Genomic DNA, 115,343 nt, shown 5'->3' with positions numbered 1-115,343 from the left:
TATCTGTTCACTTGGTTTACTCATATATAGCAAAAAACATTAATAATCGGTTTTCTACTTTAAAAGGGAATCCTATTTTTTCTAAAATAACAAATAGTGCATTCATTATTTTTGGTTGCGGTGTACTATCAAAGTCTCGGGCAACGTAAATATAAGTGTTTTCAAGTCGGGCACGCAACAGTTGGCTTATAGCCAACTATATTTTTCCGCTTATGTAAGCGCTAGGTATTTTAGAGTTTCAATCAATAATGGATAAGTAAATGAGTGGTACAGAAATGGAAAAATTAGGTTCATCACAAGAATATGTTGGTTTTTGGGCAAGGTGTGGAGCTTCAATTATTGATATGATTTTAATGATAGCAATTACGTTCCCAATATTACACATGATATATGGAAGCCAATATTGGTACTCAGAAGAATTGATCATGGGATTACCTGACTTTATAATTAGCTGGGTATTTCCTTTTGTAGCTACAATCATGTTTTGGATTTATAAATCTGCAACACCAGGTAAAATGGTGTTAAAAGCCAAAGTGGTAGACGCCAAAACAGGCAATATACCTACAGTTCAACAATCTGTCATTCGCTACATTGGCTATTACATCTCATTACTTCCAATTGGCCTTGGTTTTTTCTGGATAGGTTGGGATAAAAAGAAACAAGCATGGCATGACAAACTTGCTGGTACAGTTGTAATACGCCAATAAACGCGGCGTTATGCATCTAAGGATACATATGAAATCTCGTAATAAAGTTTGGTGCGGGTATGTAGTAGGACTACATATAATTATTGCTGTGATACTTGTTAAAAGTGATTTCATTGAATTAGTTGGAAGAAAAATTGGGGTTTATCAACCCACCGAAATTTCCGATTATTACAATATAATAACGACCTATCATAAGCGTATGGATGGTTCTGTTCCCGAAGGTGCGACAATTTTTATTGGTGATAGCATAACGCAAGGGCTAGCGACTGCGGCCATATCAGAGTATTCAGTCAATTATGGAATTGGGTTTGATACAACAGTTGGAGTAATTAATCGACTTCCATTTTATAAATCAGTTACCACAGCAAAATCCATAGTTATCGCAATTGGAGTGAACGACCTTAAACGCCGAGAGAACAGCCGTATCGTTAAAAATTATCAAAAAATATTGAATTTTATACCTAAAGATAAAAAAATAATTTTGAGTGCTGTGCTACCAGTTGATGAAAGAGTAAGTTCAGTCAAAGTATCTAACAAGAGGATTCTTCAGCTAAATTCAGCGTTAAAAAAGATGTCCACGAACTATGTAAATGTCATTTTTATTAATTCCAGCAACATGCTTCAAGAACCTAATGGAAATTTGAAAAGTACATTTCATACTGGAGACGGCGTTCATTTAAACACCGACGGCTACAGAGTATGGATAAGTCTGCTTCGAAAAGCGCTAGACAATGGATGAACCGTGACTTGAGCTTACCTTTAGGTAAACTTATGGCATATTCATGCCATCTAGAACTAGAATTACTTTTAGCAATGGCAATTTGCAAGGACCAGAAAAATGAAAAGGCCAGTTAAATTGGTCATCTATTTTATGCACATATGCTTTTAATAATTCATTAATAGCACTTTCATTTTTACCACCCGGCTGAGGATTTGAGTAAAAAATATTATTTCTCACACAAGACTCAGACATACTCTGATTTTTAAGTAAAACCGTCACCATATTAGGACAAGTTTCCATAATGTTTAAGACTTCACTTTCAAAATAAGGGTCAAGTGTGTCCATTTGGTCACCTTTCCTGACAAATAAAAGCCTGAAGTACATAAATTAGCTGGTAAACGGTAGGGTTGATTTTGTAAGCCATAAGGTTGCCATAGAGATGCTTTTGTCTGGTTGTTTACCTTGTTGTATTAAATTGGTAAGCTGTTGTTTATAAATAAAATTAAATCGCTTCTGTTGTGAGTGATTCATACTGAACACTCTAATAAGACATCATCATAATGGTGATGCTATTGGTTAGTAGGCCGAGGTGAAAAGGATGTATCTATGGAATTAAAATATCGTTCAGCAAAGGTGAATGACTTGGAAAATCTAGTGTCATTACTTATCGAAGATCCGCTCGGAAGTCAAAGGGAAGACGCATCAATACCATTGAAACGCTCTTATGTTGACGCATTTAAAGCGATAGATGTGGACCCTAATAATGAGCTCCTAATAGTCGAGGTTGATGAGCAGCTAGTCGGTATGCTCCAGCTAACTTTTATCCCTTACATCACTCATATTGGTAGTTGGCGTTGTCTTATCGAAGGAGTTCGAATCCATGAGTCTTTTCGTGGTCGAGGATTCGGAGAGCAAATGTTTGAACATGCCATTAAGCTAGCGAAAACTAAGAATTGTAAAGTAGTTCAACTTACTAGCGATAAACAGCGTCCAGATGCGATTAGGTTTTATGAAAAACTTGGTTTTATAGCAACTCATGAAGGGTTCAAATTGGCGTTGTAAGTTGTCTGCTAACAAGCCTCTGAATTAAAATTCACCAAGGCTGTCATGCTATGTTCTGATTAAATCACCCAATTATATTATCACCCCTTAAATGAGAGTAGGTAGAAAGTGAGAGAACCAAATTCAGTTAATATATTCCTTTATCGAATTAATAAAGGAGAAAGAGAATATCTCTTATTCAACAGAGTAGCCCGTCTTGGTCTTCCAAGTTTTTGGCAGGGCATTACAGGTGGCATGGAGACTGGAGAGACACTTCAAGAAACTGCTTTACGTGAGATAAATGAAGAGTCTGGACTCAATGTTTCTCAATTATTATCATCAGAGTATTCCTATGAATACGCGATAAAGAAAGAATGGAAGTCTAAATACCCTAAAGATTCTATATTCATTACTGAACATGTTTATTCTGCGTATACAGATGAAATACCGACTCTTTCAGATGAGCATAGTGAGTTTGGCTGGTTCAATTTAAAGGAAGCCATGGAGTTATTAAACTTTGGCAATAACAAAGAAGCGTTGTCTCATGTTGAGGTATCGTTAAACTCATAACAGCGGCGAAATTATATTGATAAACGCTTAAATAGCTGACTGGAAGTGTCGAAGGAGTTGATTAATCACTTTAACTAGAATAGGGGTAGGAACCATCCCCCCCCTAAAAAAGCAATAAATTAATTGCTTGAGGTGTTTTAGAATTTCATGTGTTTTAGATAAGCTTTTATGAAATTCCCCTTCAAATCTTTCTCTACCAGAACGACAAATGTACCATAGGAAGTACCTTTGCTTTCGTAACTAAGAGCGTATCTCTCATCGTCAATTCTTAACGTTCCGGTGATCCCCTGAAGCAGACAAACACCTCGTGAATGTTCGTCTACTCTTTTCTCAAAAGCAGCAACGTCAGTGAACGTGTGTTTATTACATATTCCTGACGCCACCGGATGAAAATCGAGATTTACAGTGCCATTTGTACTGTTGAGGACGGTGTACTTTTGATAACTATAGTTATTATCAGCATCTTCTAGCGAATAGTCATCTGCTTTAACTACAGAGGAAAGAGTTAACAATGCTAAACCTAAAGTGAAAATCTTTTTCATAACAAACCTTATGTAAATAAATACTATAATAGTAAATGAATGCACTAATAATAAATAATCGCCAGCGCATTAACTGAGTGCGACACTATTACTAAAGGGGTGTTTGTAAAGCGTTTCAGATTAAATGATCGTGCAAATAACTGTAAGTGAAGCTTTACTCTTATTAACCTGTATTTAACAGTGTTAATAACTGGTTATTTTTTGTTGCGGTGTGGTTGTCGGATTGTTTTAGCATTATGCTGTTGTTTAGGCTCTTGTTGGTAGTATGAATTTTATTCAATTATAGCTTTAAGTAGGCAAGTACAGTTTGATTGGTAGCCTATTTTATTCTTAAAACGAAAACGTTATTATAACCTGTGGCTTTTAGTAATTCGGTATATACGGCTACAGCTATGAGTCTTGTTCTTAAGGCAACACCTATGCAACTTTAGAATCAAACTGGGTATTCGCCTCAACATGTTCTCATTTCCGAGTGGGCATCCGTAATATCAAACTCGCTGTAATCCTTTCGACAATCCTCAAATTCGCCTTTTCGTTGGCGCTTAGCGATGTTGAACTATTCCAAGGGTATCGTGATAGAAAACTGTAAGCCATTACGGTCGATTTTAACCATGCACCATGAATGGGCTTGGATAAGACTGTTAAAGTAATTTTTTAGGTTAGCAGCAGTTAAATCATCGGGATATTTATCCAAATAAGCTGTAATGCATCGAACTTCACGAGAATAACCATCAATGGTCGTAGGCCGTTTACCTTGCAATCTTAAATTGCTAAGGTGTTGTTCATAAAGCAAATTAAATCGTTTCAGTTGGAATCGTTGATACTGGTAACTCCAATAATTCTCCACCATAATCGTGATGCTATTGGTTAGTATGCATGCTTGTTTACTCTGCCGCGCAGCGGTTTCGTTCAACAAGGCATTCAATCACTTTCAGTGTACGGCAAGTACGACATACTTTGCCTTTATGTTTTACTACAAGGATCTATCTTGAAAAGCTATTTTGAACACGCAAATATTACAGTTATTAATCCAGAACATACTATAAATTTTTTATTATCTGCAATTCCAGAGTGGGAAGTAAGAGGCAGTGGCAAGATGGATAACTGGTTCGGTAAGTTTATTAATTGGTATCATGTTGGAGATGATGATAGTTACATCGCTATTCAGGGTGGTGGAGAAGGTCGAGTTAAAGATTGGAAAGAACATTGGACTGGTGTGAAACATCTTGGAATAGTCGTTCCAAACATTCAAAATGTCATCGATCGTTTATTAGTAGCAGGCTTTGAATTAGATCACTTTGGTGGTAATCATCCATATAGAAAAAGTGTCTATTATCTTGATGAGCACCGAATTCAATTTGAATTTATCGAGTATTTATCAGATGAGGCTTCTTATAAAAATGACTACAAGTTGTGATCGCCTAACAAGGAAAATTAACTGGGACACGTAGAGCGTGCTCGGTTCCATATTTTAGCAAGTACTACTTAGCCCGTTATTTGGGTGTTAGGAATAGGGAGTATTTCGTGCACAAAGTATTCGTATTTGGAACGTTGAAAGAAGGTTTCCCAAACTTTAAAACAAATAAAGGAATTCGTTATCGTCAAAATTTTGATACTAAGGAAAGTTATCCACTTTATTTAGTCGGTGAGCGTTTTTCGCCTTGGTTGATTTTAAATCCAGGTAAAGGTCACCCTGTTAGAGGGCAAGTTTTTGAAGTGACAAACGATGCTCTAGAGTTAATGGATGTACTGGAGCGAATCAACGAACCTGGTGGTTATCGTAAAATTACGATACGGGTTATTTGTCTAGAATCTGGTGAGGAACTGAGTGTTTTTGCTTATGGTAAGCTACCCGAAATGGTAGTTTCTGGAGAAGTTCAAGCTGAACTTGCAGGTGAGTATTGCATCGAGCATGCTGAACTATATCGCAGCCGACACCTTAATGTTAGACCCAATAACTGAACTTTCTAGTCATAAATCCTTTTTCCTCGTTATTTATTATCACCATTATCCTTATTATATTCGCCTTTCGGCTAGGTGTTCGTGTGAACCGGATGCATCTAATTTTGTTAATCAGATTACTTATAAAGCTGAAATGTCCGGTGTTCATTTTTTCGGGGGAATATCATTATTTAAGTTAGCCCTCCAACGCTGAGGGTGTATAGTAGGGCCAGTATTTTTAACTAGATAGACGAACTATATGCCCAACTACTACCTTCATACAACAAATGCCAAACAGGCGCTGGAGGCTATCGCCAAAGGACAGTCTTGCGTGCGGATCTCTGTTGATCTGAATATTTCTGAGCAGGATTTTTCCTTAAGTGATCAGAGCCTCGTGCTCGACGAAGACAATAGACTTTCCATTGACGAACTCAAAAAAATCGTTAAGAAGACACAGAGGATTTACCTCTGTAGCGATGGCGATATAGTTCCGCTTGAAGACCGCAGTTCTGGCTACTACAAACTTGTTCCTACGGATGGATCACCTCTACTAGAAATTAGTGGTGTTAAAATGCACATATCCAAGGGGACTGACCCTTTTGTTAGTGCTTCCGAGATGGCTCAGAAGGCGGTACGTAAGGGTGATAAGGTACTGGATTGCTGTAGCGGACTAGGCTACGCGGCTATTGCAGCCCACCGACTAGGCGCAATCGAGGTACTTAGTATCGAGTTGAGCCCAGAGGTCATGGGGCTGCGCGCGCTGAACCCTTGGTCAAATGATTTGGGGAACAAGGGGATTGTGCAACGTCAGGGCAGTAGCTATGAGCTGATCCCCACAATGCCGGCGGCTTCTTTTGATTCGGTCATTCACGATCCACCGCGTTTTTCCCTTGCTGGTGAGCTTTATAGTGAAGAGTTCTACCGACAGATTTACCGAGTGCTACGCAAGGACGGACAGCTTTTTCATTACACGGGAAATCCACACATAATAAAGAAGGGAAGCAGCTTTGTCGACGGGGTCATCCGCCGGCTAAAAGCAGCGGGCTTTAAGAACGTGGTAAAGGTCGATCATCTGATGGGAGTCAGTGCGCAGAAAAAATAGAATGAAGGGGGCCGTAACAATTATTAATGATTCTTAATTTTGGTTGTATCCGGCACCTTATTAGGGTGTTTAACAAGCCCTAATCCCTCCTCATATATAGTAAATTAATGAATTCAATCTATGATGGACTTACCTTGATATGAAACGCCGCTATTACCCTTATTATATTCGCTTTCGGCTAGGTTGTTCGCGAGATCCAACACATGTCATTTCATGCTATTACCGAGTTCGGGGAAAATAAACGAGAATGATGGTGTGTCTGTCAATGACTGCGCAGTGCATGCAACTCGCAGCTAAAACTGCGAGTCATTCACGAAATCAATTATTTTTTCTGTTCTTCATAAACGAAATCAATTACCTCTATCAACCAATCTGGTGTAAGTTCACCAAACTTGAAGGTTCTCCAATGCTTGCCTTTAATTAAAAATGATGCAGCAGGGAAAACGTCACCTATTTGGTATTTACGAGTTCTTATAAACTCAGAGTTTGCATTATTGTAAACGATATAAGGGCTTAATATTTTTGACCTCTCATTTACTAATTCTTGCATGGTTTTTGTTTCTAGCCAATCACAGAGGTTACAGTTAGTATTTTTATCTGCAGCTGATATTTTATTTGAAAAAATAATCATTGTTACTTTGTCAGTATTTTTTTGTGCGGTACGAAAAACCTCGTAGTCATTATTATCATTCAACTCAAGAAACTTAATTGGCACATCTGCAAAGCTTACAGTTGGAAGTAGTGTTGCTATAGATAACAATAGTGAAGTTAATACTGGGGTTATAAATTTCATTTTTATTTCCTTTTTTATAATGACATCCTAGTTCGAAGCTAATTAAATCATATAAGGTGCGAATTTACAGACATACTAAAAGATAGTGTTTGTGGGAGTTTGGATTTGAATAAAATTTGTAACTGATTATTTTGTTTATGTATTTTTACTTATGTAGATTGGTTTGACGCCCTGCACATCTTTAATATAAGCGACCTGAATAAATGATTGCTGTATGTCCATGGCAATAAAAATTATGTTATATTTACTTATACTAATTTCCATTAATATTTTGTAACAAATATATTATGGCTCTGGTTTCAAAAACTAACCCACGAAGTTGGAGGCTAACGCTTAGTGGGGAGTCATTATGTCTAGGTATTCAAGGAACGAATATGATCGTAATTTACGGAATCAAAGAAGAACTAAATCCGATAAAAGCAAAATTGTCCGATGTGATACATGGTTGTATGCAGTCCGTTTTGGGCTTTCCAGAAGACAAGCGAGCACATCGTTTCATACCTATGGATAGAGCAGATTTTTATTATCCGGGTGGACGTACTGATGCTTATACCGTCATAGAAATAAATATGATGGCTGGTCGCCAAATAGAAACACAGAAGAACCTTATCAAATCACTATTTCAAGAAATAGAGCGCCAGCTTTTAATATCTCCTGTTAATGTTGAGATCATTATTAAAGAACAAGCTCCTCATCAATGGGGGTTCCGTGGTATGACTGGTGACGAAGTCAATGACCTCAAGTATAAAGTCAACGTATAGCTGTTATATCCGTTCCTTATTTGGACGTTATGTACTAGGAGAAAAAATGGAATTTACTTTTGAAAAAGTGACTCACAGGGATTTAGATTTAATCCTTAAATTAGGTGAGTCAGTTAATGAAGAACATGTCGTGCCTCTACTTAATACAGAAGGTCAGGAGGCGATTAGAATTGCGTTTAAGGCTGATATCGATCAGGTGAAGAATCCCGAAATTTACTCGGCGGTTAAAGCAACTATTGGTAACGACATTATTGGTTATATAGCTTGGCGGGAAGAAAACTACATTGGTCATCTTTATGTTAAAACTGAATATCATGGTTTTGGTGTAGCTAAACGACTAGTCGAAGAAATGAAACAAGTTAGTGGTGCAAGGTTGATTCGAGTCAAAGCATCGATTTATGCACTTGGTTTTTATGGGAAAGTCGGGTTTAAAGCGATGTCGGAGGAGTTGAGTATAAATGGCATTCGTTATGTTCCTATGGAACTCAATGTTGAACAACGAATATAGCCTATAAGAATAGGATTAAATTAAGTTTTCCTCGGTAAATCAGCTTCAGGAAAATTTTAGTTGCATAAACATGGTGTTATACGCATAGTGTCATCATGTACTCATTAAGATATAGGTGGTTGTACAAGTCATCTTTTTACGGATAAAGGAATATCCATGTTATCAACTGAACACTATCTATTATTGGCAAACTACAACCGACGAATGAATCGTCAGGTCTATGAATCTATTGAGTTTTTGAAACCTGAAACTCTTATTGAAGATAGGTCTGCGTTTTTTAAATCAATCCTAGGTACTCTCAACCATATATTGGTAGGGGACTTGATTTGGCTTACACGGTTTTCATCATTTTCAACGCGTTATTTATCGCTGAATAAGCTCTCAGAATTACCTCGGCCAAATGGGTTGAGCGATATGTTGTATTCAGATCTGGCCTCTTTAAAGCAAGTACGCGAACTGGTCGATTTATCGATTGTTGAGTGGTTATCACACGAAGTTAAAAGTGACGACTTTGAGGATACCTTAGTGTACTCGAATACAGCTGGTGTGGTTAGTGAAAGAAACCTTGGTGCGTTGGTGAGTCACTTATTCAATCACCAAACCCATCATCGAGGCCAGCTAAGTACCATTTTGAATCAGTTAGATATTGATATTGGTGTTACTGATCTTTTAATCGAAATTGAAGACTGTCGAGCATAAGGATATAACATGGACATTAGACTTGGGGAGTTATCCGATGTACCCGCTATTACAGACATCTTTAACTTCTACATTATCAACACAAATGCTCGTTTCGAAGAGCAGATATTTTCTTACGAAGATAGGCTTAAATGGTTTCAGCAGTTTAAGCCGGATTCAAAACATCAAATTTATGTAGCGGTCGAAAATGCGTTAGTTTTAGGGTTTGCTTGCTCTCAATTATATAGGCCTGCATCAGCATTTGAGGATACGGTGGAAGTGACTGTTTATCTCGATGAATTAGCTAAAGGTAAAGGGGTCGGTTCATCACTATATAATCGGCTATTTACGGCGTTAAAAACACAGAACGTTCATCGTGCTTTGTCTGGTATTGCTTTGCCTAACGATGGATCTATTGCTTTACATAAACGATTTGGATTCAGAGAGATCGGTATATTTAATGAGTATGCGAAGAAACACGGTCATTACATAAGTTCAGTTTGGTTGGAGAAACAAATTTAACATGGATGAATTTGATTGGCATAAAGATACTATTTCTAACTGTACTTTGATTACATCGTCTTATAAGAACACGCAGAATGTTCGTCGGTTCTTTAAGTTAAATTGTGGCGAAAATTTTAAGTTTGATCGTAATTTCATGTTGTGGATGAAAGGTGCGGAAGGATTAATTATGGGTGATGCAGTCGGAGAGTGGCTAAGTCGGAAATCGAATTTCATGTTGTTAAATTTATAGGTAAATATGATGATAAATGGAAGTTGCCTTTGTGGCTTAGTTAAATACGAAATATCAGGAAAAGTCGGTGATATAGTACATTGCCACTGCAAGACTTGCAGAAAAGCGCATGGTAGTGCATTTTCGAGTGTGGCTGCTGTGCAAGATTGTGACTTCAATCTATTAGCTAAAGATAGCCTTTTCTCTTATGAATCATCAGCAGGAAAATATCGTTATTTTTGCTCGAATTGTGGCTCTCAAATTTACGCAAAAAGGGATGATGCAGCCCACGTCATTTTAAGATTAGGTTCTTTAGATAGCGATATTGGTTCGCAAGAAAAAGAGCATATCTGGATATCAGAAAAAGCAAATTGGTATTGCACAAACTCACAACTACCGGAACGTGAAAAATTTGAGTAAATACATACCGAGGACTGTAACCGAACACCGCTAGTTGTGTTGGTGGTATACAGGCTAAAATCACTTTTTAACAGGACTAAGCATGATCCTACTTCGACCAATGACATCAGATGAATATCCCGCGTATTGTGATTATTTCATTGACGATTACAGTCATGAGATTTCTCAAAACTATGGTCACTCAATGGACCGGGCTGTCGAATTAGCTCAGCAAGAACTCATACGTTGTTTTCCTAATGGATTGGAAACCAATGAACACGAGCTGCTGTGTATTGAATCAGAATCGAACCTTGTGGGCTATTTATGGCACTCGATTAAGATAAGTGATAAATCCACATTTATTTATGACTTTTTCATATTCTCTAATAGCCGTAATAACGGTTATGGAAAGTTAGCAATTAAGGCGCTTGAATCACAGGTGCAATCAATTGGCATTGAGCAAATAAAATTAAGAGTTGCTTACCACAATCAAAGGGCTTTAAAGTTATATCAAGAAGTTGGTTTTGCTATTAGTGGTTATAATATGTCTAAGAAATTAGTAAGTTAATAGCTTGGTAAGTAGAGGGCGTATGGAACATCAGCTAAAATTGTTAATAAAGTCTGTACCCGAGTTGATTGAGACTGCAGAAGCTTGCCGAAGTGCTGGTTTACCGAACTTCTATATTGCGGGTGGGGCGATTACGCAGTTGATATGGAACAGTGTACTTGGGGTAGAATCATTAGATAAGGTTAAAGACTTTGATATTGTCTACTTTGACTATGTCGAGACTTACACACAAGAGTGCTATGAAAAAGATATTAGCAGCCAGTTAAGCCATACCGTTAAGATCGACATTAAAAATCAAGCTAATGTGCATAAATGGTATCCGGTTAAGTGTGGATTAAAAATTCAATCTTACGATAGAGTTGAGCAAGGTATTGACTCTTGGTTATCTGCATTTGCCATTGGTTTTACTTTGGATAGATCAGGCTGCTTATCTATTTATGCGCCGTACGGATTAGAGGATGCCTTCAATATGTATGTAAAGCCAAACAAAATAGCAATGACAGAAACCAGTTACATTAAAATGAGCAAGAGCTTTAAGGACCGATGGCCATCAATAACCGTCGAACCTTGGACTTAGGTAGGATTGTGAGTTTTTTTCAGCGTATATTTAACGAGGTTATATGGAAGTATATTGTAGAGTGTTGGAGGCTGAGAATAGCCAAAATGATGAAATAGAAATGGCTTTTGTATTAGCTCAACATTAATCAAGTACGTTGAACGGCTATATATAAACATGTAGCTGTATACAATTTTTCATTAAATACTCATAAGTCTTTGGAGTTATAAATGGGTTATCAAAAGAATAAGAGGGAGTTAAGGAAGTGCGGTGAGAGTGATAGTCTACTGTTCGTTGTAGACTATCGTATAATTTGAATCGGGCTAACTAGATATAGACCAACGCCATAAATTTACAACGTTAGAATTTGTAAGATGCAGCTAGGTATAGCGAACTTAAAATAACATCAGTATCAGGCTTACCAGTAGACTGAAGTGTGAAAGCATCTGCTTCATAGCCTGCACGGAAGTTTATATTAGATAAAGTAGCGGGTGTATATTCTAAACCGAGTCCCAAACGTGCGGCTGTAGCATTGTTATCGTCTATTTTTTTCGTTGTTTGGTTTAGATCCAGTGATGATAAACCAATGGTAGTAAAAGGGCGTAAACCATTTTGGAAAGTGTAACCAAGATTAGCGGTTACAGATAGAGTGCTGGGAGCCCATTTATAGCCATCTTTGTTGTTATATGGTGTTATATCCCCATATTTTGTATATTGAGTTTCAATTGCAACGATACGGTTAAATTGGTAACCACCAATAAGTTTTAGTGTACTACCATCGGTATCAGAATAAAATGAACTGCTATCCGAATCACTAAATGTCGAGCCTAAACCACCACCAATGTAGAAGCCTGAGACGTCTTGGTTTGCTTGAACATGTGTCGTTAATACGATTGCAGCTAAGGCACCAAGTACAGTTATAGATTTCATTATTTACCTTTATATTTATTATGGATTATTTTGATGGCTGGATTATAAATGACACTAAATTTAAAACAATACAACTAGATTAAAGTATAGTAAGGTATTGTAAATAAAGGTGTATTTGTGTAATCGCTTGTTTTTAATTCAAAAGTGTTCATGTTGTTATCAAAAATCCTAGCAGAGGATAATTAGGTATTAACCAAAGGAATTAATCATGAAGTTATCATTAATGGCTGCAAAGTCTAAGAATGGGATAATTGGCAATGGTCCTGATATTCCATGGCAAGCCAAAGGCGAGCAACTTTTATTCAAAGCCATGACATATAATCAATGGCTTTTAGTTGGACGCAAAACTTTTGAGTCTATGGGGACGCTACCAAATCGTAAGTACGCCGTAATATCACGATCTGATTTCGTTTCAGAGGATGAAAATGTAATGGTTTTCTCTTCAATTGAGCGTGCTTTAAGACAGTTAGAAGATATTACCGATCATGTTATTGTTTCGGGTGGCGGCGAGATTTATAGAAGCTTGATTTCTAAAGTTGATACTTTGCATATATCAACAATTGATATTGAAACTGAAGGGGATATTGTTTTCCCTGAAATCCCTGATTCATTTAGTTTAGCGTTTGAGCAAAAGTTTAAATCTAATATTAACTATTGCTATCAAATTTGGAAAAAGAGTTAAGAAGCCGTTGATAGGATGGGAATTAAATTGAAAACAAGAACATGTTCAAGATTGATGATCGTAAACGATGAAGGAAAACTTCTACTGTTTCAATATAAAGACGAGCATAAACCTGCTCCTTTTTGGGCGACTGCTGGTGGCGAACTCACGGAAGGTGACACTTATCTCGATGTAGCTAAAAGAGAGTTGTATGAAGAGACTGGATTAACCAATGACATTAGTGAACTGTTGAAGGAAAACGAAGATATTTTTGCCGTAGCAAGGTCAACGACAGTTTTAAACCTGAGTAGCTTCCAGAGTTATTAAATGAAATTATAGAAAACAAAAAAACTGTATGACAAGATGCTGCTTTTGACGTAGCCAGTAGTCAAAATGGTGAGATTCAAATGGCTTTCGTGATGCGAACTTAACACATAAGGCTAGGTTAGATGTGTTTTAAAGAATAATCTAAAGTTTGAAGCAGGGTTACACGAATGGATAAACCTAAGTAATAGTAAATAACTGATTGATTAAGATGGTTATTCAGTGCAATCTTAGCATTCTATTCTTCCGTTGGTGATATGCTTATTTATCGCTAGTCTTGGGGGTTTAAGTCAACGTAGTGCTCTAGTTCACCGAGCTACATAATTATTTTATTTTTTGATGTTTGAAAGGATGCAGAAATGTATAGCATTGGTTTTACAAAAAAAGCGAGTAAAGGTTTCCTATTTGGGTGTGCACTTAGTTTAATGTCTAGCGCAGTATTTGCGGATGAAAATACGTTATGTTTAAAATCAGAATTAAAAACGCATCCCCAAAATGTGTTGTCGTGTTTCGTAAATTCAGATTCGTCGACACCGGCGAGCTGGAAGCTAGAAAAGAGTGAATATAGAAAGGAAGCGGCTTTAACCGTATATACCTATACATTAACGAGCCAATTTTGGCCTGACAAAACAATAAGTAATTCTGGACGTGACTGGAAACACACGCTAGTGCTTTATGTACCTGATCATGTCACTTCAACGCAATCATTTCTTTACATTAATGGTGGCACGCGGTTTGAAGAAAAGGGGAAATCGAACCCTAAACCAGCAAAGGTGGATTTTGAGGGGCTTGTAAAGGCAACGCAGTCTGTTGTTGCAGATCTACAAGATATTCCCGACCAGTATTTAAGTTTTGATGATGGCATAGCAAGGCGTGAAGACGGTATTGTTGCTTATACTTGGAATAAATACATGGATGATCCGGAAAAAAATGCTTATTGGCCTGCACATTTACCTATGACGAAAGCGGTTGTTAAGGCAATGGACATGATCCAGTCAGAAGCCGATGTTCGTCATTATCAAAAACCGACGGATTTTGTGTTATCGGGAGCCAGTAAACGTGGTTGGACAGCGTGGCTAACAACGATAGTAGATAACCGAGTCAATGGCATTATCCCTATTGTTATCGATATTCTGAACACCAAAAAGAACCTACTTCATATAAAAAAGAGTCTAAATGCTTGGCCATTAGCATTTCATGATTATGAAGCGCAAGGTGTAACGAAACGTATGGATACTCTTGAATTCGACAAATTAATGAGCATTGAAGACCCAATTGCTTATTTATCTTATCCAAAATATGCATCACGTTTGGCTGTGCCTAAATATATTATTAACGCATCGTCAGATGATTTCTTTGTTCCGGATTCATACCTACAGTACGCGAAAGCTTTACCTGGGGAAACGGTATTACGGATTTTACCTAATCAGCGTCATTATATTGATTACTCGATCGTTAATAAGGCGCTTATTGAATATTACACTTTGTTTATTAATAAACTTCCTAGGCCTGATGTACGTTGGAACGCAAGCAAGGATAACCAGAGTATTAATGTAACTACAAACTTTGAGCCAATTAAAGCAACATTATGGGAAGGTTATAATCCAAAGGATCGAGATTTCCGTATTTATCCAGCAAAAATGGAGTACAAGCAAACACAAATTACAGGTGTTTGTATTGAACAAAAATGTGTTTATAAATTAGCACCAATTACAACTACGACAGGTTACACCTCACGTTTTATTGAGTTTGTCTATGACGATGGCTCAAATAGACTTGTGACGACGTCACCCGCATTTATAACACCAAATACATATCCTCAGCCTAACAGTCAGTAACGAAAACAGACTAGTCCCTCAAATTATTGTTACTGAGGGGCTTATTCAAGAGGTTTTATGATGAAAAAAATCGGTCTTGTCGGAGGCCTTAGTTGGGTTTCAACCGCTGAATACTATCGATTAATAAATGAATTGATTCGAGTTAAATTGGGTGGGTACCACTCTGCTCATGTATTAATTGAGAGCCTGGATGAAAACAAGTTTCTTGAAATGGCAAAATTAGATCCATCAGAGAAATTGTGTGAAAAAATGATCATTGATGCGGTTGATGTATTACGTCGTGGTGGTGCAGAGGTAATTGCTTTGTGTGCTAATGGTGTACATCGCTTTGAGCCTGCAATTAAAGAGAATTGTAATGTCGACATTGTTCATATTGCAGACTCGACAGCCAAAGAAGTAGAGAAGTCGAATATAAAGAATATTGGTCTTCTTGGTGTGATGAAAACAATGGAAGGCGATTTTTATAGAGATAAGCTTTCCGAAAAAAATATAGTCGTTCATATTCCAAATACGGTCGAAAAAAACCTTGTTCATGACAAAATAATGTCTGAATTAGTTCTTGGTAAATTTACTCAAGAAACTGAGGATTTATTTGTGAATATATGTATGAGCTTGAATGCGAATGGTGCTGAAGGTGTTATTTTGGGGTGCACAGAGATCCCTTTACTCATGAAAAATGTTGAATCATTACCAATGCCATTATTTTCAACCACAGAAATTCATTGTAAAGCTATTGTTGATGCTGCTTGTGCGAAGGTAACTTTATTGAACAAGAACATGCCGATAAGTGATTAAATCATATTAGATTAAATATTGCGTAATGCGTTGTTGTTCGAGTGTTAACTAATAGGGGGGAATATGGACGTTTCATTAGTTAAAATTGAGAAAGAGCATCGAAACATATTAGAAAATTTATTTCATTATTATATTTATGATATGTCTGATTTTTTGGCGTTGTCTCTTCACGAAAATGGTCAGTTTGGTTTTAATAAATCACAATTTGATGCTTATTGGGACAAGGATGATCACATTCCTTATTTTATTTATGTTGGCTCGGAATTAGCTGGTTTTGTGTTGTTTCGTAAATATCCTTCAGATTTATCTATTAACGATATTGAACAGTTTTTTGTGTTACGAACGTTCAAAGGCAAAGGTGTTGGAAAGAAGGCTTTTGAGTTAGTAACCCAGTCATTCCCAGGGGAATGGCAAATTAGAGTGTTACTTGAGAATGTTGATGCGCTTCATTTTTGGCAGTCGTCAGTATCAAATATTGTGGGGCTAAATTACACATTGTCTAAAGATATAGACACCGATTTATTAATGTCCTTCATTCGATTTGAAATAGCCTGTTAATAAAGTCATCAGTATCAATTTTTATAGGGACGTTCTAAATATGTTGAAGCAAGTAGGGAAGGCTAAGATTCAGCCTAAACATAAATTAACCTGTCATTGTGGTTCTGTTGAGCTTGAATTGTCGTTACCTAATGGCATTGAAAAGCCTAGGCGCTGCGACTGTTCTATTTGTCGTCGTAAAGGTGCCATTGTTGGGTCTGTCGATCTTAGTGGTATTCGTATTATTAAAGGTGCTGATGCTCTGCGCTTGTATCAATTTAATACCAATACAGCCAAACACTATTTCTGTTCTAATTGTGGTATTTATACACATCATCAACGCCGTTCGAACCCAAGTGAATATGGTTTCAACATTGGTTGCCTCGAGGGCGTTAATCCTTTTGATATCGACGATATAGTCACGAATGATGGGGTTAATCATCCAGCTGATCGGAAGCTTGTATCTAATTTATAATTTAACTGGGCATTAATGTATTGGAGGAATTGATAATCGACGCACATATACTGAATGTATTTACTGGTGATAACGCAAGGGGTAATCCTGCAGCTGTTGTAAAACTCACTTCGTGGTTACCAGAGCATGAATTACAAACTATTTCGCGTAACTTGGGTCAACCTATTACTTCATTTATTGTTTATATCGAACACAGTTATGAGATCCGTTGGTTTGCGGATTATGTAGAAATCAATCTATGTGGGCATGGTAGCTTAGCCGCTGCCGCCGCTATTTTCGAAATGGATCCTGACCATGATCCTGATATCCAGTTTGTTAGTAGGCACGGTGTGATTTCAGTCAAAAAATGTACTTATGGTTATACGATGACTATGCCAAGCTGGCAGTCAGAACATAATCCTGAATTGAAAAAATACAGTAAATTACTTGGTTTGGAAGCCATTGATGTATTCAGCACAAGGGATTTAGTTTTAGTGCTAGACAGTGAAGAGCAAGTTCGTGACTTCGAACCTGACTTTGATGTTATAAAAAGTATCAGTGAGTACCATGCCGTAATCATAACGGCTCAAAAAGGAGCTGGTGGTTATGTACTTAGGTATTTTGCTCCTAGCATCGGGATAAATGAAGATATTGCCACGGGTTCAGCTCAGTGCTCATTAGTTCCATATTGGTCAAACAAGTTATCTGTAAAAGAACTTGAGGTAAGACAGCTATCAATCCAAGGTGGTTTTTTCCATGTTAGTCAGAGCCAAAGTGATAGCATTGAATTGACGGTGAATGTTTTACTTACGCAAGTTGTTAATTTTATCGACGAACTAAAAAATGAATAACTTTGTTATAAACATCATTTGAGTGAAGGGAACCGGTATGGATAAACAATTTAAGGCATTAAAATCGTTAGGTGCCGGAGATTTTAAGCATCTAAATGGTTCGTTAGAGGCGCATTTAAAAGGAACTGAATCAATACTTGCGCACTGGGGAGCTAATGGAATGCTGAGAACGGCCGGATTGTTTCATGCTTCATATGGTACCGCCGGTTTTGAAGACCGCATGGTTTCCTTATCTCAACGTGAAGAGATTTCGGCTGTTATCGGTCATGACGCAGAGGCTTTGGTATATTTATATTGTTCGTGCGATCGCGACTATGTTTTCCCTCAATTTGGTAAATCAGAAACTATTGAGTTTACAGATCGATTTACTCAATCTTCATTTATCTTATCCGCCGAGCTAGCCAATCTATTTTGTGAGTTAACCGTTGCAAACGAATTGGAGCTTGTATATTCCAGTGATGAATTTAAAAGTAAATACGGTTTAGAACTATTGGAATTGTTTGAGGGAATGGATAGGTACTTAAGTTTTGAGGCTCGAAATGCTTACAAGTCTGCACTAGTTGAATTTACATAGCGGGTTTATTGGAATTTAGGTCATATAAAACTATTTACAGGGAGTTAAAATGTCAGAGTATTTTGCCAAAATCAATTGGGTAAGAGATAGCAATGAAAGTTATGTTGATAACAAATACAGCCGAGGGCATGAATGGATTTTTGATGGTGGCGTAGTTGTTCAAGCCTCATCTTCACCTCACGTTGTACCTTTACCTTATTCTGTCGAAGAAAATGTAGATCCAGAAGAGGCGTTTGTTGCATCCCTTTCTAGCTGTCATATGTTGTTCTTTTTATCTATCGCAGCTAAACGAAAGTATGTAGTCGATTCATATATAGATAATGCTGTTGGAATAATGGGAAAAGACAGTGACGGTAATATTTCAATGACAAAGGTAACACTTCGACCTTATGTTGAGTTTTCGGGAGCTAAAAGACCGACGATAGCGCAACTTGAAAAAATGCATCATCAATCGCATCAACAGTGCTTCATCGCCAATTCGGTCAAAACTGAAATTGTGACAGAGATTATTACAGCTAAAAATTAACAAGTGGAATCAGAATGGAATTTGAACATAGAATAAGTATTAATGCATCGGCTGCAAATATATTCGCGATTTATGAAAATGTGGGTGCTTGGTCATCATGGGATCCTGATGTTAAAAGTGCATCTATCGATGGACTATTTGAAGTTGGCTCAATGGGTAAATTAAAACCTGTAAGCGGCCCTGAATCTAAAATATTATTCATGGAAGTTGTGAAAGATAAATTATTCACAGTAACTAGCCGTTTGCCATTGTGTAAAATGACCTTTGAGCATGTACTGGAACCTAATGGAAAAGATACAGCTGTTTTACATAGGGTGTCTTTTACAGGGTTGTTATCCCCAATATTTGGTCGTTTGATTGGAACTGGAATTAGCAAAGGCTTACCTCATACCCTTAAGGGTTTGAAAGTTGCAGCTGAGTCCGGCTGTAAACAAGTTAATTAACGTCCTATCTTAGAAGACCGATATTACAAAGTGTACTGGTTATTGAAGGAATATTTTTATAGTCATTAAAAAGGAGTAAATAATAGTGAATGACATATTAGCTTTTAGCTTAATCGCGTTACTTTTAGTTGTATCACCAGGCCCAAATGGCGTGTTGATTTTAAAAACCGCATCGTCACAAGGGCAGCGGGCCTCAATCTTGAATATTTTCGGGTTAACGACCGCAACCTTCTTTCATGGCGCTCTGTCTATTTTCGGCTTCTCGGCATTATTGATGCAATCAGCAGAGTTGTTTTTCATCATTAAAATACTCGGTGCTGGGTATCTGTTTTATATTGGCGTAAAGGCAATTATTAGCTCTTACAAAACAAAGAACAGCGATACCGAAACGAATAAAAAAATCAACGTTCAGAAAAACGGAATCGGTTATTTTAATGAAGGGTTCATCACTCAAATCCTAAATCCCAAAGTGTCGATGTTCTACTTGGCGGCTTTTCCCCAATTTATATCGCCCGACAATTTTTCGTATTTAAATGCATTTTCGTTAGTTTCAATTCATGCCAGTATCATTTTCATGTGGTTTGTCGGCGTAACCTTAGCAATAGAGAAAATAAAAGCATCGGCTAAAAATACCAAAATGGGGAATTGGGTTCAAAGGCTCTCGGGCACGGCTATGATATATTTCAGTTCAATGATTCTTACACAAAAATAAGGCTATAACATGACGCTTGAAAGTATGTCAGAAGCAGAATTGTGGGACATAGCAACACCGATCATGGATAACCTGATGGATGGGTCTACCGAAATAGAGCATTCAAAACATACCCGAGATTTTAGTCAGCGAATGCTAAATATTGTTACACCTGAATACCTAGATAAAGTTTGTAAAAGTTACCAAACTGAAAAAGGCTTTTTCGCTGTTCGAGAACCTGTTGCCATATTCAACCGACCTGATTCGATTGCTTTCATCTGGAAGCAGCATTTCACTAAGGTTAATGGTGAATTTGTTGCTGAAATGGTGCTTATTCAGGACGGTAGTAAATATTTAGTCGATCATGTCATGATCTTTTAATCATCATAATGGCCTTAAGCAAGAGTAAATAAGCAGGTTTCATGGAGCAAAATGCAGACATTTGGCGTCAATATTACGAAAAGGCGTTAACGCGTAAACATAAACCAAGCACTGAATTCGCGGTTAAGCTAAACACATCTAATTATAAAACAGCAACAGATTGTGGCTGTGGAATAGGAAGTGATATTAATTATCTGAGTGATTTAGGATATCAAGTTTCTGGTTTTGATATTAATGAAGATGCGTTAGCAATTTGTCATGAACGCTTTGCTGATAATGCTTTGGTCGACATATCTCGTGATAGTTTTGAAGATTATGACTACCCAAAGAGTGGTTTGGTTTTGGCTCATTCGAGTCTTTACTTCGCCGAGCCTAGCGAGTTTCAAAACACATGGATAAAAATATCATCCAGTTTAGTCCAAGGTGGTGTGTTTGCTGGTGATTTTATGGGGGCGAATGACAGTTGGGCTGCTGGGTATCGTAGTGCAACAAACCCCATGAACAAGCAACAAGTCTTGAATTTGTTTGGCGAGTTTGAAATTATAGAATTTCATGAGCGTGATGAAAAAGGGCAAACGGCCATAGGTAAAATCAAGCATTGGCATACTTTTTCAGTGATTGCGGTAAAGCATACTTAAACTTTGTTGATGACTTATAAGGGCGTTCAATATGGAACCTGAACATTTAGCATCTCAACTTCGATGTCCGAGCGGAGATAAAGCGCTTGAAGTTGGTATCAGTATGAATAAGGCAAACTATAACCTTAATCGAGAATGCATAAACCTATTAGAATTAAATGACGAAAATGTTGTGCTAGAGATTGGACCCGGTAATGGTGCATTCGTGCAAGAGATCTTGCAAGAAGCCAAAGGCATTAATTATGTGGGAATCGATATTTCAACAGCGCTCGTTGCCGAGGCTAGTAGGCTTAATGACTCCCAGGTTAGAAAAGGGATTGCTAAATTTGAGTGTGGTGACTCACGGGATCTTCCTTTTGAAGATGGTTACTTTGACAAGGTGTTTACGGTACACACCTTATATTTTTGGGATAAACCTTATGAACATCTTTCTGAAATTCGACGAGTATTGAAGCCATCCGGCACTTTCTGTATTGCTTTCGGAAACCGAGAGTTTATGAAAAACCTTCCTTTCGTGAAATATGGTTTTGAATTGTATGATGACTCTAGTGCTTGTCATCTTTTACGCGAAGTGGGTTTTAAAATTGAAAGTGTCCATAAATTTACTGAACGTGGTTTAAGTAATACTGGCGAGAGTGTCGATAAACTTGTGCATGTTATTGTATGTAAAGCTTAATATATCCTCTATCGTAAAGAATAAGCATAAAACGATTATGAAGGTAAATATGTTAATGTTTATCATATGGAACGGTTAAACGGAAAGGAGTGCGTGATGGCTAAGATTTATCTGTTTGATTGGGGTGATACCTTAATGGTTAATCCAGCGCATATGAAAGGCAAGATGTGTAATTGGGAGCATGTTGAGGCGATAAACGGTGCACATGATACGTTGGCTTTACTGTCGCAACAGGGTTGTAAACTTTATGTAGCGACTGGCGCAGCGGACTCAAGTGAAGAGGATATTAAAGCTGCATTTGAACGCGTTGGGCTTGATGGGTACATATTAGAATTTTTTTGCCAATCAAATTTAGGCATTGGCAAGGGAACCGCTGCTTATTATCAAGCTGTGGTAGAGGCGCTTGGTGTTGACGCAAGTGACGTTACCATGGTCGGTGATATATTACATCGCGATATAGTGCCAGCTGTTGAGGCTGGATTGAATGCGATTTGGTATACGCCTGATGCCTCTCGGGTAGAAGTTAATGGAAGTTATCAACAAATTAAACACCTCAGTGAATTATGTAATCTATAAATTTAAGGAAGAATGATGATCAACAAAGGAAGTTGTTTGTGTAATAAAGTGCAATACGAAATTGATGGCGAATTTGACGATGTACTCAATTGTCATTGTAGTATGTGCCGTAAATTACACGCGTCTGCATTTAGAACCAGAGCCAAGATCAAAACGGAGAGCTGGAAAACTCTTCAAGGTGAAACATTCATTAAGTTTTACGAATCTTCACCTGGTGAACATAAAGGTTTTTGTGCTGAATGTGGTTCGAGTCTGTTTACTAAATTTGATGCTTATCCTGACATACTTGGTTTCCCTTTTGGTACGCTTGATACCGATCCGCAAGTCAAAGCAACACGACATGTTTATGTGGGGAGTAAGGCTGCATGGCATGACATCACCGATGATTTACCTCAGCAACAAGAGTTTGATTGAATAATGAGATAGGGATGCAGTCGCTCTAAATGATAATACGAGGATGCCATAATTAAGTTATGGCATCCTAATGCATTATTTAATAACTACTTTCTTAATAATGATAGTTTCGCTCGGTACATCTTCATGGCCTTTTACTGTGGCGGTTCTTGAAAATGCAATCATGTTAACTACATCCATTCCCGCGGTAACAGTACCAAATGCCGTGTAGCCCCAGCCAGCATTTGTCGTCGCTGTATGATCAAGAAAATCATTGTCATCTAAGTTAATAAAGAACTGCGCTGTTGCAGAGTGTGGCGAATCTGTACGCGCCATTGCGATTGAACCAATCACATTTTTAAGGCCTCGATTAGCTTCGTTAGCAATGGCTGGGCGAGTCTTCTTTTCCTGCATTTTTTCAGTAAAACCACCACCTTGGATCATGAAGTCTTTAATCACGCGATGAAAAATAGTACCTTCATAAAAACCTTCTTTGCAATAGCGTAGAAAGTTCTTTGACGTGACAGGCGCTTTCTCCATATTCAGTTCAATTTCGATGTCACCTAAGTTCGTGGTAAAAATAATCATTCTGTTGCACCATCTTTGTATTAGTGTTGGTATTAATTTAATCGCGCAGTATACGCAAACATAACGCTAAACTGTAGTCGTGAGTATTTAAAACTACTTTCATTTATGCAATTTTTTTTATAAGATCATTTTTTCTAACCATCTGAAGTTAATCACTCCCTATGCCAGTTCAATTTATAAAAAATATCCCTGTTAGTGTAAGGTTCATGCTGATGTCAGCATTGGCTTTTTCGATTATGACGAGCTTTGTTAAATTAGTCAGTACTTATGGTATTCCTGTTTTTGAAATTGTTGCAGCAAGAGCAATGGTTTCATTAATTATTAGTTACGTGGACGTGCGTCGTAAACGCATATCCGTTTGGGGCAATAATAAAAAACTACTTATGGCGCGTGGTACTGTTGGTTCATTAGCCCTCATCTGTGTTTATTTCGCTGTGACGACTCTGCCTTTAGCTGAGGCCACTATTTTACAATATTTACATCCCGTATTTACGGCAATACTCGCCTTGATTTTTCTTAAAGAACGTATTCAACGCTCGACTATTATCTGCATTCTGTTTTGCATCATAGGGCTATTACTTATTGTTAGCCCAAGCCTGACATTTTCAGGGACTGCTGAGTTACCTTTATTCAGCGTTGCAGTTGCACTGCTGGGTGCGTTGGGGAGTGCGATTGCTTATGTGATTGTTAAGCGTCTTAGTGGTACCGAAGATAGTTCTGTGATTATATTTTATTTTCCACTTGTTGCATTACCCTTGTCATTAATCTTACTCGGTGATGATTTTGTTATGCCTAATACAGAAGCGTTTGTATTGTTGATTTTTATTGGTATTTTCACTCAAATAGGGCAGGTGGGATTAACCAAAGCCATGCAAACAGAAGTGGCGAGCAAAGCGACGGCTTATTCTTATGTGCAAGTTGTTTTCTCAATTATATTCGGTTGGTTATTGTTTAGCGAAGTCCCTTCTCTGTGGACTTGGATTGGAGGCAGTTTAATTATTCTGGGCGCATTAATTAACGTGTTTGGTAGCCTTAATCTAAGATCATTAAAACCCAAGCAAGCGGGCTGATCATAAAGCATACTTGGCTAAAGATACTCAGTGATGGAGTAATAGAATGCAAAAAGTATTTGATGACGTGAACGCTTTAGATAAGCGATGTATAGATCAGTTTGGGCTAAGTGAAGATTTATTGATGGAGCATGCCGCTGCGTCGATGATGCAATATATACAGGGTAAGTTTTCAAATAATGAAAAAGTACTTATCGTTTGCGGCTCAGGCAATAATGGTGCAGATGGAATAGCGCTTGCCAGACTTTTATACTCTCAATACGATGTCAATATACTTATGCCGTATCATGTGAAATCGGCGATGGCAAAACTGCAATATAAAAGAGCCAAGCTTTTAGGTATTAAGATCATCGATAGCTTATCTGAACTATCACTTGAACATGGGCCCGATGTTATTGTCGACTGCCTTTTTGGCTCCGGATTAAACAGAGATCTGGATGATGAGTCGCAACGTCTGATCACTCGACTAAACTCTCGGCCGGGACATAAAATTGCTTGTGATATTCCTTCGGGAATAAATAAGCAGGGCAAAGTAACTACTGTCGGTTTTTGCGCTAACATAACCATCACTATGGGAGCGTTAAAAACGCAACTTTACAGTGACGTCGCGAAGGATTATACCGGAGGTATTATTGTCAGCGACTTAGGTGTGCACCGCAGTATTTATGAAACGACAACTAATACCTATCTTTTAGATCCCTTTGATATGCAATTGCCATTACGTACAAAACAAAACTCGCACAAAGGGTCATTTGGGCATTTAAGCGTCATTGTCGGTAATAAAACAGGGGCGGGGATCATTGCAGCGGAGGCCGCTTTTGCATTTGGTGCAGGTTTGGTCACTGTGGTTACAGATGAAAATGTAAATATACCGTTTCATATTATGCAGCAGCATACGCTGCCAGAAAAATGTACTGCGATCGCAGTTGGTATGGGACTTGGCCAATTTATAAAAGCGGAAATGAAACAGATTTTAGATATTGATATTCCAAAAGTGGTGGATGCAGATTTATTTCATGACGAGATCATTCTAACGGTTTTAAATCATGAAAATGTGGTGTTAACGCCACACCCTAAAGAGTTCTGCTCTCTGTTGAAATTAACCAAACTCGCAGAAATAACCGTAGCAGAACTGCAAAATAATAGATTCAAGTATGTAAGACTCTTTGCTGTAAATTATCCTAAAACTGTGCTGTTGTTAAAAGGCGCGAACTCGCTTATCACCTATAATAATATTATCTACATCAATCCTTTGGGAAGTAATACCCTGAGTAAAGGTGGATCCGGAGATGTGCTAACTGGATTGATTTCGGCATTGTTAGCGCAAGGATACAGTGTAATAAATGCGACAATTACGGCAAGTCTCGCTCACGCTATGTCAGCTAAAAACTATACTAAGAATAATTACGCTTTAACACCAATGGATATCATCGAGGGAGTAAAAGGACTGTGAAGACCATGATTATCTTAAATAATCATTATTTTAAGTAATCAATAGCATATTAAATTCGTCAATTTTGGAGTGTGTTATGTCAACAAGAAAGCATAAACGTAAAGCAGCAAAGCATTCGCATAAAAATCAAGGTTCAAAGACATCGGCTAAACAGACTGATTTTGTGAGTACACATCCTCGTGCATCGATGTTCACTGGCTCATTACTTATTGTTATCGGTCTGTTTTTACTCATTATGGGAATAGGGAGCGACGCTAAGTTTGGATTGGCGATGTTATCAATGGCTATCGGCACAATAGTCATCTTTTTCACGAGATCAGCTTTACCTAAGAAGGCGATAAAGGTAATTAAATAATTGCTTTGAAAAACAACATTAATCGCTTACATTAGATAGTCATTCAATAAGGGTTTAAAACGTTTAAGCTGCTTTGTTAACAAGGATTATGGATATGAGTCAGACTTATAATTTTTGCGCTGGTCCCGCAATGTTGCCACATGCAGTGATGGAACAAGCCCAAAAAGAATTTATTAATTGGAATAATACTGGCGTATCGGTAATGGAACTCAGTCATCGTAGTAAAGACTACATGGCTGTCGCGACGGCAGCAGAACAAGATCTGCGTGATTTGTTAGCGATACCAGACAACTACAAGGTTATTTTTTCACAAGGTGGCGGGCGCGGTCAGTTTGCTGCAGTGCCCCTGAATATCCTTGGAGATAAAACTGAAGCCGATTACTTATTAACGGGTCAATGGTCAAAATCAGCGGTTGTTGAAGGTAAGAAATACTGCCAGATTAATGAATCAAATATTCTAATGCCAAGTACCGACGGTATTGTTGCAGTTAAACCTGCATCACAATGGCAAGTATCAAGCAAAAACACGGCTTATGTACACTACTGCCCGAATGAAACTATCGAAGGCATTGAGATTAATGATATTCCTGACACAGGTGATATCCCGCTTGTTGCTGATATGTCATCAAACATTCTTTCTAAACCATTAGATATTAGCAAGTTCGGTATTATTTATGCGGGTGCGCAAAAGAACATCGGCCCATCAGGTTTGGGTGTAGTGATTGTACGTGATGATCTGCTCGACAAAGCCAAACAAGAAACCCCATCAATCTTTAACTATAAGTTGATGGCTGAAAATGACTCGATGTTTAATACGCCGCCGACCTATTCTTGGTATTTAGCAGGACTTGTGTTCAAGTGGTTAAAAGCACAAGGTGGCCTGTCTGCTATCGAAGAAATTAACGCAGAAAAAGCCAAGCTACTTTATGGCTATATTGATAGCAGCGATTTCTACAGTAATAACGTAGCGACGGTTAACCGTTCAAAAATGAATGTGCCGTTTACATTAGCATCAAGTGATCTGGATGTGGCGTTCTTACAACAATCTCAAGATGCGAATTTAATGGCATTAAAAGGTCACCGTATTGTCGGTGGCATGCGCGCAAGTATTTATAACGCGATGCCAATCGAAGGTGTGAAAGCACTTATTGGCTTTATGGAAAAATTCGAACGTCAACAGCGTTAATCGCGAATAGAGTAAGAAAGCGTTCTTCGCAATAGAACAATTAATACGTATTTAAAGGCAATGGAAAAATGTGTTGAGCATGATTAATGTCGATGACAAGCGTGCCAATTAAATAAGAGTGCCGTCTACAAGGATTTATTATGAGTTGTGATTTTTTTGCTTTAGCAAATACAGGGGTACAAGGTTTACACCCTTATCAAGCGGGAAAACCGACTGATGAATTAGAGCGTGAACTAGGGCTAACAGATATTGTTAAATTGGCATCGAATGAGAATCCATTGGGTGTAGGTGAATTAGTTAAAGCAGCATTAGAGAAAGAACTATCGGGTATCACCCGTTATCCAGATGCGAATGGCTTCTATCTAAAGCAAGCGCTAGCAGATAAATACGACCTTGCGCCAGCACAATTTACCTTAGGTAATGGTTCAAATGACGTACTGGAACTCATCGCTCGCAGCTTTGTTACGCCAGAGCATGAAGTGATTTTTGCTGAGCATGCGTTTGTGGTTTATCCATTAGTGACACAAGCGATTGGAGCAAGGGGAGTGGCTGTACCAGCAAAAGATTGGGGACATGATTTACCTGCAATGCTGGCCGCAATTACAGAACGCACACGTCTTATCTTTATTGCCAATCCGAATAATCCGACGGGTACGTTTTTAACCGCAGAAGCCTTGTATGACTTTTTAAGTAAAGTGCCAGAAGACGTGATTGTTGTGTTGGACGAAGCGTATTTTGAATACGTTGACAAAGAGCTACAAGCGCCGTCAATTACTTGGTTAAATCAGTTTTCAAATCTAATCATTACACGTACTTTCTCTAAAGCCTATGGCCTTGCGGGTTTACGTGTTGGTTATAGCATGTCACATCCGGATATTGCGGATATTTTAAACCGTGTTCGCCAGCCATTTAATTGTAATAGTTTTGCATTAGCGGCTGCGCAAGCAGCATTGTCTGATCATGATTTTTTAACGGCGAGTGTGGCGTTAAATAATGAACAACGAGCTGTGTTAGAAACATTTTTCAGTGAGCTGGGTATTGGTTATATACCGTCTAAAGGTAATTTCATTACCGTGGAACTTGTTCAAGATCCGGCTATTGTATACCAAGCATTATTGCATAAGGGCGTAATTGTTCGTCCTGTTGCGGGTTATGGTTTAACAAAGCATTTGCGAGTGAGCATTGGTACTGAACTGGAAAATAAAACGTTCATGCAGGCGCTACTGACAGTGTTGGTTGAGTTAGACGCATAGCAAGTGCAGTCCTGACTCTGTTTTATACTAATGAAGGCAGAGTGTAGAGAATCAAATATTAAAAATTAAGTGAATAAATTTATGGAAAAATTAACATTACAACCAATTGGTAAAGTATCAGGCACTATTAATTTACCAGGCTCTAAAAGTGTTTCAAACCGTGCATTGCTACTTGCTGCGCTGGCTGAAGGCACAACGCGTTTAACAAATTTATTAGACAGTGATGATATTCGTCATATGTTAAACGCACTGACAAAATTAGGCGTGCAGTATGATCTGTCTACATGTAAAACAATTTGTACAGTAACTGGCTTAGGTCGTGCATTTTCTGTAGAAGAAAAACTTGAGTTATTTTTAGGTAACGCAGGTACGGCAATGCGTCCATTATGCGCAGCGTTATGCTTGAGCGAAGGTGAGTTTGAATTGACCGGCGAACCGCGTATGGAAGAGCGTCCAATTGGCAGCTTAGTCGACAGTTTACGTCAAGCTGGCGCTGATGTTACTTATTTGAAAAATGAAGGTTACCCACCACTACTGATTAAAGGTACTGGCTTAAAGGGCGGTAATATTAAGATTGACGGCAGTGTATCTAGCCAGTTCTTGACTGCATTCTTAATGGCTGCACCTTTGTCTGAGAATGATACGACGATTGAAATCGTTGGTGAGCTTGTATCTAAACCGTATATTGAGATTACTCTTCACATTATGACGCAATTTGGTGTAACGGTAAGTCATGATAATTATCAGACGTTTACTATTAAAGGTAAGCAAACATATCAAGCTGCGGGTGACTTCTTAGTTGAAGGTGATGCTTCTTCTGCGTCTTATTTCCTTGCTGCAGCGGCAATTAAAGGTGGTAAGATCCGTGTAACGGGTATTGGTAAAAAATCAATCCAAGGTGATATCCAGTTTGCAGATGTAATTGCAGCAATGGGTGGTAAAATCACTTGGGCTGATAGTTATATCGAAGCTGAAGTGGGCGAATTAAATGCCGTTGATATGGATATGAACCATATTCCTGATGCAGCAATGACAATCGCGACAACCGCATTGTTTGCAAAAGGTACAACAGTTATTCGTAATGTATACAATTGGCGTGTGAAAGAAACTGACCGTTTAGCGGCAATGGCGACTGAATTACGTAAAGTGGGTGCAGAAGTAGAAGAGGGTCATGATTACATTAAAATCACCCCTCCTGCACAATTAGTGCACGCTGCCATTGATACTTATAACGATCACCGTATGGCGATGTGTTTCTCATTAGTCGCATTAAGTGATACCCCGGTAACGATTAATGATCCAGGTTGTACATCAAAAACGTTCCCAGATTATTTCGAGCAATTTACAGGTTTAGTTCAAGCTTAGATTGAGCGTTGTCCTATTTGGTGCTGTTATTAGTGTTGTTCTTAAATAGCGAGGTATTACTGATAAGGTGATGCCTCGCTATTTTTTATTTGCGGTTATTATTTCATACTATTTTCATGAAGATCCGTTATAATCGCGGCCAGATCCATACAGTACTGTTTAAAGTTGTATGTTAGATATCGAGTTTGGAGAATTTATGACCGCAGTAGCACCCATTATTACAGTTGACGGGCCGAGTGGCTCTGGTAAAGGTACTTTATGCCAATTACTTGCGGCTAAGCTAGGTTGGCATATACTAGACAGTGGCGCTATTTATCGTGTATTAGCCTTAGCTGCGATGCACCATAACGTGAATTTAGACAACGAAGAAGCACTCACTGTATTAGCTGCAAACTTAGATGTACGTTTTGTGCCAACGGATGATGGCTTGCAAGTGATCCTTGAAGGCGAGAATGTATCACGTGAAATTCGTACAGAAGAAGCGGGTTTTGCAGCCTCTCGTACAGCGGTATATCCGGCAGTACGCGCAGCGTTGTTACAACGTCAACGTAACTTCCGTGTTGCGCCTGGCTTAATTGCCGACGGCCGTGATATGGGTACTGTTGTATTCACTGATGCCAGTGTAAAAATATTTTTAGATGCTTCTGCTGAAGAAAGAGCCATTCGCCGGTTTAATCAGTTGCAAGACAAAGGCTTCGATGTTAACATGCCAGCCCTTCTGGAGGAGATCGAGAAGCGTGATCATCAAGATCGCAACCGATTGGTCGCTCCACTAAAGCCTGCAGATGATGCGCTTGTTATCGATTCGACATCTATGTCAATCGAAGACGTAGTTGCTAGTGTGCTGGCTTTTGCAGAAGGTAAAATTTAAAGTAGTCGGTATTCTATCGATTATTTAGCGGTCAAGCATCAAGGATGATGATGACTTTTGATTAACAACCCACATTAGCCGGATTGCTTATGTGAACGTTTTATAAGTACAAATAACTCATTATGAATGAATCTTTCGCTTTACTCTTTGAAGAGTCACTACAAGAACTTGCTGCTCCTGGTAGCATCATCAAAGCAACTGTTGTTGCAATCGAAAACGGTTACGTTTTAGTTGACGCTGGTCTTAAATCAGAATCTTCTATTCCTGCTGAAGAATTCAAGAACGCTGCTGGCGAACTTGAAGTTGAAGTTGGTCAAGAAGTTGATGTAGCACTAGAATCAATTGAAGACGGTTTCGGTGAAACTCAACTTTCTCGTGAAAAAGCTAAACGTCATGAGTCTTGGATTCAGCTTGAAAAAGCATACGAAGATCAAGAAACTGTTATCGGTGTTATCAACGGTAAAGTTAAAGGTGGTTTCACGGTTGAAGTGAACACAATTCGCGCATTCTTACCAGGTTCTCTAGTAGACGTTCGTCCTGTACGTGACACTACTCACCTTGAAGGCAAAGAGTTAGAGTTCAAAGTAATCAAACTTGACCAAAAACGTAACAACGTAGTTGTTTCTCGTCGCGCAGTTATCGAAACTGAAAACAGTGCAGAACGTGAAGAACTTCTTGCTAACCTTCAAGAAGGTCAAGAAGTTAAAGGTATCGTTAAGAACCTTACGGACTATGGCGCATTCGTTGATCTTGGTGGTGTTGATGGTCTTCTACACATTACTGATATGGCTTGGAAACGCGTTAAGCACCCAAGTGAAATCGTTAATGTTGGTGACGAAATCAATGTTAAAGTTCTTAAATTCGATCGTGAACGTACACGTGTATCTCTAGGCCTTAAACAGCTTGGTGAAGATCCATGGGTAGCTATCGCGAAACGTTACCCTGAAAGCACTAAGCTTACGGGTAAAGTTACGAACCTAACTGACTACGGTTGTTTCGTTGAAATCGAAGAAGGCGTTGAAGGTCTAGTTCACGTTTCAGAAATGGATTGGACTAACAAAAATATCCACCCTTCTAAAGTTGTTAACGTTGGCGATTCTGTTGAAGTTATGGTTCTTGATATCGACGAAGAACGTCGTCGTATCTCTCTAGGTCTTAAGCAATGTATTGCTAATCCTTGGGAAAACTTCTCAACTTCACGTATCAAAGGCGAGCAAGTTACTGGTAAGATCAAATCTATTACAGATTTCGGTATCTTCATCGGTCTTGACGGCGGCATCGACGGTCTAGTTCATCTTTCAGACATCTCTTGGGATGCTACTGGTGAAGAAGCAGTTCGCGAGTACAAAAAAGGCGACGAAATCACAGCTGTAGTTCTACAAGTAGACCCAGAGCGTGAACGTATTTCTTTAGGTATCAAGCAAATTGATGAAGACCCGTTCAACGAATACCTAGCGAATAACAAGAAGAATGCTATTGTTAATGGTACAGTTTCTTCTGTTGACGCTAAAGGCGCGACAATTGAACTAGCTAAAGGTGTTGAAGGTTACATCCGTGTTGGCGATATCTCTCGTGACCGTATCGAAGACGCAAGCTTAGTATTATCTGTAGGCGAAAAACTTGAAGCTAAATATGTTGGTGTTGATCGTAAAAACCGCGTAATTAGTCTTTCAATCAAAGCTAAAGATGAAGCTGACGAGAAAGAAGCAATGGCTAGTGTAAACAGCCAACCGCAAGAGTCTGGTCTTTCTGCTATGGAAGAAGCATTTAAAGCTGCTAAAGGCAAATAATTAGCCTGAGGGATGTTTATTCATCCCTCATTAGTACGATGTCGGCAATATTCTTAATGGAGATTATATGACAAAATCAGAACTAATCGAACGTCTTTGCACTGCAAATTCGCAGCTGGCGACTAAAGATGTTGAATTATCTGTGAAAGCTATACTTGATCAGATGGTAGATACTTTAGCAACTGGTGATCGAATTGAAATTCGGGGTTTTGGAAGTTTTTCTCTACATTACCGTGAACCTCGAATTGGGCGCAATCCTAAATCAGGTGAAAAGGTTGAATTAGAGGGGAAATATGTACCTCATTTCAAACCTGGTAAAGAACTTCGAGATCGTGTTAACGCTTCTTTATAGCCGTTGATACTTGTAAAAACGACATACTTAGGTGTGTCGTTTTTTTTTGCTTTTTTTTCACACTGACCCATAGTTTATGGATTACACCATATATTACTAGCACTTGGCTCATTAATTGGCGATAATCCCTTTATTGCTATTTATATCACAGAGGTCGTCGATGAAATCATTTATCTTTTTTATTATTATCGCTTGCACACTGGCGCTTGCTGCAGCATTTGCTTCGAGCAACGATCAGTTAGTTGATTTTAATTACCTAATTGCGCTAGATTCATTTAAATTATCTTCTCTGCTTGTTGGTGCATTCGTTTCTGGTTTAGTCGTGGCTGGTATGTGTATGGGGCTGTTGTTAATGAAATTAAAATTATCACTGTCGAAATTAAAACGTAAATCAAAACGTCAAGTTACAGAGCTTGAACGATTACGTGCTGCTGACATTAAAGGTTAATTTACTGTATGTTTGAACTTTTATTTCTTTTACTTCCTGTTGCCGCCGCGTATGGCTGGTATATGGGTAGAAGAAATGGCCGCTATTTACAACAAGATAAGCAACATACCATGTCTAGAGAGTATGTGACGGGGCTTAACTTTTTATTATCAGACCAACCTGATAAAGCGGTAGATTTATTTATTGATTTACTTGATGTTGATAATGAAACGATCGATACGCATTTGGCGCTCGGTAATTTATTCCGCCAACGTGGTGAAGTACAACGTGCAATTAAGATCCACCAAAATTTAATTGCACGGCCTTCATTAACGCATGAACAGCGTAGCCTTGCATTATTACAACTTGCGCGTGATTATCTTGCCGCGGGTTTGGTTGATCGCGCTGAAGAATTATTTTTGAAATTGATTGATGAACCTGATCACCGCCAAACCGCTTTATTACAACTTATGGTTATTTACGAACAGACCAAGGAGTGGGAACAAGCCATTGCGATTGGAATTAAATTAAAGAAAATGGGTGATACGAAAGTTGAACGTAAAGTGGCTCATTTTTATTGTGCGCTAGCGGCCTCTGCATCATTAGTGAATGAGCCTAAAAAGCGTTTAGCGGGTCTTAAAAAAGCCTTACAATATGATAAGCAATGTGTCAGAGCTAGTATCATGCTGGCTGATTTTTACATTGAGCAAGGCGATTATAAAAAGGCCATTGTCTGGCTTGAGCATGTAATGGCTCAGGACATCGATTTTGTCACCGAGATTTTACAGAAACTAAGAGATTGTTACACTGAAATTAATAATGAAGAAGGTTTTATTCACTTCCTTAATGACGCCCAAAATAATAAAGCGGGTATTAGTGTTGCGATTGCATTAGCTGATTTTACAGTGAACAGTGTGGGATTAGAGCCCGCCGAAAAACTGATATTAAATCAAATTGTTCGCACCCCAACGATGAAAGGCTTTTATCATCTAATGCAATACCAAGAACAGGCTGCAGAAGAAGGTAAGGCAAAAGAAAGTTTAGCTATGTTACGTAGCCTTGTTGGTGAACAGCTTAAGTTGAAGCCTATTTATCGATGCAGTAAATGTGGTTTTAGTACTAAACGAATATACTGGCATTGTCCATCGTGTAAGCGTTGGGGCAGTGTGAAACCTATTCGAGGTTTAGATGGCGAATAGTGTAGATAGAACAAATTTGTAATACGATAATGAGTAACTCGGACCTAGGAAAAAATATGTTGCAAGAGAGTAAAGTAGTCGTCGCACTTGATTATGCTGATGAAGCAAGTGCATTGAATTTTGTTGATAAAATCAATCCTAGCCAATGTCGCCTAAAAGTCGGCAAAGAAATGTTCACGTTATTTGGACCAGAATTTGTTCGAAAATTAGTTGCACGTGATTTTGATGTGTTTTTAGACCTTAAGTTTCATGATATTCCGAATACAGTGGCGAAAGCTGTTGCCGCCGCTGCAGAGTTGGGCGTGTGGATGGTGAATGTACATGCTTGTGGTGGTCAACGTATGATGGAAGCGGCAAAAACAGCGCTTGTGCCTTATGGCGATAAAGCACCGATTCTGATTGCTGTTACTGTATTAACAAGTATGGAACAAGAAGATCTCGCACAAATGGGTGTTAATATTACACCCGCTGAACAGGTTATCCGTTTAGCGACGCTAACACAAAAAAGTGGCTTAGACGGTGTAGTTTGTTCTTCACAAGAAGCATCAATGCTGAAAAAAGAATTGGGCGATTCTTTCCTATTGATCACGCCAGGTATTCGCCCTGCAGGTAGTGCTGCGGGTGATCAACGCCGTATAATGACACCTGTTGAAGCGGTTACTGCTGGTTCAGATTACTTAGTTATCGGTCGACCAATTACACAAGCTGAATCACCAATGCAAGTGTTAACTGACATTAATGAAAGTTTAGCGAGCTAAATTCTGCTTTGATTCAATATATCTCTATAAGAGCGCTCAGGCGCTCTTTTTTTTATTTAGATAAACAAACAGTGGGGCAATGATTAATCCTGTTACAAGACCATACAGGTGTGCCTCGGTGAGTACTTGAGCTTGAATTAACTTACTCATCTCTATCGGGCTATTGAAAAATTGTTCATTGATGATTTTGATAATTGTGCCTGCAATTAAAACATAACCGGAATAATACCGTTTCGTCACGTCAATAATCGCGCCGACAATGATAATCCCATGCAATATACCCGATAAACCGACATATAAATACGTGCTAGGTGAGAGCCAGAATATACCCGCGCCAACGCCAATGGATAAGATCAAAATTAAGCTTAGGTAAGCCGTCGCACTATAATAACGGTAATGTAGCCCGCTAATAACAGCCAACGCACTGACGTTTAACAGGATATGATAGATATTTGTATGATTAAAATTCCCCGTGATTAAACGCCAGAATTCACCATCGAGAATCAATTCCCTGTTATAATCTAAGGCGATTATATTTTCGGTGGACAAGGCATAAATAATGAGGCATAACAGCCCGAGAATCAGCCAGCTTAGCCATCTATGTTGAATTAGCATATCTTATCAATCCATAATATTTAGGTTTGTCGTGAGTAAAAGAAAAAAATGTACTGTATGTGATAAAGCATTAGCAGCCTGTATATGTCAGCACATAACAATGATTGATTCTGATATTGAATTAATTATATTACAACACCCAGGTGAAGTTAAAAATGCGATCGGAACTGCCCGTATTCTCAATCTTTCATTGCCACAATGTCAAATTATAATTGGTGAGAACTTTACTGATAATACTCAGTTAAATGACATATTAAACGATCTAACCCGACAATGTTATTTACTCTACCCAAGTGAAGACAGTATTAATGTGGAGGGACTGAGCCTTATAGAAAACAGTAATATGGATAGTAACAGTGCAGTGATACAAAATAACATGAAGCGCACGTTTATTTTATTGGATGGCACATGGCGTAAAGCATTTAAAATGTATCAAACATCAATAAATTTACAGGGTATACCTGCTGTACGATTGAGCGGTGAAGAAGAAAGCCAATATACAATTAGACAAACCTCGATCGAAGGGGGGTTATCGACAGTTGAAGCCGGTTACTTATTACTTTCAACGTTAGAAAAAGATAAAGTAAAATATCAGCCTTTGCTGACTGCATTTGAATATATGATTAATTTTCAAATTGCGCAGATGCCAGCGGGTTTATTTAATAAAAATTATAAATAGATTTGAACGAATAAGTCGAGCAGTAAGTCAGATAAATAATTTAATGGTGTGATGTTTAACATTACCTTGTTGCAACGTGAGTAAACGTGCACTAAATCATTCGTTAATATGGATCTTATATGTCACAACAACAGTTAATTGAAGCAATCAACACAGAAATGCCGTTTGGTAAATATCGGGGGCGCTTGTTACTTGAATTACCTGAACCTTATTTAGTTTGGTTTCACAGTAATGGCTTTCCTGATTCTAGGTTAGGGCAACAACTTGCGCTAATATACGAAGTAAAGTTAAATGGGCTTGAATCGATGCTAGCGCCATTATTGAAGCGTCCATCGGTATATTTAAATAATGAAGGGTAACCACTATTTATTGTGTTTTTATAAATAATGGTACTTAATAGTAATTAATTCAATTTTGTTATATTTTTTATGTTCTTAAGAAGGAGTTCGAATGGCAATTTTAGTGACAGGTGGTGCCGGATATATTGGTAGTCATACAGTTTTAGAGTTATTAACCGCAGGGCAAGATGTTGTCGTTATCGATAACTTATCTAATTCGAGTGAAGAGTCATTAAATCGTGTTCGTGCAATTACAGATAAAGAGATCACTTTTTATTGTGGCGATGTATTAGATTCAAATTTGTTAACGCAAATATTTACCAAACATACGATCTCGTCTGTTATTCACTTTGCCGGTTTAAAAGCGGTAGGTGAATCAAACCAAATCCCATTAACGTATTACCGTAATAATATCGCTGCCACGATTAACCTTTGTGAAGTTATGGCTGCGAATAACGTTAAGAATTTTGTATTTAGTTCGTCTGCAACGGTATATGGCGATCCTGCATCAGTGCCGATCGATGAAAGCTTTCCTACATCAGCAACGAATCCGTACGGCCGTTCAAAATTAATGGTTGAAGAGATCCTCGCTGATTTATATAAATCAGATAATAGTTGGAATATTGCACGTTTACGTTATTTCAATCCTGTTGGTTCCCACGAAAGCGGTTTAATCGGTGAAGATCCAAATGATATTCCCAATAACTTGATGCCATATATTTCACAAGTAGCTGTGGGTAAATTAGCAGAGCTAAACGTATTCGGTGATGATTATGCAACACCAGATGGAACAGGTGTGCGTGACTATATCCATGTCGTTGATTTAGCGTTAGGGCATTTAAAAGCGTTAGAAAAATTAATGACAAACCCTGGTCTAGTGACTTATAACTTAGGAACGGGGCAAGGTTATAGTGTATTAGAAATGGTGAAAGCATTTGAACAGGCTTCTGGTAAGAAAATAGCTTATAAAATTGCACCGAGACGTGAAGGGGATATTGCGCAATGTTATGCTGCGACAGATCTAGCTGAACGAGAACTCGGTTGGAAAGCAACACGCCAAGTATCAGACATGACGGTTGACACTTGGCGCTGGCAATCAAATAACCCGAATGGTTATACCAAGGATTAATTTGATTCGCTGATAAATCCAGCTTTCAGCGTAGTTGATATCATCGTTATCAGCTGGGCTGCTTGCTGTGGTGTTCTGCTTATTGGGGGGAGTTGACCCCAAATAGGTTTTGGCCAGCAAGCATCTTCTTTAAAACGCGCAACATGATGAATATGTAATTGCGGTACCATATTCCCTAATGCTGCGATATTTATTTTATCTGCACTTAGCTCATCTTTTAATAACCGACTTACTGTATTTGATTCAATTAAAAATTGAGTCTGCTGTTCGTCCGTTAATTCATGAAATTCAGTGATGCCATTAACTTTAGGTACTAAAATTAACCACGGGAAATTACCGTCGTTTGCTAACAGTACTTGGCATAGCGGGAACTCACCCACTAAGGTGCTATCAGCAGCAAGTTGTGGGTGTAATAAAAATTGAGTCACGCGAAAGTCTCTCTATATTAAGAATTCTTCAATTGAACCTTTCTCATTCATCATTTCTTGAAGTGGTAATGGCATACGACCTTGGCCTGTCCATGTTTTCGTTTCGCCATTTAGCTCATAAGCGTATTTTGCAGGGCGAGGACCACGTTTAGTCTTCGTTTTCTCAGATGTTGAATCGGTTAAATTCATTAATTCTTCAGGGCTGATACCGTTTTCTTTCAGTTGTAATAATATTTCGTTCATCATTGCTTGTTTTTCTTGCTGTTTTTCTAATTCAGCGGCTTCAGATTCTTTTCTATCTTCAACAATTTTTGTGAATTTAATTAAAACATCTTCAAGTTGGACAACGCTTAATTCTTTTGTTACAGCGCGTAGGCTACGAGCATTTAAAAACACTTTAATAAAATCATTCATAATTAGTACCTAATATAGACGGGGGTGATTAATAAACTGCAATAAGATTAATATACTTTAATGTGGTTAATATACAATAGTTAAATAAATACCAATAATCTATTTACACTTATTTATTAAACTTAGCTAGAATAGATTAAGTAAGTAAAATATATTTATAAATATAACTTTTAAAACTATTTAATGGTCTATTATTTGAAGTCGATTTACTTTTATTATTAATAATTATGGGTTTGTCAATTAGATTTTTGTATCGAATTTTGTTTGTTTTATGAACGTTGAGACTAATACTGCCTTGAATTGATGAAATTACCTGCTACTATTGTGCCTCCTCCTAAGTAGAGGTGCGCAATTCATAAGTAGTGTTGTTTAGGTAGCTCCGATAATAACGACACAAAAGGGAATTGCGCCGAAGAATGAGTATTTAAGCTAAAGATATTCATTCTGGGGATGTGTTCGAATAGAGACATCACTGTCATAGTCAATTTTATATTAACTATGGGGCGCTACTGAAATAGAAGAGTATATGGGTAATCTTTACATCTATCATATTGTAAATATCCTTATTGCACATCTCATCTGTCTTGTTTAGTCGTTCCCTGTAAAAATTATTAGGTCAAAGGGATCATGGAACTCATTAATTATTCAGACTCAGCGTTATCGCTAGTTGTACCACTAGTTGCACTTACATTAGCAATTCTTACACGTAAAGTATTGTTATCACTTGGTTGTGGTATTTTACTTGGCGCATTATTTTTAACCGACTTTAATGTTGTTAGTGCAGCTAAACACCTTGTAGATTTATCATTAAGTTTGGTTTGGGAATCTGGTGATGCGAGCAAAGGCTCATTCTGGGACGTGGGATCGTTCAATACTTGGAATCTATCAATCATCATATTCCTATTCATACTGGGTATGTTAACGAGTATTATGATGGTAAGCGGCGCAACCAGTGCGTTTGCTGATTGGGCGAAACAAAAAATTACTACACGTCGCGGTAGTATACTGTTAACTGCATTTTTAGGTGTGTTCATTTTTGTTGATGATTACTTTAATAGCCTTGCTGTGGGTAGTGTAAGTCGTCCACTGACAGACCGTTATAAAGTTTCTCGTGCTAAATTAGCTTATTTACTTGATTCAACCGCAGCTCCTATGTGTGTATTAATGCCGATTTCAAGTTGGGGTGCTTATATCATTGCTGTTATCGGTGGTATTTTAGCCAGTCACGCTATTACCGATATCAGCCCTCTAGCGGCATTCGTTCAAATGATACCAATGAACTTCTACGCTATCTTTGCTATTGCAATGGTATTTGCGGTTGCTTGTTTCAACCTTGATTTTGGTGTGATGGCAAAAGAAGAAGAAGCGGCAAGAAATGGTGAGTTGTTTGATGCTAAAAAAGGTAATCCAGCGGGTTCAACGGTAGAATTAGAAGAAGCTGAAGGTGGTCATATTTCAGGCCTGATTTTACCTATTTTAGTGCTTATCTTTGCGACTATCTTCTTTATGATTAACTCGGGCGCATCGGCGCTAGCAGCGGATGGCAAAGCATTTGATATTCTCGGCGCATTTGAAAATACAGATGTAGGTAGTTCTTTAGTATATGGCGCTTTATCAGGCCTTGCTGTGGCACTTGCGCTAAGCCTTATTTCTGGTGTGTCTATTTCATTACTCGCACAAGCAAGTTTCCACGGTGCTAAATCAATGCTACCAGCGGTTTATATCTTATTCTTCGCATGGGCTATTGGTTCAACTATTGGTTCTATGGAGACGGGTAAATACCTTGCTGCATTAGTGGGTGATTCAATCCCAATGAGTCTATTACCGATTATCATGTTTGTATTAGCTGGCTTTATGGCATTTGCAACGGGAACAAGCTGGGGCACATTCGGTATCATGTTACCAATCGCGGGAGATATGGCTGCGGGTACTGAAATTTCGTTGATGTTACCTATGTTAGCATCTGTGCTTGCGGGTTCTGTATTTGGCGATCATTGTTCACCTATCTCTGATACCACGATCCTATCTTCAACGGGTGCCAACTGTCATCATATGGATCACGTAATGACACAGCTTCCATATGCGCTATCAATTGCGTTAGTAAGTGCGATTGGTTATTTGGTACTCGGCATAACAAGCTCTGTGCTATCGGGCTTTATCGCTTCAGCAATTGCATTTACAATTGTGGTTGCTATTATGTCGCGATTAAGTCGTAAAATATAAATAAGACATTAATAACACGCTGTTTATAATGAATGGTATTAATGTGAAGTAATTATATACGCCTGTTTATACAGGCGTTTTTTTTGAGGGTATAAAATGGCATCTTTGCATTTCAAATTTGCAGCTATGAATTCAGGTAAATCAACACAATTGATCCAAGCTCACTTTAACTATATTGAGCGTGGTATGTACCCATTAGCGATGACACCTGAGTGTGATAGTCGTTACGGTAAGGGGGTGATAGGCGCGCGTGTTGGCTTAAAACTAGACGTTGATGTATTTGAGAAAGAGACCAATTTATTTACCACGGTATCTACACGATTAGAAAATCAGAAGATTGATGTATTTATCATCGATGAAGGTCAATTTCTATCTCGAGAACAGGTTTACCAATTAGCCAATGTGGTTGACGAACTCAATATTCCTGTGATTGTGTATGGATTGAAAACCGATTTTAAATTAGAGATGTTTGAAGGTTCATACCACTTAATGTGTCTTGCAGATAAAGTTGAAGAACTTAAAACCGTCTGTTGGTGTGGTAATAAAGCGCACATGAATGCCAGGGTCAGTGATTGCGGTGTGGTATTAAGAGAAGGTGAGCAAGTTGAAATTGGCGGTAATGAGCGTTATGTTTCACTGTGCCGTAAACATTTCATGAATGGCAATGCGAGCCGTTAATCGAATTAATTAAAGTTGATTATTTCTAAATCAGGTTTATTAATGTGGTTTAGCACAATTTCAGGTTCTGCAAACAGATAGCCTTGAAAATATGTACTTTGGAGTTTTTTAGCTTGTTTAAATTGCTCCTCAGTCTCTATTTTTTCGATCAGTATACTTATTCCATATTTTTCTAATAATGGTGTTAATTCTTTTATCTCGTTAAATGAGGTGAGGGTAATATCAAACTTAATAATATCGACAACACCAAAAAATGGTAGCCAGTCTTCAGAATAAATAAAATCATCCAATGCAATCGTAAATCCATCATTTTTTAATTTCTTTAATGCCCTTAATACTGCCTGTGTGGGTGGCACATCTTCAAGTACTTCAATTACAATGGGTTTATTAATGAGTTTTTTGGGTAAACCATTGAGAATGCTTTTCTCTGTGAAGTTAATAAAGTAAGGTTTGTTATCAACAAGTTTATCAATGTTGGAACTTAACAAATGCTCATAAACCAACCGCTCTGTCGCAATTTCGGCATTAATAAGTGGAAACGTATTTTCTAAACTATCGCGATATAAAAGTTCATAAGCCACTATGTGACGAGCGCTATTTAGGATCGGTTGCTTAGCGATATATGCGTGCATAGAGGTTACTTTATTTACAAAGACATCTATAAGCTTATGCATAATAATCAAAAAGTCGAATTAATTAGTAAATATAGGTAAAAGTTCAACATTATGGGTGAGGGGGTGGCTAGTACTATGCGGGAATATTGGTATATATTGAATGGATACAGCCGTAATAGTCTTATTAACTATGACGGCTGTATCGTATTTTATTTCTGCTGGAAAACCTTGGTGACTTTATTTAATTCAATCACATCAGCAAAAGGAATATTTTGCTCAGGGAAGGCTGCTTGGACTTTACTTGTTAGTGGTTTTGAGAACGAACGGTAATTAATCTTAGCGACTACCGTGATTGGATAGCTGATACCTTCAGGTAGTTCAAATGATTCAACACGAGTTTCATCAGGAGAAATACGGGTATCTGATAGAATCTTCTCTACGCGCCAGAACTTAAGACCAACCGGTTCACCATGCATGTAACCGGATTTTTTAGCAAACACACGGCTGTCTTTTGGTAAGTAACCATCGTTTAACTGACCACTCACTAAGCGCTCTACGCCTTTACTATCCGTTACTACAAGATCAACCCATACTTGACGACGTGCGCCACCCGGCATTTTGTGACCGGTATTATGGTTTGTGATTTTTACATCAATAGTACGGCCATCTTCGCTGGTTTCAACGTCGAGCAGTAGGGCGTTACGTAAAATGTCACGGCTGAGTTTACCGTGTTCTTTCGAACGCATGTCAGAGAAGTAATAGTTACCACCAATAAAGTTATGCGCAATCAAGTTTGGTTTAATTGGCCCATTATCGGTTGCTCGCCCTGGTACCTTCTTATCAAAATCAGTCATATCCAAACGCATATGGCAATCGATACACGTTTTGTTCTGCTCAGGGTTGTCTGGTGCGTTAAATTTAGAGGCTTGCCATTCGCCATAGTTGTTATTCACATTGGCACCTTGACCGGGGGTGAATTCATTATGACAGGTCGCACAATATAATGAGCTCTTGTACAGTTCAGGGTTTGAATAGCTGTCTTTATGCTGTTGTGGCGATGCATTTATCTGTGCTTCAGCGACGAGTTTTAGCACTGGATTGCTAGAAAATTCAAACAGGTATTTAGCACGATCTTTTAAGTTAACCGTGAGGTCGGTATTACCGCCAGCATCTTCCGCTTTGGTGATTCGGTGACAGAAAACACAACTGGTACCTGTTTCGTCTACGGGTAAACCTTCTCTTAGTGCATCGCGTAGGCTCTGGCCTTCTTTTTCATACATGTTATTGAGGTGAGTCAAGGGTGCTTTATTGTTGTTTAGCAAGGTTTGCGGTGCATGACAGCCACGGCATAAGTTTCTAAATGGTTCACCTTCTGCTTCTGCAGCTAAGTTTTCTTGGAAACGGTAATAAGGACTATCCATGTGCATTCCATGGTTAGAGTCTGCCCACTGTTTGTAGAGGGTGCTATGGCATGATTCACAACTTGCTGAATTTAACCATTCAGATTTGTGAGTGAACTTACGTTCGTCATCAAAACGTAACCAGGTTGATAGATAAGGTAAGTTTTCTTTCGTTGTCACGTACATGTTTAATGCTGACATTAAGCGTACGATCTCTGCAGACGGTGATTTAGGATTAACTTTTGGTAGTTCTGGTTTTTTCGGGTCAGTCCCCATACCACCTTGGGTTTTTTGGATCATATTGATATAGGCTTCGATAGGGTTGCCAGCGATCATGGTTGCTAAACCGACATGACCTGTCATGGCATTTTCTTTAACGTCTTTGGTACCGTCGGCTAACAAATATTTATTGGTAAAGTTAAACCCGTCAAGGTGACAAGAGTTACAGCTCATCCAAAAATCACCCGCCATCGCTGTATTTTCAAACTTATCGCTGTTTGCAAGATTAAAGAGTGTTTTACCTAAACGTAATTCTGGTGCGATGGGATCTTTACTAATTAATTTGGCAAATTGAGCGTTCGCTAATTTTACTTTGGCAAACGGACCTTTACCACTCACATCAAAACTCACTAAATCGTGAGACATGGCGTTTTGAACATAGAGTGTGCCGTCTTTTTCAATCAGGCTACGCGGATTAGTACCGGGAATATGGCGGTAAATTTGCGTCGCTTTCACACCGCCTTGTAATTTGGTACGGCGATGGCGTTTAGATTTCTTACCTATTTTACCTTGGCGAGATAAATCAAACACGAGCAGATCTTCTGAACCAGAGAGGGTAATAAATACTTTTTTGCCGTCTTCACGGAATGCCACGTCATGTGGGTTAGATACAATACGCGTAGTATTGTTATTTTCAATAATGTTTATTTGTTTGAATAGTTGCTTACGTTTATCAACTAATTCTTTTTCTTTACCTGGTGTTAGGTCAAGTAACGAAATGGTTGGGAAGACGGTTGATTGAAACTGGAAATCTTGTGTAAATGACCACAGCACATGGGGTAACCAAGCTTGCGTGCCATCTGGAGATATCGCAATGTTATCTAATACACGCGGTTTACCTTGTGGTGTTGCACGAGAGGTATGTACTGGCGTATCGGCAAGTTGAATGATTTTGTTTAATTCTAGGCTTTGTGTTCTCGTATTATAGATAGACACTTGGCCTGTCATACTATGGGTCACAAACAAACGCCCATCGCCAGCTAACGCAAGACCACGTGGTGTATCTGCCGTTTGTGTTGTCGCGGTTATTTCACCATCGGTTGACACGGTTATTAGCTGTTTAGCTTCAAACAATGTCACGTAGTATTGTTTGTTATGTTCATCATAAACAATACCAAAAGGGCGATAGCCTGTTTTGATGGTTTTAATTAATTTCAGGCTTTTAGCATCAATGAGATAAAGTTGATCTGCAAGATAGTCACTGACTAATAATTGATTATTTATTGGGTCTAATGCAAGTCGACGTAGGTCTTTACCGAGGGCTTGTTCAGCCATTAGCTTACCGGTTTCTGCGTTAATAAGACTGACGCTACCAGCATCCATGTTTGCACTAATAAACTGCGTACCATCTATAGATAGTAATAAGCTGTTACTTTTTGTATTTGAATAAGTAGTACTAGCATAAAGCGAGTGGCTTGCTAAGAGTAACAAGGTGAACATTAATTTAGGCAACATATTTATATTCATAGATCTACGGCATCTTGGTGGGGGAACGTGGTATTACGATTAAGAATGGTTATCATTATATCGCGTTGAAATCATAGTGCAATATTTGTAGCTATGATCGCGGGTTTAAATGATTCAGATCAAAGTAATATAGGTATAAATTTCGTTCTCCAAGAAAGCGGCCTTTAAATAAAGCCACTAAATTGTCGTTAACGCGTTTATCAGTACCTAGTTTATTACTGCTTAGTCGCCAGTAGCCTTGCTGTTGGGCTTGGTAATTACTGCTGCTTTGATAATGACGGTCTAAGATGACATGTTGTGGCAGGTTATGCCGTAAATTATCAATATTATAATTACTGATGATAATTTGCTGATTATCTATTGTGTTAAAGAACTGAGTCGCTTGTAATACAGGTGCATTTTTTTGTTGGGTGAATTGTTTGATACTGTGATAACCCAGTGTCACGAGCAAGGTAATACTTAATATATATAGAGCAGGTCGAATACGTTGAGTTTGGTAAACGTGTTCCAAGAGTTGCGCGCAGATAATCGGTAGTAATAAGCTAAAAACAGCTAAGTGACGAATATTCTCTGGATTCTGCCCTCGGATGATCCAGGCAAACCAACAGCACACGAGAATACTTAATCCACGGGTTTTTGGTAGATATAAACCAATGGTTAGCATCGAGGTTAATAAGAATACCCCGAGAGTGGAGTAGGTATTGCTTAATGTAGTAAGCCATTGGCTCAGTCGCGAATCGGTTGTACTTGTGGTATTACCCCAAATCGTAAAGTGACCTTGAGTGAATCGCTGTCCTTCTTCAATATACGCCCAACCATCTTGCATGAACACGTAGAGCGCACAAATGATGCCTACCAGGGTAATGCTTAATATCTGCCAACCGAGTCGTTTGTAGTTTGAGTACAGCTGATTGTTGTAAAAGAGAGCTAGCAGGAGCGCGCTGGCGACTAAGGGTAAATAAGACGGTCGAGTTGCTAAACATGCCGCTAATAATAACCCGCTAATAATCGCGGAGAATGTTTGACTTTGTAAAAGAGACTGTAATACACGGTGTAATTTAGTCTTTAATAAAAGGTTTGAGCCGAGCGGTAAATGAAAACGGGTTAATAATAAATATAAGCTAAAGAACCACAGAGCGGAAGCGTCTGATAAACCGTTTAAGGCTAATTCTGCAATGTTACCTTGCAGTAAAAAAAGTACTACTGCGAATAATGCAAATGACTTTATTCGCATACGTTGATAGCAATACACAAAAACACTGAAGGTTAACGCTATTGCAGAAAGGAAACTGAGTAAGACATTACTGTTGGGATGTAAACTTATCGCACTGATAAGTCGTTCTAGCCAAACAAAACCAGGGTAACCGGGAAAGTGAGGGCTAAATTCTAATACTGAAAAGTGGCTCAAGGCACGCTGAAAATAAAGCGCATCATCACTGCTAATATCAAAACTATAATAATTGAGTAAGCCAAAATAGCCTGCAATGCAGGCTATTAAGCTAATGCTAACTATTAAACCAGAGCGCCAAGGTTTATTATTTTGTTGGTGCATCAGGCAATGTAAATTGTAATGCAGCTTGTAAACTAGTGCGGTATTCAATGTAACGCGTTACATCTGCAGGCTTTTGACCCACACCAAATACACCTGGATTACCAATCGACGCAAGGGCACCGCGGATGGCAATATCGGCCTGTTGGCGATTGTCGGCAGTTAAATCGGCAGCAAGTAAATCAATAAATAATTTACTTTTTACCACTAACACTTTAGCCACTTGGTAGTCATTAATGTTTTGCTCTGCACCGTTGAGACGACGCATAACTTCTGCTTTTATCGTGGTGATTAATGCTGTGGTTACACCTTGTTGATCTTTATTGGTGATTGCTGTTTGCATTTGTTTATCGACAGCGAGTCCATGGTGCTCGTTAAAATAAACGAATTCTTTTTGCATCGAATCATAGGCTGTTTGCACTGCATTATAATCATTTTCCGATAATGCTTTTAACAAGGCTTCTCGACCTTCAATTAATGGCTCTTTACCTGCTGCGGCATAAGAATAAGCGAAGCTTTGCGCACTAAATAATAATACGAATAAGCCTAAGATAAATGATTTTACCGTCATTGTATTGATAGTTTTAAGCGACATTTTTTTCCTCTGGCGTTTTTTTATCATCCATAATGCTTTGCACTTCAATCACTGTTTTTTCGTTACGGTGATCAAAGATCTGACGACGATTATCTTCACCCTTAATAATACCTTCTGCCGCCATTAAGCCCATTTCCATTGCTGTATCGGTGAAGATGTAACGGAAAGTACCTTGGCGACCTGTCATCACTAAATTATCAAATTGGTTAAGGTGCGTAATTGCGGCTTCGCGTTTGGCGTTATAACTCACGTCCATCATTGGATAAGCGTATTCGGTGTAAGTGGTAAAAAATTCACCAGTACTTACATCTGGCACTCCTAGGTGATTAAGATCTTGTTTTACGCGTTTTAATAGTTTGTCGTTGTCCATGTGCCAAACATCGTCACCTTTGTTACACGGGATCTCGATCATCACCGATGTTTGTCCTTTGGGTGCCATGAATGGCGAACGACGACGTGGTTCTTGCAAACGCGTACCGATTAACTCTGGATCAGACAGGTACTGCCAAGTATTTTGTGACACGTTTTCTGTTGCCATCGGCATGTTAAAAAAGCGCAGTGAGCGGTAAGTTAGACCAGAATCAAATCCTGTTAAAGTACAAACTACAGGTAAAGGAATAGTACCGACAACATGGTCGCAATTAATTGAATGTGTCTCACCGTTAAGTTCATAAGTGACGGCATCAATTCTGTTTTTCTTATTAAGATCATTATTTTTAACAGCATCATGGCCTTGCTTTAATGCCGTGATGTTAGCGCCTCGAACAATCGTTACACCTTGTTCTTGTAGTCTTTCTGCAAGTTTGGTGTACATTTGGCCAAAGCCGAGTTTAGGATAACGGTATTTTTTAGCGTAAGTACGCGGTGTTGCGCCACGCGTTGGGATTAAACGTCGAACAACATCTTTTAAATCTAACAAACTAATGCGTTGCGATGCCCAGTCGGCTGATAATTGACGCGGGTCGATACCCCATAGTTTACCGGTGTAACCTTCAAAGAAATTTTTGTATAAGGTGGTACCGAAGCGAGTTTCAATCCATTCTGCAAAGTTACTGGTACTTTGTTCACTTGGGCGTTTTTGGAAGGGTAATTTGAATACCAAGTCTACAGCCGCACCAGCTAATAAACTTAACGGCGCATTACGTAGTAAGTTACCAATTGCAAGCGGGTAGTTGTAGGTACGCCCTTTAAAACGGATCACACTGGTACGTTCTGCATACAGCAGATCGTCAGTCATTAAGTCATCGATAAACTGTAATAATTTCGGGTTTTTAGTAATAAAGCGATGGCCACCGTAGTCAAAGCGGTATTCACCTTTTTCACCTTGGAAGGTTTGCGTTGCGCACATGCCACCAACAAACTCTTCACGTTCTAGGATAGTTACTTGGTAACCAGCTTGATTAAATTCCCATGCGGCCATTAGTCCAGCTGGACCTGCACCTAAAATTACAATTTGTTTAGACATGATTTACTCAATAATTAATATGCTTTTTTATTCTTAATATGGCGAACACAAATAGCGTGTATTTATGTTCGCCACTCATTTTATTGTTTAAAGCTAAGCTGTGGCTGTTTTAGCTGGCGCTTGGTATCCACGATGCCAAAACACAGTGAATATCGCTAAATAAGCGAACCAAATAACAAGCGGTAATAAATTTGGTGATGAATTATAGCCAAATAAAGCACGCAAGAAAGTACCAAATACGCCTTGGTCATCAAGGATATGGCTAATATCAAACACGGCAGTCTGGAATACCGGTAATACATCTGCGCTTTGTAACATGTTACTTGCCGAAGACAATAGGCCAGCGGCAATAATGATAATCAGCAAACTTGTCCATTTAAAGAATGCTTGTAGTGGCACTTTGCGGCTACCACGCATCAGTACGACAACCAATACCAGCGATGCGATTAAACCTGCGCCCGCACCGATCAACCCATCTTGTAGTGAGAAATCACCTTGACCTGAATACATCAACGCCGAGAAAAATAGCACGGTTTCAAATCCTTCGCGCATTACCGCAAGGAAAGCCAAAAAGATTAAACCAAAGACATTACCTGTGGTTAAGATCTCGCGAATGTTCTCTTGCATGTTAGAGACTTGGGTTTTGGCTTGGCGTTGCATCCAAATTGCCATGTAGGTGAGTACCAAGGTCGCGAAGCCTAAAATACCCGCCATTAATAAATTACGGTATTCATGCGAGTCGAACTGATCGACAACGAACTGGAAAATGAAAGCGACAATTAATGAGGCAATCAAACCGAGCGCAACACCCAGATAGATAAGTTTGTTATGTTTTGATTGGCCAAGCTTTGCTAAGTAAGAAAGTATAATGCCAACGAGTAGGAAGGCTTCAAGTCCTTCACGAAAAGTGATTAAAAAACTGGCAAACATATTAAGACTTCCTAAAGAATTTGATTACCGTCCAGCGCCAAGCGTGGCGAAGAACAAGCGGGGCAAGTAGCCATGAGCTGTAAAAATGAACATCTTGCATGAGTATACTGAAATTATTACCCGTGTTACCCCAAAAAGTAAGGTAGACACCGGTAAGAGTACAAACAATGAGCAAATATTCGATAATGGTACCGGTTTGACGTAAGAATTTTTTATTACTGTTTTGAATAAGGTTTCGGTGAGACAGCCAGAAACTACCAACAAAAGTAGGGAAGATGCTAATACCTGCAAGCATATGCATCAGTAACACCGTGCGCTCGACTTGCCATGGAATAGTAATAAATGGCCACAGTAAAAGTCCTGACAAGAACATCAAATATAATATCGCTTCGGCTTTCTTGTGATGAAAAGCGAGACGTTTAAAATGACACTGTAAACGAGACCAGATGTTATCACCGGTTGGGGTAGCTACTTGAACTGACATGATAAAACCTTATTCATATCGACGTAATGAAAACGCAAAAAGGGCTGAGTTAATTCTCATCCCTTTTTACAACTTTATTTTAATTTCGCAACACTTTCATTAGTCAATACATGTTAATTAACAAGTGTGTTGCGAGATGGCGTTCATTGCCAAAAGGGTGAGACTAGTTTGCACTAACCGACACTTTTGCTGCCATTGTTTGTGCTGTACCGTATTTACCGCCGGCACCTGTTATTTGGTGTACACCGTCATTATCTGAATCGGTTGTTGTACTGTTTTCCAACATATTTTCACCTGAATCACCAATCCATTCAGCTAACTGTTGGCCACCGTTCACTACTTTCTTGAACCAAGCTGTGTAGCGCTCAGTTAAGTGTTGTAGTTCTAGTGCTGGTACATGTTCGCCTTCTTCATTTGCAAGGTGAAGTATAGTTTCACGTAAACCACCCGATATTGCCGCAGCAGTTAACGGTGTGTGGATTGTTGCTTTACCTGGCGTTTGTGCCCAAGTACCTAATTCTGCATCAAACATGTTTTTTTCTACCGCGAGGAAGATAGAACGTGCAGCTTGTTTGTAAGTGTCATCTTGTGTTGCAAGGTAAGCTGCAACTAAACCACGGATTGCAGCGAATTGTGCATCAAGTGACTGGTTTTTATCTACTGATTTACCAACTGTAGCGCCATCGTATACTAGACCGTTTTTCGCAACTAATGTATTAACGATGTAATCTGCTTGTGCTTTTATTAGACTAAGTGCTTGTTTACCTTGAGGTGTTTCTAGGTCAACATCACCGCCGTCTGCAGCTGCATAACCAACAGGTAGTGCATCTTGTGAACGTTGGTAAATAGATAGTGCTACGATGCTGTATGCAGCGTCAAATGTCTCAACTTGTGCATTTTGTTTGCCATCGTATTTAGTTACAAATGTACCCGCTTTTTTATTGAAGTGTAGATTTGCTAAATTTTGGAACGATAGGTTAGCAATGTTGCTTGCAAGAGAGAATGCATCGTCAGCTACTACATTATTACTTGTTTTATTATCGATGTTTTGTTTCGGTGCTGCAGCAAATGGCTTGCCATCAAATACAGCTTTAAATGCTGGATTCTGTGCAGTATTCGCTGTGCGTTGGTCAGTAAATGCATAGAATTCACTTACAGGCCATAATAACATCCAAGTATCACGTAGTGATGATGAACCATCTGTAACTGTTAATTTACCGATGTTATTTACGTTGTTCTTTTGTGTTTCTTTAACAGCTACTTTGTGTGCAAACCAGATTGGGTTTTTAGATGCATCGTAGTCAGGACCGAATTTAACACCTAGGTTCTTACCGTCAAAGCCAAGCTGTTCTTGAAGAATGAGTAGTTTATCGATTGACATTTCAGTTAAGATCATGCCGTTGAAACCATCGGCAGCAGATACACCAAGACTGTGTTTACCGTCTTGATCCATTGTGCTTGATGTTGCTTCAACTTCTTCATCTGTTGCTGTCACGTGCATGCCACCTAAGAAATCTTGTGACCACATGACTTCTTTAAGGAAAATGCTGCCGATTGCACCTGGGTTTAAGGCTTTATCGAAACTTGCGCTGTCCCACGCTAGTGTTTTGTAATCACGGAAGTACGCTGGAGTAATTGTTTTATGGGTTGCCGCTTTACCTGTTGCAGATAATACTTCAATTTCTTCACCACCCACTTTCGTTGTATCTACTTTACCTACAAATTCAGGATTACCTGAAACGTATGGTACAGAAATAGGATACATGTTTAATGGAATCTCTTCACTTGGGAAGCCTACTGCGTCAGCAAGTGAGATGAAGCGTTTACCTAAGTCAGCAAGAGAGCCGCCACGCGCTTGGTTAACGGGACCATTAACTAGGTGAGGACCCATAGTAGACTGGTAGTTTAACGCGTACATCGCTTCTTCTGAATACTCGTAGCTTTCAATACCCGCTGCGTAATCGAATGCAGTTGGTTGATCAACTTGGTTAGGATCTAAAACATCAAGGTCTAAACCGAGGGCTTCAGCAAGTGGTTCACCTGATAATTCAAATTCTGTATATGCAAGAAAGTTTGCAGCAGGAGAAAGTGTTTTATCAAGTACTTTTACATTTGCAGCATGTGATACAAATGAAGCAGTAAGTAGCGCCGAAGAGATGGCAAAGCAAAGGGCAGATTTTTTCACAACAAATCCTTTTTATTTTTTATAATAGACTATGTCTTAATGAGAATAGTTCGTATTATCCATATAAATGTGCTAAATGCAACTCTAATTGATAATTATTACTATTTATAATGATCTAGCGCAATCTGATTTAAACTCGCGTAATAGTTGAACAAATTCTGCTGGTGAACGATCGAGATCATCGTTTGGGAAGTAAATATCATAACCAAGCGTATTGTGGAGATACTGCATTCGGTTAATAAACATGGCCTGTAGTCCGTGATAATTGTGGGTTACTTTTACGTCTGGATAAAGCATGTTATCGGCATTGCCATAGAGTGTTGAATTGGGTTCTGTGAGCATAATAAGCGCTCTTTGTTCTAATAACATGTGAGATAAAGTGGGTAGGGAAGCGCTATTGATAAGGTGCTCTCGCTGTTTGAGGCGGATACCTATGTAGGGTAACTCTTTTAACTCTAATCCCTCATTTATCTTTGGTATATCGATTCGTTGTATATCTTTCCAGAGGATAGTAAAACCACCTCGTGAGGTGAAATAATGAATCCCTTCTTTTGTCAGTGAGAAACGGTAATATAGGTCATTAATTTTCACGATGCCGACAATTAATAAACATATGCCAATAATAAGTGCCCCAGCTGACAGAGGGAAATAAAGGTAATTATCTGTGTCTGCGGATGTTGTTAACAACGAAGTTATACTGCTGAGAATGAACAGGGCAGCAACAATCGTCACTGTTACGCCATTACGTTTTGCGATAGGTCGTATTAACATGAGGTTCCTCCTCGCTAAACGCTATTATTTGTTTTCTATAGGTAATAATAGCTCAAATATAACGCCTTTATCACTCGGTAAGTTTCTTGCATTTATGTTTCCGTGATGGAAGTCACTGATTAGCTTGACAATATGTAAACCCAAACCTAGATGTGGTGTCTCAGATTGTTGGCGTATGGATACCATTGAATCAAATAACTGCGAGATATTATCGCTACTAAAATGTGGGCCTTGATTTTCAATCGTTAATTTTAGTTGTTTATCTTGTCTGGTGAGGGTAAATACAATGGCGTCATTGACTGGCGAGAAGTCAACGGCATTGCTGATGAGTTTATCAAGTAATTGTACGATGAGTTCGGGTGCCAAATTGATAGTATACTCAAGGTTATTATCATACTTTAACTGAAACTGATGACTGTTATAAATCTGTCGATAAGCTTCGGTTAACTCTTCTAACATATCGTCGAATGGCACGACTTGCCATTGCGCATATTCTAAACTCTGTTCCAACCTATTTGCTTCACTTAGCGCATTTAATGTTTGGCTTAAGCGGTTAGTACCTTGCATTGCGCGAGTGAGGTATTTTGTTGCTTCTGGATCTAAATTTGATAGTTCCATATTTTCGAGTGATGTTCGAATAACGGCAACGGGTGTTTTTAATTCGTGAGAAAGCTTATCTGCCAATGTGGCCAGATAGTCAGTGTACTTACCTTGATTAATAGTCAGTTGTTGCATCACTCGGGATAAATCGCCCAATTCATCAGGGAGGCGGCTGGCGGCTGGCACTGCCATTATTTTACCGTCGCTATCGATTGCTGCGCGGTAGTTTTTCTTCATTTGAACAATACGCCAAGACAAAGACGATGCAAATGCAAACAAGCCAGTCACAATAACGGCGATGATAGTAAACAGTAATATCAATAATTGGTTTAACGCTTCGCTGGCAGACAGTAAACTCTGTCGTGAATCTTGTACTGCAACAAAATAAAAAGGTTGGCCATGGATAAAAATGGTTTTACTGTGCAGTTGTTTGTTAATCGGTGAGTCTTGGTACCAGATTGTTTTTTCTAGTTGCTGTGGACGTCGCCAGCGGCCAAGGCTGGTTGGCTCTCGCCAATAAGGTAATGACTCTGAAGTAAACAATTTATTATAGATGGTGTGTGTTAACCAAGACGGTTCTTCTTGGATATCGTCATCTTCTAAACTATCGACTGTTACTTGTTCTGCATTTAGTTGTCCAACCAACCAATATTGGCTATTGAGTAGGTATAAACTGAGACCCGGTTGTATATAGTTAGCGAGTTGCTGATTTAATGCCCATTCTTCACGGACTAAGCTACGCTCGTACGTTGTCGCTGGCTTCGATTTAAAGTGTTGATTTTTTTGTTTGTTATTAAGCACGAGATCAAACCCAATCGCACTGCTTGCTAAGTTAATAGGTATTGCGATTTCAATATTATAATGACCATCTCGCCATAACCAGGTACCCGCATCTCGACTTGTTTTAATCGTTTGACTCATGTTATGCATTTCTACCCGGCCAGAGCCTTGCGGATTGATCTGCCAACGTGAAATAAGCCCGGTATTATTGATACTGCGAATATTGAGCTGATCTGCGATTTTTTTTGGTTGCATAGGGTTAAAATAATGCGGTGTTAGAGCGGAGGTCTGAATTAAGATGTAGAGTAATTTATCATTTGCAGCTAATTTAAATTTAACTGTTGTGGATGGCTTGGCCTCTGTTGATAGCCCTGCCACGTAATCATAGGTATTAAGTTGAAACCAAGGTGTGGTTATATTTTTCCAATCACTTTCTTCACCATCAAATCCATCTAATAACATTTTACTGTCAGTGAGCGGGGCGTAATAGTTACCTTGGTTGGTATTAAGGTTGGGATATTGTGATTGATTAAGCTTACGTTCTATTTGCTGTGCGGCGGCGGTCATTTGCACATCAAGTAACTGGCTATGACTTTGACGTAAACTCGTTTCTAAAACGCTCACACTTTGGCAGCCCGCCCATGGTAGTAATAGCATTAAGCTGGCAACAAGTAGCAGTTGAGTTTTTAGACTAAAGTGAATTTTCACTCGATGACCCAGCGATAACCCATACCATAAGCTGTTTTTATGGCGTTGAATTCGCTATCGATGTGGCTAAATTTCTTACGTATCCGTTTGATATGCGTTGTGATTGTATTGTTATCTAATACCACATGTGCAGCATCCATGAGCTGGTCTCGGTTTTTAACTTGACCTGGGTGCTTGGCAAGTGTGTGCACAATCCAAAATTCGGTTAAAGTGAGTATCACAGGCTGATCTTGCCAGTAAGTTTCAATACGTTCAATGTTGATGCGTAATGAACCTCTACTGAGTACTTGTTCATCTGCGGATTGTGGTTTTTTTAATGCTTGAATACGGCGGAATAACGCAGAAACACGCGCTAATACTTGATGAATACTGACGTCTTTTGTTAAATAATCATCGGCACCAAGGCGTAATGCTGAGATCTCGTCTAACTCGCTGCTACGCGCGGTTAAAAAAATAATTGGAAGCGTCTCAGATAGTTGTCGTAATGTACGGCAGAGGTCAAAACCGCCTTCGTATTCATCTTGTAAACCGACATCGATAATCGCCATATCAGGTAACGTAAGGGTAAAAGCCGCGAGTGCGTCTTGGCGGTTATGAAAAAGTGAAACACGATAGCCAATACGTTGCAATGCATCACGATAATTTTCTGCAATATTTATTTCATCTTCAACGAGGGCAATGTGTAATTGTTGTTTTATCATTCGGACTAACTCATAAGTCGATAACAGGGAGGTGGGTTTTTATGCAGTGCTATGTTATCAAGGATAAAAATATTAATACAGCTTTTAGCAAGCCTGTCGAGATTCATATCGCTTAAGCTTTTTAATAACAGGGCTATATGACGGGAAGTGTTGATGTTGAAGTATATGTTTGACTAAAAATAAAACCAACACAGCAGCGGTTGCTATCACTGTGTTGGTTTTATCGAACAAAGTCGAGGCGTTAAGCTACGTCGGCTTGCCTTACCCAGCGTAAATGGTTATTACGTTTTCTCTCAACAATACCAAACGATAGAAATTCTTCGAAAATGTGATCGACTTCTTCTATGCTTAACTTCAATATCTCTGCGATGTGTTTTTTAGAGCATTTTAAATCTTGTTCTTGTGCGGCTTGTAAGATAGCAGAAGACCTTATTGACATTTGTTTTTCAATTAATAAGGATTTATCTTCTAATTGAGCTGGCGCTTCAATTTCAATATAGCTCTGTGTTGCTAAAAGACGTAAGTGCTCAGCTTTACTCGCTTTTTCTTGTTCTTTTTTACGACGAATTGAATGGCGGAAACGCAGTTCCTCACCGATTAAACCAACAAAAAAAGCGGCGAAGATATCAAGTAATACCGATAAGAATATGACTAACCATGATTGTGCATCTTCTGTTGTCGTATTCAGAATTTTCGCAAGGCTTGCGATCAAACTGATAACCGAACCTTTTTCAGAGACCGGAACGCTATCACGCTCAATTCTAAGTTGTGTTTGTTTTTCACGTAGAATTTGATTTTCTTTTTGGATCCGAGTCACACCAAGCGAAATCATTTGTAGCTCTAGGTATTTATCTGCGGCTTTATTATTAAGCGAAATTTCATCGTCGATCGCGGATATTTGCAGGGTAATTGCATTTACTTTGTTATCGCGTTGATCAACATACTGTTGTGCCACATTGGTTGCACTGTTAATACCGCCAATACTGCCACCTATCGAAATCATGGCAAGGATACAATAGAATCCAAGTGCGATAAGTGCGGCATGAAATGCTTTGCGAGCAATACGCTCACCAAATTCATACCAAGCAAAGAATTTACCGAGTTCGAAAATAACGGCCAAACTACCGAATAAAATCTGCATGAGTAATTTATCGTGAATAGATAAAAAGAGTAGCAGTGAGAATATTACCGAGGCAGCGATGGCTGCACCAGTAAAGGCATACAGGCTGCACATGGCAAGTGTGCCTTTAGGGCGGCGTGTATATGTTAATGAAGAATCATGCATAGCGTATCTTAAAGCGGAAAAGTGACTGATTTGCGGGAATACTAACACGGCTAATTAGTAACAGATAACTACTTTTAGCTATTTTAAGAAACGGGCATATTTCGACCACTTTGTGAGGGAATTCTATTAAAACTGCCAGAAGAATCCCAAGCTTCCTACTACGTATTCTTTATGCTTGTCTTCTTCATAGTCAGGGCTCATTGCCACGACACTAAATTTGATGCCGATATTGTGGTAATAAGCAAGTAAACCTCCGGCAACTGTTACTTGTACGTTATTTAACGTGATATCCGGAACTTCATCAGGTGTATCACCTCCAATCGTAATATCGTTGAAACGATAACGAACTTCGGCTGTTGCATAAAGCATAATACCTGAGCTGTTTGGTGCCAGTAACATGCCTTGTAGCCGCTGAGGGTGTAGGCTTAGGTTATTATAGTTAGCCCCTAAATCTGGTCCCCAGCGTACAGTTGAACCCAATGCCACTTCACTTTGAAAATTACCTACGGCTAAGCGTTGATAAACTGACAAATCTGATTCACCAATAAGCATTTGCGGACGGCCGACAAGTTGATCCGCCTCTGCTGTGACCTGGTATACGACTTCATCTTCAATTTGATATTCCCAGCCTTGTGGTGGAGTTGCACTAATCCATTCATGAAGCTTGGTTTGTGTATCACCTGCTTTTGACTGTTCTCCGACTGTTCCCAGTAGCAACGAGAGTCGATAAGAGCTGACGGCGCTGTAACCTAATACGCTAGCTTCACCAAATAATAGCCCTGCGTATGGGCGTTCATTTGGTTGTGGTGTCGTCGCCGAAATATCACTCGGTGTCCACATCTGTTGTCCAATTTGGTAATTAACGGCATATTTCAGTGGGTTTGGATCAAAAGGCGTTAATGCTTGCCAAAAACGGTTATTTAATGCGGGTTCTTCAGTTGTATAATTGATGAAAACAGCATTGGTATAATTACCATCTTCATTTGAAATCACATCATTATGCATGCCAAATAACCAGCCACTTGCAAAACTCGCGTTAATTTGGCTTAAAGTCAGTAAAATAATGCTGCATAACTTAAAACGCATGTGTTTTCCTTATTGTCATTTTTATGTCGTTATTTATTGAATATGTGAATAAATAGATATTAAGCATTAATTGTACCAGCATTGTGAGTTGGGCGTTAATTTAATGCTTGATTGACGTGAGTCTAATGCGTTCTCATTGCTTGGTGCTAGTACTTGATACTTATTAGGTATGATTTTGGCTAAAAAAATTGCTTCGTATCAACATACAAAGACATACTAATGAGACAACAAGGATCGTTGTTTATTACTTCGCCCTAGTTACTGGTTTCTTTGATGGGGAATGAAATTGAAATCATTAATAAAATGCTGTGGTTTAATCACCTTCGGCCTCGTAACGTCGAGCGTTATGACAAATGTGAATGCTGAAATAAAAGTAAAGGGTAGTGCGAGCTTAGAGCAGCGGATTTTCCTAGATAGTCCTGAACAATCGACATATCCAGTGAGTGATAGTTACCCTTATCCTGTTTATCATCAACTATCAGCGGCTTTATCTCCGCATATAGAAGCGTCATCTAAAAAAAACAATATGGTGTATACAGTACATCCCTTTGTTCGTATTGATGAACGTGATGATGAACGTACGCATATTGATTTGAGAGAGTTTAAAGCTGCGCTTGTTACTCAAAAATGGGAAGCTTCTATTGGTTTTGATCAAGTACACTGGGGGGTGATGGAAAACCACCATTTAGTTGATATTGTGAATCAAACGGATTATCTCGAATCACCAAATGGAGAGGATAAGCTAGGCCAGCCTATGTTTAGGTTGGGTATCGACCTAAAAGGTGCGTTACTGGAAGCCATGCTACTGGTGGGTTACCGAGAACCTGCCTTACCTACACTAGGCGCTCGTTTTAGTTTCGAGAATGATTATAGCTATGAATATGCGGGTTGGGGCGAAGAGTATCACCCAGATGTTGCATTTCGCTACAGTAAAAGTGCCAAAAACATTGATGTTGGTGTGAGTTATTTTGGCGGACATACACGTACCCCCGAATTGCTAAAGTCAGCAGTGGGCGAGCCAATTTGGTATGTGAATTTAGTTGACCAGATATCAATAGATATTAAAGCTGATTTGAACCGGATTATTTTAAAAGGTGAAGTGCTATATAAGATCGTTGAAAGTAAATCGACGCGTGCTGCGGTATTGGGTGCGGAGTTTAGGTTGCTACAAACTAAAAATATTGGCGTTAACTTACTGAGTGAATATAGCTGGGATCAGCATGGTAAAGAAGCGCTTGATAATAGTTTTCAAAATGACATATTTGCGGGTGTAAGAGTTACTTTGAATGGTTTAAACAATAGCGAATTACTCATCGGTCATAATTATGATTTTGATTTTGGCTCTCAGCATGGTTTTGTTCAGGCAAAAGTGAATGTGACGAAAGCACTTTCTGTTGGCGTTGAAGGTTGGTGGTTTAATATCAATGATGATGACTATGCGAATAAAAGCTATAACGATGACAACATGATCCAATTGACTGGTTATTATAATTTTTAATCAATATAAATTATTTAACCTTGTGCTATTTTACCTTTGCACTATTTATCTTAGTAATAGGGGGGACCTGTTAATCAGACATTTTTTCAGTTATTCTGAGAACTAAGAGATTAGTTAATCGTATAAAAGGATTTTAAATGTTTAAGATAAATCAGTACTTTGATGGTCAAGTCGCTTCGATTGGATTTAAAGAAGCGGATAAAGAAGCAAGTGTTGGCGTGATGGCGGTCGGTGAATATGAGTTTGGTACCGCCTTAGCTGAAGTGATGATTGTGATTACTGGTGCGTTAACTGTGTTACTTCCAGGGCAATCTGAATGGCAAACATTCAATGCTGGTGAACAATTCAATGTGCTTGGTGACAGTAAGTTTCAAGTTAAAGTAGCGAAAGAAACAGCATACCTTTGCCAATACGGTTAATTTACAGGTAAATTAAGTCATAGAGTAGTGAAAAAGGGGAGAGTAAACGTTATGTTTACTCTCCCCTTTTAGTAAGCAATTAATTGCTTAGTGTTATTTTTTTTGCTTCGCATTGAATGCAGCAAGTTGCTCTTCAGTTGCTGGTAGCTGGTGGTTTTCTTTCCATTCAGCATAAGGCATTCCGTAGATGCGTTCTCTCGCTTGTTCATCTGTCACGTCTAGTTCCAGTTCATCTGCCGCAGACTTATACCATTTACCTAAACAGTTACGGCAAAAATCAGCCAAGATCATTAAATCAATATTTTGAACTTGTTTGTTATCATCTAAATGCGCTAACAAACGTTGTAATACTTTCGCGTCCAACTGATCTTGTTGAATTTGAGTTAATTCTGGTTTGCTCATTATCAATTCCTTGTTATTTCGCTGACTTAATCAGGCCTGTAATATGGCAACTAAAAACGATAACTGCAACAGCTAAGTAAATAGAAGACGCTACAATTAACCACTGTGGCATTGTAAACGATAAGAACTGCCAGTTAATTTCATCACAAAAACCGGTTGGGTTAAACAACCATGGTGCCCATTCATGGAGCGGTGCCCAAGTCGGGAAATTAGGGAAGAAGTCACACGTTGAAAATGGCGAAGGGTTCAATTGAATGTCGGTATGCTCAATTGCGAGGCTTAAACTGTAACCCGCGCTGACAAACCATAATGTAAAACCACTTAAGCGTATCGCTGGATTCGCAGGGGCTATCGCACCCACTAAGCCGGCAATAATAATGCCTATGATTGCTACACGTTCATAAACGCATAATACACAAGGGCTTAATTCCATCACATATTGGAAGAAGAGGGCTGATGCTTCTAACCCCAAACCTGTTAGGGCGAGTAAAACCCAAGGAAGGCGTTGTTTTGGTAGGTTAGAAATAAACTGGTACATATATTGTCTCAAATGAATTTAATAACTATCTACTTTTATAACATATTGTGGCGTTAGATATGAGATGTAGAGTGTAAAAATGTGTAAAAATAAATGCTTATGTAAAGCGATTACTTGTATAAAAAACGCCGCGAATAGCGGCGTTTTTTATGTTTTAGCTAGACTAGTGACCGGCTGATTTAACCGCTTCAGCTGCAGATTCTACATGGGCGGTAATTAAACCCATATCAAGCATCATCGTTGTTGCTGGTTCTAAGAAGTAGATAATGGCACCAAGACCAACTAACGTCATCACAATCGTATATGGTAATGCCATGATAACCATACGGCCATACGATAAGCGTAACAGTGGCGCTACTGCAGACGTTAATAAGAATAAGAACGCAGCTTGTCCATTTGGTGTCGCAACAGAAGGTAGGTTTGTACCTGTGTTAATTGCCACAGCAAGTAAATCAAATTGGTCTCGCGTAATGGTACCATTATCTAATGCCGCTTTAACTTCAGTAATATAAACGGTACCAACAAATACGTTATCACTCACCATCGACAAGATACCATTCGCTAAGTAAAATAGCGGTAGCTGTTGATGTGGGTCTGCAGCAAGTACCGAGTTAATTAGTGGAATGAACAACTGTTGATCAATAATCACAGCAACAATGGTGAAGAATACAGCAAGTAATGCCGTGAAAGGCAGTGCCTCTTCGAATGCTTTACCCAGTGCGTGCTCTTCAGTAATACCATTTAATGCTGTGGCTAGGATGATGACAGATAAACCAATTAAACCAACCGACGCTAAATGAAATGCAAGACCAATAATTAACCAAACCCCAATGGCTGCTTGCGTGTAAAGTTTAACACGTTCACGTTGGCTGCGGTTTGCATCTTCATACTTGTCAAAATCGACAAGGATAGTACGTACAGCCGCCGGTAATTCCGCGCCGTAACCAAAGACTTTGAATTTCTCGACTAGGACACAAGTCAATAGACCAAAAAAGAATACAGGAACCGTTACGGGGGCCATACGTAGTGCAAATTCCAGAAAATCCCAACCTGCTTGTTCAGCAATAATTAGGTTTTGTGGTTCGCCCACCATAGTACATACACCACCAAGTGCAGTACCGACACCAGCATGCATCATAAGCGTTCGTAAGAACGCACGGTAATCATCAAGATCTTGACGCTTAAGTTCATTTACAGATTCATCATCAGTATGGTCATGGTCATGTTTAAAATCACGGCCTGAAGCGACTTTATGATAGATGCTGTAAAAACCAATAGCGACACTAATGACAACCGCGATAACTGTTAATGCATCTAAAAATGCAGATAAGAAAGCTGAAACAAGAGAAAAAGAAAGTGCAAGTAATGCTTTTGATTTGATATTAATCAGCATTTTGGTAAATACATAAAGTAATAACGACTTCATGAAATAAATACCTGCAACCATGAAGATTAATAATAATAATACTTCGATGTTACTCACAATTTCATGCTGAACTTGGTCGGCTGATGTCATCCCTATTGCGACCGCTTCAATAGCAAGCAAGCCACCGGGTTGAAGAGGATAGCATTTTAGGGCCATTGCTAAGGTAAAAATAAATTCGATAACTAATAACCAACCAGCAATAAACGGGTCAATTGAAAAAACAATTGGGTTAATAATGAGGAAGGCAATGATTGCAATTTTATACCACTGAGGTGAATTACCTAAGAAGTTTAACTTTGCCGCCGTACTAAGGCTTATGTCCATGAGGGGTTATCCAATATTTGGTTAAGATTAAGTTTAAGGGATTTGAAAACGGGGATATTCTAAGCATATTTCGTTAGGTGCGCCATCCTTTTTATTGATACAGATTATTGTTATTGCAATTAAATTTATTTTAATATTTAAATCGGAAAATAATTATTCTAGTGATAGTATCTAATTTAAATCTGGTCGGACTTGCATCAGGATGCTAAGATTCTAAAGGACACAACCTGTTATATTTCCAAATGAGAAGTTAAATGGATATTACTGATAGTAAAACAACGAAGAAAAAGCGTCGGAATGACGGTATTATTAAGGCGAAAAGCCCAGCTGGATTTGCCGAAGAATATCTGATCGAATCGATTTGGAAAAATCGCTTCCCTCCAGGTTCAATTCTTCCAGCAGAAAGAGAACTTTCTGAGCTTATTGGTGTTACTCGTACTACGTTACGTGAGGTATTACAACGTTTAGCGCGTGATGGTTGGCTCACTATTCGTCATGGGAAACCAACACAGGTTAATAATTTTTGGGAAACATCGAGTCTATCTATTTTAGAAGATTTAGTGCGATTGGATCCTGAGCGTTTACCTGAATTGGTGAGTGATTTATTATCTGCCCGTACTAATATTAGCGTTATTTTTATTCGAGCTGCGATCAAACGCGATCCTGAACGTGTTGTAGAAATTCTAAATGAAGCTGAAGAACTTGCTGATGATAAAGAAGCCTATACTGCGTATGATTATAGTATGCTACATAAATTAGCCTTTTTATCAGGTAATTTAGTTTATGCGTTGATCCTGAATGGTTTTGATAATATGTACCGTATTTTGGGTAAAATTTATTTTGATTATCCTGAAGCTCGTGTATTAGCACGAAATTTCTACCAAGAATTGAAAGAGATAGCTCAAAATAATCAAGCGGATGAGAGCTTAAACGTTATCCGTAACTATGGTATGAACTCAGGCCTACTTTGGCAGCAGTACCGTGATGAAACATGGGATGATATTTGCGTCGCTTTTGAACAACGTATTAAATAATGATTACGCAATAATCTTATAAAAAAACCAGTCATTGACTGGTTTTTTTATATCCGCGGGACAGTTTAGACCTTAGGGAGGGAACTTTGGCTGATAACCTCCACATTGCCATTAGTTTGAACTTGTTCTAACCTAACATCAAAGCCCCATAATCGATGAAGGTGTTTCATTACTTCTTGTGCTGATTTCGCGTCTAGTGGTATCTCTTGGTGAGGCACATAGCGTAGTGTTAAAGAACGGTCCCCTTTTTTGTCGACATTAAATACCTGAATATTAGGCTCGTTATTACTGAGATTATACTGGGCTGATAGCTTATTTCGCAATTGTTGATACCCTTCTTCATTATGAATCGCCGATACTTCAATAAATTTACTGTTTTCGTTATCTTCGATTGAAAAAAGGTGCATATCACGCATTACTTTAGGTGACAAATACTGGCTAATGAAACTTTCATCTTTAAAATTTTGCATTGCAAAATGCAAGGTTTCTAACCAATCACTACCCGCAATATCAGGGAACCAAGCTGTATCTTCTTCGGTCGGGTTTTCGCAAATACGTCGAATATCTGTAAACATGGCAAACCCTAATGCATAAGGATTCACTCCTGAATAATACGGGCTATTATAAGCTGGTTGCACAATGACGTTAGTATGATTATGCAAGATTTCTAACATGAATTTATCCGACACTAACCCCTCGTCATACATGTGGTTAGTGATGGTATAATGCCAAAATGTTGCCCAACCTTCATTCATGACTTGAGTTTGTTTTTGTGGATAAAAATATTGACTGATTTTGCGAACGATACGAATTATTTCGCGCTGCCAAGACTGTAACAGAGGCGCATTTTTTTCTACAAAATAGAGAATGTTTTCTTGGGGTTCTACTGGGTAATTTGGTTCAACAGGCTCTGGTTTTTGATTATATTGGGGGAGGGTACGCCATAATTCATTGACTTGAGTTTGTAAATAATCTGTGCGTTCTTGTTGGCGTCGTTTTTCTTCACTGAGTGATGGTTCACTTGGGCGTTTATAACGATCAACGCCATAATTCATTAATGCATGACATGAATCGACAATATTTTCGACAGCATCGATACCGTATTTTTGTTCACATTCAGCAATATAATTCTTGGAAAAGACCAGGTAATCAATGATTGAATCTGCATCTGTCCATGATTTAAATAAGTAATTTCTTTTAAAAAAAGAGTTATGTCCATAGCAGGCGTGTGCAATAACTAATGCTTGCATTGGAATGGTGTTCTCTTCCATTAAGTAAGAAATACACGGATTAGAGTTGATAACAATTTCATATGCTAACCCCATTTGACCACGTTTATAGCTTTGTTCTGTTTGAATAAATTTCTTACCAAAACTCCAGTGATTATAACCAATAGGCATCCCTACAGAAGAGTAAGCATCCATCATTTGCTCTGCGGTGATGACTTCAATTTGATTGGGGTAAGTATCAAGTCGGTAGTATTCTGCAATACGTTTAATTTCGATATGATACTCTTCTAGTAGTGGAAAATTCCAATCGGGACCATCGTTGAGCTGCTTCACTTCATCTCTTAACATATAGACTCTCCCTAAGCGGCTTGTTTTTTAAATAGTTCTCGGAATACAGGGTAAATATCCTCCAGCTGGCGAATATGCTGTAAGGCAAACTGTGAGTATTCTTTTGCTACTTTTTCATATTCTCGCCATAAAGTCTGATGGGCACGATTGGTAATCTCGATATAGCTGAAATAACGGACTTTAGGCATGATTTTATCTAGTAATAGCTTACGGCATAGTGGTGAATCATCAGCCCAATTATCGCCATCAGAAGCTTGTGCAGCGTAAATGTTCCATTCATTCACTGGAAACTTATCGGTCACAATCTTATCCATTAGTTTTAAAGCGGACGATACAATTGTGCCACCCGTCTCTTGTGAATAAAAGAATTCATGTTCGTCGACTTCTTTTGCTTGGGTATGATGACGGATATAAACCACTTCAATCGTTTTATAAGTACGTGTTAAGAACAGGTACAGTAAGATATAGAAACGTTTAGCCATGTCTTTAGTTGGCTGATCCATCGAGCCTGAGACATCCATTAGACAAAACATGACAGCTTGGCTATTCGGCACTGCATATTGTTCAAAGTTGTTATAGCGCAAGTCAAAAGTGTCGATGAACGGCACTTTACTGATCCGTTCTTTCAACTCCGCAATTTCTTTTTTTAATTCGCGAACAAATTGGCCTTCAATTTCGTCCTGATTCGCTAATTCATCAACTTGCTGTTGTAGCGCTTTTACTTTTCTTTTTTTGCCAGCGGCTAATGCAGTACGTCTCGCCAATGAATTTTGTAATGATTTAATAATCGAAATATTGCCGGGGTTACCATGTGAAGTATAGCCCGCACGGCGGGTTTTCATTTCAACGATACTGTTAAACTGATTTTCTTGTAAATTCGGTAACTCTAAATCTTCAAATAACAGATCAAGGTATTCGTCTTTTGAAATTTGAAAATTAAAATCATCATTACCTTCACCACTATCGCTGGCTTCTCCTCCGCCAGAACCTGAACCGCTACCTGGTGGTGGTCGGTTAATTTTATCACCAGTAATGAATTGGTCGTTACCAGGGTGAACTATGGTACGTTTACCGCCTTTACCTTGGTGGAAAATAGGTTCCGAGATGTCACGAGTTGGAATACTGACACTTTCTCCAGATGTAATATCCTGAATACTACGATTGTTTACAGCATCAGATACCGCCTTTTTTATTTGTGAGTTATAACGACGCATAAAGCGTTGTCGATTAACGGTACTTTTATTTTTGCCGTTTAATCTGCGATCAATAAAATGTGCCATCTCATTCCCCTAAAAAATACGGTTATGATGATTTACGTACGCGTAAATACCATTCTGACAATAGCCTAACTTGTTTCTTGGTGTAGCCTTTCTCCATCATGCGGTCAACAAAATTGTCATGTTTTTGTTGTTCGTCTGTGGATGTTTTGCCGTTAAATGAGATAACGGGTAACAACTCCTCGGTATTGGAGAACATTTTCTTTTCGATCACAGTACGGAGTTTTTCATAGCTAACCCAAGACGGGTTTTTACCACTGTTATTGGCTCTGGCACGGAGTACAAAGTTAACGATTTCATTACGGAAGTCTTTAGGGTTGCTGATACCTGCAGGCTTTTCTATTTTTTCCAGATCATTATTCAATGCTTCACGGTCAAATAACTGGCCTGTCTCAGGATCTCGGTATTCTTGATCTTGGATCCAGAAGTCAGCATAAGTTACATAACGGTCGAATATGTTTTGGCCATATTCAGAATAAGATTCTAAGTAAGCGGTTTGGATTTCTTTGCCAATAAATTCTACATATTTGGGAATTAAATAACCTTTTAAAAACTCTAAATACCGGTCCGCAATGTCTTGAGGAAACTGCTCTCGTTCAATTTGTTGTTCTAATACATAAAAAAGATGAACTGGGTTTGCTGCAACCTCGGCATGATCAAAGTTGAATACTTTTGATAAAATCTTATAAGCAAAACGGGTTGATAGGCCAGACATACCTTCGTCGACGCCTGCATAATCACGATACTCTTGATATGACTTTGCTTTTGGATCGGTATCTTTTAACGTTTCGCCGTCGTAAACACGCATTTTGGAGTAGATTGATGAATTTTCAGGATCTTTAAGACGCGATAACACGGTGAATTGAGACAACGCATCAAGTGTACCAGGTGCGCATTTAGCATTGTGTAGCGCACTGTTTTCTAATAGTTTACGGTATATAGATTGTTCTTCACTCACGCGTAAACAGTAAGGTACTTTAACAATATAGACACGGTCTAAGAACGCTTCGTTGTTTTTGTTATTACGGAATGTTTGCCACTCAGACTCATTGGAGTGAGCAAGGATAATCCCTTCGAAAGGCAGAGCTGATAGACCTTCGGTACTGTTGTAGTTACCTTCTTGCGTTGCAGTGAGTAGAGGATGTAGCACTTTGATGGGGGCTTTGAACATCTCGACAAATTCCATCATTCCTTGGTTTGCTTTACAAAGCGCGCCTGAATAGCTGTATGCATCGGGGTCATCTTGTGAAAAATGCTCTAACTGACGAATATCAACTTTACCAACTAACGAGGAAATATCTTGGTTGTTTTCATCACCGGGTTCAGTTTTAGCAATGGCAATTTGATGGAGTATAGACGGACGCACTTTTTCTACTTTAAACTGGCTTATATCACCGCCAAATTCTTTCAAACGTTTAGCAGCCCAAGGTGACATTACATGCCCAAGGCGGCGGGTTGGGATACCGTATTCGTTACGCAGAATGCTGGCATCTTCATTCACGTCAAACAAACTAAAAGGGTGATCGTTAACGGGAGATCCTTTAATGCGATAAATTGGTAAATTCTGCATTAAGTCTTTTAATTTTTCGGCGAGTGATGATTTACCACCGCCCACTGGGCCAAGTAGATACAGAATCTGTTTCTTTTCTTCTAAGCCCTGAGCAGAATGTTTTAAATAGGCGACAATTTGCTCGATGGCATCTTCCATACCATAAAAATCTTTAAAGGCTGGATAACGTGCTACAACACGATTTGAAAATAATCGGCTTAGGCGAGAGTCGGTTGCGGTATCAACCATTTCAGGCTCACCAATTGCGTTTAGTAATCTTTCAGCTGCAGATGCATATACACTTCTGTCGTCACGGCACAAATTCAAGAATTCTTGAATGGTATACTCTTCTTCACGACTTTCTTCGTATCTTTGCTGGTAATGTTCAAAAATACTCATAGTTACCCCCAAATGTAATTACTTGCATCCGCAAACATTAGCATCTACAAGTCTGAAGTATTTCTCACTTCTAATCTAAATTTAGACTTTGATTTTAAAATTGCGCAATTAAATTGCGGTTTTATAAGCGTTTTATTGTTTTTTAATTATGGCTGCAATATATTATTTAAAAGGTAATCGTGCGTTTGTTAGTGAATGAGGAGATGTAAGGGTTATTTTGCGGACTTTTGTATTATTATTTATTGATATAACAATATATAAACAAAGTATAGTCTAATCAAGATGTGATTAAATATTATTTAGAATTGATATTTCCCTATGAAGGGAATTACTTTAGTGACAGGCTTACGCTAAAGGGGGGTTAAAGTAAACCTGTTTGGGGAAGTGCTATGCTGTTATCGTTTCATGTAGCAATTTATTTAACATACGCATTGTTGCTTGCACACCCGCGAATACTTGGTTAGAGCTAACACCACGGGTTCGGAAACTTCGATCACCTTGTTGCCAAGTAATAAAGCTTTCTGTTAATGCACTGGTTTTACCGCCGGGTGGAATACGTACTTGATAGTTTTCTAAATTTGGATAATCAAATCCAACTTTGTGCATGATGGCTTGAATTGCCATACTAAACGCATCAAAGCCACCATTACCCGATCCCGCTGATTTGTATATCTCATCGCCGATACGAATACGGATACTTGCGGTGGAATCTACATTGAGTCCTGATGTAATCGAACAGTTGAGCAGTTCAATATGAGAGTAATCTTTACTTTCCAGTAAATCAGCAATAATAAAGGGTAAATCTTCAGGTGTGATAATTGCTTTTTGATCACCTAAAGTGACAATACGCTCGAGCAATTTAGTTTTTTGCTCGGGGCTTAAGTCTATACTTAACTCTTCAAGATTTTTTTCTAGCGATGCTTTACCACTCATTTTCCCGAGCGCATAGGTTCGGGTACGCTTAAATCGTTCAGGACCTAACACCGTTTGATATAAGCCCCCTTTATTATCGCCATCGGCATGAATGCCACTGGTCTGAGTAAATACGTCTGCGCCAATAATAGGTGCATTTGCTGACGTTATTTTACCCGAGAAATTTTCAATCATTTGGCTTATCTGATGGATACATTCTTCATTGATTGATGATTCGATACCAAGTTTATCTTTAAGGACCACAGCAACTTCTGCAAGTGAGGCATTACCAGCGCGTTCACCTAAACAGTTTACTGTGCAATGAATAGCGCTAATGCCAACTTTTGCTGCAGCAAGCGCATTTGCTGTGGCTAAACCGTAATCATTATGTGGATGAAAATCAAAGTACTGTTGCGGATAACGCGCAATCATATCAGACAGACTGACATGCACTTCATCTGGAGACATTACACCTAGTGTATCTGGCAGCATGTAATGTTGGATTGGTAAATCTATAAGTGCATTGATCATGTTGTAAACATAATCAGGATTGTCACTGTAACCATTAGACCAATCTTCAAGATAAATATTAACCGTTAACCCTTGCTCTATGGCGTAGTGAATGGTTTCTCTAATATCTGCAATATGTTGCGCTGGGGTTTTACGGAGTTGCTCGGTACAGTGTTTTTCACTACCTTTGGTGAGTAAGTTGATCACTTTGGCACCGCTGGACGTTATCCAGTCAACGCTTTTTGTATGGTCGACAAAACCCAGTATTTCGATTCGGTCTGCAACGTGTTCTTGTTCTGCCCACTGCATTAATGAGGATACGGCATGTTTTTCGCCAAGAGAAACGCGTGCAGATGCAACTTCAATTCGGTCAACATTAAGGGATTGGAGTAGGGCTTTGGCAATACTAACTTTTTCGTCGGGGGTGAAGGAGACCCCTTGGGTTTGCTCTCCATCACGAAGAGTTGTGTCCATTAATTGGACTTGAGGGCGCACTATTTCCATATTTGCTACCTGCTTCAAATTGTAGGGAAAGAGCGGATAGAAGATGACTATCCGCTTTTAAACCAAATCTTAGTGTGTTCAGTGATCTACTAAGACTGTGCTATACCGAAAAGTTAGCTTGCTTCAGTCCATAACCATGGAAACTGCTGCTTATTTTTAGCTTCGAATTCAGTGATTTTAGCTTCATGCTTTAATGTCCATGAGATATCATCAGCGCCTTCGATAAGGCTTTGCTTACGGAATGGGTCAACCTCAATATTAATAACAATACCACCCGGTGTTGTTACCGTTTGTGCAGGCAGGTCAACAGTAAACTCGACACCTTCGTTAGCATCAATTTCAGCTATTAATGCGGCGAGTTCTTGTTTACTTACACGGATGGGTAAAATACCGTTTTTAAAGCAGTTAGAGTAGAAGATATCAGCATAGCTAGTTGAAATAATGGTATTGAAACCAAAATCTTCAATTGCCCACGGCGCATGTTCACGTGATGAACCACACCCAAAGTTATCGCCAGCAACTAAAATTTTAGCGCCTTTGAATGCGGGTTTGTTTAATTCAAATTTAGGGTTTTCTGAACCATCATCAAGAAAACGCCAGTCATGAAATAAGTGAATGCCAAAGCCGGTACGTTCTACTTTTTTCAAGAACTGTTTTGGAATGATTTGGTCGGTATCTACGTTACTACGATTCATTAATGCAGCAACACTAGTATGATTTTTGTATGCTTTCATTTTAATTCCTTGATCACTAATGTGCTAAAGCTTATGCCCAGTTACGGATATCAACAAAGTGGCCTTCAATTGCCGCGGCTGCAGCCATTGCTGGTGATACAAGGTGTGTACGACCACCTTTACCTTGACGACCTTCGAAGTTACGGTTTGACGTAGATGCACTACGTTGACCTTCGCTTAGTTGATCACCATTCATTGCTAAACACATAGAGCAACCTGGTTCACGCCATTCCCAACCCGCATCAACTAAGATCTTATCTAGACCTTCTTTTTCCGCTTGTTCTTTAACAAGGTATGAACCTGGAACTGCAATGGCTTGTACTGAAGCGCTTACCTTTTTACCGACTGTTAATTCAGCAATAGCACGGAAATCTTCAATACGACCGTTAGTACAAGAACCAACGAACACAAGATCAATATTAATATCAGTGATAGCAGCCCCAGCTTCAATGTCCATGTAGGCAAGGGCGCCTTTACATGCAGAAGCTTTAATTTCATCACTAAAATCACTTGGTGAAGGTACCGTTGCGTTTACGGCTACAACTTGTTCTGGTGATGTACCCCAAGTAACTTGTGGTGCAATCTCTTCTGCTTTAAGCTCGACGATAGTATCAAATGTAGCACCGTCATCAGTTGGTAGTGATTTCCAGTATGCGAGTGCAGCAGCCCAGTGATCACCTTTGGGTGCGAATTCTTTACCTTTAAGGTAAGCATATGTTGTTTCATCTGGTGCAATAAGGCCGGCACGTGCGCCACCTTCAATCGCCATGTTACATAAGGTCATGCGACCTTCCATGGTCAGATCTCGAATTGCAGATCCCGCAAATTCGATAACATGGCCAGTACCGCCAGCAGTACCAATTTTACCGATAACAGCAAGGGCAATATCTTTTGCTGTTGAATACTTCGATAATGTACCTTCTACGCTTATTAGCATTGTTTTTGATTTTTTCTGTTGTAGTGTCTGAGTGGCCATTACATGCTCAACTTCAGACGTACCGATACCGAAGGCTAACGCACCAAATGCACCATGTGTTGCAGTATGTGAATCACCACAAACAGCAGTCATACCTGGGTGGATAAAACCATGTTCAGGTACCACAATATGAATAACACCATTATTAACGTTTTGCATATCGTAAATAAGGAGGTCGTGTTCACTGCAGTTGTTTGCCATCGTATCAATTTGCTTTGCTGCAATTGGATCTTTAATTGGTAGATGACGGTCAACGGTTGGTACACAGTGATCCATTGTCGCTAGAATACTATGACGATTACGGATCTTACGCTTTTGTACTTTTAAGCCTTCAAATGCTTGTGGACTTGTTACTTCATGCATCAAGTGACGATCGATGTAGAGCAGCGGGGTTCCATTCTCTGGTTCATAAACTAAGTGTGAATCCCAAATTTTTTCATACATTGTCTTTTTCATTGCTTCCCTTCCCATCAAGCGAGATATTTATACTTTCTTATATCTTGATACTATGACAATTGTGTGACCTTCTTCAAGAACATAATTTCATAAATAGTTAGAATTATAAATATCCAGTTTTCTATTGTTTGTCATTGTTAACTCATATTGGAGTATAAAGCTGTTTAATTTGAATTGTCCAGTTTCATATATTGCTTAGTTTGCCATTTGCGGGGTTATTTGTTTTTTACAATATGTTTAATATTTTCACTTTTTAGTTTTTCAACGTGGTAAATAAAGTAATTTAAACAATATTTAAGGTCATGATTGTAGAAATAACCATATAACCTATGCTTAAAAGAAGTAATAACCATGTATTATTTTAAATAGATCAATGATTAAAGGAGTGAGGGAATGAATTCTTTAAGAGTATCTGACTATATGCAGTTACGGCCAGTTAAATTGACTGCAGATATGCCTGTGGCAACGGCGGTAGATAGGTTACTAAGATCTACTCACATTGGTGCGCCTGTGGTGAATGATAGTGATACGCTCATTGGCTGGATTTCTGAACAGGATTGCTTAGCATCGTTACTGGAATCGAGTTATTACTGTGAAGAGGTCGCGATAGTTGAAGACTTGATGAGAAAGGATGTGCTCACGGTTCGGGTGACGGACAGTATTATTGAACTCGCGCAGCAAATGCTAGAAGCGAAGCCTAAAGTTTATCCTGTGATTGACGATGAAGGCTTATTAGTGGGGATCATTTCTCGTCGAAATGTACTCAAAGCAATGGATAAGCAACAACAAGCGTGTTACCTAAATGCCGCAAATATTTAGTTAATGTCAATGTTAAAAAGGCTACAAAATTTGTAGCCTTTAAACTATGTACTCATATTATTTAACAATAATATGGATTATCTATGCAATTGCAGTATCGCCCGCTTTGTTAGCGTGAAAACGTTTTTCACCGAAATACGCGTAAGTTAAGCAAATAATAGACGCGAAGCAAGAGGCGACAAGAACCATGAAACCACCATCCCAACCAAAATGGTCGACTGTATAGCCCAGTACTGCATTGGCAGCAACTGCGCCGCCTAGGTAGCCAAATAGACCGGTTAGGCCCGCCGCTGTGCCTGCTGCTTTTTTAGGTGCAAGCTCAAGTGCGTATAGGCCAATTAGCATAACAGGGCCGTAAATCAGGAATCCAATCGCAATTAATGCCGCCATATCGATGGCAGGGTTTCCTGGTGGGTTAAACCAGTAAACAAGCACCGCAATAGTGACGAGTGCCATAAATAGTATTCCTGCTGGCGCACGACGTCCTTTAAATAATTTATCTGAGATCCAACCACAAAGTAGGGTGCCTGGAATACCCGCCCATTCATACAAAAAATAAGCCCAAGAAGAACCATCTACAGTGAAACCTTTTGCTTCTTTTAGGTACACAGGCGCCCAATCTAAAACGCCGTAACGGATCATATAAACAAAGGCGTTAGCAACCGCGATAGACCATAACAGTTTATTATTAAGAACATATTTTAAGAAAATCTCTTTTGCCGTCATTTCTTGTTCATGATCTGTGCTGTAATCATCTGGATAATCATCTTTATATTCTTCGATTGGTGGTAACCCACAAGATTGCGGAGTATCACGCACAGTGAACCAGACAAAGACAGCGACGAGTACAGCAAAGAAAGCTGGTACATAAAATGCGGTATGCCAATCGTCATTAAATGCCCATAAGCCAAGTAAGAACATAGGGCCGATTAAGCCGCCACCGACGTTATGCGCAACATTCCAAACCGAGACTAATTCACCCCGTTCTTTTTTAGACCACCAGTGAACTATGGTTCTGCCACAAGCAGGCCAGCCCATACCTTGGAACCAACCATTTAAAAACAGTAACACGAACATTGCAGTAATACTGCTGGTTGCCCAAGGCATGTAGCCAAAAGTAAACATGATCGCGGCTGACATTAATAACCCAGCGGTTAAGAAGTAGCGTGGGTTCGAGCGGTCAGAAACACTGCCCATCAAGAATTTAGAGAGTCCATAAGAAATAGATACCGCAGATAAAGCAACACCCAAATCGCCACGGCTAAAGCCTTGTTCAATCAGGTATGGCATGGCTAAACTGAAGTTTTTACGAACTAGGTAGTAGCCTGCGTAGCCAACGAAAATACCAAAGAATAACTGCCATCTTAAATATTTATAGGTGGAGTCAACTTGGTCTGCGGGTAAACGAGCAATGTGCTCTTTCGGTTTGAAAATACCAAACATTTATAACCTCGAGTTTCAACGTGTTGATGGTTTTAAATAACCATTTTGTAGGGTTTGAAGTTCGTTCGAGCGAAAATCGAGTGCATTTTATTTTTTTTAGCGTCTTTTTGATGTGATTTAGATCGAATAAATATCTGTTTAAAATCAAATGGCTAAGGTATGTGAATAAACATATGTAAATTAGTTAATCGTTATCGTATCTGTAAATAAATCGTGACACCTTGTAAAGGCATATATCCACTACCTGTTTAGTGGTATTTTAATGGTTTGTACGTATCATAATGTCAAGTAGTGTAAATAATCTGTGCCATATTTAATTAAATTTATATTTGCTCAGTGTTTAACTAATCGCCTAAAAAATGTGCCATAACGATGACCAATCGAGGTTATAGCGAGGCGACTGAAGTGCTTTTCATTTGAAATTCAATAATCATTTGAAATTCTAGAGATACTGGCATAGTATTTCGCTTTTAAAACTAGAGTTAATGGGCGCTTTCTAACTATTATGCAGAGTATCTTAAAATCCCTGACGGCTGAGCTATCTAACTGTATGCATTCCGATCGTTTTCATTTTAAACGTCGTTTACAAACAGCGCAAAAACTACCTTCTGAAAAGCAAGAAAAAGCTATCGATAAGCTGCAGCAAGATATTGCGGCATCGTCGAGCCTGCGTCAGTCGCGTATTGATAACTTACCAGTAGTCTCTTATCCTGAAGATCTGCCTATTAGTCAAAAGCGTGATGATATCGCTAATGCTATTTTAAATAACCAAGTGGTTATTATTGCAGGCGAAACTGGTTCGGGTAAAACCACTCAGATCCCTAAAATATGTCTCGACCTCGGTTTAGGTATTGATGGCATGATAGGGCATACACAGCCAAGACGACTTGCGGCGCGTACGGTTGCGAATCGTATTGCTGAAGAGCTTGATTCAGAGCTTGGTGAGCATGTAGGTTATAAGATCCGTTTTAACGATAACGTCAGCAAGAAAAGTTACATCAAGCTGATGACCGACGGTATTTTACTCGCTGAGATCCAACAAGATCGCTTCTTAAGTAAATATGACGTGATCATTATTGATGAAGCCCATGAGCGTAGTTTAAACATTGATTTTATCCTCGGTTATTTAAAACAATTACTTAACCGTCGCCCCGATTTAAAAGTGATTATTACGTCAGCGACTATTGATCCAGAACGTTTTTCTAAGCACTTTGGTAATGCGCCGATGATTGAAGTGTCTGGTCGTACTTACCCTGTTGAAGTGCGTTATAACGCGTTAGCAGAACAAGAAGACGGGCACGAACGTGACCAAATCCAAGGTATTGTTGATGCAGTCGATGAACTGCAGAGCGAAGGCCTTGGGGATATCCTAGTGTTCCTTAACGGGGAACGTGAGATCCGTGATACTGCGGATGCATTAAACAAGTTAAAACTTCGAGATACTGAAGTACTGCCTTTGTATGCGCGTTTAACGAATGCAGAGCAAAACCGTATTTTCCAAAGCCATGTTGGTCGTCGAGTTGTATTATCGACAAACGTGGCAGAAACATCATTAACGGTGCCGGGTATCAAATATGTGATTGATCCAGGTACTGCGCGTATCAGTCGTTATAGTTTCCGTACTAAAGTGCAACGCCTGCCGATTGAGGCTATATCACAAGCCAGTGCAAATCAGCGTATGGGGCGTTGTGGCCGTGTTAGTGCGGGTATTTGTATTCGACTTTATAGTGAAGAAGATTTTAATAACCGTCCTGAATTCACAGATCCTGAGATTCAGCGTACTAACCTTGCCTCTGTTATTTTAAAAATGCATGCATTGGGGTTAGGGGATGTTGCTAATTTTCCATTCGTACAGCCGCCAGATAGCCGTAATATTACCGATGGTCTAAAACTGCTTGAAGAATTAGGCGCTATTGATATCAGTAACGCTGATCATAATAAACGCCTGACGCCTGTCGGTATTGCGTTGGCTAAATTACCGATTGATCCACGTCTTGCACGTATGGTAATGGAAGCAAACACTAATGGTTGTTTGAATGAAGTGATGGTGATTACGGCGGCATTGTCGATTCAAGACCCACGTGAACGACCAATAGAAAAACAGCAAGCGGCGGATGAACAACATCGTCGTTTCTATGATAAAGAATCTGATTTTATCACTTTCTTGAACCTTTGGAATTACGTCAAACAGCAACAAGATGCGCTATCTTCATCGCAGTTCCGTCGTCTATGTAAGAAAGACTATCTTGCGTATATGCGCGTACGTGAGTGGCAGGATATTTACTCGCAGCTGTCGCAAGTGGTGAAAGAACTCGGCTTTAATGTTAACCCTGTTCAAGTTAACGAAGAAGGCGAGGTCAGTAACAGTGATAATATCCATAAAGCGCTATTGGCGGGTATGTTAAGTCACATTGGTTTTAAAGATAAAGACCAAGATTATTTAGGTGCGCGTAACAGTAAGTTTAATATCTTCCCTGGCTCTGGCTTATTTAAAAAACAGCCTAAATGGGTAATGGTGGCGGAGCTGGTGGAAACATCACGTTTGTTCGGTCGTATCGCAGCGAAAATCCAACCTGAATGGATTGAACCGCTTGCACCACATTTAAACAAATCAACATACAGTGAACCGCATTGGGAAAAACGCCGTGGTGCGGTTGTCGCAGCTGAAAAAGTCACCTTGTATGGTTTAGTCATTGTTGCTAAGCGCATGGTGAACTACAGTCAGATTGATCCTGGATTATGCCGTGAAATATTTATTCGTAGTGGTCTAGTTGAAGGTGAATTTAATACTAAGCATGCGTTCTTTAAGCACAATATGGCGGAAGTAGAACGTATTCATGCATTAGAACATAAATCTCGCCGCCGTGATATTTTGGTTAGTGACGATGATTTATTTGGTTTTTATGCTGATATTATTCCTGACTATGTTTGCTCTGGTCGTCACTTTGATAGCTGGTGGAAAAAAGAGAGCAAGCAAACCCCTGATTTATTAACGTTAACCCAAGCACGTTTGATGAAGCATAATGCAGAAGCGATAACTGCACATAGCTATCCAGAATTTTGGAGTCAAAACAGCTTTAAATTCAAATTGGAATACAATTTTGAACCTGGTACCGTTGAAGATGGTATCACGGTGATTATTCCATTATCGATCCTCAATCAAGTTAATGAACAAGGCTTTGATTGGCAGATCCCTGCTTTACGTGAAGAATTGATCATTACCATGATTAAGGCGTTGCCAAAAACACTGCGCCGTAATTTTGTACCTGCGCCAAATTATGCTGGGGCAGCACTGGAGAATATGGACCCTAGTCAAGGTGAATTAGCCGCAAGTCTGAATAAACAGTTATTGCGTATGACGGGTGTCCGTTTAGAACTAGATGTATGGGAGCACTTGACGCTACCGACGCACCTTAAAATGCATTTTAAAGTGGTTGATGAAAAGTTAAATAAAATTAGCATTGGTGATGACTTAGGCGTATTAAAGCAGCAACTACAAGGTAATATTCAAGAAACCTTAGTGAAGGTGGCTGACAAAGGTATTGAGAAGAAAGATCTTATTACGTGGGACTTTGGTCATTTACCGACTGAATTTAAACAAAAGCATGGTGGTTATGAAGTTAAAGCGTATCCCGCTTTAGTTGATAACAAAAAATCGGTTGAAATTAAGTTGTTTGATCACCAAGAAGACGCTGATGTTGCTGCGAAAGCGGGTTTACGTCGTTTGATTTTACTTAATGTACCATCACCGATTAAATACCTTGAACAGAAACTACCAAATAAAGCGAAACTCGGGCTGTATTTCAATCCGTTTGGTAAAGTGACTGATCTGATCCACGATTGTATTTCTTGTGCTGTTGATAACATCATCGAAAAAGAGCCTGCACCGAGTGATGCCGATAGCTTTGAAGTATTAAAAGAACGGGTTCGTGCCAACATTGCAGATGAAACCGTTGAAGTTGCGAAGCAAGTTGAGAAGATTCTCACTGCCGCGCATCAAGTGCATAAGCAGATTAAAGGTAAAGTATCGCTTGATATGATCGTGGCTAATGGTGATATCAAAGCCCAATTAGCGAAGCTTATTTACAGTGGTTTTGTGACCAATACAGGTGTTAAAAAATTAGCAGATGTACAACGTTACATTGCTGCGATTGAACATCGATTAAATAAGCTTAAGATTGATCCTATTCGTGACCGTGGCCATTCAGTTGAAGTGCAGCCGTTATTGGAAATTTATGTTCAGTTAACTAAGATGCCGCGACTAACACTTGCACAACAAAGTGAGTTATTAAAACTGCGTTGGATGTTAGAAGAGCTACGTGTATCGTTATTTGCTCAACAATTAGGGACCAGTTATCCGGTATCGATTAAGCGCGTAAAAATCGCATTTGCAGAGTTTAAAGCGAGTTTGTAGTCGACTTAATTCTATTTAGACCTGGTCTGTTATAATGAAGAAGGGAAGCTATATGGCTTCTCTTTTGTTTATATAACCCACTGGTCTCGGCCATTTTTCTTCGCTTGATATAATTTTCGATCTGCTTGCTGCATTAAGCTTTTTACCGTTAGTTTCCTATCCGGAATGACACTCACTACACCAAAACTCATTGTGATTATGGCATGTTCATTAATGCCTGCATGTCGAATCTCTAATGATCTCACTACATTAACGAGTTTTTCAGCAACTAATTTAGCGCCCTTTGTATCTGTATTTGGTAATAACATACAGAACTCTTCACCCCCATAACGGGCGACTAACTCGGAGGGTCTTCGCAGGGACTTATTAAGTGTGGATGCGACCGATTTTAAGCACTCATCACCTTGGACGTGACCGTAGTGATCATTGTATATTTTAAAGAAGTCTATATCAGCAAGAATAAAGGTGAGGGGTTGAGCATGGCGTTTCGCACGGGATAGCTCTTTTGAAAATAGCGCATCTAGGTGTCTACGATTTGCAATACCAGTTAAGCCATCAAGCGTGGCCAGGCGCTCTAATTCTTCATTTGCCAATTCCAAATCATTCTTGGTTTTTAATAGTTGTGAACGCATTGCTGCAATACGTTCCATCGCAGTCATTTTAGCAATGAGTATTTGTTTCTGAATGGGTTTTGGTAAGTAGTCATCACCACCGGCTTCAATACCAATCATGATATCTTCTGGTTCAGTTTTACCACTGAGAAATATAATGGGCACCCAATCAGTAAACTCTTGCCTAATTTGTTTTGCTACTTGATAACCGTTAATACCTATCATCACAACACCCAGCAACACAATATCTGGATTACACTTTGAAAATAGTGCGATGCCCGTTTCACCATTTTCTGCGTCGAAGACTTCGTGATTAAGATGTTGTAGGTAAGATCGAATAATTAGTCGTTCGATCTTGGAGTCATCGATTATGAGGATCTTCATCGGCAGTCCTTGCTCTTTTTAGTCGTTGTCCGATAAATACGGTTCAGATAACTAAATATAGCAAGTATCTGTTTAGTTAGTGTAATTTTTTGTTGCTCTGTATCACACACTTAGTGTTATACGCCTTCATCGTTGCTTTAACTTGAAATATTTCGTCAGTTGTTAGCTCGTCATCCCAGGTCACAATTGCGGAGATAGTTGGGCTTTGAGCTGCTTTTAATAGAGTATGAAATTTATTGTTCACTTTCGCTTTATGGATTATTAATGCACTATCTGCGCTAATGCCATGTTGTAATAGCAATGCGGCAGTCAGTGTCATTGGCGGTGCAATGATTGCAGTCCAGTGACCATGGTTTTCTTTAATTATAGCGTCATCAACATTAATAAAAGTCTTATTTTGTGTAGAAGTATCTGCGTTATACATAAAAGATTTAGTTTGCATAGTCACGTACCTGTTTTTATATCCAGTGGTTATACATACAGTAGTGTTTTGTTGTGAGATTTGCAAGTATTTATTCTCTTTTAAATGAGTAAATATGGTACGGTATTTTATAAGCTGTTGATTTTTAGGTTTTTGTTGATTTCTTCTTTTGTGGGTGAACCGTTGAGTGAGGCATGCTGAGTGTTAACAAACTAAATACAGTTCATCAGTGGTGGCTCACTACCGTGTTATTTACAGTACTTTTATGCGGTTTCATCAATTATCTTTAGAGACGATTATTGATGAGCCTGCAATGAAATATCAAGCGGAGGGTGTTAAGCGTGGGCTGTTTAAAAGTAAGCCGTTGCGGTTGTTCAACTGGATGAGAGCTGATAGTAGCGCCTCTTCTTTTAATGGTTTTGTTAATACGTAGTCTGCACCTGCGTTAAGCATGTGGATACGTGTGTCCTCGTAGGCATCCGCAGTACAGGCAAATATGGGTAAAGTTGCAATATCGAGTGGTAATGTACGTATAGCGCTTATCGCATCAATACCATTCATAACAGGCATATGATTATCCATTAATATCAAATCGTAATGCTGAGTCTGTACTTTTGCAATTGCCTGAGCGCCATTTTCAACAATATCACTGCTGATTTGCCTGAGTTTCAAGAATGAAGACAGAACAAGTTGGTTTACTTTGTTGTCTTCGGCTATCAGTACATGTAAGCCGGCAAAATCAGTAATGTCATGGTTAAGTGGGGTAACAATTTTTGTTTCTTCGCCGCACTCTAATGGAATTTCGACTGTAAATGTTGAGCCTTGTCCTTTAATGCTTTCTAGTTTGATATTACCGTCCATTAAATTAAGTAATTGTTTAACAATCGATAAGCCTAACCCGGTTCCACCGAACTGTCGGGTTGTTGAGGATTCTTCTTGTGTAAATGGGTCAAAAATGGCTGTAATTCGTGAGCGATCAATACCAATTCCAGAGTCACTGACGGCAATGGAAATGGTGTGTATATTACCTTCCACTTTTGTTTCATTAAAAGAGACGGTAACACCCCCTTGTTTAGTGAATTTAAGTGCGTTATTAACCAGATTAAACAAGATTTGCCTGATTCTGGCTTTATCACCTAAGTACCAACTATTGTGTTCTAAATTATTAATCACTTTGAATATAATGCCTTTTTCTATACCGAGTGTGTAATAAGTGCTAGCTAAAGAGCCTGCAATGTCGGATAGATTAAAGTTTGCGTTCTCTAGATCTAATTGGCCTTCTTCGATTTTAGAAAAGTCCAGAATATCATTGAGTAATGCCATCATGTGATTACCCGAATCCATAATGGTTTTTAGGTGGGTGTTTTGTTCTTCAGTAAGTTGAGTTTTAGTTAGAATTTGCCCCATACCTAACACACCGTTCATAGGGGTTCGGATCTCATGACTCATATTTGCCAGAAAGCGGGTTTTTGATTTTTCACTGCGGCGGGCATGATCCACGGCTTCTTGTAATTCTAGCGTTTTATGCTCTAAAGAATGGCTCATATTGAGTAATGCATTGCCGAGGGTGGCCACTTCGCAATTGCGATCAATCAGTAATTTATCGATAAAATCACCCTTACCAATATTGTTCGCCAATTTAGTCAAGTCAGTGAGTGGACCAGTAATATTTTTAGCAATCACATAACTTATCCAAGCCACAATAGGGATGCATAAAGACACGAGAAAGAGTAATTTATAAAACAGATCAAATAGTGGAACCATGATTGTGTCATAAGGCGCCGTGGCCAATAAAGACCAGTCGCCAGTCATCTCGGCACCGTATTCACCTAAATCGGCGTAACCAGAAATAACCTTACGATTATCGGCATTGTTGTAGATAGCATAACCATCCATATCTCCTTCGAGCTTGGCTTGTAGTGATTCAATTGCGAAGTCTTTGTGTGGGCTTAATAAACGCATATTAGGATCTGTTGTGATCAAGACATTCCCTGGGTCATCGACTAAATAGGCATATTCATCTCCAATTGTTTGTTGGTCTATGTCAGCAACGATATCGAATAATTCGGTGATATTAACTTCACTGACTAAAACCCCGATGACTTCCGCTGATCGAGGATCGAATACTGCACTGACAAATTTAAAATCAAAATGTCGTTGCTGAAAGTGGTTATTAGTTTCACCACCTAAGTGCGTTAAAGGAGAAATATATGCATGGGATGGATCGGCGAGTGCCTTATTAAATTCATTTTTTATGTTTTCGGCATAGGAAAAAATATTGTCGTTAATTGTGTGGCTTTCTGATGCCGCAATGATTTTTCCTTTTACGTCTACGTAATATATTGATTTGTAATGAGGATAGGTGTCAATGATGTCTTCAAAATGATTGGTTATTTCGACATAATCGGCAAGTGCGAACAGCGGACTTTTACTGAGTAGCTCAAAGTTAAGCTGTACTTTAAGCATAAAGTTATCGACTTTCTTTGCTGCGTTCTCAACATTATGTTGTAAATGTAATCCGGTATTTATCTCAAACTGCTTTTGCATGCTATAAAACATGATGCCCGTCGTTGTTAACCAAAAAAATAAAATTAAACCGATAAATGATAATGCGATCTTATTCTTGAGTAACATTGCAACATCCACGTAGTTGGCATTGATAAAAAGCGAGTAAGGTGATTTTAAATCGCGCGAGATCCTGAAGATACATAGGCATACCTGTAATCATAGCTGAATAATTCATGCTGTAACTAGTCTATGTCTCAGCGCCAATAAATGGAAAGTCCTAGGTCACATTTTAGCTTTCCATATAAGTACTAGCTCACAAGATTTTTAAAAATGTTTATAATAATAGCGGGAATTATATGCATGACTTGGACCTGTTAAAATAATTAGTTAGCGTTGATAGTGAGCTTAACTCAGCTGTGAAAGACAAGGAATAGTGTCGGTTATGTTGTACGTGCTAATACATTATAAGTAATCGCAAGGAGTGCATTATGCCAAATAGCGTTAAACAAACAGTGGCTAAAAAGGAAACCTTAGATCCCCAAATATCTAAAATTATAGAGCCAGTATTAAAAATTGATGAACCGACAGCGTATAACGATTATGAAATTGTCGCGAAAGTACTATTTCAAGCATTGAATTTTTTCCCCCCTTTATATACACAATCTATATTTGGCCCTATTCGTACTTGGATCCCACCACACAAAAAACATTCTGAATTTAACATTATTGATTTTTGGCGACCAATAAGGACAGCGAATTATTTAGTTGATACCCTAGTGCCAGCATTTCCGCATGGACCAGGTCCTTGGGCTAGAACGTTATTACCACCTGTAGTACAAAATCTGTTTTGGCGACCAAGTCATTATTTTCAACAAGCAGACCCGCTAGCAAGCGTCACCTCATTTATCAATGAACAGTGGATCTATGTTAATGGTATCGCGACGAACGAAGATGTAGCTATGATGAACGCTGAGCTACTTAGTCAGTTATTCAAGCGCCCATTGACAGTTGTACATAATCAAACTGATTCGACAATCTTAGATTTAGTACAATGTGTAACGGGTAAAGTGTTTAAAACCAACCCGAATCTTGATGATGAACAATCGATGACAGAACCAGCGGTTAAGGCGACAATTGCAGTATTGGAAGCCTTGAAAGATCCTGCTAAAGAAAGGGTCGTATTATTGTGTCATTCACAAGGTACGATCATTACTGCGAATGTACTGCGGACATTACAGAAAAGTATCAGCCAAATTAAAATCGTGCATCAAGCACCTGAAATGCAGTTAACACTGCAGTTGAATAATTTAGAACGTTTGGCATTTGATATATTTTGGATGGAGGCTATTTTTACCTTTACCAATGATGAACTTGATTCTTATTTGGTAAGCATGATGAAAAAGCTAGAGGTTTATACTTTTGCTAATTGTGCCGATAAAATGAATTATGTTTGTCACTCTACCAATAGCAAAGGGGAGTTGATTAGCCTACCTTACATTGAAAATTTTGCTAATCAATTTGACTTGGTTGCGAGGTTAGGCGTGCTATCACCACTGCGAGAAGATGGTAGCGATATTATCGAGATTGATGGTGCTGTATATGAAAAACAAGGTGGTGAGGCTTGGGGTCATTTACTTAATCAGCATTACTTGTTTGGTATGGCGGAATATCTTCAAGACAGCGAGAAAACAAATAATCCCTATGCACCGCAAAAAGGTGAAATTTTAGCAGCCTTGCCAAGGTTGTATAGCTACTATGGAGGTGCACGCCCCGATGCCTATTATGAATAACGGGCGAAATATGTTGAGTTAATACCGAGTCATAATAATAAGTTAAGAAGCTCTGTCGATACAGGGCTTCATCGTTTAAGTTATTTATAATTATGTTTTGATTTAATTTTATCGGCAACAATCTCAGCCCATTGCTGGTAAATAATTGGCCCTGGATGAAATCCATCTTCAGCCATATCCTTATTATTTAATTCTGCATTGAAATCGATTAATTGACAATCACTTTGGCTTTCAATCAGGGTCGCTAGTTTACGATTAAATTGAGCTGCTCTTGCGCCTAAATAACGTCGTAATGGTTGTGGTAGTGCTGAGAATTGTCCCATTGGTGGGACTTGTGTGATAAGGATTTGTTGGCAGTTAAATTGTTCGCGTAATAGCGTGATTAAATCTTGTTGCTGAGTTAACCATGTTGATGCTGCTAGTGTACCCGTAACATCGTTCACACCTAATGAGGTCACTATAATATCGAAGGTTTGCTGCGGTTGCTCCGATAGCATTTTCAGGCTGTCTAATGTGGTATGACCCGATTTCGCCAATAACTGCCAATCAACTTGATACTTGTCTGATAATGCCGAGACAAGGTTCCCTGTTAATGCTTGTGATTGGTTATCTACGCCCACGCCTGCTGCGGCAGAATCACCAATAATAAGCAGTCGTATTTTTTGTCCTTTTCCTGCCGTTCCAGAGCGTTCTCCTGCCGCTTCTGGTAACTTTGGTGTTACTTTTTTTACATATCGCCCTTGTGCGATAATGATGGGCGCATAAACCGCTCTCGTTAATAATTTGTTTAATGATTTGAACATACCACTTCCTTGATTTAATTATAATAGCAATACGGCTGCGATTAATTTGCGCGCTTATTCCCAAAGCCATAAATAGAATCAATTTTAGTAATCTTATTATGGAATGCAAATATAGAACTATATTTACACTTAGGTTGTTTTATGATTAATTGGAGTAAGTTATGTCAAATCATCATACGTACAAAAAAATTGAAATGGTTGGTTCGTCAAAAACTAGCATTGAAGAGGCTATTCATAACGCCCTCGCAGAATGCAGTAAAACAGTAAAAAATATGGATTGGTTTGAAGTGCTTGAAACCCGAGGACATATTGTGGATGGTGCGGTTGGGCATTTTCAAGTGACGCTGAAAATAGGTTTCCGTATCGGAGACAGTTAAATTGTCAATACATTGATTTATTTATAAGGACGTAAACGATGAGTAAAATATCAGGGGGCTGCCTATGTGGCTCCGTTAAATTTGAAATTACCAATGATTTTAGCCAGTTTCATTTGTGTCATTGCCAGCAGTGCCAAAAAATAACCGGCTCTGCTCATGCATCTAATCTGTTCTGCCAATCTAGTCACATTACGTGGTTGGCTGGCACGGAAAAAACCAAGCGCTTCGATTATCCCAACCGTCATTTTGCACGCGTATTTTGCACCGAGTGTGGTACTGGACTGCCGTATTTAGTTAACAAAGGTAAAACCTTAATCGTACCTGCGGGTTCATTAGATATGGATGAAGAAACTGTGCTTAACGTTGCACCGCAAGACAATATATTTTGGCATGAGCGTGCAGCGTGGTACGACGCGGCTTTAGATGCCCCGACGTTTGCAGGGTTTCCAAAGTAAGCGTTTAGCTACTGCTTGATGATTCATTAAGCGTGCTTTGTTTATCGCTGGATCACATTATAAGGATGGTGTTATATTCGTGGTATTAGTTGGACACGATATAATAAAGGAAGCGTAAGCATGCAGTTAAAAGTGGCTGAATTAAGCGACATTGAAGATACCTTAACACTTCATTATAAATACCAAGTGGATTCAATTGCAGCAGAAGACAAAGCAGATGGTTTTGTCACAACGCCGTTTACCAAGGAAGAATTAACCCGTTTAATTACTGAAGAAAGTGGGCTATTTATTGCGCGTAAAGACGGTAAGGTTGTTGCTTATGTCATGGCGGCATCTTGGACGTTTTGGTCAAACTGGCCAATGTTTGCTCATATGGTTAAAGATTTATCTAATTTAGCATATTTAGGTCAGCAACTGACAATCGATAATTCTTATCAATATGGTCCAGTTTGTATTGATAAAAGTATCCGTGGTACGGGGGCATTAGAAACCATGTTTGATTTTTCTAGAGAGCACATGGCGAAGCGTTTCCCTATTTTAGTGACCTTTATTAATAAGATTAATCCACGATCTTATGCGGCGCATACTAAAAAATTAGGGTTAACCGTTATTCAAGAATTTGAATATAACAACAATCATTATTATGAATTGGTTTACGACACGTCAAAACCAGTGGCTGCATAATAACGAATTAACAAGTTATAACCGATACATTATCTGTTATAACTTGTTAATTACCTAATCAGAAACGATATTACTTAGTGTTAATGTCTGTGTTTACTTCAACATTATCAACAATATGGTTATCACCCAAGTCATGTGGTAATACTAAGTTAAGAATAATCGCCACGATACCGCATAGACTCACACCTTGAAGGCTGAAATCGCCGATACCAAATGCCATACCACCAATACCGAATACTAATGTCACCGCAACAATGATTAAATTGCGAGACTTATGCAGATCAACACGGTTAGTAATAAGTGTATTAAGACCTACGGTTGCAATCGTACCGAACAGTAAGATCATGATGCCGCCCATCACTGGTACTGGGAAGGTTTGCAGTAACGCACCGAGTTTACCAATAAAAGCCAACACAATTGCGATAACCGCTGCCCATGTCATGATGACAGGGTTGAATGCCTTGGTTAGTATCACAGCACCAGTTACTTCACTATATGTGGTGTTTGGTGGCGCGCCAAATAAAGATGCAGCCATTGTCGCCATTCCGTCACCAGCAAGCGTCCGGTGTAGACCCGGTTTCTTAAGGTAGTCTTTACCTGTCGCATTCGAGATCGCTAAAATGTCACCCACATGCTCAATCGCAGGGGCTAACGCAACTGGGATCATAAACAATATCGCATTGATGTTAAATTCTGGGTAAGTAAAGTTTGGCAGAGCTAACCAGCTAGCTTGGCTAACAGGCGCAAAATCAATGATGCCGTACGCAAGACTTGCAACATAACCGGCGACAATACCCGTCATAATCGGGACTAGTTTAAGCAGACCTTTACCAAAAACGCTCACGATAATGGTGGTAAATAATGAGATTGCAGCAATAATAATCGCTACATCGTTATCAATTAACTGTATTGCACCATCACCGGTTTTACCCATGGCCATATTGACTGCAACAGGTGATAAACCAAGACCAATTACTATGATCACCGGACCCACAACAACGGGAGGCAGTAATTTATGGATAATTGCCACACCACGGAATTTAATCACCGCTGACAATAATACATAAGTGAAACCCGCGGCCATCAAACCACCCATGGTGCTAGCGATGCCCCAGGTTTGCACGCCGAACATGATCGGGGCAATAAAGGCAAAAGAAGACGCGAGAAAAACAGGAACAGAACGTTTAGTAATAACTTGAAACACTAAAGTACCGAGACCAGCACCGAAAAGCGCGACATTTGGATCCAAACCAGTAAGAAGTGGAACCAATACGAGGGCACCAAATGCGACGAATAGCATCTGTAGACCTTGCAAAATTTGCATTATTTTATCTCCATTTTTAAATAAACGGCTGGAAGGTAGCATAAATATATGGTCATTGGTATTAAAAAATATAAAACTACTGTTTTTTAATAAATTAGAGGAAATTAAGATAAAATCTTGTTATTCACAATCGGCTAATAACGGTTGTTTTAAACTAAAATAATGGCATTATATTTATTTACACCTGCGTTTAACATTATCTTCTGTATAGATGCTCAACCACCGTACTAAAAGGCTGGAATTCATGATTACCGACAGTCATACCATTGAAATTGTATCAACTCATCACCTGTTTTCAGCATTAACCGATGAGGAATTTAAGTTATTATTCGCTACAGCAAAGGTATTCAAGATTGAACCATTAGAAAATGTTTTTCATCAAGGTGATAAAGCAGACCGTTTCTATTTAGTACTGAAAGGTCATTTTAAAATGTATAGAACCAGTGCCAATGGACAAGAGAAAGTTGTTAAGGTGATGCGTGAAGGTAATACGTTTGCAGAAGCACTTATGTTTAAGAATAAGTCCTTTTACCCTATATCTGCACAAGCAGTATCAGCAAGTGAACTGATCGCATTTAATAACGAAACATATCTTCAGATCTTGAAAAAAAATCCTGACGCGGGGATTTCGATTATGGCCAGCATGAGTATGCGTCTCCACCAAAATTTGTTCGAAATAGAAATGTTATCGGTAGAAAATGCTAAAAATCGCTTACTGTTATTCTTAATGCAAAATATTCAAGATAAAAATGGCAATGAAGGTGTGATTGAATTAGATATACCTAAACGTACCTTGGCTTCATTACTATCGATCCAACCCGAAACGTTTTCACGCCTACTTAAAAAACTGGCTAAAGAAGGCTTGATCGAAGAGAAAAGAGGGCATATTCGTATTGTAAATATCGATGCCTTGTATGCTGCTGCTGATATACCAGTACAATCAGTGACGGGAGATAAGCTGTGAGCAATGCGGTTCAGGTGATTTCTTTCTCTTATTTGGCCTTTGCCTTTATTCCTGTGTTAGTCGCGCTGGCTATCTTGTTGCAATGGCGATTACCGATTAAAAATGGCTTATATGCATTATCGCGTATGCTGATTCAATTGTTGTTAATTGGCTATTTCCTGTCATATATTTTTGAGTCTCATCGTGCAGACATTGTTGTTGTCGTACTTATCGTCATGGTTGTCGCCTCGAGCTGGATTGCCTTAGGCGCAGTGCCTGAGCAGCGCTGGAAAATGTATAAATATGCATTAATCGCAGTGACACTGGGGGGCGGGTTTACCTTATTTGTGATGAGTGTTGGCGTACTGAGATTAGACCCTTGGTACAACCCGCAATATATGGTGCCACTTGCTGGGATGGCATTTGCTAATGCGATGAACAGTGTCAGTTTGTCTGCTGAACGTTTACATGCGGAAATGACGCGTGGCGATGACTATTTTACTGCGCGACGTACCGCGTTAAAAGCGTCGTTAATACCTATTACTAATGCACTATTTGCTGTTGGCTTAGTGTCTTTACCAGGCATGATGACAGGGCAGATTTTATCCGGCGTATCGCCATTCATTGCAGTGAGATACCAAATTATGATCATGTGTATGTTGTTTGGTTCATCGGTGATTTCAGCGGCATTTTTCTTATCTTTGATAAAGCCGATAATGTTAAAAAAGCAGTGAGTTATCAACGACAAAAATTATAAAACACCAAGATTTATGCAATACTGATGAGCATGTCGGTAAACTCGATTATAAAATAGAGGTTTCAATGAAAATGGCTAAAATATGTTATGTATTTTCTATACTGATCTTGGGTGTAGTTAATATGGCACATGCTACATCGTCGGTATGGAAAGTGAGTAATGGAGAACACAGTTTATATTTAGGTGGAACAGTGCATGTTTTAGCACTTGATGATTATCCGTTTCCGGCGGAGTTTGATCGCGCGTATGCGTTGGCTGATACCTTGGTATTCGAAACGGATATGGCTAAATTAGAAAGCCCTGAATTCCAGCAAACCATGCTAAGTCAGCTTAGATACCCAGCTGGGCAGAACTTAACGCAAGACTTAACACCTGAAACATACATGATGTTAGCAGCGTATTGTGAATCACGGGGTATTGGTATGCAGGCTCTTAATAATTTTAAACCGAGTATGGTCTCGTTAATGTTAACCATGGCGGAGCTACAACGCCTTAATTTAACGGGTCTTGGTGTTGATAAATATTACAACAGTAAAGCGGTTATCGATGCGAAAGAACTCGGTAAACTAGAAACAGTAGAGCAACAGTTAGCGTTTATTGCGGGTATGGGTAAAGGTAAGGAAGATGAACTGATTCGTTATAGTCTAGAAGATATAAAAACATTACCCACATTTATGCATGAGATGAAAACAGCTTGGCGTCATGGTAATCGCAAAGCACTTATTGATCTTGCGATTACCCCTTTGGTTAAAGACTTTCCTGATATTTATCAGTCATTATTAGTGCAACGTAATAATAATTGGTTGCCTCAGATTGAAGCAATGTTTGACAGTAAAGATACGGAGTTCGTACTTGTGGGGGCATTGCATTTAGTCGGAAAGGATGGACTATTACAACGATTAGAAACCGCTGGATACAAAGTCACGCAACTTTAGGATATGATACTGCTATCTGAACCTATATTTTGAAATGAACCTATGTTGAATTTTTTCCGTTCTAAACCGCTAATTGATGACGCCAGTTGTGAGTGGATGTTTGACACATTTGCGTGGGCGTTAACACATTTTGATCATCAAGAGTTCTTTCTGCGTACTCGGTTAATCCAACCAACGAATGATTTCTTTCCCGGTAATATTGATAGTCGCCACGGTATGGCTGAAACTATCTTTAATCATGTGGTTAAATATGCTGGATTGAGTCATTGGCCACTACAGTTACAAGCGCCCCAGTTTTTTAGTGGGCAACCTCCTGCATTACTTGATTTATCCGCAGTACAACGAGATTCTTCAGCTGCGAATACTTTACCTGTGTTAGTTGCATCTCAGCCTTTAGCAATGACTTATAATCCACAGCAAGCTGCTAAACCGGGCGATCTAGCCTCGAGTTATGCGCATCATTTAGCCCAGCATGTAGTGGCACAATCACAACAACTCCCGCCAGGTGGCGCGGAATATTTTAATGCGAGTACCGAGATTATCGCCATTTTTATGGGGTTTGGTGTGATGATGGCTAATTCAGCTTATACTTTTAGAGGCGGATGTGGCAGTTGCTATAACGCACAAGCAAATCGACAGGCAACTTTATCAGAAGACAATGTCATCTTTGCTTTGGCCCTGTTTTGTCGATTAAAAGGCATTCCAACAGGGGTCGCGACACGTAATTTGAAAGGTTATTTAAAACGAAATTTCAAGCAAGCGTTAAAACAAATTGATCGAGAATCTGCGCGTTTACAACCGCTATTAGCGTTAAAGTAGTATCACTACTGTAAGTTATATATAAACGAGAGGGCGAATGATCAAACTTGGGCAAGTTAAATATCGATCGCAAGCGAAGTTTATGTCGAAATGGAGCATAACTTGTGTAATTGCGGTGCTGCTAACCGCGTGTGTAAGCGATGGCCAATATGACAGCAACGACAGTGAGATTGTATTACCGGATAAAGCGGTAGAGCAAATTATACCGCCTGCCTCAAAACCCAATAGAAGGCGTGGCCCAGAGCCAACCCCTGGTTTTAAACGTAAGATGCTAGCTGCTAATGTTGGTCGTATCGGCTATACCTGCAGTATGGCATAATAAATTTCTACAAGTCACTTTTTCTTAGTCACTGATGAGCATGGCGTCGTTTTTTAGTCACGCCCTTAATAGCAAAAGACCCGACTAATGATGTTAAGTAAGGCCTTTATTTAACGAGTTTGTATTACTGACTATTCTGAATCTTGTTCTGTTTCTTCAACTTTCTTCGTTTCTTCTAAATCTTGTCCGCCGCAGCCACCACAACAACTCATAATAATATCCTCTTTAGTCGATTAATTTAGTGTTAAGTAAAATACCCAGTCACTATAACCAAGTGTTTGACTCAAGTAATTGACCAAAGTCATTTAGGCTAATAAATCGTAAGTTTAATCATACTTGTTTAACCTATTTGATGTATTACTAAGCTATTGGTTTTAATTATTAATTAGGTTAGGCTGGGACTTGCTTATATTTTATTATTTAAGGGATTCGTAATGCCACATTTTGTGATTGATTGTTCGGAAAACATTTTAGAACACTACAGCGAAGCGTATATTCTTGAACAAATCCATGTGTTAGCTAATAGTTCTGGGTTGTTTAATGAAAAGGATATTAAAGTCAGAATGAATCCGTTTTCTACCTACTTAGTGGCTAATCAGCGAGAAGACTTTATCCATATTTTTTCGCATATCATGCAAGGACGAACAACAGAGCAAAAAGCGGCATTATCACGCCTTGTTGTCACTAGACTTATTGAATTGCTTCCTAGTTTTTCACACATAACAATGAATGTCGCAGAGTTTGAAAAAGCGACTTATTGTAATCGCAATACTATGTGATTTTGTCTTTTTAAACACGAATGAATAGGACTGTCGAAATGAAAACAATTGGGATGTTGGGTGGAATGAGCTGGGAATCTACAGCCAGTTATTACAAAGCCATTAACGAAGGGATTAAATCAGAACTTGGTGGCCTCAATTCAGCAAAAATCTGTTTATATAGCGTCAATTTTGACGAAATTGAGAAGTTACAACATCAAGGTGATTGGGACAAAACTGCGCAGATACTAACGCAAGCGGCTAAATCTGTCGAGGCTGGTGGTGCAGACTTTATTATCATCTGTACCAATACCATGCACAAAGTTGTCCCCGAAATTGAACTCCAAATCACCATACCGATTTTACATATTGCAGACGCGACGGCGAGTAAATTAGTTGCCGATGGTATTACGAAAGTCGGCCTACTGGGTACTCGTTTTACTATGGAACAGGACTTTTATAAAAGCCGTTTAGTGGACAATTTTGGTATTGACGTTGTTGTTCCAAATGCCGACGAACAGACCATCATTCACGACGTTATATACGATGAGTTATGCCGAGGTATTCTTCGCCAAGAGTCTAAAATTCATTACATTAATATCATTAATAGTTTGTATGAGCAGGGCGCTGAAGCCGTCATTCTTGGTTGTACAGAGATCGCATTGCTTGTCCAACAAGTCGATACTCATGTGCCTTTGTATGACACAACTGAAATCCACGCGGCGCAAGCAGTACAGCTAGCTTTAAGTGACCAGTGATCTTGTACCGCGTGATTAATATTTAGGTAAGGCACTTATGCTTTATCATTTTAGTCGACATTTTTTAGCCATGATTAGAGCGTTAGGTTTTCAAGGACATAATAACATGAGCAATCTAAATACCATTGAACTTAAAGCGTTTGTTCCAGCAAAGGATTTCGAAATATCAAAGCAGTTCTATTTAGATTTAGGCTTTACCAAAGCATCAGGTTCAGCTGGTATCGCTTATTTTAACTACGGGAATTGTAGCTTCTTACTTCAAGACTTCTACGAGAAAGTATTTGCTGAAAACTTAATTATGCACCTACTGGTAGAGGATATTGCTTCTTGGCATGAAGCCGTAAAAAGTTCAGGTGTCGAAGAAAAATATGGCATCACGCTTTCTGAAATTAGTGAGCAGCCATGGGGGATGCTGGATTTCGTGCTTTACGATCCAAGTGGTGTGCTATGGCGTTTCGGTCAAAATGTACAAGCTTAACAAGGCAAGCACAGCAAGGCTGCCAATTCTGAACAAATGTCACATGGCTATGACTACGCTGTTTCATGAACAATTGTGCGCTACATGAACAGCTTATAGTGGCGATATTATGAGCCTTTGAACTCTTAAACAAGGGAATGATTTCATGGAGTTAAAAAATATACCTTTCGGTGTTACTGAATGGTCAGATGTGGAACCAACAGAGCATAAAGGAGATACTGGAGTGGCATACTGGAGAACTCGCGAGTTTGGTAATATTCGAGTTCGAATGGTGGAGTATTCCGCAGGTTACCTCGCTGATCACTGGTGTCGGAAAGGGCATATATTATTTTGTATGGAGGGCGAACTTCACACCGAATTAGAAGACGGACGGACATTTACTTTAAAACCCGGAATGAGCTATCAGGTAGCAGATAATGCAGAACCCCACCGTTCGTCTACAGCAGGTGGAGCTAAGCTCTTCGTAGTGGACTAAATGTCATAACTAATAAATGCTTAGGGCAAAACGCTCCGCGCTTTCCTCCCCCAAACTTTGGCGTTATGAGGCATATGGATATCAAGTTAGAATCAATATTAGAAGGTGAGTTTGAGTCACTGTTTTCGGTGGTAAAGGAAGGGCTGTATTCTCATGTAGATTCGGTTTTTGGTTGGTGTGATGATTATCAGCGAAATCGTTTAATTGCAGATTATGAACCCAATTGGTTTTTCTGGGTTTACGCTGCATCAACACGTGTTGGAATGTTGTGTTTCAAGCCATACGATAATTCTTATCATGTTCACTTGTTGGTTGTTTTTCCAGAGTTTCAAAATCAGAAGTTAGGTGAGACTATAATGGATTATGTTCATAAAGTTGCACAAAGTGAGCACCGAAATAGTGTTACGTTATCAAGCTTTGTTCGGAATAATAAGGCTGTTAAGTTTTATAAAAGACTCGGATATGAAGTGGTTGAAAATGATGGGAACTTCCTATCTTTGTCGTTGAAATTTACCTAATAATAAACTGCCAAAAGGAATATAAATCAACATGGAAGTATTTGAAGCATCTGTCGAAGATGCGTCTGTAATTCTCGCAATTCAAAAAGAAGCATACATTTCAGAGGCTCAGCTGCATGATGACTTTGAGATTCCGCCTTTGACACAAACTTTAGCAGAGTTAGAGGCTGAGTTTGGTAAGAGACGAATCGTCAAAATTGTTATCGATGGCAAAATTGTCGCGAGTGGTCAGGCAACATTATTTAATTCAACCTGTCAAATTGGCCGCATGGCTGTAACACCTCAACTTAAAGGTAAGGGGATTGGTTCAACGTTACTTTCTGAATTGGAATTATCTTTTCGTGAAGCAAACCGGATTGAACTTTTTACAGGTATAAACAGCACCGCAAATTTGGCTATGTACAGCCATAGAGGTTACAAACCATTTAAGCAAAAAAAACTCGGTTGTACAACGCTAGTGTTTTTAGAAAAATTATTGTAAACAGCTGACAAGAAATTAAAACGGACAATTTAGCACTGGGCATCAGAAGATACATATTGACGAGGTGGTTGGCTTTGTAGTTTAGAGTGTGAATAGGGTACTGTTATTTAATACTCCGCAAGCTGAGCACGGAGTTATATCCCATAAACATGAAAGGAATCAATTATGTCTGCATATGTAGTGTTCAACTATAAAATATTAGATCGTTCTAAAATCGATGAGTTGACTGAATTAGTCAAACCTATCAATGCAAAATATGAAGCAGAAGTTATTGTTGGTAGTCCAGTAAAAACCGTTGAAGGTAGTACTTTACCAGGTATGGCTATTTACAAATTTAAGAGTTTTGAGGCTGCCAAACAGTGGTATTATTCCGAAGAACATCAAGCGGTTTCGGTGTTTCGAAATAGTATCACGGAAGGCTGGGCTACAATCGTTCCAGGTGTGTCGGAAACAGATGACTTGGTGAATTCAGGGTACTTCGAAAGTCAGTCATAACAAAGCGTTATATGCTCGTAACATTTAGCCAAGGGTATTTAATAATTATATGAGAATAGCAGTACAACGGGGGAAGTTATGAAAGCGATAATAATTGGAGCTACTTCAGGAATAGGGCGTGAGCTTGCTAAGCAAATGTCTGATTATGGCTATATTGTTGGAATAACAGGGCGTCGCTCTGAGTTGCTGGTGTCACTTGAGGAAGAGTTATCCCACAAATGCTTCAAATTAACGATGGATCTCACTGATATTTCTGAATCTGTGAAGGGGCTCCACACGTTGCTTAGGGATATGGGTGATGTAAACGTTGTAGTCATCAACGCTGGAACTGGAAATATTGAACCAGCATTTCCTCTTTCTGGTGAACTTGAAACCGTTGCGGTAAATGTGGCAGGCTTTACCGCAATGGCAAATGTTGCTTATCACTACTTTGCTGACAAGGGTGAAGGACATCTTGTTGGCACATCTTCGATCATGGCTTTAAGAGGTGGACCATGTCCCTCTTATAATGCCTCAAAGGCTTACATATCTAGCTATTTGGAAGGAATATATTGTAGGTCCTGTCTAGAGGGACACAATATTTTCGTTACAGATGTACGACCAGGATTTGTTGATACAGGTATGGCCAAAGGGGACGGTATATTTTGGATGGCGTCTGTGGAAAAAGCCGCAAAGCAAATCTTTAATGCTATTCAAGCAAAACGTAGAATTGTTTATATTACAAAAAGGTGGAAGCTTATTGGCTTTATTTTGTCGCGAATGCCGTTTAAGCTTTATCTTAAAGCCATCAGTTAACAAATTAATGCACACGACGAGTGTGAGATTTGGAACATTTTGTTTGATATTTAAGTTATTAAAAATCAGCTATTTTTGTTCGCTGTCTTCGTATAGAATCCGCCATATAATTTTACTGATTAACATTTTCTAAAATTGGGAAATTCAAAACAATAAAGTTAAACTAACGACATCTTCTTACCCCTTTCTAAAATGACATAAAAAATGAATGATAAAACGATAGCAACGCATAACGGTAAGTTTCATGCAGATGATGTTTTCAGTATCGCTGCACTTAAAAACATTTTCCCTGCTTTTAAACTCGTGCGTACACGTGATTTAGAGCTGATCGGCGAAGCTGATATTGTGATCGATGTGGGTGGTGAATATGATCCAGATACAGGGCGTTTTGACCATCACCAACGTGGTGGAGCAGGTGAGCGCGAAAATGGTATTCCTTATTCATCATTTGGTCTAATTTGGCAGAAGTACGGCCTAGAAATATGCCAAGGTAACCAAGAAATCGCAGATGCAGTGGATGCTGGTTTAGTGTCTACGATTGACGCGGTTGATTGCGGTCATGTTGAAGGTGTTGCTCAAGGTATTAGCCTTAGCCAAACTATTTCAATGTTTAACCCTACTTGGGAAGAAGACAGTGACTTGGATGCATGTTTTGATGAAGCTGTTGCTTTTGCGTCGCGCATTTTAACGCGATTCATTGCATCTGCGACTGGTGGTATTAATGCGAAAGATATTGTCGCTAAAGCAATTGATAATGCCGACGATCCAAGAGTGATTGTATTAGCGCAATATACGCCGTGGAAAACAACGGTTCTAAATTTAGCGCCAGAAGCTTTATTTATGGTTTACCCATCTCAGTCTGGAAAATGGATCATTCAAGCTGTACCTGTTGAACTCGGTTCATTCGAAGATAGAAAATCACTGCCTAAACCATGGGCTGGTTTGTCTGATAAAGTGTTTAAAGAAGTGACTGGTATTGATGATGTCATGTTTTGCCATAATGGCTTATTTATTGCGGGTGCAGAATCATTTGAAAGCACCATGAAAATGGCATTCATCGCTCTTCAAGCTTAGTAAAACGGTTATCTAAAATAAAAACACCCATGTGAATACTGTATTCACATGGGTGTTTTTGCAACACACTACTCAGTGTTTTTTAGTCATTGAGCAGTGTGAGTCTTTTCTGCATTTTCTTATTTAAACTATATCACGATCTTCGCGTTTGGCTTCTGCCATGTCTTTAACAAAAGCGCTGACGATGACGTACAGCACTGCTGCTGAGATTACCGGCCATATTAAAATGTAGAGAGATAACATCATATTGTGCTCCTAGTGTTTAATCATCAAAATGTTGAACGCGTTCATGGATCAGCGCAAAGTCAAATCGTTCATTGCTTGTGAGACTAACCGCAGTACAAATCATGGTACTTGCACCGTAGGCAACCAGAGAACCAAGCAACACAGTGTAGTCACGTAAGAAGTCGTGGAAATAGAATGCGCATAGCACACCTACGATTGAACCAGCGATAAGCGCAACGTTGCGATTTGTAAAGCCAAAGAACATTAAGCCAATCACAGTACCACCACCGACAGCAGCAATAAATTCTAGGCTATAAGCCCACATGCCGACGAGTGCGAACCATTCAAAACGAACCAAGCAAAATAGAATTAAACCACCGAGTACAGCACTTAAGAAAGCGCGGTTGGTCACTCTGTCCCAATAACAGCTAGCGATAACAGGGAAGACAAGCGTACCCCATAATGCACCAACAAATACCAGCATGACTAGAATGTCGAGCGAGAAACTAGCGAGAATTAAGCCAAGGGCTGTCGCGACAATCATAGTTATACGACCCAGTAACAGCATTTTCTTATTGTCGATTTTACCTTTCGCTAAGTTTTTAGCGTAGATATCAGTCATAACAATAGCAGAAAGTGCAGATAGATCTGAATCAGCTGTTGATGACAAAGAGCCAATAACTAAGATAAACAACATGCCTATAGCAAATGGCGGTAGGTAGGCTGAAGCAACTTGTGGAATCAGGTTGTTCAGGTCACCTTCATAAGGCGTCATTCCCATAAGCAGTGCCATCATACCGAGCATACCCAAACCGATAACGATTGAACCGTAGCCTAGCGTCGCCGTAATGAATGACGATTTAATAAGGTCTTGGCGTACCGCAAAAAGTCGTTGGGCAATTGTTTGATTACCGATGCCGTAGGCAAGAACGGCTACAAAGAATGGTGCGCCTTGCTCTAAAATTGCTTTAGTCGAGAAAAAGTCTGCTTGTTCAGCTGTGATTATACTGAAGCCTTGTGAAAGTGCCTCTGAACCGCCCATGTTGAAATAAATCCAAGGGATTAGCACAATAGCCACTAGCATCATTGCCACAACTTGCGCGAAATCGGTTAAGATAGAAGCTCGGAAACCTGACCATAGCGTATAAGATAAAACGCCAATACCAGCTATTACTACGCCAACTTCGAAAGATAATGGTGTTAACACAGATACCAATGCGCCTGCAGCGGTGAAGTTAACCATTAGGCTGATAACACTACCCACTAAGTTTGAAACGGCTAAGATAAGTTGACTTGACGAACCGTGTCTTGCTTGCATTATTTCGGCTAAAGTACGTGCTCTAGGGGCTAGTTCACGGAAGCGTTGTCCGTAGGGATAGATAAATAATATCATTAAAGCTCCCCAGAATCCGTAGTGCATCGCGCCGGATAAACCATATTGGTAGCCTGAGCTTGCCGCGCCGTAAAAAGAGGCTGCCCAAATCCAGGTGGCCGTCATACTTGCTGCGGCTATGCCAAATCCTACTGCGCCATTGGCAACCATATAGCCATCGACACTGCTTGATTTTTTTGAAGCTAAGGTTGAGAACAGAAAGGTAAGGCCGTAAAAGCCAACTAAGAGAATAAGGGTAGTACTTGTTGAGAATTGATAAAACACTGGGTCTAACATAGGTCTCCTTGGGATTATAATTATAGCGAGAATTGAAATGCGCGGGATAAAAGCAATTGCATGTCCTATTTCTTGACGCTGCACGATAGCTATTCGCATGATCAAAGACTCGGCGGCTTACTTATACATCATCTCCCATATAAAATCAAAGCGCTAAAAGCCCTCAGGGACTCTCTAACGCACTTTAAGTGTAATTGAGGCTCCATGATGTGACTAATTTAGAGCGTTGGATTGCAGGCGAATAAGGGCGTGTGCTGGATGCGTAACGGTTGTCATCGAATTTTGCTAAAACAAAAATGCCAGCAAAGACTGTGCTCGTGTTTGTTGGGTCATATTCTCCTATCACTAATTATGATTGAATGGAAGGGTATTATCATAAAAAACAGCAGGTTATAAGTAGTCGGATCAGTGGGTGGTCTTCAAGGTTTTAAGCTGTCTACGTCACTGGTTTAGGCTTTAAAATAGAGGGCTGATTTCAAGTGGATGACGGTCTTTATGGCGTAATGATGGATCATTAAATCCATCATTATATTTTGAATTTACGCATCATAAGGGCACAACATTAGGTAAAGATTCTTCCCAAAAATATATTTTAATATTTTATTTCACAGAGCCTTATATTTGGGGGGAATGTTGCAATCGAATGATTGATGCGGGGTTTAAGCTTGTTATTTCGTATAATAAATGATGAATGAGATGGTTTTATGCAGTGTTATTAGTATTCTGGTCAAACAGTCAGGTTTATCTTGTGCTGAAAATTAATATCAATATACTCAGGCTCATAATTAGTCTTGCATATACCCAAGTTACTTCAATATATAACTTACAAGATTAAAAAATAATTTACAAGACGGTTCGTTTTATCAAATCGAGACGTCTACTATATAAATGTTAAGTGATGATTATTATGTTTAAAGCATTACTGGAAAAAGCAGGTTGGAGAATAACTTACTATGTCTGATAGATTACGAGTGAAAGAGGCCTCTGGTCTACTGACTTTCCTCAATACTCAGCTAAAAGGCTGGAGTCGAAAAAACATAAAACAACGACTGAAAACAGGATGCGTACTGGTCAACGATCAGCTGATCATGAAGCATGACCATGAGCTTGAAGTTGGCGACAATGTGGAGGTTCGGGCAGCGGGAAAGAGCATGCAACATGGTGTTTCCCACCTGGAAATTTTGTATTCGGACAATGATCTTATAGTTATCAACAAACCGGCAGGCTTGCTGTCAGTGGCATCAGCCAGTGAAAACAAACAGCATGCGCTTGCTATTCTTCGCAAACAACTCTCACATGCAAAGAATTCTGTTGGTTTATGGCCTGTTCATCGCCTCGATCGTGATACATCGGGTGTTTTGATGTTTGCAACTTCTCGCGAGATGCGTGAAGCTGTTAATGAGGGATGGTCAGGGGCCGAAAAAACCTATCTTGCGGTGGTTGAAGGTTGCCCGAAACCAAGTAAAGGTCGGATTGACCAGCCCCTGAGAATGGACCCTGAGAAGTACCAGATGATTGTCGGTCCACATCCGGAAGCCAAAAACGCCGTCACGCATTTTAAAACGCTGCGCACTGTAAAGGACCGGACATTGCTTGAAGTTAAACTCGAGACGGGTCGACAACATCAAATCCGTGCCCATATGGCTTGGTTAGGGCATTCAGTGATTGGCGATCCTCGTTACGGCACTAATGGCCCACGCATGGGACTGCATGCATTGAGCCTAAGTATTACGCGACCAAATACTGGTAAACGACTGACGTTTGAAGCGCCTGCACCGGCTGGATTTCTTGATCTGCTCCGCTAGCAGTAAATTAACTCACGATGCGCATTGATAATGAAGGTATGCTCGTTAGAATCATTACTTTAGCGAAGATATAGTCCAAATATTAATTGCGAATACAGTCTACTTTTAGTGGTAGGCTATTTATTATTCGAGTCATCCTCCCCAACGTTTCAAGCGGGAGAATGACTCAGTTATCCGTTCTTAACCCTCTGAAGTATCACACTTCATCTTACCTGCTAGCGAAACCTTACTTCATCACCTATCTTAGTATTAGTCATCACTCATAACTGTAATGCAATTAAGGAGATAATACATGTCTGTTTTAGATGCATTTTTTACCAAGCTCTGGCAGCAGTACAGCGTCATTAGCCCACAAGCCGTCGATATACATCAGCTGTTTGAAAGTCGAGGTGAAGAGTTAGTGAATGACCATGTTGCTTTTCGTACCTTCGCCGACTCGCATATCAGTATGGATATATTAGAATATGAGATATTAGCACTCGGTTATCGACATCTTGACTCATACCAGTTCGACGTTAAAAAGTTAGATGCGCGTTGTTATGTTCATGACAAGTCACCGACCAAAATATTCATTAGTGAACTGCGCTGGCAGTCTTTATCCGACACTTCTCAGGTCATTATTCAAGATATTATCGAACAGGTAAAAGCGACATTAAAGTCCCCTTTACTTGAGCAATCGAGCAGGGGGATCAGCCCATTATTAAGTGCAGGCCGGTTGTGGCTGTTACCCAGTTATACAGACTATCAAACCTTATTGGCGGAATCGGAATATGCCGCTTGGTTATCTGTTTGGGGGTTACGTGCTAATCATTTCACTCTATTTGTAAATCACTTAAAAAGTTCCCCTGAGCTGTCACAAGTCGTAGCGTTATTACAGCAAGAAGGTTATCAACTAAATGAGGCTGGTGGCGTGATCAAAGGTGCGCCATCGGATTTATTAATTCAAGCATCAACCATGGCTGATACTTGCATGGTTGATTTCAAAGATGCGGGCGAGCAAGTAATAAGCAGTTGTTATTACGAATTTGCACAGCGGTTTAACCAAGAAAATGGCAAGTTATACCAAGGGTTTGTACCAATGAGTGCAGATAAAATATTTGAATCGACGAATATGAAATCGATACTTAGCAGTGGTACCTCCGATGATAAAAATTAGGCGTTAGCAGCGTAATTACTTATCCTTAACGTTGTTTGTCAGTAAAGTGATTTCATCCGTAAACGTGGTTGAATCAGTAGAAATGGAACACGGATAGACTGTACTCATGTATTCATAAGAGGTCAGTCATAGGGAGTTAGAAATGGCAAAACGAATTGTTGTTTTAGGGCTTGGACGTATTGGTGGTGCAATTGCCCAAATTTTACATAGTCATGACGATTATGAGGTCACAGGGGCAGATATAAGCCCGGATGCCGTGGCTCGTTTTAGTCATCAATTTCCCACTAAATTGTTATCAAAAACATCTTCTGAAATGCGCGATTATAATGACATTTTTGCAGGGCAAGACGCGGTGATCTCAGCGTTATCATTCAATGATAATCCTTACGTTGCACACGCCGCCTTAGCCAATGGTTGTAGCTATTTTGATTTAACCGAAGATGTACGTTGTACACAAGCGATTAAAGAGATTGCATTAGCCGCAGCACCGGGCCAGGTATTCATGCCTCAATGTGGTTTAGCACCGGGGTTTATTGGTATTTTGGGTTACAGCTTTAGACATCGCTTTGACCGTCTAGATAGTCTTAAATTACGCGTAGGTGCCTTACCTGAATATCCATCCAATCAAATGATGTACAACCTGACGTGGTCAACAGAAGGGTTAATTAACGAATATGCAAATCCCTGTGAATCCATCAAAAATCATATTCCGACATTAACAGAACCGCTAGAAGGCAGAGAAGTATTTTCTATCTCAGGTGTTGAATATGAAGCGTTTAATACTTCCGGTGGGTTGGCAAATCTTTGTTATACCTTAGACGGTCAACTGCGAGAATTAACTTATAAAACAATCCGCTATCCAGGGCATTGTAAGTTGATGAAGTTCTTATTTCATGACTTACGGTTAGGGGAGGAGGGTAAACGCCGGGACATGTTAATGGAGATATTTGAAAGCTCTGTCGCGACCACGATGCAAGATCTGGTGTTGATCTCTGTGGTAGCGACTGGTTATGTTGACGAAAAATTAAGACAGTGTAGTCGTACTTTTTTACTTCGACACACAGCAGAGCAAAGTGCGATCCAAATATCGACAGCCAGCGCCGCAGTGACCACTGTGGATTTAATTTTAAATAGTCGTGAACCAAGACAGGGTTTCGTTGAACAAGAGACGCTAGACATTGAAGACTTTTTGGCCAATGAGTTTGCGAAAGCTTATCGAGACGCGGAATTAAGTATTTAACGGTAATGATGAGGAGAATCTCATGCATGAAGCAATTTTGAAAACAGTGCTTGGTCGTTTTTATGCTCACGATAAGTGCTACGGTAGTGCTTATCTTGGTGAACAACGTTTTGATAGTGACAGCAACGTTGAGGTAATCAGCCCTAATGATGGTCAATCATTTGCTTCAATAAGTCACGCGGAACCCGATGTGATCAAACAGGTCATTAGCAGTGCCAAAACCGAATTTTATCATTGGCGTAGTGTGCCTGCTCCACAGCGTGGTGAATTAGTACGACTGTTTGCCGAAAAAGCACGTGCAGCAAAGCATCAATTAGCCACCATGATTAGCCTTGAATCGGGTAAGCCATTTCAAGAAAGCCTGGGGGAAGTGCAAGAGCTGATTGATGTGTGTGATTTCGCTGTTGGTCTATCGCGACAGCTTTATGGATTAACCATTGCGACCGAAAGGCCTAATCACAGAATGATGGAGCAATGGCATCCTATTGGCCCTGTTGTGATCATTACTGCGTTTAATTTTCCCATGGCGGTATGGGCTTGGAATGCCACATTGAGTTTGATTTGTGGTAATAGCATTATTTGGAAACCATCAAGTCAAACGCCACTCAGCGCATTGGCTTGTCATCAATTATTATTGTCAGCCATTAAACAATTTGGGGGGAACAAGGAACTTAGCAGTATCGTGTTCGGTGAGAAAACGCAGGTTGAACAATTGGTCGATCATAAGGATATTGCATTGGTATCAGCGACAGGCTCATGCGCCATGGGGCGAGCTGTTAATTGCCGTGTCGCTGCGAGAATGGGGCGTACGCTACTAGAGCTTGGCGGTAATAATGCCATGATTGTGTGTCCGAGTGCGGATCTTGAGTTAGCTATTCGGGCTATCACGTTTTCAGCATTGGGCACGAGCGGCCAGCGCTGTACAACGTTGCGTCGGTTGATTGTGCATAGCAGCCTTAAACATCAAGTACTAAGCAAGCTTGAGGCGATTTATAAAACAGTGAGTATTGGCGACCCCTTTGATGAACAGAATTTAATGGGGCCCTTGATTAATCGGCAAGCCATTGATGCGATGAAAGCAAGTATTGATACGGCTATTGAGCAAGGGGGGATACTCGTTACAGGTGGTTATGAACGACTTCATGTAAGGAATAAAGGCAAAAAAGGGTGTGGTTTTTATATTACGCCTGCCATTATTGATATTGAACCGACCGCTGAAATTGTTCAGCAAGAAACCTTTGCGCCCTTACTTTATGTGCACAGTTATGATTCACTTGAGCAAGCCATTGTAATACAAAACAGTGTATGTCAGGGCTTATCGTCCGCTATTTTCACTAAAGATATAGCTGAAGCCGAGATCTTTATGAGTGCAAGAGGTTCTGATTGTGGGCTTGTGAATGTTAATATTGGTACATCTGGTGCGGAAATAGGCGGTGCGTTTGGCGGCGAGAAAGACACGGGTGGCGGTCGAGAAAGTGGTTCCGATGCATGGAAAAGTTACATGCGCCGCACCACTAATACCATTAATTACGGCAGTGAACTACCTTTGGCGCAAGGTATTAGTTTCGATATGCCAAAAGGTAACTAAGCAATGCATTACTTTAGAGAATAGCAATATTGTTCAATACTGACTGTTAGTTAAACGGTATATTATAAGCATCAATTTATGTAGAGGTGTTTATGATTACAGTTATATTATCGATGGCTATTTTTGCCTTAGTAGGCGCTATATCTCCCGGGCCTGTTAATCTTATTGCGACAAGCTCTGGCGCTTGCTTTGGATTTCGCCGTACCGTTCCACATGTCATCGGTGCAACATTCGCTTACACCTTGATTGTATTGCTGGTTGGTTGTGGTTTGAACCAAACGTTAATACAATATCCGGAAATAACTAATATTTTAAAATACTTAGCTGGTATTTACCTCCTGTACATGTCATTTAAAATTGCCACATCAGTTCCTTTAAACATAACCGTGAGTAAAGTGGTCAAACAACCGCCATCATTTATAGACGGTGTATTATCGCAAGGGCTAAACCCAAAAGCTTGGCTTGTTTCTATGTCAGGTGTGAGTATATTTGTGCCTGTCGACACTGAATCCACACTCTATTTAATTGTATTCAGCGTTATATCATTTACTGTGTGTTTTGTCGGTATATCTACTTGGGCAGCAATAGGGCATATTATTCAAGACAGATTATCAACGCGTTCACGACAAATAAAATTTAACATTATGATGGGGTTATTGCTAAGTATTAGCGTTATCTCGATGTTCTTTGGCCTGTAAGTCGTATGATAATTTAATGTACGTTGAATTGATAATAACGACAATTGTTTTTGATAAACACAAGGATGAAGGGAATGAAGCAGGATAAAACCGTATTCTTCAAACAAAGTAAGGCGTTGCCATTTGTCGAGATGCGGCAAGCGTCACGATCGAGTGCCTGCTATCAGGGACATACTCACGATGAGTTTTCATTTGGTGTTATTGATACAGGAATTGCTGATTATAATAATTTGAAGCAATGTAACCGTATTGGTCATGGTGATACCGTGACGATTAATCCTGGTGATATCCATTCATGTAACCCTGCGGAAGGTGATTGGTCTTATCGTATGTTATTCGTTGATTCGCATTGGGTTGGAGAGTTACAAGCTGAAATCAGTGGTATAGATAGCATTGATTACTCTTCTTTTACCAATCGTTATTTACGTAGCCAACAAGCGTATGGTAATTTTGACTTATTATTTACCAATTTATTACTCGAACCTCATGAACTGTCGGCAGAAGCGTTGCTGATAGAATACATGCAGCAGCATTGGTTAACGAAAGATCTAGAAAAATCAGAACCCACGCATATCCACAGAGTAAAAGAAATGATCGCAGATCAACTTGATATTAATCATTCACTCACCGATCTAGCTCAAGAATCAGGGTTAAGTCGTTTTCATTTACTTCGTACTTTTAAACAGACCTATGGTTTGTCACCGCATGCATTTCAATTAGATGAACGAATTAAGAGTGCGAAGATATTGCTTAAATCTGGGCACTCTATTATAGATACTTCTAATGCATTAGGGTTTGCAGACCAAAGTCATTTACAACGAAACTTTAAAAAACGTTTAGCGGTGACGCCAAAACAGTATCAATCATTTTTTGTTTGATGATAGTTATAAAGATATTCTCTATTTTATACCGACGTAAATTGAAATGGGGTAACTGTAATGGACATTACCTTTAATTAGTTCGGGATTAAAGCCTGTTTTATTAATATCCACATCATCGGTAATCAGTCCCCTGATGCTAATTTTACCATCAGGGGTAGGGAACGACGCTTGTAATTGTTGCTCAAGTTCGACATTAACTGTGTATTCTGATTTACGACAATCCTTAAGGCTACTTTGTGTAAATAATCGATTGAGTTCATCTATTGATAGTGCGTGAACGTGAGAGGAGTCTCTTAATCGTTCAATATGATTAAATATTTCTGAGTATTTTGATTGAATAGCCACATCGGCAACCAATACGCATCCTTTTGGTTTACACACTCGGATCATCTCTGACAAAACTTGCTCTGGTTTCAGGAAATGATGAAAGCTATAACGGGTGATCACTGTATCAAAGCTCTCATCCTCGTAGGGTAACGTCATTGCGTCCCCTTCACGAAACGACATATTAGCTATGTTATTGGCTAGGGCTTGCTGTTTGGCCTGATCAAGCATTGCTGGTGTCAAATCTAAGCATTCAACATGATTAGCAACTTTGGCAAAAGCAGTAGCGACAAGACCTGGTCCCGACGCGACATCAAGCACCGTATCTTTTTCATTCACGGCTGACATTTTAATAAGTAAATCTACTGAATCTAAATGACCTGATAATTTGGTGAAGGGGACGGCTTGTTGGGTAAATTGTGATATGACCTCGTTATTGTGTTTCGCACTTTGTTCCATTTCTATAACGCCTTGAATAAATAATGAACTGTTATTATAATCGGATGAAACTGACTTACTTTCTATATTATGACAACATATAGTGATTTACTGACAAAGATAGAACCGATTGATTTAGGTTACATTATTGATTTTGATAAGCCTGTGCTGCCGTATTGGAAACAAGTGACGAATGCCATGTGTTCAGCGCCACATTGCCATCCTCGCGGGCAGTTTATTTTTTCGGTCAGGGGTATTACACGTGTTGTTACTGATGACGGCATCTTTTTGATTCCGCCCTCACAAGCATTTTGGTGCCCGCCGAATGTGACTCATGAATTGGTTTTTTCAGGAGCCGTGGACATTGCCAATTTATTCATTGACCCTGCATGGGTTTATTCCTTACCTGAATATCCGCAGATTTTTAATATCTCAGTTTTAGTTAATTCACTTGTTGAACGAGCAATGCAAATGGGTTGTGATTATTCAGTTAATGGAAAAGAGTATCGTTTGATGCTTGTTCTGATTGATGAAATATCGGGATTGGAAAAATCTTTATTATCATTACCATGGTCAAATAGAGATAAATTGAATGATATTCTATTTTCATTGACTAAAGAACCAAGTAATACTGACAGTATTGAACAATGGGCTAAGTCGATTTATGTTAGTCCAAGGACATTAGCAAGAATGTTCCAAAAAGAGCTCGGTATGACATTTACAGAATGGCGTATGCGAGTAAGGTTATTTTATGCTATTGAGCAATTACACGATGGAAAATCGGTAACATACATCGCACTAGAGTTAGGATATAGCACACCGAGTGCTTTCATCGCAGCCTTTCGTAACATAATGGGTAAATCACCATTAGAATATATTACGGTTTAAGGTTTTACATATTTTTAAATGCTGATAATTCATTATTTTATGCGTTTATATATCAGATTGAATACGTAAATCAAAAGTGTGTTAAGTTATTGTTTTTACATGGTATGCTTGGGCATATTTGGTTATTTTATTCAGACTGTATATAGAATTATATTTCTAATTTTCCAGCTTAAAGTTAAAAAGGGCTATGTATGAAGAACCCCAAAGCAGATGCGTGCTCATATTTGATAACGATGATAATCCAGAGGCTCGAAGAGGACAATCGAGGGTTAATCAATAACCTTATTGAAGGTGTTGAAGCAGACCGTGCTGCATTACCTAAAAGAATTCAAAGTAGATCCCATGTTGAGGCTATTATTCGTGAAACCTTTAAGATATTAGATCGTGCCAAAGCGGGTGCAGAGAATAAAAATGAAAACGATACATAATATAAAATTTATAGACTAGGATGAATATACTTATCTTTCTATGCGTACATTAATCACCATTTATCCTTCCGCTTTATTGCACAAATGAGAATTATTCTTATAATGATTATCTGAATTTTCTTATTCTCCTCGGTCATTTACCAAAGGTATTGTACGTACGATGCAAAAAGAAAACCAAAAACAAGTTAACCGTTTTACTCGCATCGGAAAGTTGTTGGATTTTATCAATGAAAACATAGACCAACCGTTATCTGTTGAGCTACTAGCGGATAAAAGTTGCTGGTCGCGTTGGCAATTACAGCGTGTTTTTCATCTTGAAACGGGACTGAACCTTGCACAGTATGTGCGAGAGCTAAAGTTGAGTTTAGCTGCTGAGCAATTATTAAGTAGTAAAACTCGGGTTGTTGATATCGCGATTGCATTGGGTTTTAGTTCTGAGATTAGCTTTAGTCGTACGTTTAAAAATATGTTTTCGTATTCACCAATGGCATATCGACGCCGTGGTAAACGCCTTGGCTTACGCACCCCAATTAAACTCTGTTCTCGAGTGTTAGATAGTTTTGATTTGACGGCTAGATTATTACAAATCCGTATTGAAACCCGCCCAGGATTTACGCTTCACTGCACATCTGGCATTATTTCAGGATTGTTTTCATTAACACCTAATTATCAACAGCAAGTCCCGCTCATTTGGTCTGAATTTGTTGAAAACTTGCCTGAAGCTGAAATGCTGTCCGTATTGAGTGAAAGCTCATCACTGGCTGCAGATATAGAGTTGATTGGTGTTATCGGAGTGATTAAAGCCAATGATGATATAGATGCGATCCCTTATTGGGCGGGCAGCACTGCGGGTGCTTTACTCGGCTCCACGTCACTAGATACTATAGATGTACCTGCACAAGAGTATGCCGTTATTCCATTTACAGGTCCGATTAAACAATTAGAACAAGTACTTGCTTGGTTGTTTTCACATTGGATACCGGATTCAAATTATGACAGTGTTGATGGTTATGAATTAGAGATCTATCCGGTAAATTATGACCCTGAGGACTCATCTTCTTATATGGAATACTGGCTACCAATCGAACCTCGAAGCTAAAATAATTTGAACTTTTTAATTATTGCACCAAATTGTTAATTTTTTCTCTAAATCTCTCTATACAATGCAAACGATAATAATTATCATTTGCATAAATTGAAGTTTGGAGACCGAATGCAACACCAACCTGCCCGTATATTATCCCCAGTGGCGTTTGCCATTATTTGCGCGTTATCGAGTTCAGCTTTTGCCGAGCAGTCTATTAGCGACAATACTGAAGAGCAAATGACTGTCTTTGGTAAAGCTTATCGAAACACCGCGACAAAAACAGCCTTAGCGCCTATGGATACACCTCAAGCAATCTCTGATGTTGATAGAGTTACGTTAGACTCACGCGGAGTTAAGTCGGTAGCTGAAGCACTGCGATACGTACCCGCTGTGAATACTGAACTAAGGGGCGGCGCAGTTTCTCGATTAGATTTATTTAATATTCGTGGTTTTATTAACTATCAGAATTTTTATGATGGTTTGCCGCTGATGTTTAATGGTTGGAACCTACAGCCACAAATTGATTCGATTGCACTTGAACAAGTCGAAGTGTTTAAGGGACCAACCTCTGTTTTGTATGGAAATATCCCACCGGGCGGTATGGTCAATCTTATTGCTAAATCACCACAGCAAGAACAAAGTACCGATGTGACGATAACTGGTGGTAGCCATGACCACAAAGAGCTCTCTATTGATACCACTGGTCAGATAGCTGATTCAAATCTGTCTTATCGTGTAGTTGCTTTAGCGCGTAAGAAAGACGGACAAGCAGATACCTCTGAAGAAGAACGTTATGTTTTTGCCCCGTCTTTAGATTGGCAGGTATCCGATAAGACGCTCGTTAATTTTAATGTTTATTACCAAAATGATCCATCAGCAGGTATTTACACATCAGTGCCTGGTGCGGGGAGTGTTTTATCAAATCCTAACGGGAAACTTGATTCGAGTACTTTCACAGGTGATGAAAACTGGAATACTTACGAGCGTGAAGTATTAATGCTCGGTTATAAAATTAACCATGAGTTTAATAATAACTGGGCCTTCTTGATGAATGCGCGTTACATGGATGCGGATGCTTACCAAGAAAATACCTATAACACTGCGCTGCAGAGCGATATGCGTACCGTTGGCCGTAATGCGTATCTTACCGATGAGAAATCACAAAGCTTTGTTATCGATAATCAAATTTCAGGTCGTTTCAATACAGGCGTACTCGAACATAACGTACTGTTAGGGTTTGATTATCAGCAACTCGATTCACGTATTATTTACAAAGATGCCAGTGCGCCATCGATTGATGTGTTTAACCCTAATCATCAACAAATCGACGGTAGTTCGCTTAATTTCACCTACACCACCGATTTTGATCTAGAGAGTAATCAAGTCGGGCTTTATGTACAAGATCAGCTGGTATTAGGTAATTGGATTGTGATCGCTGGTGGCCGTTATGATGAATATGAACAAACATCAACAGACCATGCTTCAGGGTCTGATACAGCTGCAGCCATTAAACAAGATAATTTTGCTTTCCGTTTAGGTGGTTTATATAACTTTGATAATGGCTTAGCGCCTTATGTTAGCTACGCCCAAAGTTTTGAACCTGTCGTTGGCGCAGATCGGCATGGTAATGCGTTTGTACCATCGACGGGTGAACAGTGGGAAGCGGGTCTGAAGTATGAATCTGCAGATATGAGTAAAACGTTTGTTGTTTCACTGTTTAACATTACCAAGCAGAATGATTTAACGCGTGATCCGACAGGCACACCATACAATAAAGTTCAAACGGGTGAAACTCAGTCTAGAGGTGTCGAAGTTGAAGCAAATACAATGCTAACCGACAATATGGATCTTGCGGCGAGTTATACCTATATGGACATGAAAGTGACTGAGGATAATACCGGGTTGGAAGGTAAAACGCCGATTTGGGTACCGAAACATGCTGCTAATGTGTGGTTAAATTATTATCTTTATAACGGAATGGCTGCAGGTACGACTATCGGTACGGGTATCCGTTATGTGGGTGAAACACAGATTGATGCACTGAATAGCGATCAAGTACCTGATTACACATTAGTTGATCTGTCAGTTTCTTATGACCTGTCTTATTTAAGCGACAGTTTAGATGGTTCAAGTATTTCTGTGGTAGCGAGTAACTTGTTTGGTACTGAATATTATTCTTGTTATGACACGAACAATTGTTGGTTTGGTGCTGAACGTAGTATCACAGCTAACGTGAAATTTAATTTTTAATCGTTAATCTTATTTTCAATAGGGCAGGTTGCGATTAATAAATTGTATCATGATTGGCAGGTGCAACATCCAGAGGCGGGTTCTTCTTATTGATTAAAGGTCGATTAAGTACCTAGGATTATATGTTGAATAACAATTCCTTAGTGTGTAGGTTAGATATAGGTAAACCTACACGCTAAGGATATTTAATGATAATAAGAAAAGCCGATTTAGATGATATTGATGCGATCAGCCAGTTAATCACGCCACTTGTCATTAAATACATTTTACCGACTTGTAGTAAAGAGGGTGGGCTGTTAATTCTGAATTCTATGGCACCAAATTGTATCTCTAACTATTTAGATGCAGGCTATGAGTACCATCTCGCTGAGTTAAATAGCGAACTAATTGGTGTTGTTGGGATGAAAGGAAATGCGCATTTGTATCATTTATTTGTTGCTGACTCACAACAAGGGAAGGGGTTATCTAGAACATTATGGGAACTGGCGAGAGACGTATGTTTGGCTCATGGTAACGAAGGTAAGTTTACGGTTAATTCAGCCTTAAATGCGACAGACGTATATCTAAAATTTGGTTTTGTGCCTGTGAGTGGCGTTCGGGAAAGAACAGGTATTAAAGTTATGCCAATGGAATTGATTTTACGTCATTAAATCTCTCAGTGGGTAATTATCTTACGCTTTTAGAGTATTGATTTATTTTGTTAACAAGTTAGAGTACTCATTCTATATTTATATCGTGTTTCCGATTAAGCTAGAATGAGTTGATGTTATGAAAAACAATAACGGTTTTACATTAATTGAATTAGTAATAGTGATCATCGTTTTAGGTGTTCTAGCCGCGACAGTGATCCCTAAATTTATTAATATGAAGCACGATGCAACGAGTGCCGTTGTGCAGAGCGCCAGTGCGACGTTGAAAGCGGCAATAGGCTTGGTTAATGTGCGTAAAAAAATTGACGGGTCAGAAACGAGTGTTGATTATAATGGTAATACGGTCACATTAGTGGCAGGTAATCCTAAGCCTGATGCAAGACAGATGCGCTATTTTTTGAATATGGATTTACCTAGTTCAATATGGACTCCAAATTGGTTAACTGTACCTTGTGATGATTCTGCATTTTGTATTCTTGGTAATCGCAGTTATACGAATGAACCGGTTATTGATGCCGTTACATCTGGGCATGTTGTTTTCTTTTGGCCAAATGGACATGTACTTGGAAGTTGCTTTGCCTACTACGCTAATTTAGAAATTGAAGGTTCTCAGCCTGTTATTGGTTTCGAAGATTCGGGTTGTTAGTTTCGCTGTCAACTTGTAAAAGTAGGAGCCTGAGCTGACTCCGATACCATTACAGGGTTATTCCTCTTTGCCCATTGTCCCCCTCAAATATCTCCAACTGATCATCGTCCGGTGAAAAGAGCTCGTTACTGTCATTGCAACCTGCGAATAAAATACTGCAAGTGAGTAACGATAATCCAAATTTTTCATTTTAAATTGTCATTCGTGTACGGTATTTAT

Annotated in this window: 124 protein-coding genes and 1 riboswitch (1 of these 125 cut by a window edge); of the genes, 84 read left to right on the top strand and 40 right to left on the bottom strand. The window is 39.2% G+C overall.

The features are described 5' to 3' along the window. The 3 genes from AKG98_RS15285 to AKG98_RS15275 form a co-directional block, all read left to right on the top strand. On the top strand, window positions 1–149 hold the 3' portion of the coding sequence (locus AKG98_RS15285; RefSeq protein WP_067047619.1) for a LysE family translocator. Its footprint begins 490 nt before the window's first position; the window shows 149 of its 639 coding nt (coding positions 491–639); its start codon lies beyond the left edge, outside the window; the stop codon is at window positions 147–149. A 111-nt stretch (window positions 150–260) separates the two neighbouring features. Continuing rightward, on the top strand, window positions 261–707 hold the full coding sequence (locus AKG98_RS15280) for an RDD family protein (protein ID WP_067047616.1): 447 nt from the start codon (window positions 261–263) through the stop codon (window positions 705–707). Between the two features lie 28 nt (window positions 708–735). Further along, the gene (locus AKG98_RS15275) at window positions 736–1,446 is read left to right on the top strand and encodes a GDSL-type esterase/lipase family protein (protein ID WP_067047613.1); all 711 of its coding nucleotides are present in this window, start codon (window positions 736–738) and stop codon (window positions 1,444–1,446) included. A 30-nt stretch (window positions 1,447–1,476) separates the two neighbouring features. On the opposite strand, the gene AKG98_RS15270 is transcribed toward AKG98_RS15275, so the two are convergent. Beyond that, on the bottom strand, window positions 1,477–1,773 hold the full coding sequence (locus AKG98_RS15270; protein WP_067047610.1) for a hypothetical protein: 297 nt from the start codon (window positions 1,771–1,773) through the stop codon (window positions 1,477–1,479). A 261-nt stretch (window positions 1,774–2,034) separates the two neighbouring features. Here AKG98_RS15270 and AKG98_RS15265 point away from each other — a divergent pair, with 261 nt between their 5' ends. Beyond that, window positions 2,035–2,490: a GNAT family N-acetyltransferase gene (locus AKG98_RS15265; RefSeq protein ID WP_067047607.1), complete on the top strand. Its 456-nt coding sequence runs from the start codon at window positions 2,035–2,037 to the stop codon at window positions 2,488–2,490. A gap of 108 nt (window positions 2,491–2,598) precedes the next feature. Continuing rightward, a complete protein-coding gene (locus tag AKG98_RS15260; RefSeq protein WP_067047604.1) occupies window positions 2,599–3,039 on the top strand; it encodes an NUDIX pyrophosphatase in 441 nt (146 codons plus the stop codon). A 137-nt stretch (window positions 3,040–3,176) separates the two neighbouring features. Here the strand turns inward: AKG98_RS15260 and AKG98_RS15255 are convergent, their stop codons facing one another. Together AKG98_RS15255 and AKG98_RS15250 are read right to left on the bottom strand one after the other, a co-directional pair. Continuing rightward, window positions 3,177–3,581, bottom strand: coding sequence for a hypothetical protein (locus AKG98_RS15255; protein WP_067047600.1), 405 nt, complete (start codon window positions 3,579–3,581; stop codon window positions 3,177–3,179). 556 nt (window positions 3,582–4,137) lie between these two features. After that, window positions 4,138–4,431, bottom strand: a complete 294-nt coding sequence (locus AKG98_RS15250) for a phage integrase N-terminal SAM-like domain-containing protein (protein WP_083543996.1) — start codon at window positions 4,429–4,431, stop codon at window positions 4,138–4,140. Between the two features lie 138 nt (window positions 4,432–4,569). Between AKG98_RS15250 and AKG98_RS15245 the strand changes: the two genes are divergently transcribed. From AKG98_RS15245 to AKG98_RS15235, 3 genes are all read left to right on the top strand, one after another. Continuing rightward, window positions 4,570–4,998, top strand: a complete 429-nt coding sequence (locus AKG98_RS15245; protein ID WP_067047594.1) for a lactoylglutathione lyase — start codon at window positions 4,570–4,572, stop codon at window positions 4,996–4,998. A 107-nt stretch (window positions 4,999–5,105) separates the two neighbouring features. Then, a complete protein-coding gene (locus AKG98_RS15240) occupies window positions 5,106–5,543 on the top strand; it encodes a gamma-glutamylcyclotransferase family protein (RefSeq protein ID WP_067047591.1) in 438 nt (145 codons plus the stop codon). A gap of 238 nt (window positions 5,544–5,781) precedes the next feature. Then, window positions 5,782–6,624, top strand: a complete 843-nt coding sequence (locus tag AKG98_RS15235; RefSeq protein ID WP_067047588.1) for a methyltransferase domain-containing protein — start codon at window positions 5,782–5,784, stop codon at window positions 6,622–6,624. Window positions 6,625–6,946: 322 nt separating this feature from the next. On the opposite strand, the gene AKG98_RS15230 is transcribed toward AKG98_RS15235, so the two are convergent. Then, window positions 6,947–7,417, bottom strand: coding sequence for a hypothetical protein (locus tag AKG98_RS15230; protein WP_067047584.1), 471 nt, complete (start codon window positions 7,415–7,417; stop codon window positions 6,947–6,949). A 374-nt stretch (window positions 7,418–7,791) separates the two neighbouring features. Between AKG98_RS15230 and AKG98_RS15225 the strand changes: the two genes are divergently transcribed. From AKG98_RS15225 to AKG98_RS15190, 8 genes are all read left to right on the top strand, one after another. Then, window positions 7,792–8,178, top strand: a complete 387-nt coding sequence (locus AKG98_RS15225; RefSeq protein ID WP_067047581.1) for a tautomerase family protein — start codon at window positions 7,792–7,794, stop codon at window positions 8,176–8,178. 46 nt (window positions 8,179–8,224) lie between these two features. Further along, complete coding sequence (locus AKG98_RS15220) at window positions 8,225–8,686, top strand: GNAT family N-acetyltransferase (RefSeq protein ID WP_067047578.1); 462 nt, start codon at window positions 8,225–8,227, stop codon at window positions 8,684–8,686. Between the two features lie 156 nt (window positions 8,687–8,842). After that, a complete protein-coding gene (locus AKG98_RS15215) occupies window positions 8,843–9,385 on the top strand; it encodes a DinB family protein (RefSeq protein WP_067047575.1) in 543 nt (180 codons plus the stop codon). A gap of 9 nt (window positions 9,386–9,394) precedes the next feature. Then, window positions 9,395–9,886 (top strand): GNAT family N-acetyltransferase, encoded by a 492-nt coding sequence (locus AKG98_RS15210; RefSeq protein WP_067047571.1) that lies wholly within the window; start codon window positions 9,395–9,397, stop codon window positions 9,884–9,886. A 1-nt stretch (window position 9,887) separates the two neighbouring features. After that, window positions 9,888–10,118, top strand: a complete 231-nt coding sequence (locus AKG98_RS23020; protein WP_067047568.1) for a DUF6434 domain-containing protein — start codon at window positions 9,888–9,890, stop codon at window positions 10,116–10,118. A gap of 6 nt (window positions 10,119–10,124) precedes the next feature. Next, window positions 10,125–10,517 carry a GFA family protein gene (locus AKG98_RS15200; RefSeq protein WP_198155543.1) on the top strand — a complete coding sequence of 131 codons (393 nt, stop codon included), beginning with the start codon at window positions 10,125–10,127 and terminating at the stop codon, window positions 10,515–10,517. A gap of 82 nt (window positions 10,518–10,599) precedes the next feature. Beyond that, on the top strand, window positions 10,600–11,064 hold the full coding sequence (locus AKG98_RS15195; RefSeq protein WP_067047562.1) for a GNAT family N-acetyltransferase: 465 nt from the start codon (window positions 10,600–10,602) through the stop codon (window positions 11,062–11,064). A 22-nt stretch (window positions 11,065–11,086) separates the two neighbouring features. Continuing rightward, window positions 11,087–11,641: a nucleotidyltransferase family protein gene (locus AKG98_RS15190; protein ID WP_067047559.1), complete on the top strand. Its 555-nt coding sequence runs from the start codon at window positions 11,087–11,089 to the stop codon at window positions 11,639–11,641. A gap of 339 nt (window positions 11,642–11,980) precedes the next feature. Here AKG98_RS15190 and AKG98_RS15185 read toward each other — a convergent pair whose 3' ends face one another. Continuing rightward, the gene (locus tag AKG98_RS15185; RefSeq protein ID WP_067047556.1) at window positions 11,981–12,550 is read right to left on the bottom strand and encodes a porin family protein; all 570 of its coding nucleotides are present in this window, start codon (window positions 12,548–12,550) and stop codon (window positions 11,981–11,983) included. A gap of 208 nt (window positions 12,551–12,758) precedes the next feature. On the opposite strand from AKG98_RS15185, the gene dfrA reads away from it, so the two are divergent. The 16 genes from dfrA to AKG98_RS15105 all read left to right on the top strand — a co-directional run bounded on the left by dfrA (window position 12,759) and on the right by AKG98_RS15105 (window position 22,929). Next, window positions 12,759–13,232, top strand: a complete 474-nt coding sequence (dfrA, locus tag AKG98_RS15180; RefSeq protein ID WP_067047551.1) for a trimethoprim-resistant dihydrofolate reductase DfrA — start codon at window positions 12,759–12,761, stop codon at window positions 13,230–13,232. A 27-nt stretch (window positions 13,233–13,259) separates the two neighbouring features. Beyond that, complete coding sequence (locus AKG98_RS15175; RefSeq protein ID WP_083543994.1) at window positions 13,260–13,538, top strand: NUDIX domain-containing protein; 279 nt, start codon at window positions 13,260–13,262, stop codon at window positions 13,536–13,538. 356 nt (window positions 13,539–13,894) lie between these two features. Next, window positions 13,895–15,373 carry a PhoPQ-activated protein PqaA family protein gene (locus AKG98_RS15170; protein WP_067047546.1) on the top strand — a complete coding sequence of 493 codons (1,479 nt, stop codon included), beginning with the start codon at window positions 13,895–13,897 and terminating at the stop codon, window positions 15,371–15,373. Between the two features lie 57 nt (window positions 15,374–15,430). Continuing rightward, entirely contained in the window at window positions 15,431–16,168 is a 738-nt protein-coding gene (locus tag AKG98_RS15165) for an aspartate/glutamate racemase family protein (protein WP_198155542.1), read from the top strand. Window positions 16,169–16,231: 63 nt separating this feature from the next. Further along, a complete protein-coding gene (locus AKG98_RS15160) occupies window positions 16,232–16,726 on the top strand; it encodes a GNAT family N-acetyltransferase (protein ID WP_067047540.1) in 495 nt (164 codons plus the stop codon). A gap of 40 nt (window positions 16,727–16,766) precedes the next feature. After that, complete coding sequence (locus AKG98_RS15155) at window positions 16,767–17,180, top strand: GFA family protein (protein ID WP_067047537.1); 414 nt, start codon at window positions 16,767–16,769, stop codon at window positions 17,178–17,180. Between the two features lie 29 nt (window positions 17,181–17,209). Continuing rightward, window positions 17,210–18,010 (top strand): PhzF family phenazine biosynthesis protein, encoded by an 801-nt coding sequence (locus AKG98_RS15150; RefSeq protein WP_228140323.1) that lies wholly within the window; start codon window positions 17,210–17,212, stop codon window positions 18,008–18,010. Between the two features lie 37 nt (window positions 18,011–18,047). Further along, the gene (locus AKG98_RS15145; RefSeq protein ID WP_067047534.1) at window positions 18,048–18,584 is read left to right on the top strand and encodes a DUF6817 domain-containing protein; all 537 of its coding nucleotides are present in this window, start codon (window positions 18,048–18,050) and stop codon (window positions 18,582–18,584) included. A 49-nt stretch (window positions 18,585–18,633) separates the two neighbouring features. Continuing rightward, a complete protein-coding gene (locus AKG98_RS15140; RefSeq protein WP_067047530.1) occupies window positions 18,634–19,110 on the top strand; it encodes an OsmC family protein in 477 nt (158 codons plus the stop codon). A gap of 14 nt (window positions 19,111–19,124) precedes the next feature. Continuing rightward, complete coding sequence (locus AKG98_RS15135; protein ID WP_067047527.1) at window positions 19,125–19,553, top strand: hypothetical protein; 429 nt, start codon at window positions 19,125–19,127, stop codon at window positions 19,551–19,553. An 85-nt stretch (window positions 19,554–19,638) separates the two neighbouring features. After that, window positions 19,639–20,265 (top strand): LysE family translocator, encoded by a 627-nt coding sequence (locus AKG98_RS15130; RefSeq protein ID WP_067047524.1) that lies wholly within the window; start codon window positions 19,639–19,641, stop codon window positions 20,263–20,265. 9 nt (window positions 20,266–20,274) lie between these two features. After that, a complete protein-coding gene (locus AKG98_RS15125) occupies window positions 20,275–20,625 on the top strand; it encodes a hypothetical protein (RefSeq protein ID WP_067047521.1) in 351 nt (116 codons plus the stop codon). 41 nt (window positions 20,626–20,666) lie between these two features. Next, a complete protein-coding gene (locus tag AKG98_RS15120) occupies window positions 20,667–21,263 on the top strand; it encodes a class I SAM-dependent methyltransferase (RefSeq protein WP_067047519.1) in 597 nt (198 codons plus the stop codon). Between the two features lie 31 nt (window positions 21,264–21,294). Beyond that, entirely contained in the window at window positions 21,295–21,939 is a 645-nt protein-coding gene (locus AKG98_RS15115; RefSeq protein ID WP_067047516.1) for a class I SAM-dependent methyltransferase, read from the top strand. A 96-nt stretch (window positions 21,940–22,035) separates the two neighbouring features. Next, a complete protein-coding gene (locus AKG98_RS15110; RefSeq protein ID WP_067047513.1) occupies window positions 22,036–22,515 on the top strand; it encodes an HAD family hydrolase in 480 nt (159 codons plus the stop codon). A gap of 12 nt (window positions 22,516–22,527) precedes the next feature. Then, the gene (locus AKG98_RS15105; RefSeq protein WP_228140322.1) at window positions 22,528–22,929 is read left to right on the top strand and encodes a GFA family protein; all 402 of its coding nucleotides are present in this window, start codon (window positions 22,528–22,530) and stop codon (window positions 22,927–22,929) included. 75 nt (window positions 22,930–23,004) lie between these two features. Here AKG98_RS15105 and AKG98_RS15100 read toward each other — a convergent pair whose 3' ends face one another. Next, entirely contained in the window at window positions 23,005–23,496 is a 492-nt protein-coding gene (locus tag AKG98_RS15100; RefSeq protein WP_067047507.1) for a peptidylprolyl isomerase, read from the bottom strand. A 206-nt stretch (window positions 23,497–23,702) separates the two neighbouring features. On the opposite strand from AKG98_RS15100, the gene AKG98_RS15095 reads away from it, so the two are divergent. The 12 genes from AKG98_RS15095 (at window position 23,703) to pyrF (ending at window position 35,575) form a co-directional block, all read left to right on the top strand. Continuing rightward, complete coding sequence (locus AKG98_RS15095; RefSeq protein ID WP_198155541.1) at window positions 23,703–24,566, top strand: DMT family transporter; 864 nt, start codon at window positions 23,703–23,705, stop codon at window positions 24,564–24,566. A gap of 46 nt (window positions 24,567–24,612) precedes the next feature. Beyond that, window positions 24,613–26,019, top strand: coding sequence for a bifunctional ADP-dependent NAD(P)H-hydrate dehydratase/NAD(P)H-hydrate epimerase (locus tag AKG98_RS15090; protein ID WP_067047501.1), 1,407 nt, complete (start codon window positions 24,613–24,615; stop codon window positions 26,017–26,019). A gap of 76 nt (window positions 26,020–26,095) precedes the next feature. Further along, complete coding sequence (locus AKG98_RS15085) at window positions 26,096–26,374, top strand: hypothetical protein (protein ID WP_067047498.1); 279 nt, start codon at window positions 26,096–26,098, stop codon at window positions 26,372–26,374. Window positions 26,375–26,468: 94 nt separating this feature from the next. Then, window positions 26,469–27,560 carry a 3-phosphoserine/phosphohydroxythreonine transaminase gene (gene serC, locus AKG98_RS15080; RefSeq protein WP_067047495.1) on the top strand — a complete coding sequence of 364 codons (1,092 nt, stop codon included), beginning with the start codon at window positions 26,469–26,471 and terminating at the stop codon, window positions 27,558–27,560. A 140-nt stretch (window positions 27,561–27,700) separates the two neighbouring features. Further along, on the top strand, window positions 27,701–28,813 hold the full coding sequence (hisC, locus tag AKG98_RS15075) for a histidinol-phosphate transaminase (protein ID WP_067047492.1): 1,113 nt from the start codon (window positions 27,701–27,703) through the stop codon (window positions 28,811–28,813). Between the two features lie 81 nt (window positions 28,814–28,894). Next, window positions 28,895–30,178: a 3-phosphoshikimate 1-carboxyvinyltransferase gene (gene aroA / locus AKG98_RS15070; protein ID WP_067047489.1), complete on the top strand. Its 1,284-nt coding sequence runs from the start codon at window positions 28,895–28,897 to the stop codon at window positions 30,176–30,178. Between the two features lie 196 nt (window positions 30,179–30,374). Further along, a complete protein-coding gene (cmk, locus tag AKG98_RS15065) occupies window positions 30,375–31,049 on the top strand; it encodes a (d)CMP kinase (protein WP_067047486.1) in 675 nt (224 codons plus the stop codon). Window positions 31,050–31,171: 122 nt separating this feature from the next. Then, window positions 31,172–32,839, top strand: coding sequence for a 30S ribosomal protein S1 (gene rpsA / locus AKG98_RS15060; RefSeq protein WP_067047484.1), 1,668 nt, complete (start codon window positions 31,172–31,174; stop codon window positions 32,837–32,839). 67 nt (window positions 32,840–32,906) lie between these two features. Continuing rightward, window positions 32,907–33,191, top strand: coding sequence for an integration host factor subunit beta (gene ihfB, locus AKG98_RS15055; protein WP_006034591.1), 285 nt, complete (start codon window positions 32,907–32,909; stop codon window positions 33,189–33,191). Between the two features lie 160 nt (window positions 33,192–33,351). Next, entirely contained in the window at window positions 33,352–33,639 is a 288-nt protein-coding gene (locus AKG98_RS15050) for a lipopolysaccharide assembly protein LapA domain-containing protein (protein WP_067047481.1), read from the top strand. An 8-nt stretch (window positions 33,640–33,647) separates the two neighbouring features. Then, the gene (gene lapB, locus AKG98_RS15045; protein WP_067047478.1) at window positions 33,648–34,817 is read left to right on the top strand and encodes a lipopolysaccharide assembly protein LapB; all 1,170 of its coding nucleotides are present in this window, start codon (window positions 33,648–33,650) and stop codon (window positions 34,815–34,817) included. A 56-nt stretch (window positions 34,818–34,873) separates the two neighbouring features. After that, window positions 34,874–35,575 carry an orotidine-5'-phosphate decarboxylase gene (pyrF, locus tag AKG98_RS15040; protein WP_067047476.1) on the top strand — a complete coding sequence of 234 codons (702 nt, stop codon included), beginning with the start codon at window positions 34,874–34,876 and terminating at the stop codon, window positions 35,573–35,575. A gap of 36 nt (window positions 35,576–35,611) precedes the next feature. On the opposite strand, the gene rrtA is transcribed toward pyrF, so the two are convergent. Beyond that, window positions 35,612–36,190, bottom strand: coding sequence for a rhombosortase (rrtA, locus tag AKG98_RS15035; RefSeq protein ID WP_067047473.1), 579 nt, complete (start codon window positions 36,188–36,190; stop codon window positions 35,612–35,614). Between the two features lie 31 nt (window positions 36,191–36,221). On the opposite strand from rrtA, the gene AKG98_RS15030 reads away from it, so the two are divergent. The 3 genes from AKG98_RS15030 to galE all read left to right on the top strand — a co-directional run bounded on the left by AKG98_RS15030 (window position 36,222) and on the right by galE (window position 38,336). Beyond that, window positions 36,222–36,869, top strand: a complete 648-nt coding sequence (locus AKG98_RS15030) for a tRNA-uridine aminocarboxypropyltransferase (RefSeq protein WP_067047470.1) — start codon at window positions 36,222–36,224, stop codon at window positions 36,867–36,869. 119 nt (window positions 36,870–36,988) lie between these two features. Further along, window positions 36,989–37,228 (top strand): DUF3820 family protein, encoded by a 240-nt coding sequence (locus tag AKG98_RS15025; protein WP_067047468.1) that lies wholly within the window; start codon window positions 36,989–36,991, stop codon window positions 37,226–37,228. 91 nt (window positions 37,229–37,319) lie between these two features. After that, window positions 37,320–38,336 carry a UDP-glucose 4-epimerase GalE gene (gene galE / locus AKG98_RS15020; RefSeq protein WP_067047464.1) on the top strand — a complete coding sequence of 339 codons (1,017 nt, stop codon included), beginning with the start codon at window positions 37,320–37,322 and terminating at the stop codon, window positions 38,334–38,336. On the opposite strand, the gene AKG98_RS15015 is transcribed toward galE, so the two are convergent. Both AKG98_RS15015 and AKG98_RS15010 read right to left on the bottom strand, forming a co-directional pair. Continuing rightward, window positions 38,333–38,764: an HIT domain-containing protein gene (locus tag AKG98_RS15015; RefSeq protein WP_067047461.1), complete on the bottom strand. Its 432-nt coding sequence runs from the start codon at window positions 38,762–38,764 to the stop codon at window positions 38,333–38,335. The genes galE and AKG98_RS15015 overlap by 4 nt on opposite strands. 12 nt (window positions 38,765–38,776) lie before the next feature. Next, complete coding sequence (locus tag AKG98_RS15010; RefSeq protein WP_067047458.1) at window positions 38,777–39,178, bottom strand: H-NS family nucleoid-associated regulatory protein; 402 nt, start codon at window positions 39,176–39,178, stop codon at window positions 38,777–38,779. Between the two features lie 331 nt (window positions 39,179–39,509). Next, window positions 39,510–39,695, top strand: a riboswitch (Lysine riboswitch). 110 nt (window positions 39,696–39,805) lie between these two features. On the opposite strand from AKG98_RS15010, the gene AKG98_RS15005 reads away from it, so the two are divergent. Further along, window positions 39,806–41,401, top strand: coding sequence for a Na+/H+ antiporter NhaC family protein (locus AKG98_RS15005; protein ID WP_067047455.1), 1,596 nt, complete (start codon window positions 39,806–39,808; stop codon window positions 41,399–41,401). Window positions 41,402–41,497: 96 nt separating this feature from the next. Then, window positions 41,498–42,079, top strand: coding sequence for a thymidine kinase (locus AKG98_RS15000; RefSeq protein ID WP_067047452.1), 582 nt, complete (start codon window positions 41,498–41,500; stop codon window positions 42,077–42,079). Window positions 42,080–42,084: 5 nt separating this feature from the next. Here the strand turns inward: AKG98_RS15000 and AKG98_RS14995 are convergent, their stop codons facing one another. The 13 genes from AKG98_RS14995 to AKG98_RS14935 all read right to left on the bottom strand — a co-directional run bounded on the left by AKG98_RS14995 (window position 42,085) and on the right by AKG98_RS14935 (window position 58,978). After that, the gene (locus AKG98_RS14995; RefSeq protein ID WP_067047449.1) at window positions 42,085–42,711 is read right to left on the bottom strand and encodes an EAL and HDOD domain-containing protein; all 627 of its coding nucleotides are present in this window, start codon (window positions 42,709–42,711) and stop codon (window positions 42,085–42,087) included. Between the two features lie 191 nt (window positions 42,712–42,902). Continuing rightward, window positions 42,903–45,827, bottom strand: a complete 2,925-nt coding sequence (locus AKG98_RS14990; protein ID WP_228140321.1) for a multiheme c-type cytochrome — start codon at window positions 45,825–45,827, stop codon at window positions 42,903–42,905. 103 nt (window positions 45,828–45,930) lie between these two features. Continuing rightward, window positions 45,931–47,391, bottom strand: coding sequence for a hypothetical protein (locus AKG98_RS14985; RefSeq protein ID WP_067047443.1), 1,461 nt, complete (start codon window positions 47,389–47,391; stop codon window positions 45,931–45,933). Continuing rightward, window positions 47,375–47,983: a hypothetical protein gene (locus AKG98_RS14980; protein ID WP_067047439.1), complete on the bottom strand. Its 609-nt coding sequence runs from the start codon at window positions 47,981–47,983 to the stop codon at window positions 47,375–47,377. Before AKG98_RS14980 ends, AKG98_RS14985 begins: the two co-directional genes overlap by 17 nt. After that, a complete protein-coding gene (locus AKG98_RS14975) occupies window positions 47,973–49,448 on the bottom strand; it encodes an FAD-dependent oxidoreductase (protein WP_067047435.1) in 1,476 nt (491 codons plus the stop codon). Before AKG98_RS14975 ends, AKG98_RS14980 begins: the two co-directional genes overlap by 11 nt. 93 nt (window positions 49,449–49,541) lie before the next feature. After that, window positions 49,542–50,378 (bottom strand): FTR1 family protein, encoded by an 837-nt coding sequence (locus AKG98_RS14970; protein WP_067047433.1) that lies wholly within the window; start codon window positions 50,376–50,378, stop codon window positions 49,542–49,544. A 1-nt stretch (window position 50,379) separates the two neighbouring features. Continuing rightward, entirely contained in the window at window positions 50,380–50,862 is a 483-nt protein-coding gene (locus tag AKG98_RS14965) for a hypothetical protein (RefSeq protein ID WP_067047431.1), read from the bottom strand. 163 nt (window positions 50,863–51,025) lie between these two features. Beyond that, complete coding sequence (locus tag AKG98_RS14960) at window positions 51,026–53,047, bottom strand: hypothetical protein (protein WP_067047428.1); 2,022 nt, start codon at window positions 53,045–53,047, stop codon at window positions 51,026–51,028. Window positions 53,048–53,152: 105 nt separating this feature from the next. After that, a complete protein-coding gene (locus tag AKG98_RS14955) occupies window positions 53,153–53,818 on the bottom strand; it encodes a DUF2982 domain-containing protein (protein WP_067047425.1) in 666 nt (221 codons plus the stop codon). A 24-nt stretch (window positions 53,819–53,842) separates the two neighbouring features. Continuing rightward, complete coding sequence (locus tag AKG98_RS14950; protein WP_067047422.1) at window positions 53,843–55,906, bottom strand: ATP-binding protein; 2,064 nt, start codon at window positions 55,904–55,906, stop codon at window positions 53,843–53,845. Continuing rightward, window positions 55,903–56,607, bottom strand: coding sequence for a proteobacterial dedicated sortase system response regulator (gene pdsR / locus AKG98_RS14945; protein ID WP_067047419.1), 705 nt, complete (start codon window positions 56,605–56,607; stop codon window positions 55,903–55,905). The genes AKG98_RS14950 and pdsR overlap by 4 nt, the downstream gene beginning before the upstream one ends. Before the next feature lie 241 nt (window positions 56,608–56,848). After that, window positions 56,849–57,892, bottom strand: a complete 1,044-nt coding sequence (locus AKG98_RS14940) for a Preprotein translocase subunit SecY (protein ID WP_067047416.1) — start codon at window positions 57,890–57,892, stop codon at window positions 56,849–56,851. Window positions 57,893–58,018: 126 nt separating this feature from the next. After that, a complete protein-coding gene (locus tag AKG98_RS14935) occupies window positions 58,019–58,978 on the bottom strand; it encodes a lipid A deacylase LpxR family protein (protein ID WP_067047412.1) in 960 nt (319 codons plus the stop codon). A 280-nt stretch (window positions 58,979–59,258) separates the two neighbouring features. Here AKG98_RS14935 and AKG98_RS14930 point away from each other — a divergent pair, with 280 nt between their 5' ends. Together AKG98_RS14930 and AKG98_RS14925 are read left to right on the top strand one after the other, a co-directional pair. Continuing rightward, window positions 59,259–60,476, top strand: a complete 1,218-nt coding sequence (locus AKG98_RS14930; RefSeq protein ID WP_228140320.1) for a hypothetical protein — start codon at window positions 59,259–59,261, stop codon at window positions 60,474–60,476. Window positions 60,477–60,613: 137 nt separating this feature from the next. After that, window positions 60,614–60,895, top strand: coding sequence for a pyrimidine/purine nucleoside phosphorylase (locus tag AKG98_RS14925; RefSeq protein ID WP_067047409.1), 282 nt, complete (start codon window positions 60,614–60,616; stop codon window positions 60,893–60,895). Window positions 60,896–60,988: 93 nt separating this feature from the next. On the opposite strand, the gene AKG98_RS14920 is transcribed toward AKG98_RS14925, so the two are convergent. From AKG98_RS14920 to nhaB, 3 genes are all read right to left on the bottom strand, one after another. Continuing rightward, a complete protein-coding gene (locus tag AKG98_RS14920; protein ID WP_067047406.1) occupies window positions 60,989–61,297 on the bottom strand; it encodes a DUF1244 domain-containing protein in 309 nt (102 codons plus the stop codon). Between the two features lie 13 nt (window positions 61,298–61,310). Then, window positions 61,311–61,835: a disulfide bond formation protein DsbB gene (gene dsbB / locus AKG98_RS14915; RefSeq protein ID WP_067047404.1), complete on the bottom strand. Its 525-nt coding sequence runs from the start codon at window positions 61,833–61,835 to the stop codon at window positions 61,311–61,313. Window positions 61,836–61,998: 163 nt separating this feature from the next. Then, entirely contained in the window at window positions 61,999–63,585 is a 1,587-nt protein-coding gene (nhaB, locus tag AKG98_RS14910; protein WP_067047401.1) for a sodium/proton antiporter NhaB, read from the bottom strand. Window positions 63,586–63,839: 254 nt separating this feature from the next. On the opposite strand from nhaB, the gene fadR reads away from it, so the two are divergent. Further along, complete coding sequence (fadR, locus tag AKG98_RS14905; RefSeq protein ID WP_067047399.1) at window positions 63,840–64,619, top strand: fatty acid metabolism transcriptional regulator FadR; 780 nt, start codon at window positions 63,840–63,842, stop codon at window positions 64,617–64,619. A 65-nt stretch (window positions 64,620–64,684) separates the two neighbouring features. Here fadR and AKG98_RS14900 read toward each other — a convergent pair whose 3' ends face one another. From AKG98_RS14900 to leuC, 6 genes are all read right to left on the bottom strand, one after another. Continuing rightward, a complete protein-coding gene (locus AKG98_RS14900; protein WP_067047396.1) occupies window positions 64,685–66,196 on the bottom strand; it encodes a SpoVR family protein in 1,512 nt (503 codons plus the stop codon). Window positions 66,197–66,207: 11 nt separating this feature from the next. After that, window positions 66,208–67,476 carry a YeaH/YhbH family protein gene (locus tag AKG98_RS14895; RefSeq protein ID WP_067047393.1) on the bottom strand — a complete coding sequence of 423 codons (1,269 nt, stop codon included), beginning with the start codon at window positions 67,474–67,476 and terminating at the stop codon, window positions 66,208–66,210. A 22-nt stretch (window positions 67,477–67,498) separates the two neighbouring features. Further along, a complete protein-coding gene (locus tag AKG98_RS14890) occupies window positions 67,499–69,421 on the bottom strand; it encodes a PrkA family serine protein kinase (RefSeq protein WP_067047390.1) in 1,923 nt (640 codons plus the stop codon). A gap of 387 nt (window positions 69,422–69,808) precedes the next feature. Further along, window positions 69,809–71,347, bottom strand: coding sequence for an alpha-isopropylmalate synthase regulatory domain-containing protein (locus AKG98_RS14885; protein ID WP_067047387.1), 1,539 nt, complete (start codon window positions 71,345–71,347; stop codon window positions 69,809–69,811). A gap of 113 nt (window positions 71,348–71,460) precedes the next feature. Further along, window positions 71,461–72,081 (bottom strand): 3-isopropylmalate dehydratase small subunit, encoded by a 621-nt coding sequence (gene leuD, locus AKG98_RS14880; protein ID WP_067047384.1) that lies wholly within the window; start codon window positions 72,079–72,081, stop codon window positions 71,461–71,463. Window positions 72,082–72,112: 31 nt separating this feature from the next. Beyond that, the gene (gene leuC / locus AKG98_RS14875; protein WP_067047382.1) at window positions 72,113–73,513 is read right to left on the bottom strand and encodes a 3-isopropylmalate dehydratase large subunit; all 1,401 of its coding nucleotides are present in this window, start codon (window positions 73,511–73,513) and stop codon (window positions 72,113–72,115) included. Between the two features lie 393 nt (window positions 73,514–73,906). Between leuC and AKG98_RS14870 the strand changes: the two genes are divergently transcribed. Then, window positions 73,907–74,332: a CBS domain-containing protein gene (locus AKG98_RS14870; protein WP_067047379.1), complete on the top strand. Its 426-nt coding sequence runs from the start codon at window positions 73,907–73,909 to the stop codon at window positions 74,330–74,332. Between the two features lie 81 nt (window positions 74,333–74,413). Here the strand turns inward: AKG98_RS14870 and glpT are convergent, their stop codons facing one another. Next, window positions 74,414–75,775, bottom strand: coding sequence for a glycerol-3-phosphate transporter (gene glpT / locus AKG98_RS14865; RefSeq protein ID WP_067047376.1), 1,362 nt, complete (start codon window positions 75,773–75,775; stop codon window positions 74,414–74,416). Window positions 75,776–76,280: 505 nt separating this feature from the next. Here glpT and hrpA point away from each other — a divergent pair. Continuing rightward, window positions 76,281–80,189 carry an ATP-dependent RNA helicase HrpA gene (hrpA, locus tag AKG98_RS14860; protein ID WP_067047373.1) on the top strand — a complete coding sequence of 1,303 codons (3,909 nt, stop codon included), beginning with the start codon at window positions 76,281–76,283 and terminating at the stop codon, window positions 80,187–80,189. A gap of 68 nt (window positions 80,190–80,257) precedes the next feature. Here the strand turns inward: hrpA and AKG98_RS14855 are convergent, their stop codons facing one another. The 3 genes from AKG98_RS14855 to AKG98_RS14845 all read right to left on the bottom strand — a co-directional run bounded on the left by AKG98_RS14855 (window position 80,258) and on the right by AKG98_RS14845 (window position 84,239). After that, the gene (locus AKG98_RS14855; RefSeq protein WP_067047370.1) at window positions 80,258–81,184 is read right to left on the bottom strand and encodes a diguanylate cyclase; all 927 of its coding nucleotides are present in this window, start codon (window positions 81,182–81,184) and stop codon (window positions 80,258–80,260) included. Between the two features lie 76 nt (window positions 81,185–81,260). After that, window positions 81,261–81,626, bottom strand: a complete 366-nt coding sequence (locus tag AKG98_RS14850; RefSeq protein WP_067047367.1) for a hypothetical protein — start codon at window positions 81,624–81,626, stop codon at window positions 81,261–81,263. 300 nt (window positions 81,627–81,926) lie between these two features. Further along, the gene (locus tag AKG98_RS14845; RefSeq protein WP_067047364.1) at window positions 81,927–84,239 is read right to left on the bottom strand and encodes a hybrid sensor histidine kinase/response regulator; all 2,313 of its coding nucleotides are present in this window, start codon (window positions 84,237–84,239) and stop codon (window positions 81,927–81,929) included. A gap of 362 nt (window positions 84,240–84,601) precedes the next feature. On the opposite strand from AKG98_RS14845, the gene AKG98_RS14840 reads away from it, so the two are divergent. After that, window positions 84,602–85,903 carry a hypothetical protein gene (locus AKG98_RS14840; protein WP_067047361.1) on the top strand — a complete coding sequence of 434 codons (1,302 nt, stop codon included), beginning with the start codon at window positions 84,602–84,604 and terminating at the stop codon, window positions 85,901–85,903. Between the two features lie 80 nt (window positions 85,904–85,983). On the opposite strand, the gene AKG98_RS14835 is transcribed toward AKG98_RS14840, so the two are convergent. Further along, entirely contained in the window at window positions 85,984–86,706 is a 723-nt protein-coding gene (locus tag AKG98_RS14835; RefSeq protein WP_067047357.1) for an SGNH/GDSL hydrolase family protein, read from the bottom strand. A 161-nt stretch (window positions 86,707–86,867) separates the two neighbouring features. Between AKG98_RS14835 and AKG98_RS14830 the strand changes: the two genes are divergently transcribed. From AKG98_RS14830 to AKG98_RS14820, 3 genes are all read left to right on the top strand, one after another. Then, entirely contained in the window at window positions 86,868–87,083 is a 216-nt protein-coding gene (locus AKG98_RS14830) for a dodecin (RefSeq protein ID WP_067047354.1), read from the top strand. Between the two features lie 38 nt (window positions 87,084–87,121). Then, window positions 87,122–87,538 (top strand): GFA family protein, encoded by a 417-nt coding sequence (locus AKG98_RS14825; protein ID WP_067047351.1) that lies wholly within the window; start codon window positions 87,122–87,124, stop codon window positions 87,536–87,538. 120 nt (window positions 87,539–87,658) lie between these two features. Continuing rightward, the gene (locus tag AKG98_RS14820) at window positions 87,659–88,222 is read left to right on the top strand and encodes a GNAT family acetyltransferase (RefSeq protein ID WP_067047349.1); all 564 of its coding nucleotides are present in this window, start codon (window positions 87,659–87,661) and stop codon (window positions 88,220–88,222) included. 70 nt (window positions 88,223–88,292) lie between these two features. Here the strand turns inward: AKG98_RS14820 and AKG98_RS14815 are convergent, their stop codons facing one another. Then, entirely contained in the window at window positions 88,293–89,546 is a 1,254-nt protein-coding gene (locus tag AKG98_RS14815; RefSeq protein WP_067047346.1) for a uracil-xanthine permease family protein, read from the bottom strand. Window positions 89,547–89,790: 244 nt separating this feature from the next. On the opposite strand from AKG98_RS14815, the gene AKG98_RS14810 reads away from it, so the two are divergent. The 14 genes from AKG98_RS14810 to AKG98_RS14745 all read left to right on the top strand — a co-directional run bounded on the left by AKG98_RS14810 (window position 89,791) and on the right by AKG98_RS14745 (window position 99,151). Then, on the top strand, window positions 89,791–90,510 hold the full coding sequence (locus tag AKG98_RS14810; RefSeq protein WP_067047343.1) for a Crp/Fnr family transcriptional regulator: 720 nt from the start codon (window positions 89,791–89,793) through the stop codon (window positions 90,508–90,510). Further along, on the top strand, window positions 90,507–91,223 hold the full coding sequence (locus tag AKG98_RS14805; RefSeq protein ID WP_067047340.1) for an ABC transporter permease: 717 nt from the start codon (window positions 90,507–90,509) through the stop codon (window positions 91,221–91,223). Before AKG98_RS14810 ends, AKG98_RS14805 begins: the two co-directional genes overlap by 4 nt. A gap of 94 nt (window positions 91,224–91,317) precedes the next feature. Further along, entirely contained in the window at window positions 91,318–92,181 is an 864-nt protein-coding gene (locus tag AKG98_RS14800) for a TraB/GumN family protein (RefSeq protein WP_228140319.1), read from the top strand. Between the two features lie 42 nt (window positions 92,182–92,223). Further along, window positions 92,224–93,000, top strand: coding sequence for a hypothetical protein (locus AKG98_RS14795; RefSeq protein WP_067047334.1), 777 nt, complete (start codon window positions 92,224–92,226; stop codon window positions 92,998–93,000). Window positions 93,001–93,082: 82 nt separating this feature from the next. After that, on the top strand, window positions 93,083–93,319 hold the full coding sequence (locus tag AKG98_RS14790; RefSeq protein WP_228140318.1) for a hypothetical protein: 237 nt from the start codon (window positions 93,083–93,085) through the stop codon (window positions 93,317–93,319). A 434-nt stretch (window positions 93,320–93,753) separates the two neighbouring features. Beyond that, window positions 93,754–94,098, top strand: coding sequence for a 5-carboxymethyl-2-hydroxymuconate Delta-isomerase (locus AKG98_RS14785; protein WP_067047328.1), 345 nt, complete (start codon window positions 93,754–93,756; stop codon window positions 94,096–94,098). 38 nt (window positions 94,099–94,136) lie between these two features. After that, a complete protein-coding gene (locus AKG98_RS14780) occupies window positions 94,137–94,835 on the top strand; it encodes an aspartate/glutamate racemase family protein (protein WP_067047325.1) in 699 nt (232 codons plus the stop codon). Between the two features lie 106 nt (window positions 94,836–94,941). Beyond that, window positions 94,942–95,313: a VOC family protein gene (locus tag AKG98_RS14775; protein ID WP_067047322.1), complete on the top strand. Its 372-nt coding sequence runs from the start codon at window positions 94,942–94,944 to the stop codon at window positions 95,311–95,313. A gap of 145 nt (window positions 95,314–95,458) precedes the next feature. Further along, window positions 95,459–95,788, top strand: coding sequence for a DHCW motif cupin fold protein (locus AKG98_RS14770; RefSeq protein WP_067047319.1), 330 nt, complete (start codon window positions 95,459–95,461; stop codon window positions 95,786–95,788). Window positions 95,789–95,862: 74 nt separating this feature from the next. Continuing rightward, window positions 95,863–96,306 carry an N-acetyltransferase gene (locus AKG98_RS14765; RefSeq protein WP_198155540.1) on the top strand — a complete coding sequence of 148 codons (444 nt, stop codon included), beginning with the start codon at window positions 95,863–95,865 and terminating at the stop codon, window positions 96,304–96,306. 31 nt (window positions 96,307–96,337) lie between these two features. Beyond that, window positions 96,338–96,787, top strand: coding sequence for a GNAT family N-acetyltransferase (locus AKG98_RS14760; RefSeq protein WP_067047312.1), 450 nt, complete (start codon window positions 96,338–96,340; stop codon window positions 96,785–96,787). A gap of 165 nt (window positions 96,788–96,952) precedes the next feature. Next, on the top strand, window positions 96,953–97,282 hold the full coding sequence (locus AKG98_RS14755) for a DUF1330 domain-containing protein (RefSeq protein ID WP_067047308.1): 330 nt from the start codon (window positions 96,953–96,955) through the stop codon (window positions 97,280–97,282). Between the two features lie 78 nt (window positions 97,283–97,360). Next, a complete protein-coding gene (locus AKG98_RS14750) occupies window positions 97,361–98,077 on the top strand; it encodes an SDR family NAD(P)-dependent oxidoreductase (protein WP_067047304.1) in 717 nt (238 codons plus the stop codon). Between the two features lie 204 nt (window positions 98,078–98,281). Further along, a complete protein-coding gene (locus AKG98_RS14745) occupies window positions 98,282–99,151 on the top strand; it encodes an MYG1 family protein (RefSeq protein WP_067047301.1) in 870 nt (289 codons plus the stop codon). Window positions 99,152–99,274: 123 nt separating this feature from the next. Here the strand turns inward: AKG98_RS14745 and AKG98_RS22730 are convergent, their stop codons facing one another. Together AKG98_RS22730 and AKG98_RS14740 are read right to left on the bottom strand one after the other, a co-directional pair. Continuing rightward, window positions 99,275–99,397 (bottom strand): putative transporter small subunit, encoded by a 123-nt coding sequence (locus tag AKG98_RS22730; protein ID WP_228140317.1) that lies wholly within the window; start codon window positions 99,395–99,397, stop codon window positions 99,275–99,277. A gap of 16 nt (window positions 99,398–99,413) precedes the next feature. Further along, entirely contained in the window at window positions 99,414–101,045 is a 1,632-nt protein-coding gene (locus AKG98_RS14740) for a sodium:solute symporter family protein (RefSeq protein WP_067047299.1), read from the bottom strand. Between the two features lie 953 nt (window positions 101,046–101,998). Between AKG98_RS14740 and AKG98_RS14735 the strand changes: the two genes are divergently transcribed. The 6 genes from AKG98_RS14735 to AKG98_RS14710 all read left to right on the top strand — a co-directional run bounded on the left by AKG98_RS14735 (window position 101,999) and on the right by AKG98_RS14710 (window position 108,410). After that, window positions 101,999–102,850: an RluA family pseudouridine synthase gene (locus AKG98_RS14735; RefSeq protein ID WP_067047296.1), complete on the top strand. Its 852-nt coding sequence runs from the start codon at window positions 101,999–102,001 to the stop codon at window positions 102,848–102,850. 292 nt (window positions 102,851–103,142) lie between these two features. Next, on the top strand, window positions 103,143–104,006 hold the full coding sequence (locus AKG98_RS14730) for a DUF1338 domain-containing protein (protein WP_067047293.1): 864 nt from the start codon (window positions 103,143–103,145) through the stop codon (window positions 104,004–104,006). 142 nt (window positions 104,007–104,148) lie between these two features. Beyond that, window positions 104,149–105,246: a saccharopine dehydrogenase family protein gene (locus AKG98_RS14725; protein WP_067047290.1), complete on the top strand. Its 1,098-nt coding sequence runs from the start codon at window positions 104,149–104,151 to the stop codon at window positions 105,244–105,246. A 22-nt stretch (window positions 105,247–105,268) separates the two neighbouring features. Further along, entirely contained in the window at window positions 105,269–106,834 is a 1,566-nt protein-coding gene (locus AKG98_RS14720; RefSeq protein ID WP_067047287.1) for an aldehyde dehydrogenase family protein, read from the top strand. 92 nt (window positions 106,835–106,926) lie between these two features. After that, complete coding sequence (locus AKG98_RS14715) at window positions 106,927–107,532, top strand: LysE family translocator (protein ID WP_067047283.1); 606 nt, start codon at window positions 106,927–106,929, stop codon at window positions 107,530–107,532. A gap of 74 nt (window positions 107,533–107,606) precedes the next feature. Continuing rightward, on the top strand, window positions 107,607–108,410 hold the full coding sequence (locus tag AKG98_RS14710) for an AraC family transcriptional regulator (RefSeq protein ID WP_067047280.1): 804 nt from the start codon (window positions 107,607–107,609) through the stop codon (window positions 108,408–108,410). 21 nt (window positions 108,411–108,431) lie between these two features. On the opposite strand, the gene AKG98_RS14705 is transcribed toward AKG98_RS14710, so the two are convergent. Then, the gene (locus tag AKG98_RS14705) at window positions 108,432–109,196 is read right to left on the bottom strand and encodes a methyltransferase domain-containing protein (protein ID WP_067047277.1); all 765 of its coding nucleotides are present in this window, start codon (window positions 109,194–109,196) and stop codon (window positions 108,432–108,434) included. A 69-nt stretch (window positions 109,197–109,265) separates the two neighbouring features. Here AKG98_RS14705 and AKG98_RS14700 point away from each other — a divergent pair, with 69 nt between their 5' ends. The 6 genes from AKG98_RS14700 to AKG98_RS14675 all read left to right on the top strand — a co-directional run bounded on the left by AKG98_RS14700 (window position 109,266) and on the right by AKG98_RS14675 (window position 115,124). After that, entirely contained in the window at window positions 109,266–110,063 is a 798-nt protein-coding gene (locus tag AKG98_RS14700; RefSeq protein ID WP_067047273.1) for a helix-turn-helix transcriptional regulator, read from the top strand. 191 nt (window positions 110,064–110,254) lie between these two features. Then, complete coding sequence (locus AKG98_RS14695) at window positions 110,255–110,491, top strand: hypothetical protein (protein WP_067047272.1); 237 nt, start codon at window positions 110,255–110,257, stop codon at window positions 110,489–110,491. A 160-nt stretch (window positions 110,492–110,651) separates the two neighbouring features. Then, on the top strand, window positions 110,652–111,590 hold the full coding sequence (locus AKG98_RS14690) for an AraC family transcriptional regulator (RefSeq protein ID WP_067047269.1): 939 nt from the start codon (window positions 110,652–110,654) through the stop codon (window positions 111,588–111,590). A gap of 114 nt (window positions 111,591–111,704) precedes the next feature. Then, window positions 111,705–113,828, top strand: a complete 2,124-nt coding sequence (locus AKG98_RS14685; RefSeq protein ID WP_083543980.1) for a TonB-dependent siderophore receptor — start codon at window positions 111,705–111,707, stop codon at window positions 113,826–113,828. Window positions 113,829–114,016: 188 nt separating this feature from the next. Beyond that, window positions 114,017–114,478: a GNAT family N-acetyltransferase gene (locus AKG98_RS14680; protein WP_067047266.1), complete on the top strand. Its 462-nt coding sequence runs from the start codon at window positions 114,017–114,019 to the stop codon at window positions 114,476–114,478. A gap of 118 nt (window positions 114,479–114,596) precedes the next feature. Next, window positions 114,597–115,124, top strand: coding sequence for a type II secretion system protein (locus AKG98_RS14675; RefSeq protein WP_067047263.1), 528 nt, complete (start codon window positions 114,597–114,599; stop codon window positions 115,122–115,124). Window positions 115,125–115,343: the final 219 nt, after the last annotated feature.

Origin of the sequence: Moritella sp. JT01 (assembly GCF_001574435.1) — a bacterium.
Taxonomy (GTDB): Bacteria; Pseudomonadota; Gammaproteobacteria; order Enterobacterales; family Moritellaceae; genus Moritella.
This window is presented reverse-complemented; position numbering and strand designations above follow the sequence as displayed.

Bases quoted from the DNA above. Each gene is read 5' to 3' on its own strand.
- AKG98_RS14740 (WP_067047299.1), bottom strand. From the start codon at position 101,045: ATGTTAGACCCAGTGTTTTATCAATTCTCAACAAGTACTACCCTTATT.
- AKG98_RS15090 (WP_067047501.1), top strand. From the start codon at position 24,613: ATGCAAAAAGTATTTGATGACGTGAACGCTTTAGATAAGCGATGTATA.
- AKG98_RS14990 (WP_228140321.1), bottom strand. From the start codon at position 45,827: ATGTTGCCTAAATTAATGTTCACCTTGTTACTCTTAGCAAGCCACTCG.
- AKG98_RS15095 (WP_198155541.1), top strand. From the start codon at position 23,703: ATGCTGATGTCAGCATTGGCTTTTTCGATTATGACGAGCTTTGTTAAA.
- AKG98_RS14730 (WP_067047293.1), top strand. From the start codon at position 103,143: ATGTCTGTTTTAGATGCATTTTTTACCAAGCTCTGGCAGCAGTACAGC.
- AKG98_RS14890 (WP_067047390.1), bottom strand. From the start codon at position 69,421: ATGAGTATTTTTGAACATTACCAGCAAAGATACGAAGAAAGTCGTGAA.
- AKG98_RS15275 (WP_067047613.1), top strand. From the start codon at position 736: ATGAAATCTCGTAATAAAGTTTGGTGCGGGTATGTAGTAGGACTACAT.
- AKG98_RS14735 (WP_067047296.1), top strand. From the start codon at position 101,999: ATGTCTGATAGATTACGAGTGAAAGAGGCCTCTGGTCTACTGACTTTC.
- AKG98_RS14940 (WP_067047416.1), bottom strand. From the start codon at position 57,892: ATGCATGATTCTTCATTAACATATACACGCCGCCCTAAAGGCACACTT.
- AKG98_RS14895 (WP_067047393.1), bottom strand. From the start codon at position 67,476: ATGGCACATTTTATTGATCGCAGATTAAACGGCAAAAATAAAAGTACC.
- AKG98_RS15125 (WP_067047521.1), top strand. From the start codon at position 20,275: ATGACGCTTGAAAGTATGTCAGAAGCAGAATTGTGGGACATAGCAACA.
- AKG98_RS15160 (WP_067047540.1), top strand. From the start codon at position 16,232: ATGGACGTTTCATTAGTTAAAATTGAGAAAGAGCATCGAAACATATTA.
- lapB (WP_067047478.1), top strand. From the start codon at position 33,648: ATGTTTGAACTTTTATTTCTTTTACTTCCTGTTGCCGCCGCGTATGGC.
- AKG98_RS14785 (WP_067047328.1), top strand. From the start codon at position 93,754: ATGCCACATTTTGTGATTGATTGTTCGGAAAACATTTTAGAACACTAC.
- AKG98_RS14930 (WP_228140320.1), top strand. From the start codon at position 59,259: ATGAAATTGAAATCATTAATAAAATGCTGTGGTTTAATCACCTTCGGC.
- AKG98_RS14935 (WP_067047412.1), bottom strand. From the start codon at position 58,978: ATGCGTTTTAAGTTATGCAGCATTATTTTACTGACTTTAAGCCAAATT.
- AKG98_RS14835 (WP_067047357.1), bottom strand. From the start codon at position 86,706: ATGTTCAAATCATTAAACAAATTATTAACGAGAGCGGTTTATGCGCCC.
- AKG98_RS15100 (WP_067047507.1), bottom strand. From the start codon at position 23,496: ATGATTATTTTTACCACGAACTTAGGTGACATCGAAATTGAACTGAAT.
- AKG98_RS15255 (WP_067047600.1), bottom strand. From the start codon at position 3,581: ATGAAAAAGATTTTCACTTTAGGTTTAGCATTGTTAACTCTTTCCTCT.
- glpT (WP_067047376.1), bottom strand. From the start codon at position 75,775: ATGTTTGGTATTTTCAAACCGAAAGAGCACATTGCTCGTTTACCCGCA.
- AKG98_RS15265 (WP_067047607.1), top strand. From the start codon at position 2,035: ATGGAATTAAAATATCGTTCAGCAAAGGTGAATGACTTGGAAAATCTA.
- AKG98_RS14970 (WP_067047433.1), bottom strand. From the start codon at position 50,378: ATGTTTGCCAGTTTTTTAATCACTTTTCGTGAAGGACTTGAAGCCTTC.
- AKG98_RS14705 (WP_067047277.1), bottom strand. From the start codon at position 109,196: ATGGAACAAAGTGCGAAACACAATAACGAGGTCATATCACAATTTACC.
- pdsR (WP_067047419.1), bottom strand. From the start codon at position 56,607: ATGATAAAACAACAATTACACATTGCCCTCGTTGAAGATGAAATAAAT.
- AKG98_RS14980 (WP_067047439.1), bottom strand. From the start codon at position 47,983: ATGTCGCTTAAAACTATCAATACAATGACGGTAAAATCATTTATCTTA.
- AKG98_RS14715 (WP_067047283.1), top strand. From the start codon at position 106,927: ATGATTACAGTTATATTATCGATGGCTATTTTTGCCTTAGTAGGCGCT.
- AKG98_RS14995 (WP_067047449.1), bottom strand. From the start codon at position 42,711: ATGCACGCATATATCGCTAAGCAACCGATCCTAAATAGCGCTCGTCAC.
- AKG98_RS15105 (WP_228140322.1), top strand. From the start codon at position 22,528: ATGATGATCAACAAAGGAAGTTGTTTGTGTAATAAAGTGCAATACGAA.
- AKG98_RS14810 (WP_067047343.1), top strand. From the start codon at position 89,791: ATGATTACCGACAGTCATACCATTGAAATTGTATCAACTCATCACCTG.
- AKG98_RS15155 (WP_067047537.1), top strand. From the start codon at position 16,767: ATGTTGAAGCAAGTAGGGAAGGCTAAGATTCAGCCTAAACATAAATTA.
- AKG98_RS14815 (WP_067047346.1), bottom strand. From the start codon at position 89,546: ATGCAAATTTTGCAAGGTCTACAGATGCTATTCGTCGCATTTGGTGCC.
- AKG98_RS15005 (WP_067047455.1), top strand. From the start codon at position 39,806: ATGGAACTCATTAATTATTCAGACTCAGCGTTATCGCTAGTTGTACCA.
- rpsA (WP_067047484.1), top strand. From the start codon at position 31,172: ATGAATGAATCTTTCGCTTTACTCTTTGAAGAGTCACTACAAGAACTT.
- AKG98_RS15195 (WP_067047562.1), top strand. From the start codon at position 10,600: ATGATCCTACTTCGACCAATGACATCAGATGAATATCCCGCGTATTGT.
- AKG98_RS15250 (WP_083543996.1), bottom strand. From the start codon at position 4,431: ATGGTGGAGAATTATTGGAGTTACCAGTATCAACGATTCCAACTGAAA.
- AKG98_RS15235 (WP_067047588.1), top strand. From the start codon at position 5,782: ATGCCCAACTACTACCTTCATACAACAAATGCCAAACAGGCGCTGGAG.
- aroA (WP_067047489.1), top strand. From the start codon at position 28,895: ATGGAAAAATTAACATTACAACCAATTGGTAAAGTATCAGGCACTATT.
- hrpA (WP_067047373.1), top strand. From the start codon at position 76,281: ATGCAGAGTATCTTAAAATCCCTGACGGCTGAGCTATCTAACTGTATG.
- AKG98_RS14800 (WP_228140319.1), top strand. From the start codon at position 91,318: ATGGCTAAAATATGTTATGTATTTTCTATACTGATCTTGGGTGTAGTT.
- AKG98_RS14900 (WP_067047396.1), bottom strand. From the start codon at position 66,196: ATGTTAAGAGATGAAGTGAAGCAGCTCAACGATGGTCCCGATTGGAAT.
- AKG98_RS15145 (WP_067047534.1), top strand. From the start codon at position 18,048: ATGGATAAACAATTTAAGGCATTAAAATCGTTAGGTGCCGGAGATTTT.
- AKG98_RS14775 (WP_067047322.1), top strand. From the start codon at position 94,942: ATGAGCAATCTAAATACCATTGAACTTAAAGCGTTTGTTCCAGCAAAG.
- AKG98_RS14830 (WP_067047354.1), top strand. From the start codon at position 86,868: ATGTCAAATCATCATACGTACAAAAAAATTGAAATGGTTGGTTCGTCA.
- AKG98_RS14955 (WP_067047425.1), bottom strand. From the start codon at position 53,818: ATGTTAATACGACCTATCGCAAAACGTAATGGCGTAACAGTGACGATT.
- AKG98_RS14745 (WP_067047301.1), top strand. From the start codon at position 98,282: ATGAATGATAAAACGATAGCAACGCATAACGGTAAGTTTCATGCAGAT.
- AKG98_RS14780 (WP_067047325.1), top strand. From the start codon at position 94,137: ATGAAAACAATTGGGATGTTGGGTGGAATGAGCTGGGAATCTACAGCC.
- dsbB (WP_067047404.1), bottom strand. From the start codon at position 61,835: ATGTACCAGTTTATTTCTAACCTACCAAAACAACGCCTTCCTTGGGTT.
- dfrA (WP_067047551.1), top strand. From the start codon at position 12,759: ATGAAGTTATCATTAATGGCTGCAAAGTCTAAGAATGGGATAATTGGC.
- AKG98_RS15225 (WP_067047581.1), top strand. From the start codon at position 7,792: ATGATCGTAATTTACGGAATCAAAGAAGAACTAAATCCGATAAAAGCA.
- AKG98_RS14700 (WP_067047273.1), top strand. From the start codon at position 109,266: ATGACAACATATAGTGATTTACTGACAAAGATAGAACCGATTGATTTA.
- AKG98_RS15280 (WP_067047616.1), top strand. From the start codon at position 261: ATGAGTGGTACAGAAATGGAAAAATTAGGTTCATCACAAGAATATGTT.
- AKG98_RS15010 (WP_067047458.1), bottom strand. From the start codon at position 39,178: ATGAATGATTTTATTAAAGTGTTTTTAAATGCTCGTAGCCTACGCGCT.
- cmk (WP_067047486.1), top strand. From the start codon at position 30,375: ATGACCGCAGTAGCACCCATTATTACAGTTGACGGGCCGAGTGGCTCT.
- ihfB (WP_006034591.1), top strand. From the start codon at position 32,907: ATGACAAAATCAGAACTAATCGAACGTCTTTGCACTGCAAATTCGCAG.
- AKG98_RS15215 (WP_067047575.1), top strand. From the start codon at position 8,843: ATGTTATCAACTGAACACTATCTATTATTGGCAAACTACAACCGACGA.
- AKG98_RS15165 (WP_198155542.1), top strand. From the start codon at position 15,431: ATGATGAAAAAAATCGGTCTTGTCGGAGGCCTTAGTTGGGTTTCAACC.
- AKG98_RS14795 (WP_067047334.1), top strand. From the start codon at position 92,224: ATGTTGAATTTTTTCCGTTCTAAACCGCTAATTGATGACGCCAGTTGT.
- AKG98_RS14885 (WP_067047387.1), bottom strand. From the start codon at position 71,347: ATGGAAATAGTGCGCCCTCAAGTCCAATTAATGGACACAACTCTTCGT.
- AKG98_RS14925 (WP_067047409.1), top strand. From the start codon at position 60,614: ATGTTTAAGATAAATCAGTACTTTGATGGTCAAGTCGCTTCGATTGGA.
- hisC (WP_067047492.1), top strand. From the start codon at position 27,701: ATGAGTTGTGATTTTTTTGCTTTAGCAAATACAGGGGTACAAGGTTTA.
- AKG98_RS15050 (WP_067047481.1), top strand. From the start codon at position 33,352: ATGAAATCATTTATCTTTTTTATTATTATCGCTTGCACACTGGCGCTT.
- AKG98_RS15185 (WP_067047556.1), bottom strand. From the start codon at position 12,550: ATGAAATCTATAACTGTACTTGGTGCCTTAGCTGCAATCGTATTAACG.
- AKG98_RS14720 (WP_067047287.1), top strand. From the start codon at position 105,269: ATGCATGAAGCAATTTTGAAAACAGTGCTTGGTCGTTTTTATGCTCAC.
- AKG98_RS15085 (WP_067047498.1), top strand. From the start codon at position 26,096: ATGTCAACAAGAAAGCATAAACGTAAAGCAGCAAAGCATTCGCATAAA.
- AKG98_RS15115 (WP_067047516.1), top strand. From the start codon at position 21,295: ATGGAACCTGAACATTTAGCATCTCAACTTCGATGTCCGAGCGGAGAT.
- leuC (WP_067047382.1), bottom strand. From the start codon at position 73,513: ATGAAAAAGACAATGTATGAAAAAATTTGGGATTCACACTTAGTTTAT.
- AKG98_RS14725 (WP_067047290.1), top strand. From the start codon at position 104,149: ATGGCAAAACGAATTGTTGTTTTAGGGCTTGGACGTATTGGTGGTGCA.
- AKG98_RS14690 (WP_067047269.1), top strand. From the start codon at position 110,652: ATGCAAAAAGAAAACCAAAAACAAGTTAACCGTTTTACTCGCATCGGA.
- AKG98_RS14675 (WP_067047263.1), top strand. From the start codon at position 114,597: ATGAAAAACAATAACGGTTTTACATTAATTGAATTAGTAATAGTGATC.
- nhaB (WP_067047401.1), bottom strand. From the start codon at position 63,585: ATGGACATAAGCCTTAGTACGGCGGCAAAGTTAAACTTCTTAGGTAAT.
- AKG98_RS15210 (WP_067047571.1), top strand. From the start codon at position 9,395: ATGGACATTAGACTTGGGGAGTTATCCGATGTACCCGCTATTACAGAC.
- AKG98_RS14695 (WP_067047272.1), top strand. From the start codon at position 110,255: ATGAAGAACCCCAAAGCAGATGCGTGCTCATATTTGATAACGATGATA.
- pyrF (WP_067047476.1), top strand. From the start codon at position 34,874: ATGTTGCAAGAGAGTAAAGTAGTCGTCGCACTTGATTATGCTGATGAA.
- galE (WP_067047464.1), top strand. From the start codon at position 37,320: ATGGCAATTTTAGTGACAGGTGGTGCCGGATATATTGGTAGTCATACA.
- AKG98_RS14790 (WP_228140318.1), top strand. From the start codon at position 93,083: ATGTCGAAATGGAGCATAACTTGTGTAATTGCGGTGCTGCTAACCGCG.
- AKG98_RS14840 (WP_067047361.1), top strand. From the start codon at position 84,602: ATGCCAAATAGCGTTAAACAAACAGTGGCTAAAAAGGAAACCTTAGAT.
- AKG98_RS15120 (WP_067047519.1), top strand. From the start codon at position 20,667: ATGGAGCAAAATGCAGACATTTGGCGTCAATATTACGAAAAGGCGTTA.
- AKG98_RS14920 (WP_067047406.1), bottom strand. From the start codon at position 61,297: ATGAGCAAACCAGAATTAACTCAAATTCAACAAGATCAGTTGGACGCG.
- AKG98_RS15110 (WP_067047513.1), top strand. From the start codon at position 22,036: ATGGCTAAGATTTATCTGTTTGATTGGGGTGATACCTTAATGGTTAAT.
- AKG98_RS15140 (WP_067047530.1), top strand. From the start codon at position 18,634: ATGTCAGAGTATTTTGCCAAAATCAATTGGGTAAGAGATAGCAATGAA.
- AKG98_RS15190 (WP_067047559.1), top strand. From the start codon at position 11,087: ATGGAACATCAGCTAAAATTGTTAATAAAGTCTGTACCCGAGTTGATT.
- AKG98_RS15230 (WP_067047584.1), bottom strand. From the start codon at position 7,417: ATGAAATTTATAACCCCAGTATTAACTTCACTATTGTTATCTATAGCA.
- AKG98_RS14870 (WP_067047379.1), top strand. From the start codon at position 73,907: ATGAATTCTTTAAGAGTATCTGACTATATGCAGTTACGGCCAGTTAAA.
- AKG98_RS15170 (WP_067047546.1), top strand. From the start codon at position 13,895: ATGTATAGCATTGGTTTTACAAAAAAAGCGAGTAAAGGTTTCCTATTT.
- AKG98_RS14975 (WP_067047435.1), bottom strand. From the start codon at position 49,448: ATGTCTAAACAAATTGTAATTTTAGGTGCAGGTCCAGCTGGACTAATG.
- AKG98_RS14965 (WP_067047431.1), bottom strand. From the start codon at position 50,862: ATGTCAGTTCAAGTAGCTACCCCAACCGGTGATAACATCTGGTCTCGT.
- AKG98_RS14760 (WP_067047312.1), top strand. From the start codon at position 96,338: ATGGAAGTATTTGAAGCATCTGTCGAAGATGCGTCTGTAATTCTCGCA.
- AKG98_RS14765 (WP_198155540.1), top strand. From the start codon at position 95,863: ATGGATATCAAGTTAGAATCAATATTAGAAGGTGAGTTTGAGTCACTG.
- AKG98_RS15270 (WP_067047610.1), bottom strand. From the start codon at position 1,773: ATGGACACACTTGACCCTTATTTTGAAAGTGAAGTCTTAAACATTATG.
- AKG98_RS14710 (WP_067047280.1), top strand. From the start codon at position 107,607: ATGAAGCAGGATAAAACCGTATTCTTCAAACAAAGTAAGGCGTTGCCA.
- AKG98_RS14850 (WP_067047367.1), bottom strand. From the start codon at position 81,626: ATGCAAACTAAATCTTTTATGTATAACGCAGATACTTCTACACAAAAT.
- AKG98_RS14755 (WP_067047308.1), top strand. From the start codon at position 96,953: ATGTCTGCATATGTAGTGTTCAACTATAAAATATTAGATCGTTCTAAA.
- AKG98_RS15220 (WP_067047578.1), top strand. From the start codon at position 8,225: ATGGAATTTACTTTTGAAAAAGTGACTCACAGGGATTTAGATTTAATC.
- serC (WP_067047495.1), top strand. From the start codon at position 26,469: ATGAGTCAGACTTATAATTTTTGCGCTGGTCCCGCAATGTTGCCACAT.
- rrtA (WP_067047473.1), bottom strand. From the start codon at position 36,190: ATGCTAATTCAACATAGATGGCTAAGCTGGCTGATTCTCGGGCTGTTA.
- AKG98_RS14680 (WP_067047266.1), top strand. From the start codon at position 114,017: ATGATAATAAGAAAAGCCGATTTAGATGATATTGATGCGATCAGCCAG.
- fadR (WP_067047399.1), top strand. From the start codon at position 63,840: ATGGATATTACTGATAGTAAAACAACGAAGAAAAAGCGTCGGAATGAC.
- AKG98_RS14750 (WP_067047304.1), top strand. From the start codon at position 97,361: ATGAAAGCGATAATAATTGGAGCTACTTCAGGAATAGGGCGTGAGCTT.
- AKG98_RS15025 (WP_067047468.1), top strand. From the start codon at position 36,989: ATGTCACAACAACAGTTAATTGAAGCAATCAACACAGAAATGCCGTTT.
- AKG98_RS14845 (WP_067047364.1), bottom strand. From the start codon at position 84,239: ATGTTACTCAAGAATAAGATCGCATTATCATTTATCGGTTTAATTTTA.
- AKG98_RS14855 (WP_067047370.1), bottom strand. From the start codon at position 81,184: ATGAAGATCCTCATAATCGATGACTCCAAGATCGAACGACTAATTATT.
- leuD (WP_067047384.1), bottom strand. From the start codon at position 72,081: ATGAAAGCATACAAAAATCATACTAGTGTTGCTGCATTAATGAATCGT.
- AKG98_RS15000 (WP_067047452.1), top strand. From the start codon at position 41,498: ATGGCATCTTTGCATTTCAAATTTGCAGCTATGAATTCAGGTAAATCA.
- AKG98_RS23020 (WP_067047568.1), top strand. From the start codon at position 9,888: ATGGATGAATTTGATTGGCATAAAGATACTATTTCTAACTGTACTTTG.
- AKG98_RS14685 (WP_083543980.1), top strand. From the start codon at position 111,705: ATGCAACACCAACCTGCCCGTATATTATCCCCAGTGGCGTTTGCCATT.
- AKG98_RS14820 (WP_067047349.1), top strand. From the start codon at position 87,659: ATGCAGTTAAAAGTGGCTGAATTAAGCGACATTGAAGATACCTTAACA.
- AKG98_RS15135 (WP_067047527.1), top strand. From the start codon at position 19,125: ATGGAATTTGAACATAGAATAAGTATTAATGCATCGGCTGCAAATATA.
- AKG98_RS14825 (WP_067047351.1), top strand. From the start codon at position 87,122: ATGAGTAAAATATCAGGGGGCTGCCTATGTGGCTCCGTTAAATTTGAA.
- AKG98_RS14770 (WP_067047319.1), top strand. From the start codon at position 95,459: ATGGAGTTAAAAAATATACCTTTCGGTGTTACTGAATGGTCAGATGTG.
- AKG98_RS22730 (WP_228140317.1), bottom strand. From the start codon at position 99,397: ATGATGTTATCTCTCTACATTTTAATATGGCCGGTAATCTCAGCAGCA.
- AKG98_RS14985 (WP_067047443.1), bottom strand. From the start codon at position 47,391: ATGCACCAACAAAATAATAAACCTTGGCGCTCTGGTTTAATAGTTAGC.
- AKG98_RS15200 (WP_198155543.1), top strand. From the start codon at position 10,125: ATGATGATAAATGGAAGTTGCCTTTGTGGCTTAGTTAAATACGAAATA.